This window comes from Arthrobacter sp. Rue61a (assembly GCF_000294695.2).
GTDB classification, from domain to species: Bacteria; Actinomycetota; Actinomycetes; order Actinomycetales; family Micrococcaceae; genus Arthrobacter; species Arthrobacter aurescens_A.
On the sequence record NC_018531.1, the window covers coordinates 3,091,898 to 3,207,240 of the forward strand.

At 61.2% G+C, this 115,343-nt stretch carries 92 protein-coding genes, 2 tRNA genes and 1 pseudogene (2 of these 95 running past the window's edge); 33 read left to right on the forward strand and 62 right to left on the reverse strand.

Annotation, left to right across the window (positions count from 1 at the left end; translation table 11 throughout):
• The 11 genes from ARUE_RS14060 to ARUE_RS14110 all read right to left on the reverse strand — a co-directional run.
• Window positions 1-484 carry the beginning of a M23 family metallopeptidase gene (locus ARUE_RS14060; protein ID WP_014922212.1) on the reverse strand. Its footprint begins 932 nt before the window's first position, so the window shows 484 of its 1,416 coding nt (coding positions 1-484); its start codon is at window positions 482-484; its stop codon lies off the left edge, out of view.
• A gap of 55 nt (window positions 485-539) precedes the next feature.
• Window positions 540-1,454 (reverse strand): permease-like cell division protein FtsX, encoded by a 915-nt coding sequence (gene ftsX / locus ARUE_RS14065; RefSeq protein ID WP_014922213.1) that lies wholly within the window; start codon window positions 1,452-1,454, stop codon window positions 540-542.
• Entirely contained in the window at window positions 1,451-2,215 is a 765-nt protein-coding gene (gene ftsE / locus ARUE_RS14070) for a cell division ATP-binding protein FtsE (protein ID WP_017198501.1), read from the reverse strand. The genes ftsX and ftsE overlap by 4 nt, the downstream gene beginning before the upstream one ends.
• Window positions 2,216-2,402: 187 nt before the next feature.
• Window positions 2,403-3,521, reverse strand: a complete 1,119-nt coding sequence (gene prfB, locus ARUE_RS14075) for a peptide chain release factor 2 (protein ID WP_043471348.1) — start codon at window positions 3,519-3,521, stop codon at window positions 2,403-2,405.
• Between the two features lie 109 nt (window positions 3,522-3,630).
• Complete coding sequence (locus ARUE_RS14080; protein ID WP_011775316.1) at window positions 3,631-4,080, reverse strand: pilus assembly protein TadG-related protein; 450 nt, start codon at window positions 4,078-4,080, stop codon at window positions 3,631-3,633.
• Window positions 4,077-4,469, reverse strand: coding sequence for a hypothetical protein (locus ARUE_RS14085; RefSeq protein WP_353580100.1), 393 nt, complete (start codon window positions 4,467-4,469; stop codon window positions 4,077-4,079). The genes ARUE_RS14080 and ARUE_RS14085 overlap by 4 nt, the downstream gene beginning before the upstream one ends.
• 136 nt (window positions 4,470-4,605) lie before the next feature.
• Window positions 4,606-5,028, reverse strand: coding sequence for a TadE family protein (locus tag ARUE_RS14090; protein WP_014922218.1), 423 nt, complete (start codon window positions 5,026-5,028; stop codon window positions 4,606-4,608).
• 8 nt (window positions 5,029-5,036) lie between these two features.
• Complete coding sequence (locus ARUE_RS14095; RefSeq protein WP_011775319.1) at window positions 5,037-5,276, reverse strand: hypothetical protein; 240 nt, start codon at window positions 5,274-5,276, stop codon at window positions 5,037-5,039.
• Between the two features lie 83 nt (window positions 5,277-5,359).
• The gene (locus ARUE_RS14100; RefSeq protein ID WP_014922219.1) at window positions 5,360-6,301 is read right to left on the reverse strand and encodes a type II secretion system F family protein; all 942 of its coding nucleotides are present in this window, start codon (window positions 6,299-6,301) and stop codon (window positions 5,360-5,362) included.
• The gene (locus ARUE_RS14105) at window positions 6,298-7,152 is read right to left on the reverse strand and encodes a type II secretion system F family protein (protein ID WP_014922220.1); all 855 of its coding nucleotides are present in this window, start codon (window positions 7,150-7,152) and stop codon (window positions 6,298-6,300) included. Before ARUE_RS14105 ends, ARUE_RS14100 begins: the two co-directional genes overlap by 4 nt.
• Window positions 7,152-8,375, reverse strand: a complete 1,224-nt coding sequence (locus tag ARUE_RS14110) for a TadA family conjugal transfer-associated ATPase (RefSeq protein ID WP_043470439.1) — start codon at window positions 8,373-8,375, stop codon at window positions 7,152-7,154. Before ARUE_RS14110 ends, ARUE_RS14105 begins: the two co-directional genes overlap by 1 nt.
• A gap of 277 nt (window positions 8,376-8,652) precedes the next feature.
• Between ARUE_RS14110 and ARUE_RS14115 the strand changes: the two genes are divergently transcribed.
• A complete protein-coding gene (locus tag ARUE_RS14115; protein ID WP_014922221.1) occupies window positions 8,653-11,403 on the forward strand; it encodes a GH25 family lysozyme in 2,751 nt (916 codons plus the stop codon).
• 251 nt (window positions 11,404-11,654) lie between these two features.
• Window positions 11,655-13,001 (forward strand): hypothetical protein, encoded by a 1,347-nt coding sequence (locus tag ARUE_RS14120; protein WP_011775324.1) that lies wholly within the window; start codon window positions 11,655-11,657, stop codon window positions 12,999-13,001.
• Window positions 13,002-13,056: 55 nt separating this feature from the next.
• Here ARUE_RS14120 and ARUE_RS24715 read toward each other — a convergent pair whose 3' ends face one another.
• Window positions 13,057-13,191: a hypothetical protein gene (locus ARUE_RS24715; RefSeq protein ID WP_286139755.1), complete on the reverse strand. Its 135-nt coding sequence runs from the start codon at window positions 13,189-13,191 to the stop codon at window positions 13,057-13,059.
• Between the two features lie 217 nt (window positions 13,192-13,408).
• Here ARUE_RS24715 and ARUE_RS24720 point away from each other — a divergent pair, with 217 nt between their 5' ends.
• The 6 genes from ARUE_RS24720 to ARUE_RS14150 all read left to right on the forward strand — a co-directional run bounded on the left by ARUE_RS24720 (window position 13,409) and on the right by ARUE_RS14150 (window position 21,981).
• Window positions 13,409-13,951, forward strand: a complete 543-nt coding sequence (locus ARUE_RS24720; protein WP_286139756.1) for a hypothetical protein — start codon at window positions 13,409-13,411, stop codon at window positions 13,949-13,951.
• 84 nt (window positions 13,952-14,035) lie between these two features.
• A complete protein-coding gene (locus ARUE_RS14130; RefSeq protein WP_011775326.1) occupies window positions 14,036-14,563 on the forward strand; it encodes a hypothetical protein in 528 nt (175 codons plus the stop codon).
• Window positions 14,563-17,646, forward strand: a complete 3,084-nt coding sequence (locus tag ARUE_RS14135) for a chitobiase/beta-hexosaminidase C-terminal domain-containing protein (RefSeq protein WP_014922223.1) — start codon at window positions 14,563-14,565, stop codon at window positions 17,644-17,646. Before ARUE_RS14130 ends, ARUE_RS14135 begins: the two co-directional genes overlap by 1 nt.
• Before the next feature lie 213 nt (window positions 17,647-17,859).
• Window positions 17,860-18,615, forward strand: a complete 756-nt coding sequence (locus ARUE_RS14140) for a glycosyltransferase (RefSeq protein WP_286139757.1) — start codon at window positions 17,860-17,862, stop codon at window positions 18,613-18,615.
• Window positions 18,612-19,640, forward strand: coding sequence for a lysylphosphatidylglycerol synthase domain-containing protein (locus ARUE_RS14145; protein ID WP_011775329.1), 1,029 nt, complete (start codon window positions 18,612-18,614; stop codon window positions 19,638-19,640). The genes ARUE_RS14140 and ARUE_RS14145 overlap by 4 nt, the downstream gene beginning before the upstream one ends.
• A gap of 97 nt (window positions 19,641-19,737) precedes the next feature.
• Entirely contained in the window at window positions 19,738-21,981 is a 2,244-nt protein-coding gene (locus ARUE_RS14150; RefSeq protein ID WP_014922225.1) for a glycosyltransferase family protein, read from the forward strand.
• Window positions 21,982-22,253: 272 nt separating this feature from the next.
• On the opposite strand, the gene ARUE_RS14155 is transcribed toward ARUE_RS14150, so the two are convergent.
• From ARUE_RS14155 to ARUE_RS14185, 7 genes are all read right to left on the reverse strand, one after another.
• Window positions 22,254-22,985, reverse strand: a complete 732-nt coding sequence (locus ARUE_RS14155) for an ABC transporter ATP-binding protein (RefSeq protein WP_011775331.1) — start codon at window positions 22,983-22,985, stop codon at window positions 22,254-22,256.
• Window positions 22,986-23,843, reverse strand: a complete 858-nt coding sequence (locus tag ARUE_RS14160; RefSeq protein WP_014922226.1) for an ABC transporter permease — start codon at window positions 23,841-23,843, stop codon at window positions 22,986-22,988.
• A 2-nt stretch (window positions 23,844-23,845) separates the two neighbouring features.
• Entirely contained in the window at window positions 23,846-25,852 is a 2,007-nt protein-coding gene (locus tag ARUE_RS14165) for a glycosyltransferase (protein ID WP_014922227.1), read from the reverse strand.
• Entirely contained in the window at window positions 25,849-27,033 is a 1,185-nt protein-coding gene (glf, locus tag ARUE_RS14170; protein WP_026005450.1) for a UDP-galactopyranose mutase, read from the reverse strand. The genes ARUE_RS14165 and glf overlap by 4 nt, the downstream gene beginning before the upstream one ends.
• A gap of 188 nt (window positions 27,034-27,221) precedes the next feature.
• Window positions 27,222-28,208 (reverse strand): Gfo/Idh/MocA family protein, encoded by a 987-nt coding sequence (locus ARUE_RS14175; RefSeq protein WP_011775335.1) that lies wholly within the window; start codon window positions 28,206-28,208, stop codon window positions 27,222-27,224.
• The gene (locus tag ARUE_RS14180; protein ID WP_014922229.1) at window positions 28,208-29,299 is read right to left on the reverse strand and encodes a DegT/DnrJ/EryC1/StrS family aminotransferase; all 1,092 of its coding nucleotides are present in this window, start codon (window positions 29,297-29,299) and stop codon (window positions 28,208-28,210) included. Before ARUE_RS14180 ends, ARUE_RS14175 begins: the two co-directional genes overlap by 1 nt.
• On the reverse strand, window positions 29,296-29,913 hold the full coding sequence (locus tag ARUE_RS14185) for an acyltransferase (protein WP_014922230.1): 618 nt from the start codon (window positions 29,911-29,913) through the stop codon (window positions 29,296-29,298). The genes ARUE_RS14180 and ARUE_RS14185 overlap by 4 nt, the downstream gene beginning before the upstream one ends.
• 180 nt (window positions 29,914-30,093) lie before the next feature.
• Between ARUE_RS14185 and ARUE_RS14190 the strand changes: the two genes are divergently transcribed.
• Window positions 30,094-34,251: a type VII secretion EssC family protein gene (locus ARUE_RS14190; protein ID WP_014922231.1), complete on the forward strand. Its 4,158-nt coding sequence runs from the start codon at window positions 30,094-30,096 to the stop codon at window positions 34,249-34,251.
• 18 nt (window positions 34,252-34,269) lie between these two features.
• Here the strand turns inward: ARUE_RS14190 and ARUE_RS14195 are convergent, their stop codons facing one another.
• On the reverse strand, window positions 34,270-34,758 hold the full coding sequence (locus ARUE_RS14195; protein ID WP_014922232.1) for a hypothetical protein: 489 nt from the start codon (window positions 34,756-34,758) through the stop codon (window positions 34,270-34,272).
• A 238-nt stretch (window positions 34,759-34,996) separates the two neighbouring features.
• Between ARUE_RS14195 and ARUE_RS14200 the strand changes: the two genes are divergently transcribed.
• Window positions 34,997-35,245 (forward strand): WhiB family transcriptional regulator, encoded by a 249-nt coding sequence (locus ARUE_RS14200; protein WP_003804966.1) that lies wholly within the window; start codon window positions 34,997-34,999, stop codon window positions 35,243-35,245.
• An 89-nt stretch (window positions 35,246-35,334) separates the two neighbouring features.
• On the opposite strand, the gene ARUE_RS14205 is transcribed toward ARUE_RS14200, so the two are convergent.
• Genes ARUE_RS14205 through ARUE_RS14220 form a run of 4 tightly spaced genes read right to left on the reverse strand, consistent with a single transcriptional unit; the run spans window position 35,335 to window position 43,701 of the window.
• On the reverse strand, window positions 35,335-36,804 hold the full coding sequence (locus tag ARUE_RS14205) for a sensor histidine kinase (RefSeq protein ID WP_011775340.1): 1,470 nt from the start codon (window positions 36,802-36,804) through the stop codon (window positions 35,335-35,337).
• Window positions 36,805-36,835: 31 nt separating this feature from the next.
• Window positions 36,836-41,692 carry an NAD-glutamate dehydrogenase gene (locus ARUE_RS14210; RefSeq protein ID WP_014922233.1) on the reverse strand — a complete coding sequence of 1,619 codons (4,857 nt, stop codon included), beginning with the start codon at window positions 41,690-41,692 and terminating at the stop codon, window positions 36,836-36,838.
• 57 nt (window positions 41,693-41,749) lie between these two features.
• Window positions 41,750-43,060, reverse strand: coding sequence for a CpaE/TadZ family protein (locus tag ARUE_RS14215; RefSeq protein ID WP_014922234.1), 1,311 nt, complete (start codon window positions 43,058-43,060; stop codon window positions 41,750-41,752).
• Window positions 43,057-43,701 carry an SAF domain-containing protein gene (locus ARUE_RS14220; RefSeq protein ID WP_014922235.1) on the reverse strand — a complete coding sequence of 215 codons (645 nt, stop codon included), beginning with the start codon at window positions 43,699-43,701 and terminating at the stop codon, window positions 43,057-43,059. Before ARUE_RS14220 ends, ARUE_RS14215 begins: the two co-directional genes overlap by 4 nt.
• A 155-nt stretch (window positions 43,702-43,856) precedes the next feature.
• On the opposite strand from ARUE_RS14220, the gene ARUE_RS14225 reads away from it, so the two are divergent.
• A complete protein-coding gene (locus tag ARUE_RS14225) occupies window positions 43,857-44,078 on the forward strand; it encodes a helix-turn-helix domain-containing protein (protein ID WP_043471355.1) in 222 nt (73 codons plus the stop codon).
• Here ARUE_RS14225 and ARUE_RS14230 read toward each other — a convergent pair.
• Complete coding sequence (locus ARUE_RS14230; protein ID WP_014922237.1) at window positions 44,075-44,662, reverse strand: hypothetical protein; 588 nt, start codon at window positions 44,660-44,662, stop codon at window positions 44,075-44,077. The two genes, ARUE_RS14225 and ARUE_RS14230, sit on opposite strands and share 4 nt — an antisense overlap.
• Window positions 44,663-44,800: 138 nt before the next feature.
• Between ARUE_RS14230 and ARUE_RS14235 the strand changes: the two genes are divergently transcribed.
• Window positions 44,801-45,577 carry a LysM peptidoglycan-binding domain-containing protein gene (locus ARUE_RS14235; protein ID WP_014922238.1) on the forward strand — a complete coding sequence of 259 codons (777 nt, stop codon included), beginning with the start codon at window positions 44,801-44,803 and terminating at the stop codon, window positions 45,575-45,577.
• A gap of 156 nt (window positions 45,578-45,733) precedes the next feature.
• Window positions 45,734-46,156, forward strand: coding sequence for an Rv3235 family protein (locus ARUE_RS24725; protein WP_238324330.1), 423 nt, complete (start codon window positions 45,734-45,736; stop codon window positions 46,154-46,156).
• 98 nt (window positions 46,157-46,254) lie between these two features.
• On the opposite strand, the gene secA is transcribed toward ARUE_RS24725, so the two are convergent.
• From secA to mtrA, 7 genes are all read right to left on the reverse strand, one after another.
• Window positions 46,255-48,996: a preprotein translocase subunit SecA gene (gene secA, locus ARUE_RS14240; RefSeq protein WP_014922239.1), complete on the reverse strand. Its 2,742-nt coding sequence runs from the start codon at window positions 48,994-48,996 to the stop codon at window positions 46,255-46,257.
• A 42-nt stretch (window positions 48,997-49,038) separates the two neighbouring features.
• Window positions 49,039-50,328 carry a winged helix-turn-helix domain-containing protein gene (locus ARUE_RS14245; protein ID WP_014922240.1) on the reverse strand — a complete coding sequence of 430 codons (1,290 nt, stop codon included), beginning with the start codon at window positions 50,326-50,328 and terminating at the stop codon, window positions 49,039-49,041.
• 29 nt (window positions 50,329-50,357) lie between these two features.
• Window positions 50,358-51,086: a ribosome hibernation-promoting factor, HPF/YfiA family gene (gene hpf / locus ARUE_RS14250; RefSeq protein ID WP_043470442.1), complete on the reverse strand. Its 729-nt coding sequence runs from the start codon at window positions 51,084-51,086 to the stop codon at window positions 50,358-50,360.
• A gap of 143 nt (window positions 51,087-51,229) precedes the next feature.
• Window positions 51,230-51,937, reverse strand: coding sequence for a ComF family protein (locus ARUE_RS24730; protein WP_286139758.1), 708 nt, complete (start codon window positions 51,935-51,937; stop codon window positions 51,230-51,232).
• Between the two features lie 466 nt (window positions 51,938-52,403).
• Window positions 52,404-54,116: an LpqB family beta-propeller domain-containing protein gene (locus tag ARUE_RS14260; protein WP_014922242.1), complete on the reverse strand. Its 1,713-nt coding sequence runs from the start codon at window positions 54,114-54,116 to the stop codon at window positions 52,404-52,406.
• Between the two features lie 2 nt (window positions 54,117-54,118).
• A complete protein-coding gene (gene mtrB / locus ARUE_RS14265; RefSeq protein WP_043470445.1) occupies window positions 54,119-56,107 on the reverse strand; it encodes an MtrAB system histidine kinase MtrB in 1,989 nt (662 codons plus the stop codon).
• Complete coding sequence (mtrA, locus tag ARUE_RS14270; protein ID WP_014922244.1) at window positions 56,079-56,753, reverse strand: MtrAB system response regulator MtrA; 675 nt, start codon at window positions 56,751-56,753, stop codon at window positions 56,079-56,081. The genes mtrB and mtrA overlap by 29 nt, the downstream gene beginning before the upstream one ends.
• 223 nt (window positions 56,754-56,976) lie before the next feature.
• Between mtrA and ARUE_RS14275 the strand changes: the two genes are divergently transcribed.
• Genes ARUE_RS14275 through ARUE_RS14300 form a run of 6 tightly spaced genes read left to right on the forward strand, consistent with a single transcriptional unit; the run spans window position 56,977 to window position 63,381 of the window.
• A complete protein-coding gene (locus ARUE_RS14275) occupies window positions 56,977-58,290 on the forward strand; it encodes a DUF7847 domain-containing protein (protein WP_286139759.1) in 1,314 nt (437 codons plus the stop codon).
• On the forward strand, window positions 58,287-58,976 hold the full coding sequence (locus ARUE_RS14280) for a DUF4129 domain-containing protein (RefSeq protein WP_014922246.1): 690 nt from the start codon (window positions 58,287-58,289) through the stop codon (window positions 58,974-58,976). Before ARUE_RS14275 ends, ARUE_RS14280 begins: the two co-directional genes overlap by 4 nt.
• Window positions 58,973-60,169 (forward strand): DUF4350 domain-containing protein, encoded by a 1,197-nt coding sequence (locus ARUE_RS14285; protein WP_014922247.1) that lies wholly within the window; start codon window positions 58,973-58,975, stop codon window positions 60,167-60,169. The genes ARUE_RS14280 and ARUE_RS14285 overlap by 4 nt, the downstream gene beginning before the upstream one ends.
• A complete protein-coding gene (locus tag ARUE_RS14290) occupies window positions 60,166-61,296 on the forward strand; it encodes an AAA family ATPase (RefSeq protein ID WP_014922248.1) in 1,131 nt (376 codons plus the stop codon). The genes ARUE_RS14285 and ARUE_RS14290 overlap by 4 nt, the downstream gene beginning before the upstream one ends.
• Before the next feature lie 32 nt (window positions 61,297-61,328).
• The gene (locus ARUE_RS14295) at window positions 61,329-62,621 is read left to right on the forward strand and encodes a DUF58 domain-containing protein (RefSeq protein WP_014922249.1); all 1,293 of its coding nucleotides are present in this window, start codon (window positions 61,329-61,331) and stop codon (window positions 62,619-62,621) included.
• Window positions 62,622-62,667: 46 nt separating this feature from the next.
• Complete coding sequence (locus ARUE_RS14300) at window positions 62,668-63,381, forward strand: DUF4166 domain-containing protein (RefSeq protein ID WP_014922250.1); 714 nt, start codon at window positions 62,668-62,670, stop codon at window positions 63,379-63,381.
• Between the two features lie 11 nt (window positions 63,382-63,392).
• Here the strand turns inward: ARUE_RS14300 and ARUE_RS14305 are convergent, their stop codons facing one another.
• The 7 genes from ARUE_RS14305 to mnmA all read right to left on the reverse strand — a co-directional run bounded on the left by ARUE_RS14305 (window position 63,393) and on the right by mnmA (window position 71,822).
• On the reverse strand, window positions 63,393-64,427 hold the full coding sequence (locus ARUE_RS14305; RefSeq protein WP_014922251.1) for a uroporphyrinogen decarboxylase/cobalamine-independent methonine synthase family protein: 1,035 nt from the start codon (window positions 64,425-64,427) through the stop codon (window positions 63,393-63,395).
• 3 nt (window positions 64,428-64,430) lie between these two features.
• Window positions 64,431-64,820: a chorismate mutase gene (locus ARUE_RS14310; protein WP_014922252.1), complete on the reverse strand. Its 390-nt coding sequence runs from the start codon at window positions 64,818-64,820 to the stop codon at window positions 64,431-64,433.
• Window positions 64,821-64,951: 131 nt separating this feature from the next.
• Window positions 64,952-66,658, reverse strand: a complete 1,707-nt coding sequence (locus ARUE_RS14315) for an ABC transporter ATP-binding protein (RefSeq protein WP_014922253.1) — start codon at window positions 66,656-66,658, stop codon at window positions 64,952-64,954.
• The gene (locus ARUE_RS14320) at window positions 66,655-67,659 is read right to left on the reverse strand and encodes an ABC transporter permease (RefSeq protein WP_011775363.1); all 1,005 of its coding nucleotides are present in this window, start codon (window positions 67,657-67,659) and stop codon (window positions 66,655-66,657) included. Before ARUE_RS14320 ends, ARUE_RS14315 begins: the two co-directional genes overlap by 4 nt.
• A 2-nt stretch (window positions 67,660-67,661) precedes the next feature.
• Window positions 67,662-68,753 carry an ABC transporter permease gene (locus ARUE_RS14325; RefSeq protein WP_011775364.1) on the reverse strand — a complete coding sequence of 364 codons (1,092 nt, stop codon included), beginning with the start codon at window positions 68,751-68,753 and terminating at the stop codon, window positions 67,662-67,664.
• A 129-nt stretch (window positions 68,754-68,882) separates the two neighbouring features.
• Window positions 68,883-70,511: an ABC transporter substrate-binding protein gene (locus ARUE_RS14330; protein WP_014922255.1), complete on the reverse strand. Its 1,629-nt coding sequence runs from the start codon at window positions 70,509-70,511 to the stop codon at window positions 68,883-68,885.
• A gap of 171 nt (window positions 70,512-70,682) precedes the next feature.
• Window positions 70,683-71,822 (reverse strand): tRNA 2-thiouridine(34) synthase MnmA, encoded by a 1,140-nt coding sequence (mnmA, locus tag ARUE_RS14335; protein WP_187329888.1) that lies wholly within the window; start codon window positions 71,820-71,822, stop codon window positions 70,683-70,685.
• 162 nt (window positions 71,823-71,984) lie between these two features.
• Between mnmA and ARUE_RS14340 the strand changes: the two genes are divergently transcribed.
• On the forward strand, window positions 71,985-73,226 hold the full coding sequence (locus tag ARUE_RS14340; RefSeq protein WP_011775367.1) for an NAD(P)/FAD-dependent oxidoreductase: 1,242 nt from the start codon (window positions 71,985-71,987) through the stop codon (window positions 73,224-73,226).
• Window positions 73,227-73,229: 3 nt separating this feature from the next.
• Here ARUE_RS14340 and ARUE_RS14345 read toward each other — a convergent pair whose 3' ends face one another.
• The 4 genes from ARUE_RS14345 to ARUE_RS14360 all read right to left on the reverse strand — a co-directional run bounded on the left by ARUE_RS14345 (window position 73,230) and on the right by ARUE_RS14360 (window position 76,976).
• Complete coding sequence (locus ARUE_RS14345; RefSeq protein ID WP_014922257.1) at window positions 73,230-74,462, reverse strand: cysteine desulfurase family protein; 1,233 nt, start codon at window positions 74,460-74,462, stop codon at window positions 73,230-73,232.
• Between the two features lie 26 nt (window positions 74,463-74,488).
• Complete coding sequence (locus tag ARUE_RS14350; protein ID WP_011775369.1) at window positions 74,489-75,172, reverse strand: helix-turn-helix transcriptional regulator; 684 nt, start codon at window positions 75,170-75,172, stop codon at window positions 74,489-74,491.
• Window positions 75,173-75,235: 63 nt separating this feature from the next.
• Window positions 75,236-75,910: a hypothetical protein gene (locus ARUE_RS14355; protein WP_238324333.1), complete on the reverse strand. Its 675-nt coding sequence runs from the start codon at window positions 75,908-75,910 to the stop codon at window positions 75,236-75,238.
• A 139-nt stretch (window positions 75,911-76,049) separates the two neighbouring features.
• Window positions 76,050-76,976, reverse strand: a complete 927-nt coding sequence (locus tag ARUE_RS14360; protein WP_014922258.1) for a diacylglycerol/lipid kinase family protein — start codon at window positions 76,974-76,976, stop codon at window positions 76,050-76,052.
• 122 nt (window positions 76,977-77,098) lie between these two features.
• On the opposite strand from ARUE_RS14360, the gene ARUE_RS14365 reads away from it, so the two are divergent.
• From ARUE_RS14365 to ARUE_RS14380, 4 genes are all read left to right on the forward strand, one after another.
• Entirely contained in the window at window positions 77,099-78,043 is a 945-nt protein-coding gene (locus tag ARUE_RS14365; RefSeq protein WP_014922259.1) for a J domain-containing protein, read from the forward strand.
• A 62-nt stretch (window positions 78,044-78,105) separates the two neighbouring features.
• A complete protein-coding gene (locus ARUE_RS14370) occupies window positions 78,106-78,573 on the forward strand; it encodes a tRNA (cytidine(34)-2'-O)-methyltransferase (RefSeq protein WP_011775373.1) in 468 nt (155 codons plus the stop codon).
• A gap of 188 nt (window positions 78,574-78,761) precedes the next feature.
• Complete coding sequence (sigK, locus tag ARUE_RS14375) at window positions 78,762-79,367, forward strand: ECF RNA polymerase sigma factor SigK (RefSeq protein ID WP_043471361.1); 606 nt, start codon at window positions 78,762-78,764, stop codon at window positions 79,365-79,367.
• A gap of 1 nt (window position 79,368) precedes the next feature.
• Window positions 79,369-80,202 carry an anti-sigma factor gene (locus ARUE_RS14380; protein ID WP_011775375.1) on the forward strand — a complete coding sequence of 278 codons (834 nt, stop codon included), beginning with the start codon at window positions 79,369-79,371 and terminating at the stop codon, window positions 80,200-80,202.
• Between the two features lie 81 nt (window positions 80,203-80,283).
• On the opposite strand, the gene ARUE_RS14385 is transcribed toward ARUE_RS14380, so the two are convergent.
• The 6 genes from ARUE_RS14385 to ARUE_RS14410 form a co-directional block, all read right to left on the reverse strand.
• Window positions 80,284-81,687, reverse strand: a complete 1,404-nt coding sequence (locus tag ARUE_RS14385; RefSeq protein WP_011775376.1) for a GntT/GntP/DsdX family permease — start codon at window positions 81,685-81,687, stop codon at window positions 80,284-80,286.
• Complete coding sequence (locus ARUE_RS14390) at window positions 81,684-82,229, reverse strand: gluconokinase (protein ID WP_014922260.1); 546 nt, start codon at window positions 82,227-82,229, stop codon at window positions 81,684-81,686. The genes ARUE_RS14385 and ARUE_RS14390 overlap by 4 nt, the downstream gene beginning before the upstream one ends.
• Before the next feature lie 74 nt (window positions 82,230-82,303).
• Entirely contained in the window at window positions 82,304-83,083 is a 780-nt protein-coding gene (locus tag ARUE_RS14395) for a PIG-L deacetylase family protein (RefSeq protein ID WP_043470454.1), read from the reverse strand.
• A gap of 5 nt (window positions 83,084-83,088) precedes the next feature.
• Window positions 83,089-84,042, reverse strand: a complete 954-nt coding sequence (locus tag ARUE_RS14400) for an electron transfer flavoprotein subunit alpha/FixB family protein (protein ID WP_011775379.1) — start codon at window positions 84,040-84,042, stop codon at window positions 83,089-83,091.
• Window positions 84,043-84,056: 14 nt separating this feature from the next.
• Window positions 84,057-84,860: an electron transfer flavoprotein subunit beta/FixA family protein gene (locus tag ARUE_RS14405; protein WP_043470457.1), complete on the reverse strand. Its 804-nt coding sequence runs from the start codon at window positions 84,858-84,860 to the stop codon at window positions 84,057-84,059.
• Between the two features lie 258 nt (window positions 84,861-85,118).
• On the reverse strand, window positions 85,119-86,717 hold the full coding sequence (locus ARUE_RS14410) for a S1C family serine protease (protein WP_043471364.1): 1,599 nt from the start codon (window positions 86,715-86,717) through the stop codon (window positions 85,119-85,121).
• Between the two features lie 321 nt (window positions 86,718-87,038).
• On the opposite strand from ARUE_RS14410, the gene ARUE_RS14415 reads away from it, so the two are divergent.
• Together ARUE_RS14415 and ARUE_RS14420 are read left to right on the forward strand one after the other, a co-directional pair.
• Window positions 87,039-89,096, forward strand: coding sequence for a TPM domain-containing protein (locus tag ARUE_RS14415; RefSeq protein WP_187329889.1), 2,058 nt, complete (start codon window positions 87,039-87,041; stop codon window positions 89,094-89,096).
• Between the two features lie 98 nt (window positions 89,097-89,194).
• A complete protein-coding gene (locus ARUE_RS14420) occupies window positions 89,195-89,983 on the forward strand; it encodes a PspA/IM30 family protein (protein ID WP_014922264.1) in 789 nt (262 codons plus the stop codon).
• A gap of 104 nt (window positions 89,984-90,087) precedes the next feature.
• Here the strand turns inward: ARUE_RS14420 and ARUE_RS14425 are convergent, their stop codons facing one another.
• The 5 genes from ARUE_RS14425 to ARUE_RS14445 all read right to left on the reverse strand — a co-directional run bounded on the left by ARUE_RS14425 (window position 90,088) and on the right by ARUE_RS14445 (window position 95,913).
• Complete coding sequence (locus tag ARUE_RS14425) at window positions 90,088-90,879, reverse strand: GntR family transcriptional regulator (RefSeq protein WP_014922265.1); 792 nt, start codon at window positions 90,877-90,879, stop codon at window positions 90,088-90,090.
• A 119-nt stretch (window positions 90,880-90,998) separates the two neighbouring features.
• A tRNA-Met gene (locus ARUE_RS14430) sits at window positions 90,999-91,072 on the reverse strand.
• Window positions 91,073-91,447: 375 nt separating this feature from the next.
• A tRNA-Met gene (locus tag ARUE_RS14435) sits at window positions 91,448-91,521 on the reverse strand.
• Window positions 91,522-91,654: 133 nt separating this feature from the next.
• A complete protein-coding gene (locus ARUE_RS14440) occupies window positions 91,655-94,735 on the reverse strand; it encodes a UPF0182 family membrane protein (protein WP_011775386.1) in 3,081 nt (1,026 codons plus the stop codon).
• A gap of 41 nt (window positions 94,736-94,776) precedes the next feature.
• The gene (locus ARUE_RS14445; protein ID WP_014922266.1) at window positions 94,777-95,913 is read right to left on the reverse strand and encodes a YlbL family protein; all 1,137 of its coding nucleotides are present in this window, start codon (window positions 95,911-95,913) and stop codon (window positions 94,777-94,779) included.
• A 210-nt stretch (window positions 95,914-96,123) separates the two neighbouring features.
• Here ARUE_RS14445 and ARUE_RS14450 point away from each other — a divergent pair, with 210 nt between their 5' ends.
• Window positions 96,124-97,581 (forward strand): zinc-dependent metalloprotease, encoded by a 1,458-nt coding sequence (locus ARUE_RS14450; protein ID WP_014922267.1) that lies wholly within the window; start codon window positions 96,124-96,126, stop codon window positions 97,579-97,581.
• Window positions 97,582-97,680: 99 nt separating this feature from the next.
• Here the strand turns inward: ARUE_RS14450 and ARUE_RS14455 are convergent, their stop codons facing one another.
• The 3 genes from ARUE_RS14455 to nudC are packed head-to-tail and all read right to left on the reverse strand — an operon-like array spanning window position 97,681 to window position 101,425.
• Complete coding sequence (locus ARUE_RS14455; protein ID WP_011775389.1) at window positions 97,681-98,307, reverse strand: M48 metallopeptidase family protein; 627 nt, start codon at window positions 98,305-98,307, stop codon at window positions 97,681-97,683.
• The gene (locus ARUE_RS14460) at window positions 98,307-100,439 is read right to left on the reverse strand and encodes an ATP-dependent DNA helicase UvrD2 (RefSeq protein ID WP_014922268.1); all 2,133 of its coding nucleotides are present in this window, start codon (window positions 100,437-100,439) and stop codon (window positions 98,307-98,309) included. Before ARUE_RS14460 ends, ARUE_RS14455 begins: the two co-directional genes overlap by 1 nt.
• Window positions 100,436-101,425, reverse strand: a complete 990-nt coding sequence (nudC, locus tag ARUE_RS14465) for an NAD(+) diphosphatase (protein ID WP_014922269.1) — start codon at window positions 101,423-101,425, stop codon at window positions 100,436-100,438. The genes ARUE_RS14460 and nudC overlap by 4 nt, the downstream gene beginning before the upstream one ends.
• Before the next feature lie 194 nt (window positions 101,426-101,619).
• On the opposite strand from nudC, the gene ARUE_RS14470 reads away from it, so the two are divergent.
• On the forward strand, window positions 101,620-102,762 hold the full coding sequence (locus ARUE_RS14470) for a macrolide 2'-phosphotransferase (protein ID WP_043471367.1): 1,143 nt from the start codon (window positions 101,620-101,622) through the stop codon (window positions 102,760-102,762).
• Between the two features lie 33 nt (window positions 102,763-102,795).
• Here the strand turns inward: ARUE_RS14470 and ARUE_RS14475 are convergent, their stop codons facing one another.
• Genes ARUE_RS14475 through ARUE_RS14485 form a run of 3 tightly spaced genes read right to left on the reverse strand, consistent with a single transcriptional unit; the run spans window position 102,796 to window position 110,065 of the window.
• The gene (locus ARUE_RS14475) at window positions 102,796-106,299 is read right to left on the reverse strand and encodes an ATP-dependent helicase (protein WP_014922271.1); all 3,504 of its coding nucleotides are present in this window, start codon (window positions 106,297-106,299) and stop codon (window positions 102,796-102,798) included.
• Window positions 106,296-109,652, reverse strand: a complete 3,357-nt coding sequence (locus ARUE_RS14480) for an ATP-dependent helicase (RefSeq protein ID WP_014922272.1) — start codon at window positions 109,650-109,652, stop codon at window positions 106,296-106,298. Before ARUE_RS14480 ends, ARUE_RS14475 begins: the two co-directional genes overlap by 4 nt.
• The gene (locus ARUE_RS14485) at window positions 109,649-110,065 is read right to left on the reverse strand and encodes an MGMT family protein (RefSeq protein ID WP_014922273.1); all 417 of its coding nucleotides are present in this window, start codon (window positions 110,063-110,065) and stop codon (window positions 109,649-109,651) included. Before ARUE_RS14485 ends, ARUE_RS14480 begins: the two co-directional genes overlap by 4 nt.
• A 66-nt stretch (window positions 110,066-110,131) precedes the next feature.
• Between ARUE_RS14485 and ARUE_RS14490 the strand changes: the two genes are divergently transcribed.
• The 4 genes from ARUE_RS14490 (at window position 110,132) to ARUE_RS14505 (ending at window position 113,627) form a co-directional block, all read left to right on the forward strand.
• Entirely contained in the window at window positions 110,132-110,842 is a 711-nt protein-coding gene (locus ARUE_RS14490) for a 3'-5' exonuclease (RefSeq protein ID WP_014922274.1), read from the forward strand.
• A gap of 323 nt (window positions 110,843-111,165) precedes the next feature.
• Complete coding sequence (locus tag ARUE_RS14495; protein WP_043470461.1) at window positions 111,166-112,116, forward strand: ABC transporter substrate-binding protein; 951 nt, start codon at window positions 111,166-111,168, stop codon at window positions 112,114-112,116.
• Between the two features lie 12 nt (window positions 112,117-112,128).
• Entirely contained in the window at window positions 112,129-112,893 is a 765-nt protein-coding gene (locus tag ARUE_RS14500; RefSeq protein ID WP_011775398.1) for an amino acid ABC transporter permease, read from the forward strand.
• Entirely contained in the window at window positions 112,890-113,627 is a 738-nt protein-coding gene (locus ARUE_RS14505) for an amino acid ABC transporter ATP-binding protein (protein WP_011775399.1), read from the forward strand. The genes ARUE_RS14500 and ARUE_RS14505 overlap by 4 nt, the downstream gene beginning before the upstream one ends.
• A gap of 82 nt (window positions 113,628-113,709) precedes the next feature.
• Here ARUE_RS14505 and ARUE_RS14510 read toward each other — a convergent pair.
• Window positions 113,710-114,699 (reverse strand): annotated as a pseudogene (locus ARUE_RS14510) (glycoside hydrolase family 3 N-terminal domain-containing protein); the annotation flags it as partial.
• A 49-nt stretch (window positions 114,700-114,748) separates the two neighbouring features.
• Between ARUE_RS14510 and ARUE_RS25095 the strand changes: the two are divergent.
• Entirely contained in the window at window positions 114,749-115,051 is a 303-nt protein-coding gene (locus ARUE_RS25095; RefSeq protein WP_051024988.1) for a hypothetical protein, read from the forward strand.
• Window positions 115,052-115,107: 56 nt separating this feature from the next.
• On the opposite strand, the gene hemL is transcribed toward ARUE_RS25095, so the two are convergent.
• A protein-coding gene (hemL, locus tag ARUE_RS14515) for a glutamate-1-semialdehyde 2,1-aminomutase (RefSeq protein WP_011775401.1) crosses the window boundary here: on the reverse strand, window positions 115,108-115,343 show its 3' end. It continues 1,084 nt past the right edge of the window; only the last 236 of its 1,320 coding nucleotides appear in the window; the start codon falls outside the window, past its right edge — the gene reads right to left on this strand; its stop codon occupies window positions 115,108-115,110.

Here is a 115,343-nt window from a genome sequence, read left to right on the forward strand (position 1 = left end):
CGAATAAAAGCGCGATATTCGTGGGGACGCCTCCGGATTTGTACGCCTGGGAGGCAATCTGCCCGATCAACTTCTTGGTGTCAGTGATCTTCTGCTTATCACTCTCCAACTGCTCCGTGATCTTGGCCTTGTTCTGCTGGGCAAGCTCAACCCTGGCAGCAAGTGCCTCGACTTCCTTGACCGCACTCGCCACCCGGCCCTGTGCCTCAAGCAGGGCCTGCTGTGCGCCGGGAAGGCGACCCTGGTAGATCACCAGGTCACCGGCAGCCTTTGCGATGTTTGAGTCAACAAATTCGAGTGAAGCCTGGACACGGGCCGCTTCAGCTTCCAACGCAGCCTGCTGGTCCTCGAGGCTGTCCGCCTGAGCAGTTGGAGCGCCGGACAGGAGGCTGACAGCCAGGCCCACAGCAAGAACCGCTCCCACAAACCGAGCATGACCCGACGCAAGGCGTCGGCGCAGGGGGTTCGGGTCCAACGTGGTCATCAGGAGTCCTTTTCGCTTGTCAGCATTGTTGATTGTTGAGTCAGGGCGTTCACGGCTAGACCTTCAGGTAACGCCGGAGCGTCAAAAGGGAAGATATGCCGGCCAAGCCCGCGCCAAGCGCAATGAGCACCGGCGCGATCACCAGGACCTGGGTGGAGGAGATGAACGGGGTATTGAGGAACTGCCTCGACAGGTCGCCGTTGAGCCAGAAGTGCGCCATGAGCCAGAGCGTGATGGAAGCCAGCAGTGCTCCCACTACGGCAGCAATGACCCCTTCCAGGATGAACGGCAATTGGATGACCGTCTTTGACGCGCCCACGAGTCGCATGATCCCTGTCTCCCGCCGTCGGCTGAACGCCGACAGCCGGATGGTGGTGGTGATCAACAAGACCGCGCAGAAAATCATCACCGCCGCCACGCCCATGGCAGCAACCGATGCCCCGTTCATCCAGGAAAAGATGCGTTCGAGCACCTGCCGCTGGTCACTGACTGTCTCAACGCCCGGTTGAGAGGAAAACGTTTCGCTGATGATTTCGTACTTTTCGGGGTTCTTCATGTTGATCCGGAAGGAGGCCGGCAACTGGTCTTCAGATACCGAATCCACTATCGGTGAGTTGGAGAACTGCTCTTTGAAGTGGGTGTACGCCTCAGCTTGCGACTCGAACTGGAAATCGTTGATGTACGGCTTGATTGCCGGGGACTCGAGCATGGCCTGAAGGTTCGCCTGCTGTTCCTTGGTGGCCGACCCCGAAGCGCAGCCCACCGCCGTCGAACCGTCATTGCAGAGGAAGACCGCTACCTGGACTTTGTCGTACCAGTAGCCCTTCATCTGGTTGATCTGCATCTGCAGCATTCCTGCCGCACCCACGAACGTCAGCGAAACAAAGGTCACCAGCACCACGGAGATCACCATGGAGAGGTTCCGGCGCAGGCCGCTGCCGATCTCCCCCAGGATAAACAAAAGCCTCACAGCTGTGCCCCCTGCGCACGGTTGAGTTCCTCGCCGCTGGCATCCCTCAGCCGGCGCGATTCGCCAACCACGGGGATCATCGATGTGTAAAGCGCCTTGGCTTCGTCGCGAATGACCTTGCCGTTCTTGAGTTCCACCACGCGGCGGCGCATTTCATTGACAATGTCGTCGTCGTGGGTTGCCATGACTACCGTGGTGCCGTTCTGATTGATTTTGTCCAGGACTCCCATGATTCCCATCGAGGTGATGGGGTCCAGGTTTCCGGTCGGTTCGTCCGCCAGCAGAATGCCGGGGCGGTTTACGACGGCGCGGGCGATCGCTACGCGCTGCTGCTCGCCACCGGAAAGTTCATGGGGCATGCGACGTTCCTTGCCCTCCAGGCCGACCGTCTTCAGAACCTCAGGCACTGTCTCCCGGATAATCGAGCGACTCTTGCCGATCACCTGCATAGCGAAAGCAACGTTAGCGAAGACGTTCTTCTGCGGGAGCAACCGGAAGTCCTGGAAGACAACGCCAATTCCGCGCCGCAGCTTAGGGACGCGCCAGCTCGAAATGTTCGCAACGTTCTGGCCGGCGACGTACACGGACCCGGAGGAGGCTTTGTCCTCTTTAAGGATCAACCGCAGGAACGTTGACTTGCCTGACCCTGAAGCGCCCACCAAGAAGGTGAACTCGCCGCGGTTGATCTCAAGGCTCACAGAATCGAGCGCCGGTCGGGCATTCTGCTCATAGACCTTGGTGACATTCTCAAATCTGATCATGGCCCTTAGAACCCCGCCGGACATGACATAGTCGCCCAGTCCAACAGCCGGAGCGCGGGCTTTCGATGGGGGAAGTGAGAGCACCGGCCACTCGACTATACGCACGGGCCAGCCGCTATTCCGCGGCTTTCAGGGGCGTGTCGCGGAATCCGAACTCTCACGTGACCCGGGCCACAATGCCCGGGTGCTAGTTGGCCGCTGCGTTGCGGTTGCCGGTACGCCAGCGAATGCCGGCGTCGATGAAGTCATCGATATCCCCGTCAAGCACTGCCGAAGTGTTGCCCACTTCGTGTTCCGTCCGCAGGTCCTTGACCATTTGGTATGGATTGAGGACGTAGGAACGCATCTGGTCACCCCAGGACGCCTTAACGTCTCCGGCCAACGCCTTCTTTTCCGCGTCTTGCTGTTCCTTCTTCACCAGAAGCAACCGGGACTGGAGCACACGCATGGCGGCTGCACGGTTCTGAAGCTGCGATTTCTCATTCTGCATCGAAACCACAATGCCCGTAGGGATGTGCGTCAGCCTCACAGCGGAGTCTGTGGTGTTGACGGACTGGCCGCCCGGACCCGAGGAACGGAAGACGTCAACGCGGATTTCGTTGTCCGGGATCTCAATGGAGTCCGTCTGCTCGATCAAAGGGATGACCTCCACCGCGGCGAAGGATGTCTGACGGCGCCCCTGGTTATCGAAAGGACTGATGCGGACCAGCCGGTGCGTTCCGGCTTCAACACTCAACGTGCCGAAGGCGTAGGGTGCCTTGACTTCGAAGGTGGCGGATTTCAGGCCGGCTTCCTCGGCATAGGATGTGTCCATCACCGTGGTCGGGTAGCCATGGCGTTCAGCCCAACGCAAATACATCCTCATCAGCATCTCCGCGAAATCGGCAGCGTCCACGCCACCGGCTCCTGCCCTGATGGTAACTACGGCTTCGCGTTCGTCGTACTCGCCCGACAACAGCGTTGTTATCTCCAGCTCCGCAAGCGCCTTGCGAATGGACGAAAGTTCTTTGGCCGCTTCCGCCATCGAGTCCTCATCGCCCTCATCCTGGCCCAGTTCAACCAGAACTTCGAGGTCGTCAATCCGGGATGCGAGCTTGGAAAGGCGCTCAACTTCGGACTGCCGGTGCGACAACCTTGAAGTGATCACCTGGGCAGAAGCAGGATCATCCCAGAGGTCCGGAGCCCCGGCCTGCTCGCTCAGTTCAGCGATCTCAGTCTTGAGTGCATCAACATCGGTGACGTTCTCGATTGAGCTGTACGTTGCTCGAAGTGCGCGGATTTCCGCGGGAAAATCAATTTCAGCCATGATCATCCCAGCGTACGCTATCCGTTGCACTCCCCGGTGGCTCCCCCACTCTGTGCCCGTGCCCGCGCGACATCTCATGACCGGGACCTCTCATTACCGGGTCCGCCTATTACTGAGTCAGCCGGGATCGGGCCGTTGACCTCGCTTCAATGAGAATCCCCTCCGGCAGTAGAAAGCTGATCACGGGCGGATGCGCCACTGCGGTGAGTACTACTACCGCCGTACCGCCCGGCTCGCTGCCCGTACCCGCTCCAACAGCCAGGTGGTCATGCCGGGAAAAGGCGTTACTTGCATCAAGGTAGGAGCCGGCTGAGGCGATCACTGTCGCATCCACCAGCGATGTGGAAGGAACGTAGCTTCCGCCGATATGCGCCACCGTGTAGGAGTCCGCGGCCGCGAGCGCCGCTCCGTCAGCCAAAGACAGCAACTTCTTGTGCTCCAGGTAGACAGCTGACGCTGCCATGACCACCGAAGCCAGGAGGAGTAATAACAGCACGAACCCGACGATAAGAACCGTTATCTGGCCTTCTTCCCGCCTTCTCGATGAAACTACTGTCATTGGTAACGCCCTACAACCTGCGATGCCGACGCACTGAGTCGGCTTGCGTTCAACCGCAGGGAGTCCCCGAAGGGCATCAAGGGTAAGGGAACATCCAAGCGCACAGTGACAGTCACCGTTGCGCCTGCTGACAAGCAACCCCCGCGATCACATTCGATGGCGATGCTGGCCTGCTCCGGCGAATAACCGTGATCCTTGAGAGCGACAAGCACGCTGCGCTCCGCTGCTGTCCTTGCGATGACCGGGTCCCGTTGGGTCACAAAGACTTTAGCTGCTTGATCGGCAGCGCCCACCACGGCAAACGACCCGCCCTGAATCTGGCCAACGGTCACTACGAAATAGACCACCGGGACCATGAGGAGCAAAGCCAGGAAGGTAAATTCCACCACGGCGCTGCCCTTTTGTGCTTCGTGGGGTGGAACGCAATCCCCTACCTTCCCAGCCCATCCCGCTGGCAAGCACAGGGCATCGCGCAGCCTGCTTTTGAACACATTTTTCACCGCGGCGAGTGGTGGCATTCGCGCGTCACCTTGGGAGATCAGCATGTCCCGTCACCTCCAACAATTTACCGGGGCCGATCAGACCAAATACCGGCAGAGGGGCCTTTACTGTCACTTCCAAGGTTCGGACCCCCTCAATGGTGACTTCCGTTGAAGTGACATCGCGGGCAAAATCACCGTTCAACGCAGCGCCAATCAACTCCGCGGTCCTGGCACGGGCATCCATAGACGTGCGATCCGACAAGGCCCCGTATCGCGCTCCGGAAGCGGCGGCATCGACGAGTGTGTTCCGAACGTGCAGCATCAGCGTGAGTTGAACTATCGAGATAAAAAACAAGGTCAGCAGGGCACCAACCAAGACGAAGTCCACCGCAGCAGACCCGCGCTCATGTGCGGCATTCGTGGGCACTGAGTGAGAAGAGTCATCGACGACGCCGTCGTAGTCCATCCCGCGTCCTACTTGCCCACCTTGCTCATCGCTTGATTGAAAAGGTCGCCCAATGCCGGTGTCGCGATGGCAAGAAGTCCTGCCACGAGGATCGCAGACATCAGTGTGATCATCACCCACCCAGGTACGTCACCGCGCTCGTGGTCTTCCCTGGGGTGTGTCGTCCTGTGGGCAATCGCCACGAACAACCACCATGAGCAGAGGAGCAGGATTGAGATAACGGACAGTTTGCTTGCACTTCGTTTCATGGTCTTCCTCAGTGTATTTCGAGACGTTGCTGACTTAGCGTGGTTAGTTGAGTGGATAGCTGGGGCGGATCATGGGTGGCGCTCTATAGGCTCATCTCCAAAGCCGCAATGGCAGGAAAAGCAGCGAAGATTACGGTCAGCGGGAGCACGCCGAAGACAAGCGGGACCATCATGGCAATTTCTTTTCGGCCTGCTGACTCCATGAGGTCCCGCTTTGCGGCGTCACGGACGTCCGCTGCTTGCGCCCGGAGGACGTCTGCCAACGGTGTCCCGCGTTCAACAGCAACCATCAGGCCGTCGATGAACCTGACCAAGGGCGGAAGTTCCGACCTCGATGAGAATGCCTGAAGCGCTTCCGTCAGCGGCTTCCCAGACCTGGTATCCGCCAAGATCGTGGCAAACTCCGCGGAGAGCTCGCCATTCGAGCTGCGGCTCACCCTGTCCATGGCGCCCATGGCACTCTCACCTGCTGCGACCGCGAGCGCCATCAACTCCGCGAGGCTGGGAAACTCGGACAACATCCGTGACTCCCTCCTCTTTATCCGCAGACCCAACGCATAGTCCCGAAGCAGGTAGCCGCCCAGCGCGCTGGCGATCACTGAGCTACATGAGACGGCCGGACTGAACCGGCCGGCGCTTGCCCCGGCGACCACCACGACGATAGAGAGCACGAAAGCGGCCCCGGCCCACAGAAGCTGTTCGGCCCGGAAATCCAACGTTGATTTTTTCGAACCCGCACGGGCAAGCTTCTTCGCCAAGGCCGTGTTGCCTACTATGAAGCGGGACATGGAAGTAAGGGCGTCGCGGATGATGGGGCGAAGAATTCGTTCGAAGGGCCCAAACGGAGTGAGATTGTGTGTTGGCGTGCGGAGCAGGCGCGATTCAAGATTCTGCGACTTCAGTTGAGGTTCGATCCGATCAGCGAATCTGGTTCCCCGCATGAACGGGAGGCGCACCACGATCAACCAGCACCCGGCTCCTAGAAGCAGGCCGCACAGCAAGGCGAAGGCTGTTGATGTGGTCATCGAAGAACCCGCTCATCCTCCGGCAAGGCGCCGACGCGGAGCATCACGGAGTAGCAGAAAACTGAAATCAACAGGCCTCCGAGCAAAACCAAGGCGCCCATGCCTGAGTTGAATGCCAGCATGGCTTCAGGCCTGCTTGCCATGACCACCAAAACTATCCAGGGCGCAGCTACGGCGAGCCGGGCAGCATTGACGGTCCAGGACTGCCGGGCCTCAAGCTCACTGCGCGTCCTTGCGCTGTCGCGCAGGAACCCTGACAGGGTCCCCAGCATTCGTCCGAGGTCGGAGCCACCCACTTCACGAGTCATTCGCAGGGCCTCAATGATTCGGTCGGCCACTGGATCAGCCAGGCGTTCCTTGAGTTTGTCCGCTGCAGCCTCAAAATTGCCGGCGGCTCTATAGTCGGCCCCGAAGTCCAAGAACAACTCCCTTAATTCTTCCGGGCCATTGTGTCCCAGCTGGATCAGCGCCTCTGGCAGTGCAAGGCCTGCACGAATAGCTGAACGCAAGTGGTCCACGATGTCCGGCCACAGCTGCCGTAGTGAGTTCCTACGCTTCCGTGCCCGCCAGCGCACAATTGCAAAGGGAATCCATGAACCGAAGATTGCGAAACACAGGGCCACCGGCGGCGATCCTGTCAGAACATAGAAGACCAGCAGTGCGAACAGTCCAAGTCCGGCGCACGTGGCAAGGAGTCCGGTGCCGGTGACTTTCTCAATCCCTGCTGCCATCAGGAGAAGATCCAAGCGTCGGGGCTTTTTTCTTTTGGGCTCAGCCGGTGGTTGGACCCATGTGGACCACCACATGAGAAACACCCCTAAGCCACACACGATCCCGAGCAGTGCCGCCATCAGTTCAACTCCAAGAGGGCAGCCACATCGAAGCCTGCGCGGGCAAACTTTTCCGGTGCCGGCATGGAGTTGACCCTGGGATGCAACTGCCCTGCAACCATGCCGAAGACACCCGAGGATTCAATGATCCCGTTTTCCACCCTGCGTCCCAGCGACAGGATCTCGGTCACCTGCCTGCGCCCGGTTGAATGGCGACCGCAGTGCACCACGAGGTCGATGCACGACGCCACTGTGGGTACTACGAAAGCACTCGATATATTGGCCCCTGCCAAGAGCGGGAGGGTGCAGATCTTGGTGACGGCGTCGTGGGCAGAGTTGGCGTGCACGGTACACATCCCGGGTAACCCGGAGTTCAGCGCAATGAGCATGTCGAGGCTTTCCGCTTCGCGAACTTCTCCCACTATCAAGCGATCGGGACGCATTCGAAGCGCTTCCTTGACAAGCCTTCGCAAAGGAATGTCGCCTTCACCCTCGAGATTCGGTTGACGGCACTGCAATCCCACCACGTCGCGCAGCGGAAGCTTCAGTTCAAAGATCTCCTCCACCGTGATGACCCGTTCACGGGAACCGATGCTGGCGGCCAAGCAATTCAACATTGTGGTCTTTCCCGCTTGGGTGGCTCCGGACACCAGAATGTTGAGCCCGCTGGCTACCGCCGCACCGAGGAACCTGGCAGCCTGGGGCGTCAGGCTTCCAAGCTCGACGAGGTGCTCAAGGCGGCTTGCCTTCGCGATGAATTTCCTGATGTTGACAGCCCAGTGCTTGCGGGTGATGTCAGGAATTGCTACGTGCAACCTGGATCCGTCCGGAAGGGCAGCATCCACGAAAGGGGATGAGAGATCCACCCGGCGTCCCGAGCTCTTGAGCATTCTTTCAACCAGATCGCGTACCTGCTGCTCGCTGAGACTTATGGCCGTCAGCTCGGATTCCCCGTTGCGCGCCACGTAGATCTCGTGCGGCGCATTGATCCATATCTCTTCGATTCCGGGATCATCCAGGAGCGGCTGCAGTGGCCCAAATCCTGCGACGGCATCAAAGATGTGTTGTCGCGCGGTCTCGAGGTGTCCGAGAGAGGGAAGGGGGCCCAGAAGTGCCCGTTCGTCGTAATCGTTGACCGCCGCCTCTACCAAAAGCCGGACATCCCCGGCTTGTTCCAGCGGATCCAGCCCGCGGCGCCGAATGAGTTCCCGGACTTCTCCCTCGACGATTTTTACAGCATCCACAACTCTCCCCTGATCACGAGCCTGTAAACGAGAGGCGTATCTCGAGTCATTCACGCTAGGCGAGCGAATTCGGACCCTCAAGTCACTCCGAACGCTATGTGGATAACTTCCCATCATCAGTCACGCCAGCACCCTGAATCCCACTAGTCACTCCAGTTTCGGAATGTTAGGGTAAAGCCCGTTAGGAGCTGGCCTAAGGTCTCATGCGCAAGCGCCCGCCCCGGAGCTTGTCCACAAGCCACACCATGCGCCGCTAAGCCGCGGCACAGGGCCGGATGTGAAAATGAAAACTACTTCGATGGACCCGGTCCGCCGCATCCCACTGGCACGTGTAGGCCTGGCGCTTACTATCGCCCTGATCGGAAGTTCAAGCCTGGGAGCACCTGCATGGGCGCAGACGTCCGGACCGCAACCGGCACCGCAGTCGGAGACCCGCGAACCAACGCCGTCACAGGGTCCGCGACCAGCCGGAGACGGCTCGGGTTCGGCGCCCTCCGGCAGCGATTTGCCGACCATCGAACCGGTTCCCGGTCAGCAAGAGCCGCCGCCCGCCGTCGAACCTTCACCATTAGAGGCGCCGTTGCCAACCTCAACGGCCTCAGGACAACCCGAAGCGCAGCGCGCAACACCCCAGGCAATGCCTGGCAGCGCCAATAACGCCGACGCCATGAAAGCGGCCATGCGCGCCGCTATTCCGGCCGGTGGCGCCGAAATGGGGCAGCGATCGCCAAGGGTCATGGCGACGAAGCAGCAGAGTGCGGTTTCGCCCCCGTCGGGAGCCCGTTCAATCGGCGGAGCAGTGAATTCAGTGGTTCCCATGGCGGCTGACCCGGGACACTGGCGCCCGACTATCGGCATCGCGGGTCAGGATGTCAGCGCCCACCAAGGCAACGTCAACTGGCAAACCCAATGGAACCAAGGTTCCCGATGGGCCTACGTCAAGGCGTCCGAAGGCAACTACTACCTCAATGAAAACTACACACAGCAGTACAACGGCTCCCGTGACGTAGGAATGGTCCGGGGCGCCTACCACTTCGCTATCCCCAACTGGTCATCGGGTGCGGACCAGGCCAGGTATTTCGTGGCAAACGGTGGCGGATGGACTGCCGACGGTTACACGCTCCCGCCCGTCCTGGACATCGAATACAACCCCTACGCCGGACGCACCATCAACGGGTTCTACTTCGGCAACACATGCTATGACATGTCCAAGGCGCAGCTCGGACAATGGGCGGCCGACTTTGGCAATACTGTCAAGGCACTGACGGGTCGATTCCCGGTGATCTACAGCACCACCGACTGGTGGAACACCTGCGTAGGGAACTCCACCTTCGGAAACTACCCGCTGTGGATCGCGTCCTACTGGAACAACCCAACCAACTCGCCCGGGGCCATGCCTCTCAGTTGGGGCAATTACACCATGTGGCAGTACAGCAGCACGGGCCCCTTTGAAGGCGACTCGAATATTTTCAACGGCACTTATGACCAGCTTCGGACATTCGCTAGAGGAGTCCCCCGCCCCTCCAGCCCCTCCATCCGGTCCGGGGCGGACGTGCTCGCTGCCATGCCCTCCGGACGTCTGGACAATTTCCCGGCAGACGGACAGGGCCGCATCACAGGACCGGTAGGCATTGGTTCCGGTTGGGGAACTGCACAGTCCGTCCACGTCGTTGACTGGAACCAGGACGGAGTCCAGGACATCCTCGCCCAGTGGCAGGACGGCTCGCTCCAGGTTTTCCGGGGCGCTTCCGGTGGCGGTTTCCTTGCGCCCATTCTGGTGGGAACGGGGTGGCAGGAGATGTCGCTCACCGCGGGGTGGTGGAACTCCAGGGACGCGTATCCGGGTGTTATCGGCCAGGACGGCAAAGGAAATCTGTACCGGTACGTGAATGCGGCCGGAGGCGCCCTCGGTGGAGGAGTGCTGATCGGGACCGGATTCGGAGGGCACCAGTTCAACCAACTGGACTTCGACGGGGACGGCAACCAGGACATCGTCTCCCGGACAAACGACGGCATCATGCGTCTGTACCGCTCCAACGGGGTGGGATCGTTCCTCTCCGAACCGAGCCGGGTAATCGGAAACGGCTGGTCCGCCATGACGTCGGTGAGCTCATCGGCCGGGTTCAATGGCGCTGGTTCGCAGGGGCTCCAAGCCCGGACCGCCAACGGTGACCTGTACTACTACCCGGCAGTGTCCGGGTCGTGGGGCAACCGCTTCCTCATCGGAGTGGGATGGAATGATGCGAACGTGATCAGCGGCGCTCCGGTCAACGTTGAGGCCACGCTCGGCGTGGACGCTCAAGATGTGGTGGCCACGCGTCAAGACGGCAACATGTATCGCTACCCCGGGTCAGGTTCAACCTCCTTGTTGCCTGCTGAACTTATCGGCACGCAGTGGACCGGGCTGAAGGCCGGCTTCCTCGCCGACTGGAACAACGACGGCACCTTGGACATCCTGGCTCAGTGGACCGATGGGCGGCTCAGCATGTATCCGGGATTCAAAGGCCGAGGCTACGGGGCGCCCATCAGCCTCGGTACCGGTTGGAAAGACTGGACGCTCACTGTCGGTTCGTGGAAGAAGTCCGACGCCCGGCCGAGCATCGTTGGATACGACCCCTCAGGCCGCTTGTTCCACATCAGTAACCCGTCCGGCACGGGATTGGGCGCGCGTGTTCAGATTGGCGTCGGTTGGGCCGGATTGGCCATCCTCCAGATGGACTTCGACAAGGACACCAACATGGATCTCCTGGCGAAGAATGCCGCCGGCGATTTGGTGCTCTACCGGTCAACCGGCAGCGGAACACTGATTCAGGAAGCGCCCGACACCGTAGGTGTCGGTTGGAACGTGATCAACAGCTTCGGAGCCATCCGTGGATTCGCTGGAGCCGGCTCAAGCGGGATCCTGGCGCGGACGACCGGTGGCGATCTGCGTTATTACCCGGTTGGACAGAATCGAAGCTGGGGCACACCCACCAGAATCGGCACCGACTGGGGCGGGCTAAGAATCCTCGCCCCCGCCGCAAGTTAGACCAAGCGGGCGCCGGCTCCCGAAAATAGGGCCTGCACACTCTGAAAAGGAGGGTGCGGGCCCTTTTCGTATTCGGCAAAATTACGTAAAGGAAACAAACAATGTTTAGGCCGGAGACAGGTCTAAATCGCGGGATTGCGTGATCTAATGAAGGTGGTCTCACGTATTGGCTGTTCAGCGCATTCGGGAAACGGGCTTTGTTTGGGGGCAAGCGAAGGTCACCAATGCGCACAATCAAGGAGTGATCTTTCATGGCGTTTACCGTTTCAACGGCCAAGGTCAGCATTTCGCCGCCCCTGGATGTCAATCCCTATATGGCGGGGTACGGGACCCTCGACGGCGGCCGGGAGGCTACAAGCAGTGCACCCTACGAATCGCTGTGGGTCAGGGCCATCGTGCTGTGGGAAAATGGCTCACCCAATCTGATCATGAGCGTGGACATTCTTGCCCTGCCCCGGTCAATACACCAGCGTGCCCGGGAGCGGATATTGGCGCTGGCGGGATGGTCCAACGGCGACATTCTGATCCAGTCCACGCACACGCACAATGGGCCGGCCGTCGTCGACACCCTCCACCCGTTCATGTGCTACGGGTTGTCGGACTTGTCCATGGTGGAGACCTACAGCCAGCACTTGGAGAACGACCTTGTGGATGCTGCAAGCGAAGCGCTCAACGCATCGCAGACAGCTGTCACGTTGGATTACAAGGTCACAACGGCCAGCATCGCGTACAACAGGGTGGGCCTTCCTTACCTTGAGAACACCGTGCCGGTCATTGTGGCGCGCAAGCCAAACGGGAACGCCGCAGCGGTGATATTCAACTACGCATGCCACCCGGTCGCGGCCGGCATGCGCACACTTTTCGACGGCGATTTTCCCGCCGGAGCCTGTAACTACATCGAAAACACCAACCCCGAATGTTTCGCCTTGTTCCTTCAAGGAGCGGCCGGAGACCAGAACCCCATGGGAGTGCCCAGCTGGGAGTTGAGGGACGAGTACGCCACTAAGCTCGGCGCTGCTGTTGACGTTGCCATGCAGACACCCGGAAGGTCCATCGGCAGCCCCCTCCAGACCAGCTACCAGGAGGTCCAGATCCCCCTGGACATCACTCCCACTGCCGGGAACATGGCAGCTGTCCGCGCCGCCTACGTGTCACGGCTCCCCAACCTGGACGGCAATCCCGCCTGGTACGGACGCCACGCCCAAGTCATGATCGGTCGAATTGACAGCGGCAGTTACGAAACCTCGGTCGCTTGTCCCTTCCAAGTGTGGAAGTTCGGGGGCAGCCCGCAACTCAGGATTGGAATCGTCGGTGGCGAGTTGGTAAGCGGTTACGCCGCATACTTCCGGGCAAGGTTCGGCGGCGCAAACGGAGTAATCGTTGGTGGGTACGGAAACGAGTCGTGCTACTACGTACCCAGTGCGCAGTTCCTGCCGCCTTATTCTTCCGGGGGCAGCTATGAGGGAGGCTGGGACCCGGACCATCCGGGGATCGCGGGTGGCTCGATGACCGTTTACGGACACATCGGTCACTTCCGGGGCGGAACAACGGGCGTAGAAGCCACTGTTATCAACACCCTGAACTCCATGTTCGCCTGACAACCACCAAACGTCGAAGGCCTTGGTCTCCGGAGCAAGGCCTCCGACGTTTGTATCACCATTTTGTAGCGGTATCGATACCCGATTCACGGGCAAATTCATTGACCGGCATGCGGGTTCTGACAACCATGGAGGTGGAGGTCATCATGCGAACCCTGTACCCGGCCGCTGCGGCGATGCTACTGCTCATTGCCGGTTGCTCCAGCCCACCGACACCTTCCACCACGGCAACGCCCGTTCCCTCCGTATCGGCAACTCCTTCAGCATCGGCGACTCCTTCATCATCGGCAACGCCTGCTCCCGAACCGACAGAGCCGGGCAATGGCAGCGGACAAGGCGCCGGCGCACCTGATGATTCGGGCCGGTTCTCGTACCTCTGTTCAAGCCTTAACGAGGCAGTTCCGGACGTGACGTACACAAGCCTTGCGGAGGTTTGGGCTTCCACCGGATATGTCCGTATGGATTCCTGCACTGCGAGCTATGAAGGACCCGCTCCGTTCGAGCCCACCGAAGATGAAGCCCGGATCATCTCCCTAGCTGAGCCCGGTGTCGCACCATCCGAGGGCCTCGACGCCTATTTGACCGCATTGGCACTCTGTACACGCGTCAGCGACGAAGCCGCTTCGGAGCTCTTCGGCCGAAGCAGCCGTCAAATGCTGCGGGCCGCAAGTGAGCTATGCCCCAGGGCACCGCAGGGGCGAATCATCGAACTCTGGGCGTCGGGGGAAAGAGCCGGGGACGGCGAGTCTTCGGTGACGAGCGACGGCCTGGTTCCCGGAAAGTTCCACCTCCGGAAGACCCCGCCGGAAGGCTGCACATGGTCGGTGTCGGCCTCTGACGGCAGCACGAAGGCCAACGGCGGGGCAGCCGAAGGTCAATCAGGAATAATCCTTGAAGAAAAAGACGTACTAGCTAGTGACAAATGCGGAATTTGGGAGAAGATAGAGTAATGCAGCCGGCAACGGCTGGGGCGAAAATCCAACTGCATGCGGAGCTGGGGAGCATCCGAATGAAGTGGGGATCCCTCGGTGGACATGCCAAGACGCGCTATCGTCCAGCTTGGCCTAGCCGGTCTCGTTCTTACAGGCTGCTCGGTCAAGGTCGTTGAAAATGTTGAGCCATTCAGGCTGGGCGTGACGAATGCCGGCGATGCCGACAAACCACGCGTCGAAAGACCCGAACCAGTCAAGCGATATCAATTCGAATGTCGCGGAGCCAATGGAAATCCGCTCATCATTTTGTCGAGCCTTGAAGAGGTTTGGGCAAACACTCAATACAAGAAATTCGCAGATGTCGTAGTGACATATGTGGGCCTTCAGCCTCAGGTTTTGGCGGCGGAAGAAAATGCCGCGGTTAATGTCGCTGTTGAAGCGGGCGCCGTTGGAACAAGGAATGACATTTGCCTTGCCATTGTCAAAGCCTGCACCAGAAACAATCCCCCAACCATCAGTACGGCGCTCTATGGGCTTGGCGGCGTTCCGATCGTTAAGGGAGCACTCACGCTGGCGCCCATGGCACCGCAGGCCGCAGTCCTGACCAAGTGGTTGAAGGAAGTGGCGTGATGGGACAGCAGATGAGGCGCGACGCCGGATGGCGGCTTCGCGGACAAAAGGTCACCACGGCATTGGCCGCCGTACTTCTGACGGTTGCAGGCATGACCGCGGTGGTTTCCAGCACCCCGGCACATGCGGACCAACAGAAACAGATCATTGGTATTGGGCTCACCAAGCCTGCGGGGACTGTTCTTGACCCCATCGGCCGCATGTGGGTTTCAGATAGCGTGGCCGGTTTCTGCCGCATGTCCGAACCCGTTAACGGAAACGCGGGCACCATCGAGGAAGACACGTGCTTGGGCGGCAGCCTGCCTGGAGCCGGCCCCGGACCGAAAGTCCCCGGGGTCTCCATCGTGCTTGACCCCACCCCCGGCTCCATCGGCAATGGCGACGAAACAGTCTTCATTCCGGATTCAGCGGTTGGAAGTTCGCATCTTGTACGGGCCGTGTGGAATCCACCGCTGGACCTCTTCGAGTACAGCAGCACACTGACGGTCCTCGATGGCGACGTCCGCCCGAACGCCGTTTCTGACGGACCGGATGGCAACATCTATCTGTCATTCGCCAATGCCCGCTCAATCATCAAGATCGTTGATCCGACCATCATGCACCCAAGCATCGAATCCATTGCGTCGGTCACCACCCGCGCACTGGGCCTGGTGGCGGCGGGCTACGACAGCAACGGATACGTCAGTGTCTACGTACTGGAAACCACCGGCCTCCGGGCGTTTTCCGCCCCTGGCAACGGCGAAATGACAGACTACGTGCCATTGACTTCGTACAACGTCGGCGTCGCGGCGTCGATCTACTACGACTACAACGCCCACGTTATTTACACGGGCACCAGCAGCGGCACCACGGCGGGCACAGACAAGGTCTCACGGCTCGACCTCACGAACGGCACCGTAGACAACCAATGGGCCTTGGGATTCAGCAAGATCGGCGGCCTTGGAATGCGGGGCGGTCAACTTCTGGTGCTCGATGATCCCGGGCAGCTGGCCTCTTCTCCGGGCGAAGGCCGGGGCAGCATCAGCATCCTTGGCGGCGCAGTGGCGAAAATTACTTCCGGCCCCACACTGGCCAGCGGTGCACAAGCTCCCAATCCCGAATTCACCAATGACACGACTCCCACGTTCGGCGTCAGCGCGGATCCGGCCGGCAGTGCGTTGGAGTGTTCCATGGGTGGAGCCTGGGTGAACTGCACCGGCGGCACCTACACGTCAACTGCGTTGACGAACGGGCAGCAGACCTTCTCCGTGAGGCCTGCACCCGGTGGCGTACCGGTTTCACGGACATTCACAGTGGACACAGTCGCACCTGCTGCGCCGGTCTTTACAGCTCCAAACAGTGGTCAAGTAGTCAACGGCAAACCGGTTCTGGGCGCCACTTTTGAGCCAGGAACAACACTCACATGTTCCGTTGACTCCACTGCCGACGCTGCCTTCCAGGCATGTGTACCGGGTGACACATTCACGCTCACCACTGCGGGTGCCCATACCTTGAGGATCCGAAGCACGGACTCGGCAGGGAACGTCAGCCCTGCTGCTGCGCAGACCGTAACGGCTGATCTGACGGCCCCCCAGGTTGCCATCACGGCTCCGGCCAGCGGGGCCACAGTGGGAGCCGGGTACCAGTTCCAGTTCACCTCCGGCTCCTCGGATGTAGCTGGGTTCCGCTGCCGGTTGGGAACCGATGCTTTCACCGCTTGCACATCACCGAAGGTCTATGCGGACATCGCCAACGGACCAAACAGGTTTGAAGTAGAGGCCCGGGACGTTGCAGGCAACACCACCGTTGCAGGCGTCAACTTCACGGTCTTCATAGCTGACACGACTCCTCCCACAGTGACAGCCAGTCCTGTAGGCGGAACGTACGGTCCTGCAAGCAAAGTCACGCTGACAGCGAGTGAAGCAGACGCCAAGATCTACTACACAGAGAACGGCACCACTCCCACCACGGCCAGCACGCTCTACACCGGCCCCATCACCATGGGAAGCAAAACCCTCAAGTACATAGCAGTCGACGCAGCCAACAATGCCTCGGCACCGCAAACCCAGGTGTACGTGTTGGACAATGTTGCGCCAACGGTGACAGCCAGCCCACAGGGTGGAAACCTGACGCTTGGACAAAAGGTCACGCTGACCACGGAATCCGGAGCGAAGATCTACTACACAACGAACAACTCCACACCCACGCTGTCCAGCCCCACCGGCACAACAACCGTGACCGTGACGCCAACAGCGACCACCACGGTCAAGTACTTCGCTGTTGATGCGGCAGGCAACCAGTCTGCGGTGGCATCGCAGACATATACCTTGCCTGCGGCACCGGCCAACACGTGGAAGGACTTCAATGCGGACGCGAAGAATGACGTCCTGGCTCGCGACGCGGCCGGTACATTGTGGCTCTACCCGGGTAACGGCACCGGCGGATGGCTGGGTAAGGTCAACACCGGGACCTCGTGGAACAACTACAACCTGATCGTTCCAACGCGGGACTTCAGCGGCGATGGACGCAGTGATGTCCTCGCCAGGGACGCGTCCGGGCAACTGTGGCTCTTCAAGGGAAACGGCGTGGGCGGCTGGCAGCCTCCTGAAGTTGCCGGTGCCGGCTGGAGCGGATTCACGGCTGTTGTGGCACCCGGCGACTTCAGCGGTGATGGCAAATCCGATGTCCTTGCCAGGGACTCCTCCGGAATCCTGTGGCTTTACAAGGGCGATGGATTGGGTAAGTTCACCGCTGGTCGGACTCAGGTTGGAGCAGGGTGGAACGTCATGAATGCCATCTTCAGCACAGGTGACTTCAACGGCGACGGGAAGACCGATGTGTTGGCCCGCGACACAGGGGGCGCCCTGTGGCTCTACCCAGGCAATGGCAGCAGCGGCTGGGGCAACCGCTCCCAGATCGGAAGCGGATGGAATGGTATGACCGCCTTGCTCGGACCCGGCGATTTCAATGGGAACGGCAAAGCTGATGTCCTCGCCAGGGACGCCAGCGGCAATCTGTGGCTCTACCCAGGCAATGGCTCGGGCGGCTGGCTCGCCTGGGGCCAGGTAGGCAACGGATGGCAAGGATTCACATCGCTCCCCTGATAGGGACCGGACGTAGCTTGCCGTTTTGAGGGGTGCACCGGAGAATATCCGGTGCACCCCTTTCGTCTGCACCCAGCACTGGAGATGCTGCCCTTCCACAGAAGGTATCCAGCAATGAACTAGACTGAGGGTTTGCAAGGAACTCGTGACAACAGCGTTGCGGGCTACGGCTGGCGTTCAAGAATTCGTCGGCACGAACTACCGAGGAGAGTCTTGACTTTCGACCAGGCAGGCCAACCGGATCTCTCCGTTGTGATCCCCGTCTATAACGGAGAACGGATTTTGGCGGCAACAATGGCCCGTCTTTCCGGCTACTTGACCAGTGGCACCTCCGAGATCATCATCGTGGAGAACGGATCTTCAGACAAAACACTCGAGGTCGCCCTCAAGCACGCGGTGGATACTCCCAACGTGACGTTCAAGGTTCTCCAGAGCCAAAAGGGCATGGGAAACGCCTACCGCAGGGGCATCGAAGCCAGCTCCGGCAGCCGCGTGCTCCTCACGGCGGACGATCTTCCCTTCGGTACTGACGATCTCGACGAAGACAAGAAGCTCCAAACCAAACCCCACGTCGTCATCGGTTCGAAGGCCCACAAGGACTCGATCACCGAGCGCAGTCTCATCCGCGGAATTACCACTTTTGGTTTCAAGACTCTGCGGCAGGTAATCCTCGGGTCCAAGGTTGGCGATTCCCAAGGAACACTGATTGTCGACGGCGACTGGCTTCGAAGCATGGTTGACCGCTTCGATGACCCCGGATTCCTCTTCAGCACCCAGGTCGTCTACGCCGCTGAAAAGCAAGGTTTCAAGATCGTAGAAGTGCCCGTCACACTGGCGCCCGACGACGAACCGGGCGAAACCACCATCCGGACTGCCGACGTCGTCAAGATGTTCAAAGGACTCGTGGCCATGCGCCGCCGCCGGAGTGAGTTCGCGGTGGCTCCCAGCGCGGGGACGCACGCCTCATGACGGGATCAATTGCGGAAACACCTTCCAACGACAACGATCTCAATCAAGAACAGCCTCCGGTGAAGAGCACCAAGGCCAAGCTGGTTGACTTCGCCCGGCGCGCCTTGGTGGTCATCGTATTCGCCGCGGCCGTGTACTTCATTGCAGTCCAGTGGCCGCAAGTCCAAGCCACGGTTTTCGCCCTTCAATGGTGGCAGGTCCTGCTGTCCCTGCTGGCGCTTATCCCGGGCGTCTTGCTCGGTATGTACATGTGGCGGGTAGTCATGGCAAGCCTGCTGCGATCCGTAGACATTGAACCCCAAGGTTTGGTGCTCAACCAGATCTACCTGGTCGGCCAGATCGGCAAGTACCTGCCCGGTTCCGTGTGGGCGTTCGTACTTCAGATGGAGCTAGGGCGAAAGAACGGAATTGCTCGCGCGCAAGTCTTCGTAGCGTCCCTGGTGAGCACCGGAATCACCATTGGCGCGGCTTTGGTGGTTGGGGCTTCGGCGCTTCCTATCCTGGTCCAACGGCAGCCCAATCTGCAGTGGCTGTACGTCATCCTGCCGGTTGTTATTTTGGCGATGAACCCAAACGTCGTGACGTTCCTGGTCAACATCGTCCTGCGTGTGTTCCGCCGCCCGCCCCTCCCCGAACGAATTCAGGCCAACACCATGGTCAAGGCCTTCATCCTTGGCGTGCTGATGTACCTGTGCTTTGGCCTGCACCTTTGGATCCTGGTTGGCCATGAGGCCACCTTGGACCTCGCGACGTTCCTGGTTCTGACTGGTGCGTTGGCTCTTGGTATGACGCTGGGCGTGCTGGCATTCCTGCTTCCCGCAGGCGTGGGGGCCCGCGAAGCCATCTTGATCCTTGCCCTGGCCGGAATGATGAGCGCCGGTGCTGCGACGGCAATCGCTGCCCTTTCACGAATCATGTTCACGATCGCGGATCTACTGTGCGTCGGCATAGCTTATGTTCACTTCCGGTGGCGGCAACAGTCAGCTTCCAAGACCACCGTGGACTCGGCCTCGGAGGCCAAGTAGCAGGTGGTGGCGGGTGCCCCCGAACTTCCCGTAATCCAGGCAGTCCTTCAGGCCAATATTCACACTTATGCCGCGCGCTAAGGAGCAAGCTAAGACCATGACAGCAGGAACCTCCGGGGCTACTGCCCAGCGCCCGCCGGTCACCCGACGGCGCTACTTCATGCAGCACGATTGGCATTGGGGCATTGTTACTGCCGCAATAGCAGCCGTCGCCTCCATCATTCCCCGATTGTTCAATCCCACGTTCTACTACTGGGACGACATGATGCAGTCCTTCCTCCCCCTGTGGCGTCATATGGGTGAGGAAATACGCTCCGGCCGGTTCCCGTTGATGGAACCCGGCGGATGGGTGGGCGGCAACATTGTGGCCGAGGTGGGCTACGGTATTTTCAACCCGGTTAACATAGTCAACTCAGTCATCGTTTCGAATTTCGAGAACCTGTCTCTGGCGAGTTATTTCATCATCGTCCAGTTCATCGCGTTGCTGGCGTTCGGTACGTTCATGCTCGCCCGCGACTACGGTTCCAACAGGCCCTTGGCTCTGGCTGCCGGTGTGGCAATCCCCTTCAGCGGCTTTACGCTCTTCTACGAGGCTGCCCGGTGGCCGGGCGGCCTGATGGCCTTCGCATGGATTACCGTTTTCTGGTGGTCTGTCCGCCGCTACGCGCGCCGCAACACGTCACCGTTCCTGCCGTTCCTGCTGGGCTTCCTGACGATGACGGCGGGAAACCCCTACGGGGCCATTGGCGTCATTCTTGTCCTCTCGGCTGTCGCCATCGAGCTGATGCTCATGAGGCATTGGCGCCGGCTTATTCCAATCGTCATTGTCGGTGCCCTGGTAGGTCTGACCGCTGTCCTGGTCTACTTCCCCTTGCCCCTCAGCTCAGCCGTCACAGTGCGGCAACAGAGCGAAATTCTGAATGACCTATTCCTTTCCCCGGACATGTCGTCGCTACTAACCATGAGCACATCGTCCATGCGGCCGCGGATCAACAACTTCTGGGCACCCATCGACAACGTCCCCTCAAGTTACCTGGCGTGGTTCGTCCTGCCACTGCTTCCGTGGCTGGATTTCCGCAGCTTCCGAAACCGCTCGCGTCAAATTTTCAGCATCTACATCATCACCGGAATCTACTTCCTGCTGACCTTCGCTCCTTCCCAGGTGCTGGTCTTCCGCTGGCCGATCCGACTCATCGAGTATGTGTACCTCGGCGTCATCGTTCTCGTCGCGGTGGTGGCCTCAGCGGGCTTGAAGACCACATCATGGAAGAAGCGGTTGTTCATTACCGTGGCCATCCTTGGTTTTGGAACCTACCGCGCCTGGTCCATGGTTCCCGAGGGCGGCAAATGGCAGGTCTTCACCCTGGCCGTGACTTTGGCCTTGGTGGCGCTGGCCGTCTTTGGCTGGAAGCGCTTCGGCTACCGAGGCTTGGCCGCAGTGATGGTACTGGGAACAATCGCCACGCTTGGAATGCAGTCCAGGCAGTTCGTCCCCAACAATGCCGTAGCCGGAATCGGCTCCCCCGTGGATGCAGACACGCTCCGTGACTCAACCAGCAGTTACCGGGGCAACACCATTCAGATCTTCAACACCATGAAAATCACAGGCGAGGAATTCACTGAGGGACGCCTCCTGTACGGCAATCAGATCCTCAACGCCGACGTCAACAACAGCATGGGCCGGTATAGCGGCATCAGCTTCACTACATACGTCAATGCCTTGTGCATGAACTACCGCGGCGAGACCTGCCCGCTTGCCTACACGGAGCTGTTCAAACAGGCGTCCCCGGAAATCGACGTTACGTTGGCCGATGTCCTTCAAGTCGAGACTGTCGCCGTCCAGAAGACCATGATTGCCCCGGACCAACTCAACGTTGCCCCTGGCTGGTCGATTGTGGCCTCGGATGAGACCCGGACAATCCTTCAGCGGGAGAACCCGTTGCCCTACCCCGGCACCGTTTCCTGGGCCTCGGACGGAGTCTCAGTCCAGGATGCGGTCAGGAACGGCAACGATGAACACATAACTCTGTCCGGCGACGGCAGGGCAGGGAAGCTGACCCTCGCCCGCCTCGCGTGGCCCGGCTACACCGTTACGGTTGATGGCGAACCGCAGAAGCTCACGCAGGGCCCAGCGGGGGTCATCCTGGTGGACGTTCCAGCGGGTGCCAAGTCAGTGGACATTTCCTTCACGACGCCGGGCCTCACCATGGGCCTCGCTGCCCAGGCGGTCGCGTGGTTCGGGATATTGGTGTTCACTGTTTTCCACTATGTTCGTCGGCATCGCCGCACAGGGTCCGAGGAACACGTCATTCAGGAGCCGGCCGAAAAGGTATCTGTCTAGCCGGCTGCAACGCATTAGACCGCCTGTAAGTCAGAAGAGCGTCTAAGGTCCGAGGAGCGTCCGCCCCCACCGGGGCGGACGCTCTTCTTTGTGGGGCGCTGGTTTGTGGGGCGCTGGCAGATCCCTCCAGCACCCATGCAGTAGCGCGGTCAGGCCCGCCCCCGTCCTACTTAGAGCAACTCACCTACGGCAAAGGCCACCGCACATCATTCGGAGAAGATGTGCGGTGGCCTTTTTGCTGTCCCTCGTAGGGTTCAAACAGCAATTACCTGCTAGTTGCTATCGCGCAGCCATGCTACAGCTTGGTCAGCGGGGCCTTCGAACTGCACCGTGCCGGAGGCAAGCACAACTCCCCTGTCGCAGATACGCGAGATCATGTCGAGGTCGTGGCTGACCACAACCAGCGTCCGTCCTTCATCCGAAAGTTGCTTGATTTTGGCCAAACACTTCTTCTGGAACGGCTCGTCGCCCACGGCCAGGATCTCATCCACCAAGAAGATGTCGGGCTGCGTGTGGACTGCCACTGCGAAAGCAAGCCTCAGGAACATACCGGAGGAATAGAACTTTACTTCGGTGTCGATGAACTGCTCAATCTCGGAGAACGCAACGATTTCGTCGAACTTCTCGTTGATTTCCTGCTCAGTCATTCCCAGGATTGCAGCATTGAGGAAGACGTTTTCGCGCCCGGACAGGTCCGGGTGGAAACCTGCGCCAACCTCGATGAGCCCGGCTACGCGACCCTTAGTACGGACCGTGCCTTTATCCGGCAGGATAACGCCGGAGATAAGTTTCAATAATGTGGATTTACCTGAGCCGTTGAACCCCAACAAAGCCACGGTCTCCCCTGGCTGAATCTCGAGGCTCACATCGTGGAGTGCATCGAACTTCTTGCTGAGGTCGCTTTTCCGACCCTTCACCAGCCAAACGAGGGTCTCCTTGAGAGAGTGCGAATGGCGGAGATTAAAGGTCTTTTTAAGGTCCTTGACGATTATTGCGGCGCCCATCTAGACCTCCTGCGCAAAGTGGCCCTCAAGTCGTCGGAAGACGAGTTGGCCGATGATAAGGAACAGGGCAGCCATGCCGAGACCAATCAATCCCGTCCACATCAGATGTGGAGGCAGTTCGACTGGACGGTCAACAGTGGGATACCAGAAGGCCCAGTGGAACAACTCAACAGCCACCGTGATCGGGTTGAGCTGATAGATGACCAACACCCAAGGCGGTGCCAGCCGACGGATCATGGTCCAGTCATAAAGCACCGGCGATGTCCACGTTACGATCATCATCAACATATCTACGATGTTCTCGGCGTCGCGGAAGAAGACATTGACGGCTCCGGCCAAGAGGCCCAGGCCGGTCGCCGTAACTGCCACAATGACGAAGCCCAGAGCAGCTCCAATGAGTTGCATGATGTCCGGTTTCCACCCGCTCAGCAGCGCAGCAGCCAACAACACAACCAATTGGGGGAGGAAATGAACCGCAGCAACCCACACTGAGGCAACGGGGAATAATTCCCGTGGCAGGTAGATCTTCTTAACCAAGGCAGCGTTCGACACGATGGATCTCGTGGCATTCGAAAACGCTTCGGAGAAGAAGTTGATGACGATGACACCAGAGAACATGTACAGCGCGTAGTTGGGAATCTGATCCCCGACGCGCAGGACAATGCCCAAAGCAAAGAACAGCACAACGTACTGGACCAACGGCTTGACGTAAGACCAAGCAAGGCCCAGGACAGAACCCCGGTACCTTACCCGGAGTTCCTTACGGACTATCAGTTTGAGGAGGTACCGGCGCCGGTAAACGTCCAGCAGCCCGGCCCCTACCCCCGGAACAGCGTATGTATCAGTGGAAGTTGTCATTGCTACTTGCTGGGCTCCGAAGCTTCGAACGTTTCCCGCCACGACTCCATGGAGGTGATCTCGGGAAGGGCCTCACGGTACTGTGCCCGGAGGGTCTCCCAGTTAGAGAAAAGCTGAGCATGGAGTTTGGCGGACTCAACCACCAGCTGGCGTGCCATCTTCGGGTTTCGCAAATGCCATGAAGCGCCCGTGCCGTCTGCGTTGGATACCACGGCGCTATCCAAGTGCGCCAAGCTCCACCATTTGCCGTCCTGATGAGCAACGTGAGCCTCAGGGGCAGCCTTGGCGGTGCCGCGCACGGGAGCCAGTGTCTGTTTGAGGACGGTCTTAACTGCCCAAGGAAGCAGTCCCAAGGCGCCTGGCTGCTTGAAAGACTGGGGCTTCTTGGGGGGACGCTTGCGGAAGACCTCGGGGAACGCTGCAGGGTCGGTCTTGACCTGTGAGTCCGGGAACTCCTCGCGCATGGCACGGAGTTTCGGCATCGTCGTCGGCAGTTGCTTGTGCAGATTGTCTGGACCGGCGAGAACATCGCGAAGTGCCATCACCCGTGCCTGCTCCGGGTAGTACTGCATGGATACCAGGTGCTTGACGTCCGTGTTCAAGCTCTCGCGCAGGATGCGACCGCCCTTGGGGAACGGCGAGTGCAGGAGGGTCGCGATAAGACGGTTGCGCTCGTGGTAGTAGGCCTGCCAGTCCACGGAGTCGTCCTTATCGGCCCAAGAGACATGCCAGACCGCTGCCCCGGGAAGGGTCACCGTGGGGAAGCCGGCAGCCCGGCCCCGGAGGGAGTACTCAGCGTCGTCCCACTTAATGAACACAGGAAGGGACAGACCAATGGTTTCCACAACCGTCTTGGGAATCAGGCACATCCACCATCCGTTGTAATCCGCATCCCAGCGACGGTGGAGTTGCGGAGTGGAGCGCAAACCCGCAGTGGAGAAGTCGTGATTACCGAGTCCCTCCACAGGCCCCCAAAGGAAGCGATAGAAGTTGACGACCTCTGAATAGGCGTGCAGGACGGACTTGTTGTACATATCGAACATGTGGCCGCCAACGATGGTCGGCCTACGGCAGAGGTCTGCAAACGCCACTGCACGCATTACGCCTTCTGTTTCCAGCTCGATATCGTCGTCCAGCAGCATGACGTAGTCGCTCTTGTCAGAAACGACCATCTCGTACATGTTCCGCGCGAAACCTCCCGAGCCGCCGAGGTTGCCCTGGTTGATGATCCGAAGTTGATCACCCATGGACTCCGCGACTGCGTCGAAGCCAGCTTGGTCTGCGACCTTCTTGTTGCCCTGATCCACGATGATAAGTTCCGCAAGGATTTCCCGCAGACCAGCGTCACCGTCAATGGACTTGATGGTTTCGAGGCAGTAGTCGGCGCGATTGAACGTGGTTACGCCGAGCGTGACGCGACCCTGTGGGCGGCCCTCATCAGGGACAGCCCAGTGAGCGCTCTTGAGCGTCATGCCGTCGCCGCCCGCAATGAGGTCAAACCAGTACCAGCCACCGTCCCCAAACGGGGCCAATGTCAGTTCGAATTCATTGGTGGAAGGGCCCTCCACCAGAATCGAATCCACGCGCTGGGAAGCACCGCGGGCGTTGGACCGGTAAACGATAACCGTCCCCTCGCCTTCGGTTTCGATGTGCAGCACGGTTTTGGTAGCGATGGTCCACTTACGCCAGTAGCTGGCAGGGAAAGCGTTGAAATACGACCCGAAAGAAAGACGCTCACCACGGCGGACCTGAACGGAGCCGCGGTTCAAAATGTCCTCCGGGTGGAGTTTCCGGGCCATGCCAATGGCCTGAACATCGGCGCCGCCGCCACTCGTGTGAAGCTTGTTGGTGTCAGGATCCACGTACAGCGGCAACGTGTCGAGGTCACGGTTGGCCGGGAAAATCACCCGCTGGACAATCCGCAGGTTCTGTTCCGTGGAAGCGGGGATTTCATCGGCAGTAGTGGCCGTCATAGCGATCTCCTGGCTTTCGTTTGTTGTCGTGGTCATGCGTCCACTCCCCCACTTTCAAGCTTGGCGCCGCCAGTGAAGTGCGGCTTGATCTTGTTGTCGAACATGGACAAGGCGGAACCAATGGCCATATGCATGTCCAGATACTTGTACGTTCCAAGCCGGCCGCCGAACAGGACCGACTTCTCGCCCTTGGCCAGATCGCGGTAGGCAAGCAGCTTCTGGCGGTCGTCAGAAGTGTTGACGGGGTAGTAAGGCTCGTCCCCCTTCTCAGCAAAACGAGAAAACTCGCGCATGATGACCGTAGCGTCCTTGGTGTAGTCCCGCTCGGGGTGGAAGTGACGGAACTCATGGATGCGCGTGAAAGCAGCATCGGCGTCGGGGTAGTTCATTACTGAACAACCCTGGAAGTCCTCAATAGGCAGGACCTCTTCTTCGAGATCGATGGTGCGCCATGAAAGGTCACCTTCGGCATAGTCGAAGTAGCGGTCAACCGGGCCTGTGTAGATGACGGGCACCTGACCGAGGACAGAGGAGCGACCGTACTCACCGTCGTCGAAGAAGTCCGAGTTCAGGACAACCTCAATGTTCGGGTGATCTGCCATCCGCTCAATCCAGGCAGTGTAACCGTCAACTGGAAGACCTTCGTAAGTGTCGTTGAAGTACCGGTTGTCATAGTTGTAGCGCACGGGAAGCCGCGAGATGATTTCAGCCGGCAGATCCTTCGGATCCGTCTGCCACTGCTTTCCCGTGTAGTGCTTGATGAAGGCCTCATAAAGGGGACGGCCAATGAGTTGGATGCCCTTGTCATTGAGGTTCTGGGGGTCCGTTCCCGCCAGTTCGCCAGCCTGCTCGGCAATGAGTGCCTTTGCTTCCGTCGGGCTCATGGCCGAGCGGAAGAACTGGTTGATGGTACCCAGGTTGATGGGCATGGGGTAAACCTCGCCTTTATGGCTGGTGTACACCTTGTGCTGGTAACTCGTGAACTTGGTAAACCGGTTCACGTACTCCCACACACGTTCATTCGAGGTGTGGAAGAGGTGGGCGCCGTAGCGGTGCACCTCGATTCCGGTCTGCGCCTCATTCTCGCTGTAGGCGTTTCCACCAATATGGTGGCGGCGATCAAGCACCGCAACCTTCAGCCCCAACTCGGTAGCGGCGCGTTCTGCAATGGTCAGGCCAAAGAAACCCGAGCCGACGACGACGAGATCAGCGTTCACAAACTCTCCTGTGTATTGGCGTGCGGGCACAGAGATGCCCACGTCTACTGGTAAAGGCTACCCGACGTTACGATCGTTCCCCGATTCGGCAGCTCGTGGCAGCAAGGCATCAATTGTCCGGAAAAACGAACGGGAGGCTTGGCCCGTAGCCAGCCTCCCGTTCAAAACTGCAAAAAAAACGAACAAAGCTAGAGTGAGATCACGGAGCCTGTCTCTGCGGACTCAAGTACAGCTTCAGCGACGCGAAGGGTCTCGAGTCCCTCCGCCATTGTGACAATATTCATGGACTTTCCGAGTACAGCATCACGGAATGCCTCGTGTTCCATCTTCAGCGGTTCGCGCTTTGCCAGGGCAAAGCGGGTCGATGAACCCTCGGACACGCCACGGAATGCCGCAACGGAGTCCCAGTCAGTCTGGAAAGTGCCGTTTTCAATGAACGTCAGATCAGCTGAAATGGTGTCCGCGATGTAGGCACCGCGCTCACCCAGAACAACAGTGGTGCGCTCCTTCATGGGCGACAGCCAGTTGACGATGTGGTTGGTAACTACGCCGCTCTGCAGGTGGCCAATGGCGGTGACCATGTCCTCGTGCTCGCGTCCGCTCCGGGAAGTCGTGTGTGCCACGACATTCACGAAATTGCTCTGTGCAAGCCATGCAGTGAGATCGATGTCGTGCGTTGCGAGGTCCTTGACCACGCCGACATCTGCAATGCGGGAAGGGAACGGCCCTTGGCGTCGCGTCGAAATTTGGTAAACCTCGCCGAGGTCGCCGTTGCCGAGCCGTTCGCGGAGGCTCTGCAGTGACGGGTTGAAGCGCTCGATGTGACCTACGGCCCCGATCAATCCCCGCGAGTCAAAAGCCTCGGCAATGCGCCGGCCCGACACAGAGTCGTTGGCAATAGGCTTTTCCACCAGGCAGTGCACGCCGGCTTCAGCCAACTGCAGAGCCACTTCCTCGTGGAGCACGGTGGGCACTGCGGCCACAGCCATGTCAATGCCCTGCTCGATGAGCTGTTCAACGGAGCTGCAAACCTCAAGTCCGTTGGCTACGTTGTGGGGGTCACCGAAGGAGTCAGCGACGGCCACGAGGTCGACGCCTTCAAGCTCTCGAATGACGCGGGCATGGTGTCGGCCCATCATCCCCAGTCCAATGAGGCCTGCACGCAGATTTGCCACTAGCTTCCTGCCTTCGCAATGGCGTTGACCGCGGAAACGATGCGGTCAAGGTCATCCTGGCTCAGCGACGGATGTACCGGGAGCGACAATACGCTGGCAGCTGCTTCTTCCGTGACGGGCAGGTCATCAGAAGTCTGGAAAGGCGCAAGGCGGTGGTTCGGGATGGGGTAGTAGACGCCGCAGCCCACGTTGTATTCCTCGCGCAGGGCCTTGGCGAAACCATCGCGGTCCTCAGCGATGCGAATGGTGTACTGGTGGTACACGTGCTCGTAGCCTTCAGACACCTTGGGAGTGACAACGCCTTCGATGTTTGCGTCGAAGAAGGCAGCGTTCTCCTGGCGGGTCTTGGTCCAGGCGTTGATTTTGGTCAGCTGCACGCGGCCAATGGCAGCGTGGATGTTTGTCATGCGGGCGTTGAAGCCAACAAGCTCATTTTCATACTGCCGTTCCATGCCCTGGTTACGGAGCAACCGAAGTCGACGCTCGACATCGGCCAAACCTGTGCTGACCATGCCACCTTCGCCGGACGTCATGTTCTTGGTGGGGTACAGGCTGAACATGGCGAAGTCACCAAACGTACCCACCTTGCGACCGTTGACGGCCGCACCGTGTGCTTGGGCGGCGTCTTCAAAGACCTTCACACCGTGCTTGGAAGCGACTGCGCCGATTCCGTCCACGTCGAAGGGGTGGCCATAGAGGTGAACCGGCATGATGGCGGCCGTGCGATCCGTGATCTTCGATTCGACGGAGGCCGGATCAAGCGTGTAGTGGTCCAAGTCCACGTCGGCGAAGACAGGAGTTGCTCCCGTCAGGGCCACGGAGTTAGCCGTGGCCGCGAAAGTGAACGACGGAACAATGACTTCGTCGCCGGGACCGATGCCCGCAGCCAACAAGCCGAGGTGCAGGCCGGAGGTGCCTGAGTTGACCGCTACTGCAGCCCTGCCGTCGAGGAGTACTTGCGAGAACTCCTGTTCAAAAGACGCAACCTCCGAACCCTGTGCGAGTTGGCCGGAAGCCAGGACGGCCTCTACTGCCTTGCGCTCGTCATCACCGATGATGGGCTTAGCGGGGGGAATGAATTCGGGGCTCATGCCTCTACCTCTCGAAGGGTCTCGTTCTGTTCAACATATGTAGCGCCGGTCTCCGGGCATACCCAGTTCTCACCACTGCGTTGCAGCGGGAAACCAGCTTTACCGACCCAACCATGGCGTTTGGCCGGAACTCCGACCATCAGGGCAAAATCAGGGACGTCTTTGGCGACGACAGCACCAGCAGCCACTGTTGCCCACCGTCCAATGGTGACTGGTGCGACGCAGACAGCGCGGGCACCGATGGATGCTCCTTCACGAATGGTGACACCAACGGGCTCCCAGTCGTGGGCGCTCTTCAAGCCGCCATCCGGGCTAACCGCCCGGGGGTAAGTATCGTTTGTAAGTACAACGGCCGGGCCGATGAAGACGCCTGCCTCCAGTACCGCGGGCTCGTAGACAAGCGCATAGTTCTGAACTTTGCAGTTGTCCCCCATTTTGACTCCGGTGCCAATATAGGCGCCGCGTCCTACGATGCAGTTGACGCCCAATTCGGCCTGCTCGCGGACTTGGGCAAGATGCCAAATCTTTGATCCGTCACCAATTACCGCCTTGTCTGAAACATCGGCGCTCTCCGCAACCACTATCACCGGTGAAGGTCCTTCCTCATTGAGCACACGCGACAACGAGATTCATCTTAGCTGAGACACCATGCCACGGTGGCAAGGCAGCGGCTGTACGAGCGCGGGCAGGGGTTGTCCACATACGCCATATCTCCCGCAGCGCTTCCATTCGCAGGGCCGTAGCGTGATTTCTGTCAGCCCGACAATACCCGCCAAGACGCAGAGGATTAGCTAATGGCTTTGGAGTGCACACTGGTACGCGCCCCTGGTGCCGCTGAAGCGACGGACCCGGAGGAACTGAGCATCGCCGTCCCGGAAGGCACGTCCGGCGCCCACGTGCAGCAGCTTCTCTCGGCTGCTCGTGGAACCCGCCGGCTCTCCGTCGGTGGACGACTCCTTGCCACACTTACGGTGGGACAACCTCCTCTTGTTTCGGGCGCCGTCATTGTGGATGCCGCTCCGCCGCATCGGAACGCGAACAGAGCGTCGTTGCCGCTGATGTTGCTCACTCACTCGGGGCCCGGAGCCGGCTCTGTCTTCCGGATTCAACGAGGCCAGTACCGAATCGGCAGGGCTGGTGCCGAAATTTCGGTGTCCGATCCCGGGATGTCCAGGGAACACGCCATATTGGAGGCTTCCAGCACAGCCCTGACCGTGAGGTCCGTCGGGGGTGCGAACCCGGTCTTCGTGGACAATCAACCCACCAATCGAAAGGTGTTGACCTCCTCGTCGACGATGCAATGTGGAAACTCCACCTTCACCGTCGTCACGGACAGTGGTCCCCTTCCATCGATTTCAGTCGACGCGGGTCGCTCCGTTGAAGAACCGCTCGCAGTACCTCATGCCAGCCGTCCCGGAAACCGTCTCGTAGTGGCATTGTCGGCCGGCCTACCGTTGGTTGCCGGCATCGGTCTGGCCCTTGTCACGGGAATCTGGATGTTCCTGGGATTCACCGCCATCTCAGCGATCAGCCTTCTCGTTCCGTTGGCCGCCGGGCGGAAGGCCCGCCGGGAGTGCAAACTCGCCATAGCGCATGCAGTCCAAGAGGACATAGAACGACGCCGTCGATGCTCGCCATCAGCTGCAGAGATGGTTGTGGCCGTCCACGGGGCTTCCGAGGCGCAAATGGTGGCCACCGAACCCGCAACAGGCGATGTCGGTCCAGCTCTGTCTGCGGCTTCACCGACAGGCGTCCACACTGTGCGGGATGGCGCATGGCTCCGTCTCGGCACAACTCAAACGGCGGCGAACATTCGGCTGGTTCCCGACGATTCACAGTTCCGGCCACCATCCATTGGCGCCGCGCCAATTACTTTGGATCCCAGACATCCAGTGGTGACGCTCTGTGGCCACCCCGATCATACGGACGCCTTACTTCGTTTCGTATTGATGCAGCTAGTTGGTTTTCCCGGCTCTGCCAAAACGCCAGTGATAGTTTTGGGCCGGGCCGGAAGGTTGCCATTGAGCGCCCGATTCCTCCCCCGCGTCACCCTGGCAAGCACCTTGGATACCGCCCTCGCTGCCATGCAGCAGGCAGGCACCAGCGCGAACGGCAGGCTCATCATGGTTGATGATCCATCCCCTGAAGAAGCAAAACTCCTGTCCGCGCTCTTGAACGCCGCCCGACTCGCCGCGTGGCAAGTGATCAAGTGCTGCGCTCAGTCCAAACGCTCCGGTGTCTGCATCGAAATTTCGCCATCCGGCACGGTGGGCTACTTGGAGGCGTGCGGTGAGCGCCGACCATTCATCCCGGATCTCGTGCCGGTCGAAGTTTTCGATAGCTACTGTCGTCAGACACGGGCCACGGCTTTCGGTGAAGGACCCGGAACAAGCTCAACCATTCCTGATGAATGTTCGCTGGCTGAGTTACTCCCCCACGGGCAGCGCAGGGTGCTCCGGCGGTGGGCCGACGCATCCGGGCAAAACGGCCTCAGCGCTGTCTTGGGCAAGGGGCACGGCGGGCACATGATCTTCGACTTTAAGCTCGACGGTCCGCATCTCTTGGTTGCCGGAACCACTGGCTCGGGTAAATCCGAACTCTTGAGGACCCTTGTGGCTTCCATGGCACTGAGTGACTCTCCGGATCGCACAACATTTTTGTTCTTTGATTTCAAAGGCGGATCAGGTTTGCGACCGCTTGCAGGCCTTCCCCACTGCGTCGGCCTGTTGACTGATCTCAGCAAGCATCACCTGGAACGCGCTCTTGTTTCCCTCCGTGGAGAAATCCGTCATCGCGAGGAGTTGTTCGCTGCTGCCTGTGTGTCTGATCTCGCCCAGTATCGGCGGACGGCTTCGCCCACCGATCCGAAGATCCCGCATCTGATCCTTGTCATTGATGAATTCCGCATGCTGGTTGACGAATCTCCAAGCACTCTGCGGGAGCTCATGCGAATCGCGGCCATCGGGCGCTCCCTGGGCATTCATTTGGTGATGGCGACCCAAAGACCCCAGGGAGCACTGACTGCCGATATTCGGGCAAACGTGACCTCAAGCATCGCCCTACGCGTGCAATCGGAGGCCGAGTCCATGGACATCATCCACACTAAGGCTGCCGCCACCATAGGCGTAGCGGCTCCGGGGCGAGCCTATCTCGCCAGGGCTTCGTGCGACCCTGAAGAATTCCAGACGGCGTCCATCGCAGGCTCACCCGATATCGCGGTGTCTGGCGTAAGGCTGGACGGTTTCGGGCCAGCCGTGCAGCCAGCCACGCAGGCTTTGCAGCAGCGTTCCGGAGCCCTTACAACTGGCACCACCCAGGATTCCCTCCCGGATGGTGACCCCGAGTGGGTGGTTTCAACGGTAGAAGAAGCATGGCGCCGGCTTGGCAGACCACTCCCCCGGCGTCCTGTAGCCACGCCACTGCCCTCGTCGATCCTTTGGCATGACAAACTGCCCGATTCAGCTGAAATCTTGGATCTGGCGTCCAGCCCGGAAGGCCATTGGGCAGTAGGACCTTTGGCGATGCTCGACAGGCCGGCGAACCAAGTGGTGGAACCGCTGGTGTGGTCGCCGTCCAAAGACGGCCATCTGGCAATGATCGGCACCGATTCCAGTGGCATGCGGGAGTGCTTCAGGGCTGCGTCGGCGATGCTTGCGACTCAGAAACCCCAACCGCACCTCTATATCCTCGACGCAACGGGCACGCTGGACCATCTCACCGACGGGGGTCACCTCGGCGCGGCAGTTGGCCTGCACCAACTGCACCTCGCAGTGCGGGTCTTGAAGCGCCTCGCCACAGAAATGGAACATCGACGAAGTGCGGGCACGTCCGGAATGTCCAGTTCACCTTTGGTCTTGATCGTGGCTGGGTGGTGCTCGTGGGCTACGGCGCTCAGAAGCGGGCCTTTCGCCTACGCAGAAGGAATTTTGCAGGACATCGTTCGTGACGGTTGTTCCCTTGGCGTCACTGTGCTTATTTCAGGGGAGCGGGAACTCGTCAGCTCACGCTTTTTTGCCGCCATACAGAACCGCGCCTACTTTCCTTCGGGATCCACTGAAGAGTCGCGGTTCCACTGGCCGCGCCTCCCTGAGGTGGAGTCATTCCCCGGGCGCGCCGTCGTTATGGGGAATTTTACAAAGGAGCACGCTACCGTGGCTCAGTTTCGCGGGGCTCCGGACAACGGACGCTGGCCGTTTGCTGATCTGACGCCGTCTGAACCGCCGTTCCGGATACGGCCGCTTCCTGAGCTTCTCCGTAGTGAGGACTTCCATGATTTGGTGGCGCCGCCCCAGGCACAAGGACTGCCATCAGGATCAGGATCAGGCTCCGGGTCGGCGGCCGATCATGGAGCAGGAGCCCACTTCGCAACCGGCTACGCAGTGGGTCCACTCTGGATCGGAGTCGGAGGAGACGAAGCCCTCCCCGTGTCCATGCCTCTGCGGGAACATGGAGTCAGCACCGTCCTCGGTGGTCCTCGCTCTGGAAAAAGCTCCGTTCTGGCATCGCTTCACACCCTGAATCCCGTGGTTCCATGGGCGTTCCCGCCCGATGCAGCGTTCGCCGGCTCTTTCTGGGCCTTGGTGGCGTCCCAGGTTGCTGCGGACACCCTGGACCCCCACAGCATCCTGTTGGTGGACGACGCCGATCTGCTGGATCACCAAGGCCGACAGGCCTTGGCTGCCGTGGTGGGCAAAGTCCGTGGCATCATCCTGACAGCAACACCGGGGCCTGCCCTGCTCCATCAGCTGCCGCTTGCGAAGGAAGCGCAGGCTTCCAGCGCGGGTTTGGTTTTGAATCCCGCAACGCCCCACGACGCCGAACTCCTCGGAGTGAGGTTGGAAGTCGGTCGCGCAGGGTGCCCTGGTCGCGGCTTTCTCATCGACGGCGCAGAGGTGACACCTGTGCAAGCCGTACTCACCACAAGCTTTCCTCCGCCGTCCCAATCTCACTGAGCCCCGGTCAGGAGCCGTCTAGAGTGCCGCGGTGGTGCCCCCGGTTCTTGAGGCATAGGCCACCACGTCCTTCTGAAAAAGGAAGATGATCGCGGCCACCGCTGGAATAAGCATCGCCAGCCCCGGCAACAGCAGCCCACTCGTTACGGTAGGAAAACCAATGGTGAGGACGAACAACTGGGCCACCAACGCTGCCGCACGCGTCCATCTGTAGCCGCGGAACAAGAAATGGCTCACGGCGAATAGCCACGCAGAGAAGGCCAGCAGTAGTCCAAGGGTGAACACTGCCCCCCAAAAGGTCAGGACTGGCGCCCCGCTCAAGAGTTCGAAGGCGTACCAGGCAGCGGCGCCGAGAAGGGCTAGCGCTTCAAGCCCAACAACCACCGAGATAATGACAATTCCCAGTGGACGGCGACCGGCACCAGGGCTGTTCGCCGGTGCATCAAAATCGTCGCTTCCGTCCGGGCCGGACGCGGGTTGGGCTGGGTTTACGGGAGGTCTTGACACACTGGCACACTACCGGACATAGTCATCTAGCAGTGAGGGCACTGGCGGCTGATGTGATGCATCGCTCACGGATTCCGAGCATTTCGACCACTAACACCCCTTGTTTACAAGGCGTTAACATGAAACGCTTGACTCAGACGACCAAGGGGGCCCATGCGGGCCCCTTTCCTTTGGAGCCTCTCGTGAATGTTTTCACAAAAGGCTCATCTAGTTCTCACGAATGGAGTGACTGATCAGCATGGATTGGCGTAATCGCGCAGCCTGCCTCGACAAGGACCCGGAGCTCTTTTTCCCAGTCGGCAACACGGGACCCGCACTTCTGCAGATCGAGGAAGCCAAAAGCGTCTGCCGCCGCTGCCCTGTAGTAGACACCTGCCTCCAGTGGGCCTTGGAGTCCGGACAGGACGCCGGTGTTTGGGGCGGTATGAGTGAAGACGAACGGCGGGCACTCAAGCGTCGCGCTGCACGCGCACGGCGCGCTTCCTAACTCACGGCACAAGAAAGGCCGCGGACCATCCGGTCCGCGGCCTTTCTTTGTTTTCTGCTCTTGTGATCGAGTCGAAATTGCTCTCGGAGCTATGCCCTGGCGAGGTTGAGGACGATTTCGACGGCGGTCCCGCCGCCTTCGCGCGGGCTCCATTGAATGGATCCACCGAGCTCGCTGGTCACGAGTGTACGGACAATCTGCAGGCCCAATCCCTCGGTGTACTGGCCATCCGGAAGGCCGACGCCGTCGTCGGCTATGGTCACGGTCAAAAATTCGTCGTTGCCGTCGCCATCTGCCCGGTCCGCCAGCAACCAGACGGTTCCTGTGCGCCCCTCCAGTCCATGCTCGACGGCATTGGTGACCAGCTCGTTGATGACCAAAGCCAGTGGTGTGGCAAAATCACTGGGCAATTCGCCGAACAGGCCTGAACGTTCCGTTCGCACCTGCTGGGACGGTGAAGCCACTTCGGCTGACAGCCTGAATTGGCGCCCGATCAGTTCGTCAAAGTCGACACTCTGCGTCAACCCTTGGGAGAGGGTCTCATGGACGAGTGCGATCGTGGCCACGCGCCGCATGGCTTGTTCCAGCCCCTGTTTTGCTTCGTCACTGACCATTCGCCGTGATTGCATCCGGAGTAGAGCTGCCACAGTCTGAAGATTGTTCTTGACCCTGTGATGGATTTCCCGAATGGTGGCGTCCTTGGTAACAAGCTCCATTTCCCTGCGCCGTAATTCTGAGACATCGCGGCAAAGGACAAGGGCTCCGAAACGGTGCTGTTCGTCGCGCAAAGGAATGGCACGAAGGGAAAGACTGACACCCCTTGACTCGATCTCGCTGCGCCAGGGCATCCGCCCGGTCACAACCAGGGGCAATGTCTCGTCCACCATTCGCCGGTCCTTCAGAAGCCCGGCAGTCACCTCAGCCAGCGACCGCCCCTCCAGAGATTCGACCTCGCCGAGCCGACGGAACGCTGACACGCCATTGGGGCTCGCATACTGCACTATGCCCTCGGCGTCGAGCCTGATGAGGCCGTCGCCGACTCGCGGCGCTCCTCGACGCGAGCCCGTTGGAGAGGCAAAGTCGGGCCATAGGCCCAACGTTCCCATCCGCAAGAGATCATAGGCACACTGGCGATACGTGAGTTCCAGCCTGGACGGCATGCGGGAACTGGACAGGTCCATATGGGACGTCACAACCGCAAGTGTTCTGCCGTTGCGCACCATAGGAACAGCCTCAACCCGGAGTGCCATCTCGCTGCTCCAGCTTGTTTCACTGGAGCGCTCTATCGATCGGCTGTTCCAAGCTTTGTCCACAAGGGGGCGAAGATCCGAGCGGATGCCCTCTCCCACGAAGTCCGCGTGGAACACCGTATGTGATGTCGACGGACGGACGTGGGCGAGGGCAATGTAGCCGAACTCCGGATGCGGGAACCACAGAGCGAGGTCCGCGAATGCCAAGTCAGCGACCATTTGCCAGTCACCGACGAGGAGGTGCAGCCATTCGGCATCTCCAGGCCCGAAATCAGCGTGTTCCCTGATGGGGTCTGTAAAGATTGCCACTGCACCTCCATTTGCGACGCCGGGACTGACCCTAGCGTCGAACGATTGACCTCAAGAGCCTTAATGCTACCGACAGTGAAGCCATGTCGTCGGCTTCGAGCGCGTTGACCTCATCAAACATGGTCTTGGCACGTCCCAGTTGTTCGGCATTCTGACCTTCCCAGGCCTTGAGCCGATCTTCCGCCGCACCGCCGGACTCTGTGGATTCGAGGACCGACGTCGTCATATCCGCCACCGTCGAGTACAAGTCATCACGGAGAGCTGCACGCGCCAAAGCCTGCCAACGGTCATCACGAGGCAAAGAGCTGATTCGTTCCAGCAGAGAATCCACATGGAAGCGGTTGAACACCGTGTAGTAGACGTGCGCCACGTCCTCGACGCCCTCGTTTCCGGTTTGGGCAATCCGCGCAATGTCCAGGAGTGCGTAGCTCTCGAACAGCTCAGCCCACCTGTGTGCAAGATGGTCCGGCAGTTCCCAGCCACGGGCTTTATCCAACCATCCGGAGATGCGGACCTTGTCCTCACCACGGAGGTAGTCAAGAAGCCTGGCCCTCAGCGGAGACAACATGGGCTTGAAGGACTCCACGACGTCCGAAATAGGCTGAGAACCCATCCCCTGCCCCAATACCCAACGCACAGCCCGGTCGAGCAACCGGCGGATGTCCAGATGGACTTCACTCCAATGCTCGGTGGGGAAGGACGCCGGAAGAGCATTCAGTTCGGCAACCATGGGGTCGAGGTCGTAGATTTCACGCAGCGCCACGAAGGCCTTGGCAACAGCCACCTCGTTGGCCGAGGTTTCTTCAATGGCCCGGAAGGCGAAGGTGATGCCGCCCAGGTTAATGATGTCGTTGGCGACTACAGTGGCGATAATCTCGCGCCGCAGCGGGTGGGTGTCCAATTCAGCATCGAATTTCTCCCGCAACTGCTTCGGGAAGTATTCACGGATTGTGCCGGCAAACCAGGGATCGTCGGCGAGGTTGCTGTCCCGCAACGCTGCTGCGAGCTCGATCTTTGCGTATGCGGCCAAGACCGCCAGCTCGGGAGACGTGAGTCCTTGTCCCTGCTCCAACCTTGACCGGAGCGTTTCTGTGGTGGGGAGTGCCTCAAGATCGCGCTTGAGGTCGGCAGACTTCTCCAGCCAGTCCATGAGGCGCTCGTAACTTGGGCTCCAGTCCGCTACCCGGGTCCGATCGTTGAGGAGCAGGATGTTCTGGTCGATGTTGTCCTGGAGGACGAGCCGTCCCACCTCATCGGTCATGTCGGCCAGGAAGCTGGCTCTTTCGGCGGAATCGAGCTTGCCGGCCGCCACCATCCGGTCAACGAAGATCTTGATGTTGACCTCATGGTCGGAGCAGTCCACGCCAGCGGAGTTATCGATTGCATCTGTATTCAGGATGACGCCTTGCAAAGCGGCTTCGATGCGACCCCGTTGGGTCAGTCCCAGGTTTCCGCCTTCGCCCACAACTTTGACCCGCAGATCCCGACCGTCCACGCGGATAGCGTCGTTGGCTTTGTCACCGACAGCAGCATGGGTTTCCGTACTGGCCTTGACGTAGGTTCCGATACCGCCGTTGTAGAGGAGATCGGCCGGCGCCAGCAAGATTGCACGAAGAAGTTCCGGGGGGCTGAGCTGCGTCGTTCCGTCCGGCAGGCCCAAAGCCTTGCGTACCTGGTCCGAGACCGGGATGGTCTTGGCCTGGCGGGAATAAACGCCGCCGCCTTCGCTGATGAGAGTCCGGTCGTAGTCGTCCCAGGAAGACCGGGGCAATTCGAACAGCCTTTGCCGCTCGGCAAACGATGCAGCAGCTTCAGGTGAGGGATCCAGGAAGATGTGGCGGTGGTCAAATGCGGCTAGGAGCCGGATATGGCGGGAAAGCAACATCCCATTGCCGAACACGTCCCCGGACATGTCGCCCACACCAACTACCGTGAATTCCTCGGTCTGGGTGTCCAGGTCGAGCTCACTGAAGTGCCTCTTGACTGATTCCCATGCTCCACGCGCCGTGATGCCCATCGCCTTGTGGTCATAACCGACTGAGCCACCCGAGGCAAACGCGTCACCAAGCCAGAAACCGTATTCGGCCGCCAGCCCGTTGGCGGTGTCGGAGAACGTGGCGGTGCCCTTGTCTGCTGCCACTACCAAGTAGGAGTCGTCACCGTCGTGCCGAACAACGTCCGACGGCGGTACAAGCCTTTCGCCGTCCGCCGACGTCACGAGGTTGTCGGTAATATCCAACAGACCCCGGATGAAGGTCTTGTAGCTTTCGATTCCTTCGGCCATCCAGGCCGCCCGGTCCACTGCGGGGTTGGGCAGTTTCTTCGCAAAGAATCCTCCCTTGGCTCCCGTAGGAACAATGACAGCATTCTTGACCGTCTGTGCCTTCACCAGGCCCAGGATCTCGGTGCGGAAATCCTCCCTGCGGTCCGACCAACGGAGGCCACCTCGGGCCACCTTCCCGAAACGGAGGTGCACGCCCTCCACCCTCGGTGAGTAGACCCAGATCTCGAACATCGGACGTGGGAAAGGCAGCCCGTCAATCGACGTGGGGTCCAGCTTGAAGCTGAGGTATTCCTTGTTCTGGTAGTAGTTGGTCCGCAGAGTCGACTCAATAAGATTCACGAAGGTGCGAAGGACGCGATCCGCATCCAACGTGGCCACCTGCTCTATTGACTCCGCGAGGGCTGCCCGCGCAGCGGCTTGGCGTTCAGGCCGCTGTTCTTCCGCAACAGTGGGATCGAAGCGCGCAGAGAAGAGCTCGTTAAGCCCACGTGCAACATCCGGGTTGCCCAGGAGGGTATCAGCGATGAATCCGAAGGAGTTGGTGTTTCCCATTTGCCGCATGTATTTGGCATAGGCCCGGAGAACCACCACTTGACGCCAATGAATTCCTTCACGGAGCACCAGTCGGTCAAAGTTATCCGATTCAACAGCACCCGTGATGGCGGCGCTGAAGGAGTCGCCCAGCAGCTCTCCTGTTGCCAGGGGATCGACTCCCGCGGGGTACTTGAGTCCGAGGTCGTAGAGGAAGAAGTCACGATGATCTGAGGTTTCGATCTCAAAAGGACGCTCATCCAATACCTCCAGACCGAGGTTGTGGAAGTAGGGCAGGATTTGGCTGAGGCTCTTGGGCTCCATCAGATAGAGCTTGACGCGGGCATCCTCTTCCAAAGCCTCGCCGGCACCTTCGGGAAGATATACGTGGACACCGGGCCTGACTTGCTTGGTGACCCGTCCTGCCCGTTCTGCCTCTGCGCCATATTTCTCGAAGCGCTCAATGTCCTCAAGAGCGTCTTCCACCTCATAGTCAACGCGGTATCCCGCCGGGAATGCCTCCGCCCACAGCGCAGATAGAACATCAGCGTCAGCGGCACTCCGGTGCTCGCGGAGAACCTCTGTAATGCCCTCGCTCCATGACCGGGACGCACGCATCAGCCGTTGTTCCAGCTCTTTTACGTCAACTTCCGCCAGCTCGGCTGTTCGGGGCAACCTGATCCTGAAGAACACACGAGCCAGCGCGGATTCGGTGATTCGGGCCTCGTAGTCGATGCTTTCGGCGTGGAACGTTTCGCGGAGTTCCTGCTCGATCCGGAGTCGGACACTGGTGGTGTACCGGTCCCGAGGCAGGTAGACCACCGCGGACATGAACCGTCCGTAGATGTCCGGGCGCAGGAACAGCTTGGTCCGGCGCCGTTCCTGGAGTCGCTGGATCCCGGTGGCCGTGGCGGCGAGATCCGGTATTTCTATCTGGAACAGTTCGTCGCGGGGATACGTTTCAAGGATGCCCAGAAGGTCTTTGCCCGAGTGGGAGTCGACGGGGAAGCCGGCGTTCCGCAAGACAGCGTCCACCTTATCCCGGACGATCGGGATGCTGCGTACGGATCCGGTGTACGCACTGGTGGCAAACAGACCTATGAAGCGGCGTTCGCCGTTGACGTTGCCCAAGGCATCGAAGCTCTTGACTCCGATGTAATCGAGGTATGCGGGCCGGTGCACGGTGGAGCGCGAGTTTGCCTTGGTAATCACCAAGGCACGCTTCTCCCTTGCGCGCTTTCGGCCTGCGTCTGTGAGGTGCTGGACCTGACGCGTGGTGTCGCCTGCGCGCAGCAAGCCAAGGCCACTGTCCTCACGGAGCTGAAGAACATCCTCGCCATTCTCATCTACGAGGTCGTATTCGCGGTACCCCAGGAAAGTGAAGTTTCCGTTGTCCAGCCAACGCAGAAGGTCTTGTGCTTGCCTGAGTTCGGCGACTTGCTCAGGATGCGTAATGCCACCCAATGCTTCGGCCAGCTCAAGAGCTTTACTCCGCATCTTGGGCCAGTCCTCGACCGCGGCCCGGACGTCACCAAGGATGCGTTGCAGCCCTGCAATCAGTTCCTCCCGCGCATCATCACCTATCCGGTCAATTTCAACCGCGATCCATGACTCCATGTGCGATGCGTTATCGCCATCGCCCAAGAGATGGGCCACGCTGGGGAGTGCGGCGGTGTCGCCACTGGAAAGGCCAACGTTTGACGGTACCCTCGAGATACTGCTCAGCTCGCCGGAAACCCGGTCACGGGTGACCACGAACAACGGGTGCATCACCAAACGGATTGCGCAGTTCTGGCGAACCAGTTCCGCATTAACAGAATCCACGAGGAATGGCATATCGTCCGTGACGATATAAACAACGTTTCGCTCAGGTTCGGCAGCGATTTCAACGACCGCGTTACCGGGCCTGCGGGATTGGGCCGCAATCCGGTGCTTCCTCGCCCGCGAAATCAGAAGTTCCGGCGAATACGCGCGTGAATCCTCCTCTGCGAGGTGCTCATAGTAGTCACCGAAGAACCCTTCACGGATAACTGCTGCATCGGACCGATCCTCCACGCTGGATCCTGACGACATCGACAAACGCCTCCATCACATGTTGATTGCTGCGACTCTGCAGCCCACATGGCGAGCCTAGCGCTTTAGGTGCCGCAAGGCTCTGATAGTTCGACCAAAGGAATTATGATTTTGCTGGACAGGTGCACATACGAGCGCTGCTATCGCCTTCCGCAGGGCCGACTCTGGTGCCACTTCCAGCAAAACCGAACCTGATAGTAGGGCGGCATCACAGGCTTCAGCATCAGCCGGCAGGAACGCATCTACACCCGTTCCAGGGCCATAGCGGACCCACGCATCCTCCAGTTGCTCCCGGGGAGAATGGCCCACAGTGGAGCGCTTCACCTTGTTCAGCACAACCCGAAGAGACACATTCGGAACCGCTGACTCGAGGTCCGCCAGCCCGCGCACCAAACGCGGCACTCCAATGGCATCCGCGGACCCGACAGCGAACACCACGTCAGCCATTTCCAAGCTGCGAAGCGTGGCGGCGTTCCGTCGCGGGGCCAGGGTGTCAAAGCTGAGCTCTTCATCCGACTCGAGGCAGAAACCTGCGTCCACCACAACATGATCCGCCAGTTGCTTGGCCCTCTCGAGAACCGTCGAGTAGGCCCCCGCCCTAAGTTCAGTCCACCGATCCGCCCTGGTGGTGCCCGTGAGTACTCTAAAAGTTCCGCCTTTAATGAAGACTGGAATAGCCGCCGCTTTGAGGGCTTCAATATCAAGCAGTCCTTGGTCCGCCAACCTACAGGCCTGGGCCAAACCCGCCGACTCGTCCAGGAGTCCCAGCACCGCCGACACACTGGCTCCATAACTGTCTGCATCCACGAGGATGACCGATTTGCCGACGGCGGCCAACTCCGCGGCGATGTTGACCGCAAGGAGTGTCCTGCCGGGGGCGCCGATCGGTCCCCACACGGAAATTACCTGGCCGGCCCCCTCAGCCGATTCATCGACACGGGTCGCCACAGGCATCACAAGCAAGTCTGCCCCTGGATCTGCAAATCCCGTGTCCCGAGTGGACCTCAGCTGACTTCGAGGACTGTCGCGCCCAACAGCCTCCGATATTTTGGCCGCGAGGTCTGCAGCCTCGATTCCCGCGCCAGCAGGCACTGCGCCTATGGAGTGCAGGCGTTCGACCTCGGCTGGATCATCACTTAGGGCAACAATGGAGACACCGACCGCCCTGAGACGATCAACCAGCGTGGTGGTGAGCTCCTCGCAGCCTTCCGCTACGACAGCCGCCACCGCGAGACCGCTTTGGCAAGCGGCTATGAGTTCAGCGAGCTCCGAACAACGGCGAACCACGGTTACCGGGCCATGCAGTCGCTCCAACCCGCCGACTATGACATCCTGCGCCGAGCCGACGGTAACGACAGGAATGCTCATCGGACTACGCCCGCAGGGTTCCAAACAACTGAAACCTTCGCCTTGTTCGCTTGCGCCCAGAGCAGTTTTGGCATTTGTTCGTCCGTCACCAGCACCATCACCACGGTCGTTTTCGCTGAACCAAAGGCTGTAGACCCCGGAGTCATCAGGGCGATTTCCGCGCTGGGCAAAAGTAACTGCGGTTCATCGAACGCACTATTGGAGCCCGGCATTGCAATCCAGACGTCAACCCTTGCGCCGGGAACGGCCTGCACGGGTAGTTCTTCTTCCGTTGCAATGGCCACCGGCTTACGGTTCAAAGCATCGGGCGCCCCCAGGCTTTCCTGTGGGACAAGCTGGTTCTTGGCCACCCGCTGCAGGGCAACCTTTCCCTCAGCGACTCCGTTCTCGACTGTGACGTAACTGGATTCGACGTCATCCAGACGGACTTTGACGATGGATAGGTCCGCCTCGGTGACCACCTGACCTACTGCAATGTCTTCGCGGGCCGTGTAGACCTGAGTTGTCCTGTCGGCTGTGCCTACCAGTGCAATCACGCCCGAGATAGACGCCAGAACCAGCAAAACGCCGATAAGAAGCCGGGGATCTTTCCACGAAGGCTTCTTTATCCTGGGGGCTGCAATGCCCGCACTTTGACCCATTTTCCTGCTCCCCGCTGTGAGTTACTGCATGGTGAACGGCACCTGCCTCCTCATTCTTATCGGGCACCTTGGACGGGTCCAAAGCCATCGACCCCAAAGAGGCCGAAACTGTGGATAACTACACCAAACCGCAGCAACGGTGGCACAATGAAGCCATGCCCCGATTCCTAACTCTTGCGGACGTCGCAGAACAACTACAAATCAATTCACCGCAGGCCTACGCCTTGGTTCGAAGCGGCGAGCTGAAAGCCATCCAGGTGGGAGGGCGGGGACAATGGCGCATCGAGGAAAAAATGCTCGAGCAGTACATCGAGGACCGTTACGCAGAGGCCAGCCGCATGATTCAAGAGGCCAAATCCAAAACCAACCAGCCTTAGTTGCCGCCGCCCCGGAAGTCCTGACTCCCCGCCGAGCAAAGCGCTGCAAATGAACCGAAAGGGACGGTCATGACCGCGGCCACGTTGCCTGCCCGGCGCGCCTCACCGTGCGGGACCACTGCGAGGTCAAAGTGGTCGCGCCCCACCCTGTCTATGACTCCATGCAGCTTGTATCCATCACCTGTCCGCACCTTCAGATGAACAACCAGTTCAGAGCGGTCCCTGGACAGCGCCCTCAGTGCGGAGGCGATCCCCAGCGTATGCTGGATCCGCGATGAGGGCCTCAGCGACACCCTTCCGAGTCCTTGATAGGAAAGGACAGACGTGTAGGGCACGAGCCACTGCCGAGCACCCTCCGTCAGGACCAGCCACTCGCTCCCCACATGGCCTAGCTCCCCTCGAATAACATCGCCGTCGACCATGACGATTTTGATTTCGGTGCCAGCGGAGCCCCGAAGGCGATCGGCCAGTTCGATGCCCGCGAGCTCGATCCTGGCTCGATCCGCTATCTCAGATTCCTTCTCCAAGGCTCGCTCGGCCGAGAATTGCGCTTCCAAATCGCTGAAAAGAGAGTCCCATCTCATGTGGTCAGACTAGGCTGCAGGGAGGAGTCATGGCCAATCCGGAAAGCGGGATTGGACAAATCACGGCTACTGTGCACAAAATGGAAAAAATAGGTCAAGTTGCATCAAACTGCATCAAATGAAGCTCGGGGACTTTGAATGGCTCGAATATTGCGTAGTGACTCCGCCCTCGCGGCATTTGTTCTTGGTCTGGGACTCTCCCTGGGTCTTGTGGGGGAACTGCTTCTGGCCCAGTGGCAGGCTGCTGAGCGACACCATCAAAGCTTTACGTTGGAACATCTTCTCGGATTCCTTGCCAGCGCTGCGGGGATTGCGATCGTGTCTTGGTGGGCCCTCTCCTTGTTAGTCGCCTTCCTGGCCTCATTTTTGCAGCGGGCCGGGCACAGAAAGCATGCCGACTCCCTCGCAAAATTCAGCCCTGCCTTTATGTTGCGTCTCGCGATGGCCATCGTCAGCCTAAATCTGCTGGGCACGGGGATAGCTCAAGCGGCTGCTACCCCACCGGAGCCAGGTTGGCATCGTACGTTCGCCGGCAACGGGGCACCCGCGCAGGCAGCGTGGACGCCCGCTCCCTCACATCGTGCCGACTCCCTCCCGCCATCTGTCGACGACGCCGATACATCCGGCACCCGGCTGAATGATCCGCGCTGGCAACCTCAACACCCCGTGATTGATCCTGGGCTTCTGAGCCGCCAGTCCTCACGATCAACGACGCCACAGGGCGAGGCCGGCGTGGTGGTCAAGGATGGTGACTCCTTGTGGTCAATCGCGGCGTCCAGGCTGGGACCCTTCGCAACCGACGTGGACGTCGCGTTGATCTGGCCCAAGTGGTACGCCGCCAATCGCGCAATCATCGGAAGTGACCCGGCCGTGCTGCGTCCGGGTCAGGTCTTGCAACCGCCTTCGCCGGGCTAGCAGTGAGGGGCTATCGGACCAGCCCTTCGTACAGGACAGCCCGCTCAGGGGCAGAGTCCATATCTCACAACCGATTCCTAGTGTCATCCCAGCAGAAGCCACCGAGCAAAGCGTCCCCCCGCTGCAGCTCATGTAGTGAACGCCAGAGGTATGACCATGACCCTTGCAACAACGAGCCGACCAGCAAGTCGTCGGAGCACTCAACGCACAACCGCCACACGCGGCCCGGGCGGTTCGGACATCGACGTCCGACTTGTTGCCCGGAGCATCGCGCAGGCAGCACTGGAGGTTCTGGCCGGCACCCGTCCAGTGCTTCAGCTCTCCCGCTCACTGAATGAGGAGTGCTACCTGTCCCTCCAGCATCGGGCAGCCCTCACGCGAAAGCACGCAGTCCGGACCCGGGGTAATTCACAACCTCACCGCAGTCCCATGGTCCGCTCTGTTCGAGTCTGTTCCATATCCGAATCAATCTGCGAGGCAAGCATCGTAGTGGCCGAAGAGCAGCGATGCCGTGCCGTAGCCATGAGGCTGGAGCGTTTGGATGGAGTTTGGCAGGTTACCGCCCTGGAAATTGGATAATTCCAAGGGCACAAACTGCTTCGAAGGCATGCGAAAAGGGTGGATCCCGGACAATCAGTCCCGGATCCACCCTTTCATTGCCGCGATATGGAATCTATTCAGCGACGCTTCTTCTTAGCCTGTTTCCGCGGTTCCTGGCTTGCTGCCTTAGCAGGGTTGCCGGAACGGCCTGACGCCCGGCCCTCAATCCGTGTCTGCGTGCCTCCGTCTTCGCCGGGCGCTGTGTACTGCAGCTGCGCAGGCTTTTCAGGTGCTTCGAGGCCCGCCGCACGGATTTGCGGATCGTGATGCTCGGTGTGCGCGCCAGCCGCAGAACCGTCCGCCACCACCACATCTTCGGCGGGAGTTACTTCAACTTCGAGGTTGTAGAGGAAACCAATGCTTTCCTCACGAATGGCTTCCATCATGCTCTGGAACATCACAAACCCCTCGCGCTGGTATTCCACCAGCGGATCGCGTTGGGCCATGGCACGGAGGCCAATTCCTTCCTTGAGGTAGTCCATCTCGTAGAGGTGTTCCTGCCACTTGCGTCCAATGACCGAAAGAACCACCCGACGCTCAAGCTCACGCATGCTCTCCGAACCGATGGCCTCTTCCCGCGCCTGATAAACAAGCCGTGCGTCGGAGAGGATTTCCTCCCTCAGGAATTCGGCAGTGACTCTGGACTTGCCGCCCGCTTCGTCAATGATCTCCTGGGCAGTCACGGTTGCCGGGTACAACGTCTTCAGGTTTGCCCACAGCTGGTTGTAGTCCCAGTCGTCGCCTGATCCCTCGGCAGTAGCCGCATCAATCAGTGAGTTGATGGTGTCTTCCAGGAAGTACTGGACCTTTTCGTGCAGGTCATCGCCCTCAAGGATCCGACGACGGTCGCCGTAAATGGCTTCACGCTGACGGTTGAGAACGTCATCGTACTTGAGGACGTTCTTGCGCTGCTCCGCGTTGCGGCCCTCTACTTGGCCTTGCGCCGAGGCAATGGCACGGGATACGAGCTTCGACTCCAGGGCAACATCGTCGGGCACGGAGCTGTTCATTAGCCGCTCGGCCGCACCTGAGTTGAACAACCTCATCAGGTCATCTGTAAGGGAGAGGTAGAACCGGGACTCGCCGGGGTCGCCCTGACGTCCGGAACGTCCGCGTAGCTGATTGTCGATCCGGCGGGATTCGTGGCGTTCGGTCCCGAGCACGTAAAGTCCGCCAAGGTCCAGAACTTCTTCATGCTCGTCCTTGACCGCCTGTTTGGCTGCTGCCAGCGCCGCCGGCCATGCGGCCTCGTACTCGTCAGAGTTTTCCTCAGGATCCAGCCCCCGCTTGGAGAGTTCGGCGATAGCCGTGAATTCGGCGTTGCCGCCGAGCATGATGTCAGTACCGCGGCCCGCCATGTTGGTTGCTACGGTAACCGCGCCCTTACGTCCGGCCTGCGCCACGATGGACGCCTCCCTGGCGTGGTTTTTGGCGTTAAGGACTTCGTGACGGATGCCTTCTTTGGCCAAGAGTTTAGAGAGGTACTCACTCTTTTCAACGCTGGTGGTGCCCACCAGCACAGGCTGGCCATTCTTGTGTCGTTCAGCGATGTCCTGAACGACAGCATCGAACTTCACTACCTCGTTCTTGTAGACGAGGTCCGACTGGTCGATCCGCTGCATGTCGCGGTTAGTGGGGATGGGAACGACGCCGAGCTTGTAAGTGCTCATGAACTCCGCCGCTTCAGTCTCGGCTGTACCCGTCATGCCGGCGAGCTTCGAGTACATGCGGAAGTAGTTCTGCAGCGTCACGGTGGCGAGAGTCTGATTCTCTGCCTTGATTTCGACATTTTCCTTGGCCTCAATGGCCTGGTGCATGCCTTCGTTGTAACGGCGCCCGGCAAGGATACGGCCGGTGTGCTCGTCAACAATCAGGACCTCGCCGTCGAGAATGACGTAGTCCTTGTCCCGCTTGAACAGTTCTTTGGCCTTGATGGCATTGTTGAGGAAGCCAATCAGCGGTGTGTTGGCGGATTCGTAGAGGTTCTGTATTCCAAGGTAGTCCTCCACCTTTTCAATGCCGGCTTCCAGTACGCCTACGGTTCGCTTCTTCTCGTCGACCTCGTAGTCAACGTCTGGCTGCAACCGGAGGACCACTTTGGAAAATTCGCTGTACCACCGGTTAGTGTCGCCTTGCGCGGGACCGGAAATGATCAGCGGAGTACGTGCTTCGTCGATCAGGATGGAGTCAACCTCATCCACGATCGCGAAGTTATGGCCGCGCTGCACCAGTTCACCGGCGTCCCAGGCCATGTTGTCGCGCAGGTAGTCGAAGCCGAATTCGTTGTTGGTTCCGTACGTGATGTCAGCGGCGTACTGCTCCCGGCGTACGGTGGGATCCTGGTTGGACAGGATGCAGCCGCTGGTGAGACCGAGGAACCGGTAGACACGGCCCATAAGTTCGGACTGGTACTCGGCAAGGTAGTCGTTAACGGTGACAACGTGGACACCCTTACCCGAGAGCGCGTTCAGGTAGGCAGGCGCTGTGGCAACGAGGGTTTTGCCTTCACCAGTTTTCATTTCCGCGATGTTGCCCAAATGGAGCGCAGCGCCACCCATGAGCTGCACGTCGAAGTGCCGCATGCCCAAGGTCCTCGACGAGGCTTCACGCACGGCGGCGAACGCTTCCGGGAGGAGAGCTTCCAGGGTTTCACCGTCTTGGTGGCGGGACCTTAGCCGGTCCGTTTCCTCGCGGATTTCAGCGTCCGTGAAGGACTTGAAAGTGTCTTCCAGGGCATTGATGGAATCGGCATAGTTCCGCAGTGTCTTGAGTGTCTTTTTGTCACCCGTGCGGAGAAGTTTTTCGATTAGTGATGCCACGTGAAATTGCTCCCAGTCTCATGCTGCCGAATTCTGGCTGTTTCAGTCTACGGGAGAGACCAGCGCCACGTTGCCGGGTTCCACTCTGAGCGGACTGCCCGGATGGGGGTGTTCTGCCGGGGCACTGCCACCCCTTGCCACGGCCTCGGAAAGCGCTCCGGCAAGATCCCCTACCGGCCACACCACCACTTCCTGGAGGCCGAGCCACGTAGCCATGAGTCTCAGTTCCGCGGCAAGTTCGACGGCGGTATCCGCGGGTGCAGTCATCTCAGCAAAAGCGGCGCGCACCAAGAGCTGACCGGTGGCCCGGTCGGCTTTCAAGTCCACTCTGGCAACAATGGCCTCTCTCAGCAGGAACGGCAGAACATAGTAGCCGAAACGTCGCTTGGCGGCGGGGGTGTAGATCTCAATCCGGTAGTGGAATCCGAACAGCTCCTCAAGCCGCCGCCTTTCGAAAACCAGCGAATCGAAGGGACTCAGCAGCGCCCGGCCAGCTGCCTTTCGTGGCAGTGCGGCGTCAACATGTTTATAGATATCCCTGTCCCAGCCGCGAACCACAACGGGTTCAAGGCGGCCTGCACGGACCAAACGTTGTACCGAATCCGCACCTGCTTTAAGCGGTGTTCGAAAGTAGTCGGAGAAGCACCTTACCGTGCCAATGCCGTGGGCTTGGGCGGCTGCGTCCATCAGGCGGTCAAGGGACGCTTCAGCGTCGACTTCGGTCGGATTGGTGCCTGCAATAACCCGCGAGGTGAGGGTGTACTTTCGTTCGAATTGCGACGTCCGCGAGGCAGCGGATATCCGACCTTCTTCAAAGAGGTGCTCCAACACGCGCTTAACGATGTTCCAGTTCCAGCCCCAGTTGTCCCGCTCGGAGTCTTCGTCGTGTCCGAGCCTTGCCGTCAGTTCGGATGCAGTCATCGGGCGTCCTGTGGTGAGAGCCATCAGGATACGGTCCTCCATGTCCTGACGTACGGTCGGATCCAGGCCGTGGGCTCCCACCCACGACCTCTTCTGCCATACGCGCAGGTCCTGGAAGTGCTCCGGGCGGATAAAGCTCGCCTCGTGTGCCCAGTACTCCATCATTTTGCGTGGTTTCCGGCCAGCCATCGATTGAAGGATGAGGGGATCGTAATCTCCCAGCCGGGAAAAGAACGGAAGGTAATGGCTTCGTGCCACCACGTTCACCGAATCGATCTGGACAAGCTGGAGCCGGGCAAAGGTCCGGCCCACCGTCCGTGACGTCACGGGGCCGGTGGGCCGGACCTTTGCCAGACCTTGAGCTGCCAATGCGATCCGCCGCGCCTGTGACAGGCTCAGCGAAGCGGTCATTGAAGTCCCTTCGTGCTTATAGAGAGGCTTTACTTGGCTGTGGCGGCCTGATCATCAGAGCGGTAGGCGTGGATTTTTTCTTCCACGGCTTCCTCGCCGGGCTCGCACGTGGAGTCCAGGGTGATCACACCATAAGTCCAGCCACTGCGCCTGTAAACAACCGATGGCGCGTTGGTTTCCTTGTCCAGGAACAGGTAGAAGTTGTGTCCGACGAGCTCCATGTTGTCCACGGCGTCATCGAGGGTCAGCGATGCCGCGGGGAAAACTTTCCGGCGGATCAGGACGGGTGAATCGCCTGCCGGAATGTCGTTCTCGATGTCGTACGGTGACCGCTCGTCTACCGGCGGCGCGGACTCCTGATGGTTGCTTGCCTCTACGTAAAGCGGCTCACTCGCACTGGCTGGCTCAAGTGTCGCCGTAGCTTCCCTCACGGCCTTCGGTGTGTGGCGGCCGTGGTGCACCTTCTTGCGGTCCTTCGCGCGACGAAGCCTCTCAAGCAACTTGTTGTACGCGAGATCGAAGGCAGCAAACTTGTCAGCGGCTGTGGCCTCGGCACGGATAACGGGGCCTCGGCCCAGGACTGTCACTTCTACGGTGAGTTCGCCAGGCGTCTGCCTGGGATTGGTTTCCTTGGAAACCTTTGCGTCAACCCGCTGGACCTTATCCCCCAGCGATTCAATCTTTGAGATTTTTTCGCCGGCATATTCGCGAAAGCGGTCAGAAACTGTCAGATTTCGTCCGCTGATCATGAACTCCATGGTGCCCTCCAAATAACTCAGGTGACACGACAACGGCGCTGTTGGGGGCTTGTCTGACGGACAGTCGAGCCCCTTTCCGAGCCGCTATCGACAGGTACATCTGTTCTTGGTACCCACAACCGACGTTAGTTCATCGCCACCCGTTATTCATCCTTTAGCCACTTATTTTTTGATTGAGTCTTAATGACTGCATGGGGGTCGTCCTTGGCGGCAGTGTAAGCGTAGGCTGGTGGCCTCGTGGCCGCGAGCACAACAGCTCCGGAGACCACACCGCCGGCCGCAGTGACCGCCCGTGCTGCCTCGGCCAGGGTGGCCCCCGTAGTGAGGACATCGTCGACGAGGATGCACCTCTTGCCGCGCAGCTCTTCGCTCCGTCGTCGCACTACCCTCATGGATCCCCGCACACGACGAGCGCGTTCACCTCTTCCAAGGCCCTTTTGGCCTCCGTGTTCAGCAGGCTCATGGCCCGGCACCTCGTCAACGAGCCAGGCGCCCGCTTCTCGGACAACTCGCGGGTTGGCCATAAACCACGGTGACTCGCCAGTTTTCTCCAGCACGTCAAGGATTGGGCAATGGGGCAGCATCCGGCGAACGCTCATGAAGAAGAGCAGAAGGTGCACCGGGCTGAATCCACGCCTTCGGTATGCCTTACTGCTGGTGGGAACGGGGACAAGGCAGTAGCCTGACCGGCCACCTATGGCGGTCTCCACGGCCTTGCTAAGGCAGGAAGCCAGAACAGCCGCAAGGCGCCACTGACCATGGTGCTTGAAGGAGAGCAGGCACCGCGCCAACTCATCCCTGTACGGACCTGCTGCTACCACCCCGATCTTCGCCGTTCCGTCGACATCCACCAACGCGCGCGACTCCTGCTCGGCCCGAAAGGGTTGCCTGCACAACTGACGGACCTTCTTTGCGCAACTGCCACAAAGTACCGCGTCTTCCTTCTCACAGCAGACACAGTCGACAGGAACCAACACACCCAGGAGGTCAGTTACTGCGCCCTGCAATGCGACGATGACCCGGCCCGTTACGTGTTGATCCGGTCCACGACGACGTGCCCCGACAGGTTCAGGCGGATGTAGATCGGGGTCGAAGTATTGCCGACCCTGCCATGTACGGAACCACGAGCCCGGCAAGCAAAATAAGCCCAGTAAGGAAAATAGGCCTGGCGAAGAGTAGGTGCCACGTATGGAAAAAGTCACCCTCACAGCTTGACCGCGCGCCAATCCCGGCAAAAGGCACGCTGCACGCTATGTGGATAAACGCGCTGTGCGAACAACGCGCACGGACTGGTAGGTAGAACGGCTGCGGGAGAGGTCAGCCCGGGAAAGCCGGTTCTGTTGGGCCTTTTAGCTGAAGCTCCCAGCCGTTTCCGACACGTTGGAAGATCCCGGCATCCGACTGTCCGTAGATTTGCTCAGCTCCGTTTCCGACGCTAATGCTGGTCAACCCGTCCCACGGGGCCAATTGCTGCGGCTCACCCGATTCCAAGGACAGCAACTCGGGTACCACCGTTGACGTGGCCGAACCGGACATCACAGCCACCGTGGAGCCGTTGACCCAGGCGCCTTGATCAGCAGCACTGTTGCTGAGCAAGGTGATGGGGACGGTGAGGTCCTTAGGCACTCCGTCGGGGTTCCGGACTATGCCCGTAACCTGCACGGCGGACTTACCGTTCGCCTCGGAAATGACCAGGGCTCGGGTGCCCTCCCGGGAGACTCTGAAGTCCTTGACTGTTCGTCCTGTGAGCCAGGCCGGGGTCATGGTGACGCTGGGAATCCCGGCACCCGGGGCTGAGCCTGTGGGTTTGTAGGCCACAACCTCTGCGGCCCCGGTGGCACCAGGGCCCGCCGTCCACACCCAGTCGTTGGGGCTGAACGAAGGACCAGTAAGCGTCGTTCTGGTGGTGAGTTGTCGCGCCGGTTGCCCCGGTTCAATGGAGTAGAGAGTGGTCTTGTCGCCGTTAAGGAAGGCAGCCGTCTGGGACACCGGCGACTCTGCTGGCGAGCGCGGTCCGAGACCGGCAACCGACTGAATGTCCGGCAGTGGGGTGACCCTGTTGTTCTCATAACGCACCAGGTCTCCGTTGTTTACTGCAATCTGGCGGGCAGGAACCGACTTGTCCAGCACAGGCGGCAACACTGTGCCGTTGTCTTCCACGCGTACCAGATCCTGGTCCGCACGAAGTTGAACGTTGATGACATCGGGCTGGTTGCGGAAGGTCAGCGCCAACTGGTTTTGCATCCTCTGGCGGTCTTCCGCAGAGGCGTCAAACAGTTCCTTGGCGGAGAGATCCACCTGCGCCGCACCGGAGACCACCGGAACGGATTCCCTGGCGAGCTTCATCCCGGATGGGAATGCACTCACCACAGCCCCCCGCAAATAAGGTGCCGGGCCGGCAAGAAGGGCGCTGGTCATGGATTTGACCGTGTTCTTTTTGATGAACCAACGGTAGTCCGGCACTGCATAGGTGAAGGTGGGGTCATAGAAGTAGATGGGATTTGCCCCGTAGATGACTTTGAACGTCTCCTCCGGAATGGCCGTGCCATCAGGCACCTTGGAGATTCGCCATTCTCCCTCGACCTGCTCAAGCGTCACGGGAATGGTTTCCTTGGTCCCCGGTGGGAACTGGGTTGCGACGCCGTCAGCATCCACCGAATATGCGAGGTCGAGTTCGTAGAGGTATTCGTTCTCCCCTGCTGCTTTGACTACTTGCGCCTCGCGGAAAACGATGGCCCGTTTGTCAGGCTTCCAGGTTACTGATTGCGCTTGTGTCAGGTACTGACGTGCTACGGGGTAGTCGTCCTCGTAGCCGCTGCCAGCCATGTAGAAATCTTCGATCACAGTCTCCGGACTGGAACCGGCTCGCGGAGCAGCGGGAAAAAAGACCGGTGCGTTGGGATTGCCGGCGCCTTCGTCCTTGCTCTTGCCAACGGGCCCGGAGCGGGGAATCTGCGCGCAGGACGCCAGCATGACCATCAGCATGACCAACAGCGCGACGATTGCCCTCGCGCGGCCGGGACGCAGCATTCTCACGACATCTCCCCTGCTACTCCATCGTCTGGCGCGGGCTTCCCGCCGACGGTTTGAGGCGGCTGGGGAGCCCCGCTGGAATCCGGGCCCAGTACCAGCATCTGCCGTTCGCTTGCCGACCCGGGGAATCCAATGTCCGCAGGCTCCAGTTGAAGCGGGGACTTCGCAATGATGTCTCCTTGCCGCAGCGGAAGCGTCAACCGGAAGTTGGACCCGGCCCCCTTTCGGCCCCACGCCTGAAGCCAACCGTTGTGAAGCTTGGTGTCCTCGGCTGCGATGGAAAGGCCCAAGCCGCTTCCTCCGGTGGTCCGGGCCCTTGCAGGATCTGCCCTCCAGAAGCGGTCGAAGACTCTGGCGGCCTCAGCCTGGGTCATCCCGATGCCATGGTCCCTTACTGACACCGCCACAGCATCGTGGTTGGCCGCAACGGATATATGGATCGGTTTGCCTTCACCGTGTTCGAGCGCATTAAGCAGCAGATTGCGGAGGATGCGGTCGATCCTGCGGGAGTCCATCTCCACGATGATGCTCTTCTGCCGGGCGTTCAGCCGGACTTCCGAACCGTACTCCGCGGCCACTGGTGCCGCACCTTCCATAACGTGAGAAATCACCTGGAAGATGTCTTGTGGCTCTGCATCGAGGACGGCTGCACCGGCGTCAAACCGCGAAATCTCGAGCAGGTCCGAGAGCAACGACTGAAAGCGCTCAACTTGGTGGTAGAGCAGCTCCGCCGATCTCTTGTTCATGGGATCAAAATCTTCCCGAGCATCGAACAGGACCTCGGCCGCCATGCGTACGGTGGTGAGCGGGGTACGCAGTTCATGGGAAACGTCAGAGACAAAGCGTTGTTGCATTTGCGACAACGTGGCCAACTGAGTGATCTGTTCCTGGAGGCTGGCGGCCATGTGGTTGAAGGACGCGCCCAATCTTGCGACTTCGTCTTCTCCCTTGACCACCATGCGTTCCTGCAGTTGGCCGGCCGCGAGCTTTTCCGACACGACGGCCGCGTGGCTTACGGGACTGACGACGTTACGGGTCACGTACCAGGCAATGGCACCGATCATGAGGACGAGGGCAGCACCGCCTGCCCACAGGACGTTCTGGATCTCGTCTAGTGTTTGTTGGGCAGTGTTGAGGTCGTAGATCAGGTAAAGCTCGTAGGCCGTACCGTTGAACGTGACCATATTTCCCACCGCGATGCCGGGCCTGTCCTCATTTCCCACCGGGAACTGTGTGGAGGCCCAGAACTGCTGCTTCCCGCCGGTTTGAACGGCCTTACGCAGCTCCGGGGGAATGACGCGAACCGTCAGCTGGTCCGAAGCACGCGACTCAACCCAGCGGTTACGTGGTTTGGTTTGCTCCGGCGCCGCTTCGAAGACATATCTGCGCTGGATGACCGACCCCCGGCCCTCCACTGCGGTCAAGGTGTCATAAACAAGGGTGATGACGCTCGACTGGTCGGTGACCTGGGCGCCGTCGAACGTGTCCTGGACCTGCTTGACGTTAAAGCGCGATTCGGACTCCGCCTGTGTCAGCCGCTCCTGGAAGAGGTTGTTGGCGATTTGGTTGGACAAGTATGCGCCCACAATCGCGAACGAAGTCACGGCGAGCAGCAACGTGGTCAGGACCGTACGGAACTCCAGGGATCGGCGCCAGCGCCGCAACAACGAACGCCAAACGAACCGCAGCCCCGGCCTGATCTGGCGCACGCCAATGGCCACGAGCCGCGAAACACGAAGAACCAGAATCAGGCCGCGCCGTCTCCAGATCCGCAGCCGCGACAGGAGCCACGAAAGGTTTCTGACCTCTTTGGCGGTCTGCTCAGGGGACGTTTCGGATGACTCAAGGGACGCTTCAGGAGACTTTGACTCTGCCGGGGTCACGTGGTGGACACCGGCCGAATCGGGGGTCTTGGGACCAGGGTCCCCGCCTGTCGCGCCGGTCTTGCCGACCGGGGACTCAGGAACCTGCTTTATATCCGACACCACGCACCGTCAAAACGACCTCGGGCGCTTCCGGATCGCGTTCAATCTTGGAGCGCAACCGCTGGACATGGACATTGACCAGCCGCGTGTCCGCGGCGTGGCGATATCCCCACACCTGCTCGAGGAGCAGTTCGCGTGTGAACACTTGCCAAGGCTTGCGCGCCAGCGCAACCAGGAGATCAAACTCAAGTGGCGTCAGCGAGATGCGCTCGCCGCCCCGGGTCACCAGGTGGCCTGCCACGTCGATGGTCACGTCTGCGATGCGCAGGGTTTCGGGGGCCTTCTGATCGCCCGGCCGCAACCGCGCACGCACGCGCGCTACAAGTTCAGCGGGTTTGAAGGGCTTGGGCACATAATCGTCGGCGCCGGATTCCAGGCCGCGAACAACATCCGAAGTATCCGACTTGGCAGTGAGCATGACGATAGGGACGTCCGACTCGCCACGGATCTGCCGGCAGACCTCGATGCCGTCCGATCCCGGCAGCATCAAGTCCAGCAGCACAAGGTCCGGCTTCGAGGAGCGGAAGACCTCCAAGGCTTGGCCGCCGTCTGCGCAGAACACTGGCTCGAAGCCGTCATTGCGCAGGACGATGCCAATCATCTCTGCGAGTGCTTCGTCGTCGTCAACTACCAGAATGCGTGCCTTCATAGTTATATATTCCCTTATCACCAAGTCTTTGTCCCGTTGGACGCGGCGCACGGCATGGCGTCCCAAGGCTCTTCCACCGTACTGCACCTTGCCGTTACCGCGCCCAGGGAGGCCAGCCCGGGCGGCAGGCTATGAGGGACGACGGCGGGACTATAGGCTGGTGGCGAAGGTCCGTGTGGGGGACGTCGGGAGTCGGCGGGCCGGATCTCTTGGGGAGGAAAACGTGTCACAACCAGAGCACGGCCAGAATCCGCCGCCGGGCGGTCAGCCGGCGTGGGGCAACCCACCACAGTGGGGCAACCAACCACAGTGGGGCAACCAACCACAGTGGGGCAACCAACCACAGTGGGGAAATCAACCACAGTGGGGTGGGCCCCCGGGATGGACCGCCCCGCCGGATGGCGGGCAAAACCGGCCGGGCCAAGGTGCTCCGGGATGGCCGCCAGGGCCGCCTTACGGACAGCCCCTCTATGTCGCTCCCCCAAAGCCTGGAGTCATTCCCCTGCGTCCGCTGCAGTTCGGCGAGATTCTGGACGGCTCCTTCCAGACGATCCGCCGCAATGCCGCCTCCATGTTTGGCTCTGCGCTGATAGTGCAAGCCATCGGAGCCTTCTTCATCGGGATCGTCACGGTGGGGATGTTCCAGTTGTCCATGTCTCTTGAATCCGTCAGTTCAGAGGCAGAGTTCGCCGATGCGATGGGCCCCTTCTTCGCCTTCATGGCGGGCACCCTGGGCGTTTCCGTGCTGGTCGGTTTCCTGGGATCAGTTCTCCAGGGGGTTCTGGTTGTGCCGGTCTCCCGTTCGGTTCTCAACCGTCGGACGGGCTTCAAACAAATGTGGAAGCTTGCGGGCCCCAGGATCCTTCCGCTCCTTGGCGTTGCCGCGCTGCTGACGCTGGGCGGCCTGCTGGCCGCTGCCGCGGTGATCGGGATTGCGATCTTGTTGTTCACTGCCATGGGCCCTGCCGCGCTGCTGTTCGTCCTGCCCCTGGGACTGGGGTCAGTTGTGGTCTTTGTTTGGATCGGCCTGAAGTTGTTGCTGGCCCCTGCCGCCATAGTGGTGGAGCAGACCGGCGTTTACGATGGTTTGCTCCGATCCTGGCGTTTGACCAAGAACAATTGGTGGCGCATCTTCGGCATCACGCTGGTGGTTGCCATCATGGTGGGAATCATCGCCCAGATTGTCCAAATTCCTGTGTCCTTGGCCTCCGCGGCCATCGGTTCGGTAGTAGCTCCCCACCCTGATCCCGACTCGATGATGTCCACGTTGGTTCTGACCACTGTGATCTCGACGGCGATCGGGGCCTTGGTGGGGTCCGTGACGTTTGCGTTTCAAGCGTCCGTTTCGAGCCTGATCTACATGGACCTTCGAATGCGTCGTGACGGCTTGGACGTTGAATTGATGCGGCTGATGGAAACAGGTTCCGATCCGGACGGAATACCCGGAGGGCCGTCCACCTTGCCCGGAAAGGCCGCCTGGCCACCGAACGGCGGGCAGTTTCCGTCCGCTCCCCCCGGGCAGCATCCTCCGGCATGAAGGTAGCCGCAATCGACGTTTTCGCATCGCCGGCTTTGATGGAACCGCCTGTGACACCGGACCGCGACGAAGCGCGCCGATGGGCCGCTGAGGAACTGTCCAACCCCCGATATCCCGACGCGACTCCCGGCTGGTTGGACCAAGTGTGGCGTGATGTCCTGGATTGGCTGGCATCTTTGGAAGGTGATGGAGCAGGCGGGCCCAACATCGCCGTTCCGTTGATGGTGGTCCTGGCCGTGGTGCTCATCGTCGCGGCCATCGTCATCGTTCGGCCCAGACTGAACGCCCGGAGGGCAAAAGCGCCCGGGGACCTTTACGGCGAGGACAAAGCTGTCGACGCCGAAGGCTACAGGAGGAAGGCTGCAACTGCAGCCGACGGCGGCAACTGGCCAGCCGCCGTCGTCGATCAGTTTCGCGCTCTTGTCCGCTCGGCCGAAGAACGGGACATCATTGACGCTCGGGCCGGCAGGACCGCAGACGAGGCCGCCGATCAACTGGGGCGTGTTTTCGGTACAGCCCAAGTCAGGCTGCTTGCCGCTGCCCGGGTTTTCGACGCCGTGCGGTACGGCGAACAGGCCGCAACGCGGGCAGACTACGAGTCCGTCCGCATGCTGGATGCCGACCTTCTTGCGTTAAAGCCCGACTTCGCCGGACACGCCCACGCCGGATTTGCGGTACCCCGATGACAACGACGATAGACCGGAAAACCCCGGACCACTCTGCTTCCGAAGGACTTTCCACGGGACGCGGTTTCACAACTTGGTTTCGGAAACACCTCGTATGGATTGCCCTCGGCACCCTGCTTGCCGGCTTAGTGACTTTCCTGGCCATCAACAGTGTCTCCGGCGCAACAGATTCCCGTCGGTTGTCCGCGCGGAACCCAGCACCGGACGGGGCCATGGCCGTAGCCCAAATCCTGGGACGCCACGGCGTATCCGTCACTCCGACAGATACATTCGAGGACACCTTGGAGGCGTTGGCAGCCAAGGAAGAATCCACAGTCCTCCTTTATGACCCACAGGGTTTCCTTGACCACTCACAGCTGGAGGAGATCACGGCAGCAGCAGATCGTGTTGTGGTGGTTGCTCCACGGCTCAGGACCCTCAACGGCCTGGATCGAGGGTTCGGACCTGGCGGGGTAGTTCCGGAAGGAACACAGGTCACGGAACCCGGCTGTGACCAGGAAGACGCCAAGGCAGCGGGCCGGGTGTCTGCACAGGGCTCCGTCTTTTCCGGGAGCGTGGTTTGCTACGCCATCCGCGAGGACGGGCCCGGGTTGTATGCAGCATCAGCCGATGGGCGGATAGTTGTCCTGGGCAGCAGGGAACTGATGGACAATCAACACCTCGCCACAGAGGGGAATGCCGCCCTCGCCCTTCGTACGTTGGGAACCAGCGCGGACCTCGTGTGGTACATCCCGGGCCTCGGAGACATCTCCGCCACCGATTCGAACCCCACGCTAAACGAGCTCGCACCCCGCTGGCTGGCATTCGCGGGGCCGTGGCTGGGCTTGGTAGCCCTGCTGGCCATCGCATGGCGTGGCCGGCGTATGGGCCCACTGGTTTTCGAGCCGCTGCCCGTGGTGGTCAAAGCCGCCGAAACAGCAGAAGGCCGGGCACGCCTTTACCAGGATTCACGGGCCGTGGGGCGGGCCGCCGAGAACCTGAGGGCCGGCACCCTGTCACGGTTGGCCCGGCACTTCAATCTCGGAGCCGACGCCACCACCGAAGCAATACTGGACGCAACAGCCCGCCATGTGGCGCTGGCAGCCACGGAAGTGCGGTCCGTCCTGATCGACTTCAGGCCGCAAAGCGAAGGACAACTGGTGCAGTGGGCACAACAAATCGAACGACTCGAACAGGAAGCGACCGCCCCATGAACAGCCAGCCGAACAGCTACACCAACAGCAATGCCCATTACGCGGGCGGTACGACGCCCCCGTCCGACGCCTTGCAGCAAGATGCGGCCCTGCGAGATGCGGCCCAGCAAGGAACTCCGCAGCAAGGAGCACCCCAGGCCGTCGGGCATCCGGAAAATGGGCAGCGTCATCCCGGGGAAGACCCGGCACGGCAGTCGCTGCTGAATGTCAGGACCGAGGTGGGCAAAGCCGTAGTGGGCCAGGACCCCACCGTAACGGGCATGCTGATTGCCCTGCTCTGCGGCGGGCATGTTCTCCTGGAGGGTGTTCCCGGCGTGGCCAAGACCCTCCTGGTCAGGGCTTTGTCTACCGCTCTGAGCTTGGACACCAAGCGTGTTCAGTTCACTCCGGACCTCATGCCCGGTGACGTCACGGGATCGTTGGTCTATGACTCGCATACCTCGGAGTTCACGTTCCGCGAGGGCCCTGTGTTCACCAACATCATGCTGGCTGATGAGATCAACCGAACTCCTCCGAAGACTCAGGCCTCACTCCTGGAAGCGATGGAAGAACGCCAGGTTTCGGTGGACGGCGTGTCCCGGCCCCTGCCGAGTCCGTTCATTGTGGCGGCAACCCAGAACCCCGTGGAGTATGAAGGAACCTATCCCCTGCCGGAGGCACAACTGGACCGGTTCCTCCTCAAGCTGACCATGCCGCTGCCCGGTCGGGACGAGGAAATCGAGGTCATCCGCCGCCACTCCAACGGCTTTGATCCGCGAAACCTGTCCGCAGCCGGCGTACGGCCGGTGGCTGGCGCCGTCGAGCTTTCCAACGCCCAGCAGGCTGTAGCGCAAGTGGCGGTGGCCCCGGAGATCCTCGCGTACATCGTTGACGTGGTGCGTGCCACGAGGTCTGCGCCTTCCTTCCAACTCGGCGTTTCGCCTCGTGGTGCCACTGCGCTGCTCAACACTTCCAAAGCATGGGCATGGTTGTCTGGAAGGTCGTTCGTGACCCCTGACGATGTCAAGGCGTTGTCGTTGCCGTGCCTTCGGCACAGGGTGGGATTGCGGCCGGAAGCCCAGATGGACGGAATCCAGGTGGACGACGTCCTGGGCAGCATCCTGGCGTCCGTCCCGGTGCCGCGGTGATCTGCGGTCCGGCCTTGGCAGAGGGGGCCTGAGTGGCCATTACGGGTCGTTTCGTGTTGCTGGCCTTTCTGGGTTTGGTGCCCTTGGTGGTTTTTCCGGCGTGGAGCACCGTCCTGTTCGTGGTCGTAGGACTACTGCTTTTGCTGGTTCTTGATCTTGTGGTGGCGGCATCACCGGCGCAGCTTGCCTTGGAACGCGATCAGCCTGGAAACGTGACGCTGGAGGGCAGCGTGGAGTCCGTTGTGACCGTGACCAACCCCACGCGGCGCAAGCTGCGGGCCGAGGTACGGGACACGTGGCAGCCTTCTGCTGGCGCCGTCAACACTTCACAGTCCTTGGTTGTCCCGCCTGGCGAGCGTCGCCGCATGACCGTCACTCTGGTCCCTCGTCGTCGCGGCGACCTCAAGAGCCCGCACGTGACCATAAGATCGCTGGGGCCTTTGGGCGTGGCCGCACGGCAGCGCACCCGTGTCCTGCCCGGGCAACTGCGGGTCCTCCCGCCGTTCCATTCGAAGCGTCATCTCCCGTCCAAGCTCCGGAAGCTCAGGGAACTGGACGGCAGGGCCGCCGTGCAGATTCGTGGTGCAGGCACCGAATTCGACTCCCTGCGCGACTATGTCCGCGGCGACGATGTCCGGTCCATAGACTGGCGCGCCACCGCGCGGCGGACGTCCGTGGTGGTCCGGACGTGGCGCCCGGAACGGGACCGGCGTGTGGTCATCGTGCTTGATACGTCACGCACAGCGGCCGCCAGAATCGAAGATGAACCCCGGCTCGATACCGGAATTGAGGCGGCGTTGTTGCTCGCCGTGCTGGCCGAGCGCGGAGGCGACCGCGTGGACTTCCTCGCCTACGACCGAAGGCTCCGCGCACGGGTTGAATCTGCATCGAAGGGCAATTTGCTGGGTCAACTCGTCCAAGCCATGGCCCCTTTGGAAGCTGAACTGATCGAACTCGATTGGCAGCAGGTTCCGGCACAGGTGCGGGCAGTCTCGGCGCACCGCTCGATGGTGGTGCTCTTGACGGCGCTCGACGGCGGCGCCCCCGAAGAGGGGCTCCTCCCCACTGTGGCCCAATTGTCCCGCCAGCACGTTGTGGTGGTGGCGTCGGTTCGGGATCCGCTGCTTTCTGCCATGAAAGAAGAAAGGAGCACGGCCAGCCAGGTTTTCCGTGCAGCCGCCGCCGAACGTGCGCTGTTGGAGCGCGCCGCGGTGACGGCGCAACTCCGGCAACTCGGCGCCGAAGTGGTGGACGCCGAGCCCCATGAGGTCCCTCCCTTGCTCGCTGACGCCTACATACGGCTTAAAGCAGCCGGAAGGCTATAGTTCCAAGGTCTAGTGCAACTTTCGTTTCAGCTAAGGAAGGACCGCCATGAATACCCCCATCTACCACCTTGCACTCGGTCAGGACTTCACCAGGCTGGCCCCGGAGCTCCAGGAGTATTTTTCGTTGGCGGCCGGCTCCGGTTCGTATGGAATCGGTGAAGGGGTCTTTGACGTTGTGGGGTGCCGCCAAAAATGGTTGCGGCCATTGCTGGCACTGACAGGGAGCGAGGAGGCTTTCTTCCCTGAATACGGTGAGGGCATTCCCTTCCGGATCGAAAACCACGCCCATGTTGATCCCTTCGGACGCCCCGCCCTGACAGCTCGCCGGGAAATCTATTTCCCCTCGGGAACACGGCTGTTCCACGATACGACGAGCGCCGTCCTGCCTGGCCGGGACGATCAGAATGCCCGCTTGGTGGACCACGTGGGCCGGCACCGCCGGATGGTCACGGACCTGGATGTCAGTGTTACCCCGGAGGGCCGGCTTCGGGGTGTTTCCAGAGACAGCCGGCTGTTCCTTGGACCCTTGCGCATACCGTTGCCCGCAGCACTTGACGCACGCGCGTATGCGGAACAGTGGTGGGACAGCGCCGAAGGCAAGCACCGCATACAGGTCAAGGTCATCCAGCCACAGATAGGCTTGGTTCTTGTGTATGCAGGGCGCTTCGACTACCGCTTGGCACCGTACTTGCCGGGAGCAGCTCCAGGCACAACGCTCCCCCGCTACGCGGAACCGGACCGCTGGGAGAAGAGAATCTGACTTGCCTGCAGTCAGCCCTGGGCCAGCTGGTCCAAGCCGTCAGCCACTTGGGTAAGTTTCTTCAGCACATCCTTGGCCGTTGAAGGCTTGAAGTCAGCCAGTCCTGTCGAGGGGGTGACACGGAGTCCCGCCAGTCCGGACGCCGGAAGACCAAGCTGGCGCCACGGCTTCCAGATGTTTTCAACAACTTCTGCGGTGCGCGGCAGTTGCGCCTGCGGGTTGCTGGTGGAGAGCGCACCGGCCCACACGCGTTTTCCGTCCTCCACCGCTGCGGCAAGCTGCTCCCACTGGCGTGTCGTCAGGGCTTTCAGCGGCACGGCGACCCCGTCCGCACCAGCAGCGAGGATCCGCTCGATTGGTGCTTCAATCTCCGGTACGGAAACCACGGTCTCGACGACGCCGGCCGCCTTGATCGCGTCGATCACCACCCGCCAGGCACCTGTCACTTCATCTCCGGATATTGACCGCAGCGTCTTGTAGCCACTGGCCGTCGGGATGGTCCCGGCCATGACGGACGCTATGTCCGGTTCGTCAATCTGAACCACCAAATAGGCGCCGGGGACGGCCGCGGAGACGCGCCTGAGGTGTTCTGCGACGCCGACGGCCAAGGACTCCGCGATGTCCCTTCGTGCACCATAGTCCAACAGTGCCCGTTCGCCATTGTGCAGGTGAAGATTGGCGGCAAGGCTCATGGGTCCCAGCAACTGGACTTTGAACCCCGTTGCAGAGACGTCCTCGGCACCAGCGATATCGGCCAGAATGTTGATGTCCGTCGATAACGCCGAGCGGGCGCGCTGGGCGTCCTTTCCGGGCCTGTCCACCAAGCGCCAGCCGTGCGGTTGGACGTCGAGTGCGAGGTCGACCAGCAGGGAGCCGGTCCGGCCGACAGCATCCGAACCCACCCCGCGGTCAGGCAGTTCCGGCAGAAAAGGAAGGTGGGGGTCCCCCAGTTCGCCCCGGATGATGCGGGTTCCCTCCGCAGGATCGCTGCCGGGCCACGGCCCCAGTGCCGTGGCGCTGGCGCGCAGGTTATCCATTTCCGTCATGGATCAAGCCTGCTGGCTGGAAGTCTGGTGATCCTCGGCGATTGCCTCGTGGTGGCGGATCACTTCGCTGATGATGAAGTTCAGGAACTTCTCTGCGAAGGCAGGGTCAAGGTGCGCATCCTCGGCGAGGCGCCGCAGGCGGGCGATCTGTGCCGACTCGCGGCCCGGATCTCCGGCGGGAAGCTTGTGGGTGGCCTTGAGGATTCCAACTTTCTGGGTGGCCTTGAACCGCTCGGCGAGGAGGAAGACCAGTGTTGCGTCAATATTGTCGATGCTGGACCGGATGGACAGCAGCTCCTCCATGACGGCACGGTCCACTTGGCCGGCCAGGGAGCTCGCTGCCGGGTTGAAGGAATCGGCGTCATCGGGGAGGGCATTGTTCTGCTCGGTCATGCACCCCAGTCTATGGTGTGGGGCGGTGTCGTCGCGGGTGTTACCTGCTGGCCGGACGGGTCGCGAAGTCAAGGTACGCCCCCACGTTGAGGGGCGTACCTTCCCGCGTAGGCGGACGTCCAGGGAACGGTCTAGCCCCCCAGCAGCGTGCGGTGCGCTTCCCGCCGTCGTGCTTGTTCATCCGGGTCCGGCACCGGCAGGGAGGCGATGAGCCGCTTGGTGTAGTCGTGCTGCGGTGATCCCATCACATGGTTGCCGATCCCCTGCTCCACCAACCGGCCTTTGTACAACACGCCAACCCAATGGGACAACATATCCACCACTGCGAGGTCGTGACTGATGAAAAGAGCCGCGAAGCCGTACTGCTCCTGGATGTCCTTGAACAGATCCAGGACTTTGGCCTGCACCGAGACATCCAGCGCGGATGTCGGCTCGTCGGCGATCAGAAGACGCGGGTTCAGTGCCAGCGACCTCGCCAAGGAGGCGCGCTGCCGCTGCCCACCGGACAACTCGTGCGGGTAGCGCTCCGCGTACGACGCCGGCAGCTGGACTGACTCGAGCAACTCACCTACTTTTTTCCTCGCCTCAGCGGCGCCCGGCTTGGTGTGGATCAGCAGCGGCTCAGCAACGCACTCGCCGATGGTGAGGTGCGGGTTGAAGGACGCCGCCGGATCCTGGAAAACGAAGCCGATCTCCTTGCGAAGCGGACGGAAGGTACGCTCCTTGAAGTCCAACATCTCGTACCCAAGGACCTTCAGGCTGCCTCCGGTGGTCCTGGTCAGGCCTGCGATGGCCCGTCCAATGGTGGATTTTCCGGAACCGGATTCACCCACCAGCCCAAAGACCTCATTCTCGGACACCGTAAAGCTGACATCGTCCACGGCTTTGAATCCGTGCCTGCCGAAGCGCCCGGGGTATTCGATGGTGAGGTTCTTTGCTTCCACCAGGACTTTGCCTTCCTGATGGAGCCGGCCACGGGCACCCTCGGATGCCGAGTTCCGTCCGAGGTGCGGAACCGCGGCCAGCAGTTTCCTGGTGTACTCCTGCCGGGGTTCAGCAAACAGGACCCTGGACGAAGCCTCCTCCACTACGTCGCCCTGATACATGACCACAACACGGTCGGCCAGATCCGCCACGACACCCATGTTGTGCGTGATGAGCACAATAGATGTCCCGTAGTTGTCCCTCAAGTCGCGCAGTAGCTGGAGGATCTCAGCCTGGACTGTGACATCCAGTGCGGTGGTGGGCTCATCGGCCACGATCAGTCCCGGGTTCAGGGCCAACGCCGCAGCTATGACCACGCGTTGTTTCTGGCCGCCGGAGAACTGGTGCGGGTAGTAGTTCACCCGCGTTTCAGGGTCAGGGATGCCCACTTTGCGGAGTGCCTCGGTTGCCCGTTGCTTGGCCTCCCTGGCGGAGATTCGCCGCCCGTCAGGTGCATGTGCCCGGATGCCTTCGGCAATCTGCCAGCCGACGGTAAAGACCGGATTCAGGGCAGTGGATGGCTCTTGGAACACCATGGCCACATCGCGGCCGCGGATTTTACGCAGGGTGGACTTGCTGACGCTGATGACATTGTTGCCGTTGATCACCACGGCGCCGGAGCTGACAGCAGTTTCCGGAAGCAGGCCAAGGATGGTTTTGGCTGTCACCGTCTTGCCGGAACCGGATTCCCCTACGATGGCCACTACTTCACCGGCTGCAACTTCCAGGCTGACGTCCTTTACAGCGTGAACGTCCCCGCCATCAGTGGCGAACGTGACTTGGAGTCGGTCGATGGTGAGTACAGGCTGCTCGGTGCTGACGTGATCTGACATATTTCCAAGGTTGGTGGTCATGACTTGCCTGCCTCTGCCGGGTTTGAAGGCGTTCCTGCTGGTGTTGGTGGCAGCGTCCTGCCCGCGCGTTTGCGCCCACGGATCCGGGGGTCATTGAGGTCGTTGATGCTCTCGCCCACCAGGGTCAGCCCCAGCACTGTGAGAACCATCGCGATCCCGGGGAAGACGCCCGTCCACCAAATACCGGACGAGGTGTCCGCCAGTGCCTTGTTGAGGTCAAACCCCCATTCAGCAGCTGATGTGGGCTCGATGCCGAAGCCCAGGAAGCCCAAGCCAGCGAGCGTCAGGATCGCCTCGGAAGCGTTCAAGGTGAACATGAGCGGCAAGGTCCTGGTGGCGTTCTTGAAGATGTGCCGCCCAATGATGCGCACGCTGCTCGCCCCCAGCACCTTGGCCGACTCGACGAACGGCTCGGCTTTGAGACGAATGGTCTCTGCCCGGATGACCCGGAAGTACTGCGGGACAAAGACCACCGTTATGGAGAAAGCACAAGAGAAGATGCCGCCCCAGAAACTGGATTGCCCCCGGCTGATCACTATGGAAATCACGATTGCCAGGAGCAGGGTGGGAAACGCATAGATGGCATCCGCTACTACCACCAGAATCCTGTCCAGCCACCCGCCGAAATAACCGCTGAGCAAACCAAGGGCGACACCGAGGAACAGGGACATCGCCACAGACACAACGATGACTGTCACCGCTGTTTGGGAACCCCAAATCACCCGTGACAGGACATCGTAGCCGCCCACAGTTGTTCCCAGCAGGTGCTTGGAGTTCGGGGCCTCCTGGGTGGGAAACGAACCGGAAGAATCGCTGAGTTGGGAGTAGCCATAGGGAGCGAGGAGAGGTGCAAAGATGCTCGTAAGGATGAAGAGTCCACTGAGGACAACGCCCACGATGAGCATGCCTCGCTGAAGTCCTACGCTTTTCTTCAGGTGGCTTATCACGGGCAGCCTTGAGAACAAGGGCTGCTTGGGTCGGGTCAATTGGGAAGTGCTCATGGTCAGTACCTCACTCGAGGGTCGATGAGCGCGGCAATGATATCCACCACGAAGTTGGTGACAGCCACAATGATGGCCAGCAGCACAACGATTCCTTGGACGGCCACAAAGTCGCGCGCGTTCAGGTACTGCACCAGCTGATAGCCCAGGCCCTTCCACTCAAACGTGGTTTCGGTAAGGATGGCGCCGCCCAGCATCAGGGCAATTTGCAGGCCCATGACCGTAATGATGGGAATCAATGCCGGCTTGTAGGCGTGCTTGGTCAGCAGGCGGAACTCACTGACGCCGCGGGAACGCCCGGCCTCGACGTAGTCCTTTCCCAGCGTGCCGATGACGTTTGTGCGCACCAGGCGCAAGAAGACGCCGGCGGTCAACAATCCGAGGGCTACTGCGGGGAGCACCGCGTGGGCGACGATGTCCCCCAGAGCTGCGAAGTTGCCGCTGCGTAACGCGTCCAGCCAGTAAATGCCTGACGGTGCAGCCAGGCCGCTCATGGTCAGTTCCGTCCGCGTAGAGGCTCGACCGGCCACGGGGAACCACCCAAGCCACACGGAAAACGTGAGTTTGAGGAGGAGCCCGGAGAAGAAAACGGGTGTGGCGTAGCAGAGGATGGCAAAGAACCTCAGAAACGCGTCAGGAGTCTTGTCCCGGTGCTGTGCGGCAATGAGCCCGAACGGGATGCCGACTGCGAGCGCGACGATCAGTGCGTTGATCGACAGCTCGAGTGTCGCTGCGCCGAAAGTGGTAAGTACCTCCACCACTGGCCTGCGGTCGGTGATGGTACTGCCGAAGTTGCCGGTGATGAGCTGGCCCAGGTATTCGAAGTACTGGACCAGGACGGGCCGATCGTAACCGGCCTCTTGTATTCGCTGGGCCAGGACGTCCGGGGGTAGCCGTCCGCCCTGCGATGCTGTGATGGGGTCGCCGATGACCCGCATCAGGAAGAAGACAAGAGTTACCAATATGAAGACGGTGGGGATGATCAGGAAAAACCTGACCACGATGTATCTGCCCAGCCCTCCCCCGCCCTTGGATTTGCTCTTGGGAGCAACGATGCCGGGCTCAGCCTCGGGGACCTCAATAAGTGTTGTCATTTGTTACCTGCATTTCCTGCCCGTGGATTGCGCGGGGTTGTCTCATGCGTGCCGGCCACGTGGGTGGTCAGCAAAGGAGGCGGGACACCGGATCAGTGTCCCGCCTCCCTGCTCATTGCAGAGGTGCGGTTACTTGGAAATTACGCCGAGACGGAACTTGAAGGATGGATCCAGGGTCTTTTCGACGCCGTTCACTCCGCTTCCGGTTACCGCCACCTGGGCGCCCTGAAGCAGAGGCAGGGTGGAGATGTCCTTGGCCAGTGCGTTTTGGACATCCTTGATGGCAGCCTCGCGGCTGGTCTTGTCCGCATCCGTCAGCTGCTTGGAGATCAGCTCATTGACTTCGGGGTTGTTGTAGTGGTTCTTCAGGAAGCCGCCTTCCGGGAAGAACGGCGTCAGGTAGTTATCGGAATCGCTGAAGTCCGGGAACCAACCAAACTGGAACAGCGGGTACTCGTCGGCACGGCTGGCCTTGCTGTACGTGACCCACTCGGTGGACTGCAGGTTTACAGTGAAGAGACCGGACTTCTCCAGTTGCTCCTTGACCATGGCGTATTCGTCGCCGGAGGATCCACCGTAGTGATCCGGGTTGTACTGCAGGTTCAGAGCCACCGGTTCAGTGATGCCGGCATCCGTCAGAACCTTCTTGGCCTTGTCCAGGCTCGGCTTTCCGGCGTCGCCGTAGGCGTCCTTGAACGCCTCATTGGCGCCGAGGAATCCGCTGGGAACGTTCGAGTACAGGGGCAGGTAGGTGCCCTTGTAGACCTGGTCAGCAATGGCCTGGCGGTCAACCAGGTTGGCCACGGCCTGGCGAACGGCAAGTGCCTTGGCGGGGTCGGCGCCAGTTGCCTTGGTTCCATACGGCATGGTGTCGAAGTTGAACGTGATGTATCGGATTTCGCCGCCCGGTCCGGTGAGGACCTTGACCTTGGAGTCCTTGCGGAGGTCGTCGATGTCCGTGGCGCTCAGGCTGCGGAAGGCAACGTCAATTGCGCCTTGCTGGATTTCCAACTTCAGGTTGGTGGGGCTGGCGTAGTACTTGATGGTGGCTGCATCATTGGCAGGCTTGCCAAGAACGCCTTGGTAGTCCGCGAAGGCTTTGAAACTGACCAGCTCGTTCTTCTTGTAGCTGTCGATTGTGTACTGGCCGTAGAACGCGTTCGCCTTGATGATCTCGTCGTCCGGGAGGATCTTGTCGGCCGGGAAGACTTCATCGTCCACGATCGGCGCTGCAGGGCTGCTGAGGATCTGGCTGAACGTTTGGTCGTTGGCGTTCTCCAACTTGAACACCACCGTGGTGGCATCAGGAGTACTGACGCTCTCGATGTTGGTCAGCAGCGAAGCGGGGCCGGCGGGATCGTTGATGGCCACCTGACGATCAAAGGAGTGCTTGACGTCCTTGGAATCCAAGGTGTGCCCGTTGGCCCACTTGAGCCCGGACTTTAGCTTGACAGTGTATTCCGACGGCGCCGTGAACGACGACGATTCAGCGAGGTCGGGAACGGGTTCCGCGCCGCCGGGCTTCGAATTCAGCAGGAACGAATAGACCTGGTTCATCACCATAAATGAACCGTTATCGTAGGATCCCGCCGGGTCCAGCGAGGTGACTTTGTCAGTAGTGCCGTAAGCGATAGGGCCTGCGGCGGCCGGGGCGGATGATGAGCCGCCACCGGAGGGTCCCGTGCATGCCGTCAAGGCGAGCGCGGAGATGCCCGCAAGCGCGATAACGCCGTGCAGGGCCTTCTTGTTCATTGCCATCTGATGAACCTTCTGTTCGATGGATTCGGCGCGCCGCCGTGGGATATTTGTGACGGCGCACACTCTTGATTCCACGATTCAATCAGACTTCGAAGGCCACGAACCCTTCATTTTGTGATTTGAGACACAAAATTTACTTTCCAGTAGCTTTCGCTGCCGCAGCGGTGGCTCCTAGAGGACTTGCCGCTGCAGTGAACGGGCGGCATCAATGGTTGCCTGCCCCAGGACGCGGCTTCCCTGATAGAGAACGACCGTCTGGCCAGGGGCCACGCCCCTCAGTGGATCCGTCAACGTGACAACGAGCTGGGCACGCTCCACGCCGGATTCGTCGGTAACGGCTTCTACGCGCGCGATTGCAGGAACGGGATCTCCGTGGGCCCGGACCTGCGCGTGGCAGTCGAACTCAGCGCCGGTGGCAACTTCGGAAATGGGCAAGCCGGCCCACGAGACCTTGATGCCGCGAATCTCGTCGATCGCCAGCAGGGCTTCCGGCCCTACAACTACTTTGTTTTCCTTGGGGCGGATTTCCAGGACGAACCTGGGCTTGCCATCCGCCGCGGGGGTACCCAGCTTCAAACCGCGCCGCTGCCCCACCGTGAAGGCGTTGGCACCGGGATGTTCGCCAACCTTGGCGCCGGTTTCGTCAACGATGTCGCCGGTGGTCATGTCAATCTTCTCGGCCAGCCATCCGCGGGTGTCGCCGTCGGAGATAAAGCAAATATCGTGGCTGTCCGGCTTGTTGGCCACGGACAGCCCACGACGCTCGGCCTCGGCACGCACCTCGGCCTTGGACGGGGTGTCTGCCAACGGGAACATGGAGTGCTTGAGTTGTTCGTGGGTCAGGACGCCCAGGACGTAGCTCTGGTCCTTGGCCCAATCGGCGGCGCGGTGGAGTTCGCGGTTGCCGTCGGCGTCTTCGATGACCTTGGCGTAGTGGCCGGTGCAGACGGCGTCGAAGCCCAGCGCTATGGCCTTTTCCAGAAGGGCGGCGAACTTAATCCGCTCGTTGCACCTCATGCAGGGGTTCGGTGTCCTGCCCGCAGCGTACTCGTCAATGAAATCCTGGACGACGTCTTCCTTGAAGCGCTCGGAGAAATCCCAAACGTAGTAGGGAATGCCCAGGACGTCGCATGCCCGCCATGCATCGCGCGAATCCTCGATGGTGCAGCATCCCCGGCTTCCCGTGCGCAGGGTCCCCGGCATCCGCGACAACGCGAGGTGGACTCCGACGACGTCGTGTCCGGCCTCGACTGCCCGGGCTGCGGCCACGGCGGAGTCAACTCCGCCGCTCATTGCTGCAAGTACTCGCATGCTGGCTTTCTGTGTATGTGGGAGTTGGAGTCGCTGATCCGGCTGAGAACAGCCGCCGCGCCCATCTATTCTAGCCCGCCTTGCCACGCATGCCCTAAAACCCTTGACTGGCCCAACCCCCGCTTCTAAAGTCAAAATAATTGGTTTTAGAATCGAGCTGACATGGCACACGAACACATGGTTATCGTCGGAGGCGGGCTTGCCGGCGCTACCGCAGCCAAGACCCTCCGCGCAGAGGGCTATGAAGGTCCCGTCACCTTGGTGGCCGCCGAGAACCGGACACCCTATATACGCCCACCCCTTTCCAAGGAATTTCTCCTGGGCAAAGCTGAGGCAGATGCTGCTCTGGTAGTGCCGGATGACTGGTACGGGGAAAACGACGTCGAGCTTCTCCTCGAAAACCCTGCGAGCCGGATCGAGCCCGCGGATCACGCGGCGGTACTGGCCGATGGCCGAAGCCTTCACTATTCCAAGCTGCTCCTCGCCACGGGCGCCCGGCCACGAACCATCCCGCTTCCAGGTGCGGACCTTGACGGAGTCATGACCTTCCGAACCTTCGATGACAGTGTGCGGCTTCAGAACCTCCTCAAGAACGGAGGCAAGAAGGTGGTCATGATCGGCTCCGGGTGGATCGGCATGGAACTGGCGGCAGCAGCCCGCACGTACGGCAACGACGTCACACTGCTGGGGCTGGAAGACATACCACTGAGTGCCGCAATCGGACCCGAACTGGGTGCATACTTCCAGCGGCTCCACGAAGATCAGGGCGTCACCTTCCGCCTTCCGGCCAGCGCTGCCGGAATTGACGGACAGAACGGCAGCGCGACGGCGGTCCGCACCAGTACCGGCGAAACGCTGCCCGCCGATGTTGTGATCGTTGCCGTCGGCGTCGTACCGGACACAGCACTCGGCGAAGCCGCAGGGCTCGCCATCCGCAATGGAATACTGGTGGATGCCGGGCTGAGGTCCAGCGCACCGGATGTGCTGGCTGCAGGAGATGTAGCCAACGCACTCCACCCGTTTACCGCCGAGCACCATCGCAGCGAACATTGGGCCAACGCGCTCAACGGCGGCAAGGTAGCTGCAAAGTCCATGATGGGCCAGGATGCCCAACTGGACGTGGTGCCGTACTTCTATACGGACCAGTTCACCCTCAGCATGGAGTACTCGGGCTTTCCCTCCCTGACCTTCGGAATCACGCCGGTAATCCGCGGCTCGCTGGATGACGGCAGCTTTATCGCTTTTTGGTTGAGGGAGGGGATGGTAGTTGCGGGAATGAGCGTCAACCAGCGCCGGGTTCAGAAGCCAATCAAGGCGTTGATTTCCACCCGCACCCCTGTGAACGTCACCAAGCTGACGGATCCCGGGGTGCCGCTGGACGAGCTGCAGCCCGGTGAGCAGTAGGACCTAGAAAGGCTCCGACGTGCCCTGCCGAGCCACAGTGGCTGCTGTTTGAATGCTGGATTCATGACCGGCCATTCCAGCCTGCCGGGCCCTCAGGCATGCCTCTGGCAGGGCCTTCAAGAGCGCGTCCACATCTGCATCGGTGGAGCTGTGCCCCAGCGTAAAGCGCTGGGCGCCGCGTGCAGTATCTTCATCGAGGCCCATGGCCAGGAGGACGTGCGAAGGCCGGGGAACCCCTGCCGTGCACGCCGACCCCGTGGAGGATTCAACGCCTGCCAGGTCCAGGAGAAAAAGCAGTGAGTCGCCTTCACAACCAGGGAAGGTGAAGTGGGCGTTCCCCGGCAGCCGTCCGTCCCCAGGAGCACCCCTCAGCACCGCGCCCGGGACGGAATCATGTACTCCGGTGATAAGGCGGTCACGCAACAAGCTGAGACGTTCTTTTTCAACCGGCACGTTGGCAGTGACAGCCTCCGCGGCTGCAGCAAAAGCGGCGATTGCGGGAGTATCCAGTGTTCCCGAGCGCACATCGCGCTCCTGCCCGCCGCCGTGCTGCACCGGCGTCAACTTCACGGCCCTTCCCAGGAGAAGTGCGCCGACCCCCACCGGACCGCCCAGCTTGTGCCCCGAGACGGACATTGCAGAGAGTCCCGAGCCACGAAAATCCACGGGAATCGATCCGAAAGCCTGGACCGCATCGGAGTGGACCGGGATTCCATGCAGCTTTGCCAGCTCCACAATCTCCGTCACCGGCTGGATGGTGCCCACTTCATTGTTGGCCCACATCACGGTGACCAAGGCAATTGATTCAGGGTCACGTTGGATTTCCTGCTTGACGACCTCCATCCGAACAGCGCCGTCGCTATCTACCGGGAGCCACACAACGTCCGCGCCTTCGTGCTTTTCAAGCCATTCGACGGTATCCATGACCGCATGATGCTCGACGGCGGAGCAAAGGATGCGTGTACGGTGCGGGTTCTCGTCCCGCCTGGCCCAGAACAGTCCCTTCACCGCCAGGTTGTCCGCTTCCGTCCCGCCTGAGGTGAAAATAACCTCAGATGGGTGCGCCCCGGCTGCCGCTGCCAACGCCTCCCTGGCATCCTCTACCGCTCGCCTCGCGCGGCGCCCCGCGCCGTGAAGCGACGAAGGATTGCCGGTCCGCGCCAGCTCACGCGTCATCACAGCGAGCGCTTCGGCTGACAGGGGCGTGGTTGCGGCGTGGTCAAGGTATACAGGCACCTTGTAATTCTACCGACGCCGGGCGCTCAGGATTTATTACCAAGGGCAGTGATGCGCGCGCAGCAGTGTCCCGGACCATGGTCCGGATCCGGCACGATGATGCCGGCACTGAGTCCGGAGGCCGCAGCAGCACCGCTGAGGAACGCGCCGTTCATTGCGCACACCACTTCCGTGTGGTCCCGCGACAAGCGATGGAACGGACAATTGAGCAGGCGGTATCCCCCGGCGGCGTCCGGCGAGGGGTCATATCCGAGTTCCGAGAGTGCACCCAGGAAATCGCCAGGGCGTCCAACCTCGCTCCCTGCAGCTGCAGCGACATCGCGCAACGCTTCCGCCGCCGGCACACCGCCGGCCTGAGAGCGCGTGATCGCCGCGGCCATGAGGTGGCCGGCGAGGTCGTAGTGCCGCTCAGGAACAGAGACGCCCACCTCGTCCATGACGGGCCTGTAGAGCTTTGATGGCCGCCCCGACCCTGGCCCCGTCTTCTCAGCGGATTTCCTGAACTCAACCCGCAAGAGCCCTTCGCGGACCAAACGATCCAAATGGAAGGAAGCCGAACTGCGGGGCACCTCGAGTGCCAAGGCAGCCTGATCCCGACTGACCGCGTCCCCCGTACTCAAAACGTACTCATAGAGCCTGCGACGGTTCTCATCGCCCAAGGCAGCAACAGCAGCGATTTTCCGGATCCACGGGAGTTCGGACGTGCCCATACACCAAAGGTATCTCTAAAAATAAGAATCGTTGCTTTAGCAGGATCCCGAAAGAGGGCGGGGTCAGGACGGTGGAACCACCACGAGGTGCGCCACGGTCTCCGCACGCGCTTGGGCCAGGGCGTTGTCATCCGGACATGCCAGGGAGACATACACCGAGGATGCGGGGACGCTGAACAACCTTGCCAGGATAACGGCCGACTGACCGCCGGTTGCCGAAGAGGATTCCACACCGAGGAACTCAACACTGTGCTGCGGCTTATCGGAGTCCTGTCCCCAACGCAAGGACGCCGACTTCAGGTTATCCAGCGCATTGCCGGCATCCAGGTATTTGAAGAGTTCCTTGGTGGAGGACACATCGTCCCCGGACACCACCAGCGGCCCCTGATTGACGCTGACCCTCACTGCGAGAGTGCAACCGTCCGTCTTCCTGTACCTGGTCTCACCCTGCATTGCGGAATGAACCACGGACCAGCCAGGCACCTCTTCCAACCTCGTGGAGACTGTGACAGGCTCCCCCGGCGCCAATGCGCCACCTGCCGCCAGCGGCAAATCCTTCGCGGCCACTGCGGCTGCGTCGTGCCCAGGCGTAATGGTGGGCGTCGCCAGCGTGGATTCCGACGGCGACGGCTTGGGTGCCGCAGGATCCGGCACGTTGACGCTGCAGGCAGCCAGCAAGACGCCTGCGGCTCCGGCGGCAACCAAGCCGGCCAGCCGTCGTCGAACGTTGTTCGCCACTATGTCTCCTTGCCTTGCTGCCGTAGCCACGCTGCTTGAATCTGACTGCCCTCTTCCCGCCGCCCAAGTAACGCGGCCTATCGCCGCGATCGAGTCTAGCCGTCCGCGGCATGGAGGCTCCGCCGGCACCGCAAACTCACTAGGCAAGTACCCACAGCCCGGCAGGGACGAGGTCTACGACCACCGGTAAATCAGCGATGCGCTCGCCGTCGGCGTATGCCACCACCCCATCAGCTTCCAGCCGCACTTTCCGGACGCGCCTGATCTCCACGGCGGGATGACCGGTATGTTTCCCGGCGAAAACCTTGGGAAACACGGCAAGAAAACGGAGCCTGGACAAAGGCTTCACCACAAACATGTCCAACCAACCGTCGTCGGGCACTGCCCCAGGGGTGATCTTCATGCCCCCGCCAATGAACTGTCCGTTGGCCACCGAAATGAGCAAGGCAGGCTGGCTCCACGACACGTCGTCGGCAGTCACGGTGTAGGTGATCCGCCGGAAAGAGCCCAACTCCCTGAGCATCGCGAGGTTGTAGCGGCTCTTCCCCCGCGGCCATCGCCAGGAATTGGCCCGTTCGTTGACGGCCGCATCAAAGCCGGCGGAAAGGACGCCGGCGAAGTACGTGGTCCGACCAGCAGAGGTGACCCGCCCGGCGTCGATCCTGCGCCCGCCTGCTTCCAGCGCGAGCAGTAGCCGGCGGCACGCGGCGGCGGTGTCCTTCAACGGCAAAGCCAACATCCGTGCCACGTCATTACCGGTTCCGCTGGGAACAATGCCAAGGGGAATGTCCAGCCCGACGAGCGCATTGACACCCAAATGGACCATGCCGTCGCCGCCCACCACCACCAAGGCCTCCACGCCGGTGGCCAGGGTCAGCTCCACCGCACTCCGCAAGGCGTCGTAGTCATCGGCCTGGAGTACGACGACGTCCCGGCCGGCGGCGCGGAGAAAAGCTGCGGCCTGGTGCCCGGCATGGCGCGTACGACCAAACGAAGCAGCAGGATTCATGGCGACAACGATCTTCTTCGGCGTACTGGAAGGGTTCTCGGCTGCCGAAGGATTCACAGCGTGAATTATGCCAGCGGGAACCACGCGCCCCGTTACCGACGTTCACATAGTGGCTGGATAAACTTGCCAGTACCGCGCCTCTTCAGAAGCGCACCGTCACCCTAGAGAAGGGCCCGTGCTTGGCCGAGGGCAGCAGTTCGCATTATCAGGTTCTCCGCGTTTCCGTCACCGCAACGGACAAGGAGATCAAAGTGGCCTACCGCAAGGCTGCCCGGAAAGCCCACCCCGATCACGGTGGAGAAGCCGAGATGTTCCGACGCGTGACCCTCGCCTACGAAACCCTCATTGATCCCCAACGCAGGGCCGAGTACGACCGCAGGTACGCCCGTGGAGCCTCAGGCGTGAGCCAGCCGAGGCCGGGCGACTACTCCGGCACTGCCGCACCGGGCCCCTCCGCCACCACAAACGTCAAGCGACCTCAGGCCCAACGCAACACTGCGGGCGACCCCCCGGTTTATGTTCCGGCATTTGACGACCCCAACGAGGTTCCTCTCATTTCAGCGGCCGAAGCGGCGCAGCAAGTCCATGGACTCCCCCGCAAAAGGGGCATCTTTGGCGCCGACGCCCGCATCCAACGCGAGATGCGCACGGTCCAGCTCATCAGCCGGCAGGTCCTGCCCGCGATTCCCGCTGCGCGGCTCATCAACGGCCTGCGCTCGCCGTCGGATAACAACCACATCGACCACGCCGTCCTGTCCGGCTACCGGCTGGCCCTCATCGGTTCAATGCTGCTGCCCAAAGGCGCCTACGCCTGGGACGGGAACTCGCTGCGGCACGGCGGACGTTCGGTGGCTCCCCCGCAACTGGCCCACATCGTCCGCCACATGCAGGACCTTTTCCCCGAGCTCAATGTCACCGGCTGGGTGGTTCTGCACAGCCCTGACGGCAACCTCCATGAACCTGTGATCGACCAGTACGGAAAGGGCCAGTCGAGCCATAATGCCGTGGAGGTAGTCAACGGTGCCGGGCTTGCGAGGGGACTTAAGCAATTCCTCAGTTCGGGGCCGGCGCCGAACACCGTGGTGGTGCCCGTCCTGGCGCGACTGCTTCGCGGAATGCACTAGTCATCCCCCTGTGCCGTTTCCTGAACGCGGCCATACCCGCACGGGCTGACTAAGATGGGACGGTGTTCCGCATCCTCTTCCACACTCCAGAAATCCCGGGCAATACAGGCAACGCCATCCGTTTGGCCGCCATTACGGGGGCCGAGCTTCACTTGGTGGAGCCCCTCGGCTTTGATTTTTCCGATGCAAAGCTGCGTCGGGCCGGTCTTGATTACCATGATCTCGCCGTAGTTACCGTCCATAAGGACATCGAGGCCGCTTGGGCTGCACTCAAGCCGGAACGGGTTTTCGCCTACACCTCCGACGGCGAGACCTCCTACACGGACATCAGCTACCGCGAGGGCGACGTCCTGATGTTCGGTCCCGAATCGGTGGGCCTGCCGGACTGGCTCAAGCAGGATCCGCACGTCACCGCCCGTGTCCGCCTTCCCATGAAGCCTTCTCTTCGCTCGCTCAACCTTGCCAACGCTGCTTCAATCGCCGTCTTTGAAGCCTGGCGGCAGAACGGATTTGCCGGCGCCAAGGTGTAGCCCATCCAACGGAGCCACAGCACCGAATACCTTATGGCAGGACAGTCCCTGCCTTGGACATTCGTTGAGGAGCCTACGTGAGCGCGCTGCAGACCAGGGTGATGACAGCAAGCCGCTGCACCGCCGCGCCTTCGACGCAATCCCGTTATGCTGCCGGTTTCAAACGGGACGACATATGCTGGACGGTGATGGACATCCCCAACAATCCCGGCCCCCCGGTCTTCGAAGCTACCGGCTCTGCGACTGATCTGAATTCACAGCTGGCTGGCTTGCTCGAACTCGTGGCAGCAGGCGACCAGCAGGCTTTCGCCGAGTTCTATGGCCTCACCTCGAGGCGTGTCTTCGGTATGGCCAGGCGCGTCCTGATAGACCCTGACCTCAGCGAGGACGCCACCCAGGAGGTTTACATCCAGGTATGGCAGGGCGCCGCCAAGTTCGATCGCAGTGCGGGAAGTCCGCTGGCCTGGCTCATGACCATTGCCCACCGCCGGGCCATTGACCGTGTCCGTGCCGTGCAAGCGGCAACTGACCGCGAAGCTAAATACGGCGCAGCGAGCCAGGACCTGGACCGGGACCTGGTGGCAGAGGAAGCCGACAGCAACCTGGAGGCCGAAGCGGTCAGCCGGTGCCTCGGGACGCTCACGGACACTCAGCGCGAATCGGTCCGCCTCGCGTATTACGGCGGATTGACCTACCGGGAGGTCGCCGAGCATCTCGGTGCCGCTGTACCCACCATCAAGTCGCGCATCCGTGATGGATTACTGCGCCTGAAGACCTGCCTGGGGGTGGGTTGATATGAGCGAAAACACCAGTGGAGGCTTTATCCGCCGAATGTTTGCCAACGACATCGCCACCGACCTCGCTGAGGGCCGCGTCCTCGAACTGGCGGAAATCTATGCCTTGGACGCTGTAAGCGACGACGAACGGGCAATGATCGATGCCTACATCAAGGACGCTCCGGAAGGTCCCGAATTCCTGCAGCGGGTCCACGAAGCCCGCGAGACCCTGGCAGTCAGCTTCGCGCCCGAAGAAGCGCCGCCCGCAGGGCTCTTTGACAACATTATGGAGCGCATCAGCAACGATGCCGCCAGCCAGCCCCCCGCCGTGGCGGCAAGCCCCGACGTGGCGGGTCCCGCCGTCGACGACCTCGCAGCCGCGAGGGCGAAGCGAGAGGAACGTACACGCGCGGGCGGGGCGCGCCGGTGGATCGTCGGAGCAGCAGCTGCAGCGGTCATTGCACTCGGTGGCATTGGAGTGGGCGCCTATGTCTCGACGCAGAACGACCCCGTCAACCAGGTACTGCAAGCGCAGGACGTCCAGAAGAAGTCCGCGCCGGTTCCCGGCGGTGGTACGGCCACCATTTCCGCGTCATCAGCCAAGGATTCCTTCGTGGTTCTGATGGATGGCGTTGCACCCGCCCCAGAGGGCAAGGTGTACCAGTTGTGGACCCTCCCCAAGGACGGCTCTGCCCCTGTACCCCAGGGCACCATGGACGCCGAGACTCTCTCCAAACCGGCCGTTGTGAAAGGGCTGTCCTCAGCTTCTTCGGTCGCGATTACCGTGGAACCCGCAGGCGGATCAAGCGCCCCCACCACAGACCCGGTCCTGGTGGTCGGGCTCAGCGCCTGACTCTTGACGCTCGACGCGCGACGGCGGCCGTCCCCTCAAGGGACAGCCGCCGTCGCGCTTTTAACCCGGTTGCTTCCGTAGCTACAACACGAGCGACAGAAGCATCACAAAGCCGAAGCCCACCACGGAGATCAGCGTCTCCATCACGGACCAAGTTTTGAATGTCTGCCCAACGGTCAGCCCGAACAGTTCTTTGACCAGCCAGAATCCCGCGTCGTTGACGTGGGACAGGAACAGGGAGCCTGCGCCGATGGCCAAGGCCAGCAAGGCTGCGTGCGTCGGGCTCAGGCTGCTGGCAAGCGGTGCCACAATGCCCGCCGCCGTCACTGTCGCCACCGTTGCTGAGCCTGTGGCCAGGCGCAGGGCCACTGCCACGATGAAGCCGAGCACCAGGACGGACATGTTGGCGCCTTCGGCCCATTTCTTGACGGCATCGCCTACACCGGCACCGATCAGGGTCTGCTTGAATCCGCCACCGGCGCCCACAATGAGGAGGATAGCTGCAATGGGCCCCAGGCTTTCACCCAATTTGGCTGTGATCCTGCTGCCCGTGAAGCCTACGGCGTATCCGAACGTCACGATCGCCAGCAGGACCGCCAGCGTCATGGCCACCAGGGGCTGGCCCACGAAGTCGAAGAAGATTCTGATTGCCGGCGCCGTTTCAGGGTTGGGCCAGATGATGCCGCCCAAGGCCTTCAACAGCATCAGCACCACGGGGAAGATGATGGTCAGCAGGGTCACCAGGAACGACGGCTGGCGCTTGACTTCGCTCAGGTCCGCTGCGTGCTGGGTGTCGATGCCTCCCGCTACAGCCGGGGCATCGACCGGTACCCACCGGGCAGCCAACCGCGAGAAGAGGGGGCCACAGATGATGACAGTGGGGATCGCCACGAGGATGCCCAAGCCGAGCGTCGTTCCCAGCTCCGCTTTGACTGCGCTGATCGCAATCAGTGGACCCGGGTGGGGCGGCACCAGTCCGTGAAGCACGGACAGACCGGCCAACGCTGGGATCGCGATGCGCATCAGCTTCATCTTGGACCGCTGAGTAACCAGGACGATCACGGGAAGCAGAAGCACGAGCCCGATTTCGAAGAACATGGGCAAGCCGATGATGACAGCCACGAGCGTGATCATCCACACCAGTTTGTTGCCGCTGGCTTTGGCCAACAAGGTGTCCACCACGCGGTTTGCGCCACCGGAATCAGCCAGCAGCTTTCCGAGCATAGCTCCGAGGGCAATAAGCAGGCCTACTTCCTTGAGGACACCCCCAACGCCGTCCTCGAAGTTGGTGATGACCTTGCCCAGCTCCACGCCGGACGCCAGTCCCACAAAGGCCGAGCCCAGGACCAGCGCCAGGAACGGGTGGAGCTTCAGCTTTGCGATCAGCACCACGATCAGTGCAATGCCCAGCGCGGCCACCACGAGGAGTTGGGTGTCGTGGGCTGTCCATTCCAGTACCTGCGTCGCTGTTTCCAGGACCTTCACGAGGCGGTCGCTTCGGTACCGGCACCTACAGGCCGGAGACCGAGCCGTTCAATGACTTCGTCGGCTTCCTCTGCCGGCGACGCGGAAACGCACAAGGAGATGTAGTTCTCGTCCTGGGTCGGTTCCTCAAGGGCGTCGAACTGCGACTCCAAGAGCGACGGCGGCATGAAGTGGCCGTGCCTGGAGGCAAGGCGATCCGAGATCTTGTCCTTGCTCCCCTGCAGGAAAACGAACACAACGCCTTCGCCCCGGAGGACATCGCGATATTTCTTTTTCAGTGCCGAACAGGTGATGATCGCCGGGGTTCCGGCATCCACGTGCTCCCGGATCCAATCCGAGATGATGCCCAGCCAAGGCCAGCGGTCCTCATCGCTGAGGGCCTGTCCCGACTGCATCTTTGCAACGTTCGCTTCGGGATGGAGATCATCGCCTTCGGCAAGATCCCACCCGAGTTTCCCTGCCAGTACGCCGGCTACGGTCGATTTGCCCGAACCGGAGACTCCCATAATCACCAGTACAGGTTGCTGCGCAGTCTTCGCCATCAAAGTCTGCCTTCCTCGAATAAATATGATTTAACCGAGATCAAGCATATGACACGGGTTACACCACGGCAATGTCAGAAGCCGGCGATGGTGCTGGAACCGTTGACGGACACCACATGGAAGGCTTCCGCGCTGGTCCCGGCAGGCAGGCCGGCACGCTCCCCGTTGGCCAACATCATGCTCCGGACTACCCGCTCCATACCGTCAATATCCGGGTGTTGGCTGGCATGGACACGGATCGCATCGAGCTTTGCGTCCACCTGCTCCGAGACATCAACAAAGTGGTTCTCCCGGGCCTCCGGGCTGGAGATAAACCACAACCACGGCAGCTTGTAGGCAGCCAGCCCGGCCTCAGCCAGCTCCGGGTAGGCAAAGGGGTTCTCCACGGCCGGATAGACCGCCCGAGTCACGGCTTCGCCGGCTGCGAGGTGGTCAGGGTGGCTCTTCTGGAGGCGGTCCCAGTTCCTTTCCGGGTGCATGGTCAGCACAATGTCAGGGCGTATTTCGCGGATCAGCTTCACCACCTGCTTGATGACGCCATGTGTCGGCTCAAGGTATCCATCATGCTCATGCAGGTAATGGATGTCCTTGACCCCCACCAAGGCAGCCGCTCGTTGTTGCTCCTCAGCGCGGAGTTCGGTGATCCGTTCCCTGTCCACCGGATCGAAGCCGCCGGCATCGCCGTCGGTCATGATGCAATAGCTGACCTCCACGCCGGCCGCCGTCCAGGCCGCGATGGTCCCGGCGGCGCCAAAGTCGATGTCGTCAGGATGGGCGGTAAAACAAAGCACCCGCTCAACGCGCTCCATGGAGGCGTCAAACGGGCTCTTCGCTGACGTTATGTCAGTAGGCAAAGGGATCAGCCTTTCCGCTTCTTGATCTCCGCAGTGGCCTGCGGCAGAACCTTGAAGAGGTCACCGATGATGCCGTAGTCGGCAATCTCGAACACCGGCGATTCCGCGTCCTTGTTGATGGCGACAATGACCTTGGAAGTCTGCATCCCGGCCTTCTGCTGGATAGCTCCGGAGATGCCGGCAGAAATGTACAGCTGCGGTGAAACCGTGACGCCGGTTTGGCCAACCTGTGCATCGTGGCCAATCCAGCCTGCGTCGGTGGCAGCGCGGGAAGCGCCAACTGCCGCGCCCAGGGCGTCGGCAAGCTCTTCGAGGGGGCCGAAGTCACCGTCAACGCCACGGCCGCCGGCGACGACGATCCTTGCTTCGCTGAGGTCCGGCCGGCCGCTGGCGGGCTTCTCGGTCCGCGACGCAATGCGAGCAGAGTTTGCCAAGCCGTCAGCAGGAACTTCAACTTTTGCAGTGGCCGGTGCAGTCGCGTCACCGCTCGGCGCGGGTTCTACGTTGTTGGCCTTGACCGAAAGAACCGTCACCGGAGTGGTGGCCTTCGCGGTGGTGTTGTACGAGCCCGCCAGGACCGACTTGTGCGCGGTACCGTCAGCCTCAACGCCAACGACGTCCGTAATAACGCCGGCGTTGAGCTTGATGCCAAGCCTGCCCGCGATTTCCTTGCCCTCAGGCGAGTTGTCCACGAGGACCGCGGTAGCGCCGGATGCTGCTACAGCAGCGGCCAGGTAGGCGGCCTTCGGCCCCACCAAGTAGTTATCGAGATCGTCCACCGACGGCTGGTAAACCGTGGTGGCACCGTAGGCACCCAAGGTAGCGGCGACGTCGTCGTTCAGCTCCCCGGTGAACGCGACGGCGGTCTCCCCCAGTGAGCGGGCGATGGTCAGGAGCTCCAGGCTGCTCTTCTTGAGAGCTGCTCCCGGGTTGTCAATGAAAACAAGTGCGTTTGCCATGGTTGCAGTCCCCTTTAGAGCAGCTTCTGTGCGGCGAGGAAGTCGACCAGCTTGATGCCGGCGTCGCCGTCGTCGGTGATGATGGTCCCTGCCGTCCGCGGTGGGCGGGCCTCTGCGGACTCCACCACCGTCCACGAACCGGCCAAGCCCACCTGCGAAGCGTCCACACCGATGTCGGCCAGCGACAGGGAGGCGATCTTCTTCTTCTTGGCAGCCAGGATGCCCTTGAAGTTGGGGTAACGCGGTTCGTTGATCTGGTCGGTGACCGAGACAACTGCTGGAAGCTGCGCTTCAACCGTTTCAGAGAAGGCGCCAGCGTCACGTCGTGCGCTGACCTGACCACCCGTCACCTCAAGGCTGGAGGCAAAAGTGACCTGCGGGAACGACAACCGCTCGGCGAGCTGCGCCGGGATCAGCGAGGTCTCGCCGTCCGTGGAAGCCATGCCCGTCAGGACCAGGTCCACCGGGCGGCCGTCGGCCGAGATGTGGCGAATAGCGGCGGCAAGCGCCAGCGAAGTAGCAGCCGCATCCGAACCAGCCAAAGCGTCATCGCTGAGGTGGACACCGGAATACGCGCCGATCTGTAGGGACTTCTTCACAGCATTGACCGCACCGGACGGGCCCATGCTCAACGCAATGACCTCGTTCCCGGCCTTCGGTCCGCCGCGTTCCTCCGCCAATTGGAGCGCTGCCTCGAGGGCGTACTCGTCCAGTTCGGACAAAATGCTCTCGTCACGGTCGGTTGTGTTGCCAGGTCCGGTGATGTGCCGGTCGAACTGGGCGTCCGGGACGTGCTTGACCAGAACGACAATCTTCAATGTCTCTTCCACTGTCTTCGAAGCAGCCTTCCATGCTTGTGGACGGCCAACCGCAACAGCGTGGCCGTGAATTGCCCAGCGCGTGGGCTCGTCCTAGCTAAGCATATTGCCCGCAGAAAACCACTCCCAGCGTTAAGCCCTGTTTCAGCTACGCGCGATGCTTACGCTGACCCCTGGCCGTGCCGGGTACGTCAAAACGGCGAACGACACCCGCAAGGTGCCGTCCGCCGTCGAACGCTGTTCTCCCGTCTGGGCAGCCTACTGTTGGGCGGCGTCGAGCGTGACCTCAACCTCTTGCGTCTGGCCACCGCGCTGAATGGTGACCTTGACCTTGGCGCCGGCCGGCTGTTCCCGGACCGCCGCAGTCAGTTGGTTGGGATCGCTCACGGCGTAGTCTCCGAACTTGGTCACGACGTCGCCAACCTTGAGTCCCGCATTGGCAGCAGCCGAACCCGACGTCACGGAAGCAACCTCGGCACCCACGGAGAAACCTGAATCGCTGCCCGTGGACGACTTCGAACGAACAGAGACACCGAATTGCCCATGGCTGGCCTTGCCGGTCTCGATGATCTCCTGCGCAACGCGCTTGGCGTGGTTGATCGGGACACTGAAGCCGACGCCGATGTTCCCGGCCGAAGAATCGGACGTTCCGCTGCCCGCCGAGGCGATCGCAACGTTAACACCGATGACCTCGCCCTTGCTGTTCACCAATGCACCGCCGGAGTTGCCGGGATTGATCGCTGCATCGGTCTGGATCACGTTAATGGCGATGGAACCCTCATTGGCAGTCCGCTGGCTCTGGCCACCGTTCGGCGGTGCGAACTGGAAGCCCTCATCATCGCCCTGGCTCTCATCCGGAGTCCCCTCCGGCACAGCCGACGACGCAACACTAATGGTGCGGTTGAGCGTGGACACGATGCCGTCCGTCACCGTGCCGGTGAGACCCAGCGGCGAACCGATCGCGACGGCGGTGTCCCCCACGTTGATCTTGGACGAGTCGCCGAGGGTTGCCGGAACCAGGCCCGACGCGTCGCTCACCTTGATGACGGCAAGGTCTGACAACGGGTCCGTGCCGACCACAGTGGCTTTGAGGACCTTACCGTCGTTCGTGCGGACCTCGATGGCGGCATTGGCCGTGGCACCGTCGAGGGTGACCACGTGAGTGTTGGTGAGGATGTGGCCCTGATCGTCCAGGATGATGCCGGACCCGGTTCCGCCTTCACTGCCACTCGTTGCCTTGATAGTCACCACACTGGGCGAGGCCTTGGCTGCCGCTGCGGTGATGACGTTGACGTCGTCCTTGTTGTTCACAATCACCGTGCTCGACTGTCCGCCTGTGGAGGCGGCAGGTGCCGGGTTATCCCATAGTGCGTTACTGCCGGCCACTACGCCGCCACCGATCAGGCCCGCCGCGAGCATGCTGGCCACCAGGGTACCGACGCCGAACGCCGGCTTACGCTTGGTTGCTACCGCTGAAGAGTGCCCGGGGGTGTGCTGCATTCCGGGGCCGTTGTGACCTTGTGCGGTGTGGAATCCTTGTGCGTTGTGGAACTGGGAACCAGCACTGCCGTTGGCTCCCGGGTTTGAGCCGCCATAGAACGGCTGGTGCTGCGGGTAGCTCGGGCGGTGACCTGAATCCTGCTGCTGCGGAGCGCCGTAGTACTGCGGCTGCTGCGGGGCTGCTGGCTGCTGGAAAGCCGGCAAAGGAGTGGTGTTGTCCGTCCCGGCTCCTTGCCCGGAACTCCAGGCAGGCTGCTGCTGGGTGGCGGAGGCGTCGTTCTGCTCCCCCGTCGTATCCCGCGGCTCTGACGGCTCGCGGTTCTCTGGTGCGGTGCCCTGCGCTGGGTTCTCCGTCATGGGTGTTCCTTTCATCCTCGTCTCCAACAACTATGTACCCATTAACTGGAACAAAAGCGGACGTTCGCTGGGAGCTTCCTGAAAGGGGTTGGCAACGTTCGTCCGGCCCTTCAATTTCTCCCTCAACGCCTCAACAATCCAGCTCTCTCCTATATTTCGCTGGTGGCATATTCACCCCTGTGGACGGGCCATGGGGTGCACCATAGAATCAAGAGGAATTGCCACAGCGACCTGCGGCTTTACACCATGCGTGGGGGCGCTGAGCATTCTGTGACGATTGGTACGCCTTGTTCCAGTCGCAGACGTGCTGAAGGGTTGCACATGCGGTCAATAGTTAAACGCGTACTCGCCGTGATTGGCCTGGTTGGAATGTTGGCCCTCCCGGCCACATCCGCTTGGGCTGAAAGTCCAGTGACGCTCGATCCCACCACCAAGATTGTGGATTCGGCGGGCGTGCTCGGCGGAGATAAAGCCAAGGTTCAAGAGGCCATTCAGAAGCTCGGGGCTGACCACGCCATGACGCTGCACGCTGTGTTCGTCAAACGGTTCGAGGACCCCGCCGACCGCGTGGAATGGGCCGCTGCCGTGGCAGACCAGGCAAAGCTTGGCTCCAATGCCATGCTGCTCACCGTAGCTACAGATACACGGCAATATTTGTTGAGCAAGCCAAACAATAGCAAAATCACCAATGCCCAAAGGGACACGATAACCAGTAAGGCAATTGACCCCCAGCTGCGTGCAGGGAACTACGCTCAGGCAGTCATCGATGCAGCCGCAGCCATCGGAGATGCTGCAGGCGGAGGCAGCGGAACTGTGCCCAACGGAAACGCTGGTGTCGGAGTACTCGTCGGAGTAGGCGTTGTAGCGGCCGGCGGCGCCGGAACCTACCTCTACCTCCGAAACCGCCGTAAGAAAGGCAGCACCAAGGCTGTCAGCGCCAGCTATGGACCACAAGGCGAACAGCTTGACCCCTTGGCTGGCCTGACCATCCCTGAACTGCGCCAGAAGAGCGGCTCGCTGTTGATCGAGGCGGATGACGCCATCAAGTCCAGCGAGCAGGAACTCGGTTTCGCCCAGGCGCAGTACGGTGACTCCGCGATTGGCAACTTCACCAAGGCCTTGGAAGAGGCAAAGGGCCACATGACTGAGTCCTTCAAGCTGCAGCAGCAGCTGGATGACCACATCCCTGACACCGAAGAGCAGCAGCGGAGCTGGCTCGGCGAGATCATCCGCCGATCAGAAGCCGCCCTGGCATCCTTGCGTGATCAGAAGGCTGACTTTGACTCTTTGCGCGAGCTTGAAAAGAACGCTCCGCAAGCCTTGGCAGCCGTGACCGCGGGAGCCAAGGAGGCCGATGCGAAAATCGCCAGCGCAGAGCAATCCCTTGAAGGATTGCGCGCCAAGTATGCCGAATCTGCCTTGACTCAGGTCTCCGACAACATCCTGCAGGCCAAGGAGCGGCTGGCGTTCGTGCAGAACGCCGTCACTGCCGCCCAGGAGAAGTTGGCAACCGGCGAGAACAGCCTTGCGGCCGTGGCAGTACGTGCCGCAGAGGAAAGCCTGCACCAGACCAACGTGTTGATCGATGCCATCTCCAAGACGGCCGGCAGCCTGGACGAGGCCCGTACGTCGTTGGAAGGCGCCGTAGCGGAAACCAGCCAGGACCTGGCCCAAGCACGGGCGATGATCCAGTCCGGCGAACACCCGGAACTTGCCGGTCCCGTGGCCGGAGTCGAAGCCGCCCTGGCTCAGGTGAGGACCGAGATCCAGGGTGGAAAGATCGATCCCATCGCGACGCTTAGTCGAGTGGAGTCGGCCCACCAGGCGCTCGACCAGTCCTTGTCCGGCATCCGCGACCAGCAGGAGCAGGCCCGCCGCGCCCAGGCCTCATTGCAGCAAACCATCATGGCCGCACAGGCACAGATCAGCGCCACATCGGATTACATCACAGCTCGTCGCGGCGGCGTGGGCACGGAGGCTCGAACGAGGTTGGCGGAGGCTCAGCGCAACCTCGATTACGCGCTCTCCATCTCACGCAATGACCCCGTCACGGCTCTGACCTACGCCCAGCAAGCACATTCGCTTGCAGCCCAGGCGGCACAACTCGCACAGTCTGACGTCGACCAATTCGGCTACGCCGACCAGGGCTACGGACGCGGTGGAATGTTCGGCGGTGGTGGCGGAGGCGGTGGCCTCGGCGGCGCTATCCTCGGCGGCATCCTCATCAACTCCATCCTGAACGGCGGCGGAGGCGGCTGGGGCGGCGGCGGCAATGACGGCGGCGGCGATGGTGGATTCTTTGGTGGCGGCGGCGATTCCGGCGGAGGTTTCGACAGCGGCGGCTGGGGTGGCGACGGCGGCGGTGGAGGCGACTTCTAGCCAGACAGACTAGGCGGGGTCCATGCCCCGCATAGAAGCGGTACAACAACTGATCACTGATTTCAGTGTCACCACTGAGCAGGACGAAAGGCAACACAATGGTTAAGCAGTCCATTTTCGGTCGGATCTCGCAGCTCGCCAAGGCAAACATCAACGCCTTGCTGGACCAGGCTGAGGACCCGCAGAAGATGCTGGACCAGATGGTCCGCGACTACACGAACAACATTGCCGAGGCGGAATCAGCCGTAGCCCAGACCATCGGTAATCTCCGGATGCTGCAGGCCGACTACAACGAAGATGTCAAGAACGCCCAGGACTGGGGCAACAAAGCCTTGGCAGCGTCGCGGAAGGCCGATGAGTACCGCTCGGCCGGTGATCCTGTTGATGCCCAGAAGTTCGACAACCTTGCAAAGGTGGCCATCCAGCGTCAGATGACCGCAGAGTCCGAAGCGAAGGCAGCAGAACCGAGCATTGCTTCCCAGACTGAGGTAGTGGACAAGCTCAAGACCGGGCTTGACCAAATGAAGAACAAGCTCAACCAGCTAACCGCCAAGCGCAACGAACTGGTAGCACGCTCCAAGACCGCTGCCGCGCAGTCCCAGGTGCACGACGCCCTCAAGAGCATCGACATCATGGATCCCACCAGCGAGGTTGGCCGCTTCGAAGAGAAAATCCGCCGTGAAGAGGCCAAGGTTTTGGGCCAGCAGGAACTCGCCAGCTCCAGCCTTGACGCCCAGTTCAACCAGCTCGAAGACCTCGGAGAGCAGACCGAGATTGAGGCCCGCCTTGCGGCCTTGAAGTCGGGCGGCTCCAAGCCCGCCATCGGCGCAGGAGCCCCGGCGTCAACCGGCGCAACAGTCGACGAAGCTGACTTCGACAAGCTCTAAGGAACGCATCGGGCGGACAGCCCAAAGCCGTGCTCGCGGAACCAGAATGGGCCGGATCCTGAAAGGGATCCGGCCCATTTTTGCTTTGCGCTCCTCGTCCAGCCTTAGGAAGGCACTGACGGATCTTGCCCGGGGCTGACGTCGGTCGCCACTTCTGCGCGGATCTCGAAGCCCTTGGGGTGGAAATAGGTGACCGTGCACTCCAAGACCTCTCCGTGAGGTCCAAGCGTAGTCCGTTCCAAGCGTGGCACCATGGCGAACCCTCGGACGTTGAGAGCGTCTGCCAGGTGCTCGGGCGGTGCATGCATGGTCACGGTTATTTCTGCCCGGTGGAGGGGCTTCAGCGTCCTGTCCTGGATGACCTGGTAGATGGAGTTCCGCTCGGCATCCGCCAGGCTGATATGGCGGCCGATATGCGACGGGATGAAAATCTCCGCAATGGCATAAGGCCATCCGGCGCTTGAGTAGGAGCGGCGGATCACCAGCACCAGGTTGTCGTCAGACACCAGCTTGGCCGGCACTGACTTGTCCTTCTCCATCCACTTGTATTCGATGAGTCCCTTGACGGTCTTCATGCCGGCCGCAGTAAACGTCTCCATGAATGGCGCCAAGCGGTTCAGCATCTTCGCAGGACGTTGGGCCATCACGAAAGTCCCCTTGCCCTGCCTTCGGACCAGCAAACCCTTCACGACCAGGGTTTCGATCGCTTTTCGGACAGTGGTCCGGCTGATGCCGTAGGCATCCATCAGGAACTCTTCCGTAGGTATCCGGGAGCCTGGCTCCAGACGGCTGACGTGATCCGTTAGAACGTCAGCCACCTGCTGATACACGGCAACAGGACCATCCCTTTGAAGGACTTCACGCCCATCTCCAAGTTTGTAGTCTTCATTGACCATTGGGCGTCCCATCCATTTCTTGCCTCAGCAAATCCGGGTTTGATGCTAGCACCGGTACCCCGGTGACCAGTTAAACAAAAGATCCGGATCAGTTGTCACTGATCCGGATCTTTCTCCAGTTGCGGGGACAGGATTTGAACCTGTGACCTCTGGGTTATGAGCCCAGCGAGCTACCGAACTGCTCCACCCCGCGTCGCAAGAACAACTCTACCGCACCCTCCAGGGTGCTTATGACCATATGGCATCTAAGGTGCCGCAGATCACTCCCCCGCGCCTGAACGAATGCCTATAGACCGTGGATCGCTTCCGCATCATGCCGCGACCGCGTCCACCGTTCCCACCAGAACTCTGCGGGCCAGGCCGAACCCGAGGGACGTGAGAGAGGGTTGGGACCAAACCCGAGGGACGTGAGGGAGGGTTGGGACCGAACCCGAGGGACGTGAGAGAGGGTTGGGACCAAACCCGAGGGACGTGAGAGAGGGCCCGCTTGCGTGCAGGGGGCTTCAGGGATTGCGGGCAAAACAAAAGGTCCGGATCAGTGTTTACTGATCCGGACCTTTTTCTCCAGTTGCGGGGACAGGATTTGAACCTGTGACCTCTGGGTTATGAGCCCAGCGAGCTACCGAACTGCTCCACCCCGCGTCGCAAGAACAACATTACCGTCCGGTGAATGTCAGACCAAATCCTGGCGACGTGATGTGCATCTCCCCTAACGCGAAAGGCCGGCACCCGCCCCCGACAGGGAGCAGGCGCCGGCCTGTGGCCGCCTACAGAGCTAGCTGCTTGGCGACGGCGACGGTGTCGCGCTGGGAGTAGCTCCCGGCGTCGCTGTCGGCGCAGGCGTAGCGTCCAAACGGGCCTGAGCGTCGATCGCCTTCTTCAGTGCCTCAGACAACTTGGTCTGCTGCGCACCGTAGCCGGCGAAGTCGCCCTTGGCCAATGCGGCCTGGCCGTCCTGAATAGCCTTGTTGGCCTCATCGAGGGCTGCCTTGAGGTCGGCCTTGGCGTCGGTGGGCCCGGCAGGCGGCGGAGTGGTGCCAGGAGGCGAGGTAGGCGTCTGGCCATTGTTGTCGGAGTCGCCGGCAGTAGCACCGGAATCACCGCCGAACAACTGGTCCAAAGCTTCATCCAAGGTGGGCGCGAAGCCGATCTTGTCACCGAATGCCACCAGCACACGCTGCAATGTGGGGTATGACGTCTCACCTGTGGACTTCAGGTAGACAGGCTGCACGTAGAGCAGACCACCGCCTACAGGAAGAGTCAACAGGTTGCCGTTCAGTACATCGGATGCACCCTGCCTCAGAAGGTTAAGCGCCTGAGAGACGGTGGGATCAGAGTTGAACTTGTTTTGCGCCTGTCCGGGACCCGGGACCTGTGTATCGGTCGGGAGCTCCAGGAGCCGCAGCTTTCCGTAACTCTCCCCCTTGACTCCCTTGACGTTTCCGGCGTCCGAGTCAGCCGCCAGGAACCCGTAAAGGATGTTCCGGGCGCTGCCGTTGACCGTTTGAGGAATGAAGGACGAGGTCAGCTGGAACGCCGGCTTCTCCTGGTCGGGCATCTGCAGCGACATGTAGAACGGCGGCTGCTTGACGGCTTCCGAAACGGTGGGATCGTTCGGAACACTCCAAGCATCGTTGTTCTGGTAGAAGCTGTCCGGGTCGGTCACGTGGTAGCGGCCGAGCAGTTCACGCTGGACCTTGAACAGGTCCTCTGGGTAGCGAACGTGGCTCATGAGATCGCCGGACATTTCCGAGTACGGCTTGATGACCGTGGGGAAGACCTTTTGCCATGCCTTCAGGATGGGGTCCTGGTCATCCCATGCGTAGAGGTTGACGGAGCCGTCATAGGCGTCCACTGTTGCCTTGACCGAGTTGCGGATGTAGTTCACCGAGCTGTTCGGCAAGGCGACAGTACGTCCTGCACTGGTTTGCGAGTCCACAGTAGCGTTCTGCAGCTGCTGCGGCTGGGAGTACGGGAAGTACTGGCTGGTGGTGTAGCCGTCAACAATCCACTTGACGCGGCCGTCCACAACTGCCGGGTAGGCGTTGCCGTCGACGGTCAGGTAAGGGGCGAGCTTCTCAACGCGTTCACGTGGGTTGCGTTCGTAGAGAATCTGGGATTCAGCATTCACACCGTCCGAGAGCAACAGGTCTGAAGACTGGAACTTGATGGAGTACAGGATCCTGTTGAGCCAGTTGCCTACGTTCGGTCCGCCGTTGCCGCTGAAAGTGTACTGCGTCTCTCCGCCACCTTCCCGCCCTGCTGGTCGGTCCTGCTCGCGGTTCGGGGCACCGTCCGGCGCTCCGACGATGGAGTATTCGGGAGAATTTTCGCCGAAGTAGATACGGGGCTCGTATGAAGTGTCATTGCCGAGGACGCCGTTGGACGGGATGCCAGACTGCAGGAACTCCGGCTTGCCGTCGGCCGTGAACTTGTTGCCCTTGGCTGCGACAACGCCATAACCATGGGTGTAAACGATGTGCCTGTTAACCCATGTCTGCTGGTTGGCGCTCAGGCCATCCGGGTTCAGTTCGCGAACCGCAATTACGGTGTCCTGGACTTTGCCGTCAACCATGTAGCGGTCAACATTCAGGGTTTGCGGGAACTGGTAGTACGGGCGGTACTGCTCAAGCTGGGCAAACGCCGAGGAAATGAGGTTCGGGTCAAGGAGACGGATATTGGCAGTAGTCTGGGCGTCCGCTGCCAAGGCACCCGTAGTCGCCGTGGTGGTGGCGTTGTAAGCCGACACATCGATCTTGTCCAGACCGTACGCTGCCCGCGTCATCTTGATATTTCGATCAATGAACTCCTTTTCCAAGGTGTTCTCCGACGGACGAACCTGGAACTGCTGAATAACCCATGGATAAACACCGCCTGCCAGAATGGCGGTGATGACCAACATCGCGGTACCGATCACCGGCAGGCGCCACCGACCAATGATCGCGGCAATGATGAACAGGATGGCCACAAGGCCCGCAGCCACAGCAAGGATCGCTTTGGTGGGGACAACGGCATTAACATCCGTGTACAGCGCACCGGCCCAGCGGCCCGAGTTGCTCTGGACAGTTGTGTACCTGTCCAGCCAGAAGTTAACGCCCAGCAGGATCAGGAAGAGTGCACCTGTTACCGCGATGTGGATCTGCGCTGCACGGCTGGTGAAGATGCCACGCTCCATAAGACGGATGCTGCCGTACAGATAGTGGGTCAGGATGCCTGCGATACCGGCTACGACGGCAATGCTGATCAGGAAGCCTGTGATGAAACCCAGGAACGGCAGCGACATCAGATAGAAGCTGATGTCCATGTTGAACAATGGGTCTGCCTGACCGAAGGGCTCCTGGTTGAAGAACAACAGGGCCTTCTGCCACTGGCTGGCTGCCGCGCTGCCGGCAAAGAGCCCGAACAGGATGGGCAGGCCGATCATGACCACGCGGCGGACAGGCTCAAGCTGAGCCTGGTAGCGGTTGAGGTTGTCCCGGGCCTCGGCATCAGGCGCATAGACGGGCCGGGAGCGGTAGGCGATCCTGATGGCAAAGAACACCGCGGCAAACATCATGGCGAAACCGATGAGGAACGTAATGATCCTGGCTAGGTTTTCGCGGATATAAACTTCGAAGAAGCCAAGCTGCTGGTACCACAGGACGTCAGTCCACACATTGGCGAAGAAAATGAACCCGACGACGGCCACTGCCACGACAATGAGCGTCGGAGTCAGGGCACCTCGTCTCAGCGGTGATCTTCCGGGCGGGTTGGAGCTGGCGGGACGGGACAAACTCTGTACCTCATTGGTGTCAGTGAACAGTCGGTGTGCGCGTGTTGACTTTTTCTGCCGCTGGGATGTGGCAGGGGCCGTCATCTATGCCACGAGTGGCGGTGAAGCTAAGTTCCACCGTCAGTCTAGTTGTTTGTGCAGGTGGGAAGGCTCCCCGTGTCCTGACCGGATCCGAGCCGCTTCACGGCCGAGGTCGCATCGGCCAAAGTTTCCACTTTGACAACCTGAAGTCCGTTGGGAACATGGCCCACGACATCGGCACAATTGGATGCCGGCGCCAAGAACATGGTGGCACCCTGTTGACGGGCGCCGATCATCTTTTGGGCAATGCCCCCGATAGGTCCCACGGCGCCATCGGCGGTGATGGTGCCAGTGCCGGCGACGTGCTTGCCGCCTGTGAGGTCCCCGGGCGTGAGGTTGTCCACGATCCCCAGAGCAAACATCATGCCTGCGCTTGGTCCACCAACATTGTCCAAGGAAATGCTGACGTCGAACGGGAATGTGAAGTCGCTGGCCAGCAGCACGCCCAGAACGTACCGGTCGGCTTGGTTCTTGGTGGGGGTTATCGTTTCAGAAACTGCGGTGCCGTTCCTGTCCAAGCCGACCACCGCCGGGGACCCAGCGCCGGCGGCAAGCTCAGCTTGGACCACGCTCATGGACGTGATCGCCTTGCCATTGATGGAGACCAGACGGTCACCCTCCTGGATTTTCCCTGCGGATGGTGACGGCTCAGACAAACCTGCCACGTTGAGCCGCTGCTCAAAAGGAATCTCGAGCTCACGCAACGCCGCAGCCACCGCATTCTCCTGCGATGTCTCCATGGCAATTTCACCCTGCTGCACCGTCTGCTCGGCCGTGGTGCCCTTGGGATAGATGAGTTCTTCCGGATAGATGGCTTTGGAGGGATCCACCCAGGCGCGGAAAACATCAAAGATGGTGGCCGGACTCTTCGGACCGCCGGTCATGACCACGGTAGTCAGGTCAAGGTTGCCGTTCGCCGGAAAGGACTCGCGGCCGGAAATACTAATGACCGGTTTGTCTCCGTCCTTACCAAGGGTGTTGAACGTGGGACCCGCCGACTCTATGACATACGGCACCGGCAACGCTGCTGCCCCGATGCCCAGGCCGAGAGCGAGGAGCCCTGAGATCACCATGATCATGTACCGGCCGTCGCGGGGCGGTGCCGTCGGCGCGGAGGTGGAATCGGCGTCGGGCGTCTGACGCGGGTCCAATGAGCCCTCGGGGCTGGGCGAAGTAAGCATTGAGGCCTCTCTATGCCGGCGTTGCGTGACCGGATCCATGGCTCCTGCCGCCGAAAGCGGCGGCGGCACATACCAAACATCAACACTACGCGGTCTGACGTTGCAGGACTGCTTTGCCTACAGCGAACGGCACCTCCTCCGGGCAGACAGCCTTCCGGCCGCGCGGTACGGTGAAAGAGATCACCAGCCAGTTCGACGATCGGCGGCACCATGACTTCCAACCCCAACAATCCGTCCAACGACGACGACACCCCCAAGGATCCGCTGGCAGAAATGCTCCAGAACCTGATGGGCGGTCAGGGCATGGGCAACATCGATCCCGCCGAGCTGGCCAAGGCCGCGGGCCTGCCCAACGATCCCCAGCTTCTTCAGCAGATGTTCGCCCAGGTTCAGGCAATGATGAGCTCCACGTCTGAAGGCCCTGTGAATTGGCAACTGGCGCACGAGAATGCGCGGCGCGTCGCTGCTGCCGGTACAGATCCCTCGGTCAATGCTCAGCAGACCAGGGAAGTCGACGAAGCACTGAGGCTTGCGGAACTTTGGCTGGACCCAGTGACTGATCTCTCGGCAACGGGCCTGATCGGCCGGGCGTGGTCGAGGGCCGAATGGGTCGAAGCGACTCTGGGGACGTGGAAGCGCCTGACCGAGCCGGTCGCCAACAGCATCGCCAATGCCTTGTCCAATGCGCTCACCCAGCAAATGCCTGAAGAAATGAAGTCCATGATGGGTGGCGCCTCGTCCATGCTGCAAAACATGGGCGGAGCGATATTTGGCATGCAACTTGGACAGGCTATCGGGGCATTGTCAGCCGAGGTTGTGAGCTCCACAGACATCGGTGTCCCCCTGGCAGACCTGGAAATGGCCTTGCTGCCGGCCAACGTTGCCAAATTCGGGGAAGGCCTCAGCCTCCCCGAGAACGACGTTCGACTCTTCCTCGCCGTACGTGAAGCTGCCCACGCGCGGCTGTTCGTCCAAGTGCCCTGGTTGCGTGGCCACCTGCTGGGTGCCATTGAGGCATACGCCCGCGGCATTCACATCGATATGTCCCGCATTGAAGACCTCGCCCGGGACCTTGACCCGAGCAACCCCGAAGGAATTCAGGAAGCACTGTCCCAGGGAGTCTTCACACCGGAACGCACTCCCGTGCAGACGGCCGCGCTGGAGAAGCTCGAAACAGCGCTTGCTCTGGTGGAAGGCTGGGTGGACGAGCTCACAGCGGAAGCAACCAGCAAGGTGCTGCCATCATCGACTGCGCTGCGCGAAACCGTGCGTCGTCGTCGCGCAACAGGCGGACCGGCCGAGCACGCATTCTCGTCCCTCGTTGGTTTGGAACTTCGCCCCCGCAGGCTCCGGGAAGCAGCAACGCTGTGGGCCACGCTGAAGGAAGAACGTGGAATCGCCGGCCGTGACGCAATCTGGCACCACCCGGATCTCCTGCCCACCGGTGCGGACCTGGACGACCCCAAGGGCTTCTCCGAACGTCGGCGCCTTGCCGAGGCAAGTGACAGCGAAGTTGATGACGCCCTGCAGAAGCTTCTGAGCGGCGGCTACGAGACCTCCGACGGCGATGAAGGAGAAGCTTCGGATTCAAAGGACACGTCCACGGAGAAGGGATCCGGCAAAGAGCCGGAAACGGATGAGTCCGACCCCGAGGCACCCACCAAATAGGCTCCGCCCTCGACAACAGAAGTTTGCAACGGCCGCCATCTCCATGGCGGCCGTTGTTCGTTTAAGGCACCGTCATCGGGTAAATTCCGTCGTCCGGGCTTAGTCAGCCACGTCCCCAGCTGGAACGCTGGAGTTTTCCGAGCCTTGTTCTTCCGGGAGTCCCCGGGATGTAGCAAAGGCAACGCCTTCCAGAAAGGCCTTTGCCCGATGAGTCTCAGGGTATGCCTCGACCAGTCTCCAGAACTCTGCGTTGTGGCCCGCCACCAGCAAGTGCGCGAGCTCATGCACCAGGACGTAGTCGATGACCCATTGCGGCATGGGTTGCAGCTTGTTCGACAACCTGATGGTGCCGTCCGCAGGAGTCGCCGAACCCCACCGGGAGTTCTGGTTGGACACCCAGCGAACCGACGTCGGAACCGCCCGCCCGCCGAGGTACGTCCGAGAAAGGTGCTCGGCATGATTGGCGAGGGCTTGGTCCGTGGCGGGACGGCGCCTGCCAGCACCCGCTTGCCGTTCTCCCTGTTTCTTCAGCTTGGCCAGCATTCGCCGGACCCACTCACGTTCCTGGGACTTGGTGAAGCTCGCCGGGATAGCGACCACGGCCTTCCCGTCTTCCCAAAATGCAGCAACAGTTCGGCGGCGCCTGGCTGATCGACGCACGACGACCGGAGCGCCGTCGTCCGTAGTGTGCGGAACGCCGGCATCGGTGGCGGATGGACGCGTCATCAGAGCTCCGAACTCTCAGCGAGTACGGCCAGGACAGCTTCGCCATAGCGTTCAAGCTTGGATGGGCCAATCCCAGCCAGGCCAGCCAGTTCCTCAAGCGATGAAGGCTTGGCTTCGGCGATTGCCGTGAGCGTAGCGTCCGTGAAGACAACATAGGCCGGAACGTCGGCCGTCTGGGCTTCGTCCCTGCGCCACTGCCTCAGCGCATCGAACGTTTGTTCCTCATATGTGGGCGGGCACTGGTTACAGCGCCCCACCTTCCGCTCGGCTCCACTTGCCAGCATGCTTCCGCAGACCTTGCACGACGCCGGTGCGGCAGCTTTCCGTCGGGTGGGACCTGTCTTGCTGCGTGCGTTGGCGGAAGCCACGGAATTGGGGCGAAGTCCGTCAAGGAACCTTGACGGCTTGCGGTTGGCGCGGCCACCCGGCGTTCGGGCTGTGGACCATGAGAGATTCAGATGCTCGCGAGCGCGGGTGATGCCGACATAGAGCAACCTGCGTTCTTCGTCAACGTCCTCCGGGGTGTCTGCGAAGGAAATGGGCATGAGGCCTTCGCTGAGGCCCACCAGGAACACGGCATCCCATTCCAGGCCCTTGGCGGCGTGAAGGGAAGCCAGAGTCACACCTTGAACGGTTGGCGCGTGCTGCGCGACCGATCGCTCTTGTAGCTCGTTGACGAACTCAGCCAGGGTGAAGGACTCTCCGCGGCTGACGGCAAGCTCATCAGCCAGTGCGACCAAAGCTGCCAGGGATTCCCAACGCTCTCGCAGTGCACCTCCGCTATGGGGGGCGGCATCCGTATACCCGAGTGACGCAACGATGTCCCGAACGATTTGGCCCAGTGCTTCCTGGGGTCCTTCGGCCACGGCGCGGGTTGCCGCCCGTAACTGGAGGATCGCATCACGGACTTCCTTGCGTGCGAAGAACCGTTCCCCTCCCCGAAGCTGGTAGCCAATCCCGGCTGAAGCAAGGGCTTGCTCATACGCTTCAGACTGGCCGTTGGTGCGGAACAAGATAGCAATCTCGCTGGCCTTGACTCCGGTATTGAGCAGCTCCTGGATTCGGCCTGCCACCACGGCTGCCTCGGCCTCGTCATCCGGGCACTCCATGAACCGCGGTTCCGGTCCGGAGGGCCGCTGCGCGACGAGCTTGAGGGGAGGCGCCCACGCTGCATCTGCCACCGGGCCGCCGCTTCGTCGGGAGCCGAGGAGGTCGTTGGCGAGCTTCACCACTTGCGGGGTGGACCGGTAGTCACGAATGAGCTTGACGACTGTGGCTCCCGGGAACTGTGCTTTGAACCCCAGCAGGTGCTTGGGTGAAGCTCCGGTGAAGGAGTAGATGGTCTGGCTGGCATCGCCCACCACACACAACTCGTTCCGGCCTCCGAGCCACAAATCCAACAGCCGTTGTTGCAGGGGCGAGACGTCCTGGTATTCGTCCACCACGAAGTGGCGGTATTGTTCCCGGACTGTTGCCGCTACTTTCGGATCCTCCTGGAGGATCCCTACCGTGATGAGGAGAACGTCTTCAAAGTCGATGACGTTCCGGTCGGTTTTGATGTCCTCGTATGCCTGGAACACCCGGGCGACCGCAGTGAGGTCGAAACCTCCGGGAGTACCACGGTCTTGGGCATTCTCCAGGTAGTTGGCGGGCGTCAGCATGGACACCTTGGCCCACTCAATCTCGGCCGCAAGGTCCCTGATGGATGCACGGTCAGTGCTGAGGCGAAGCCTGCGGGAGGCCTCGGCGATCATGTTGGCCTTGTGGTCCAGCAGATTAGGTAGAGTGCCGCCGATTGCCTGCGGCCAAAAGAACTGCAACTGCCTCAAAGCGGCGGCGTGGAAGGTACGGGCTTGAACGTTGGCAACACCAAGATCGCGAAGCCTGCTGCGCATCTCAGCTGCGGCCCGGGCGGTAAAGGTCACGGCCAGAAGCCTCTGGGGGCTGTACACCCCGGAGTGGACCCCATAGGCAATGCGATGAGTGATGGCGCGTGTTTTTCCCGTGCCTGCCCCCGCGAGGACGCACATGGGTCCCGTCAAAGTACTGGCTACTTCGCGTTGCTCTTCATCCAGGCCGCTAAGTATGCGCTCCTCCAGTGAGCCTCCGCCGTCGAAAATTCCTTCGGTCACGGCTGGAGGTCTTCGATGACGCCGCCGTACCAATGCTCAATCAATGAACGCGCGATGGACAAGCGCGTTGAGATGGTGATTTCACCGCTCAGCACAGCTTCCTGCAGCTCCTCGCGGCTGAACCACCGAGCCCGGGTGACCTCTACGCCGTCGGGCCGCGCTACGGCGTCGTTGGTTCTGGCGGTGAATCCCAGCATGAGGGAGGCAGGGAACGGCCACGACTGTGAACCGAGATACTGGCAGGCCGTCACACGGACACCCACTTCCTCCCCGATTTCCCGAACAACAGCCTGCTCCAGCGATTCACCCGGCTCAACGAATCCTGCGAGCGTCGAGTAGTTCCTGGCGTCCACGGGCCCTCCGCCGCCCAGCAGAAGCCGGCCATCAGGGCCAACCACCGTGACGATAATGGCGGGATCCGTCCGCGGGTAATGCTCCGAGTTGTCCTTGGGACAGCGCCGAACCCAGCCCCCGGCTTCGATGTCCGTGGGCGTGCCGCACTGCGGGCAATGCGTGTGGGTTGCATGCCAGTTGGAGATTGCGCTGGCCTCAATGAACAAAGCGGTGTCCTTGGCGTCCAGACGCGCCGCAACATCCCGGAAGCCTGCCCATTCAGCACCCAGCGGGACCGTGGCGGTGCCCGGCGCCGGCGGTTCCGCGACAGTGAACAGCACAACGGACGTGCCTTCCGGCAATGATGACGACGTCAAGGTGGTGCCCAGGTAGATGGCAGCAACAGCACCGCCACCCGACGCGTTAAGAGCGTCCCAGAGCGGAGCGGCATCCCCGAACCAGAGACCGTCAGCAGTCACCAGCGCTTTGCGCTGCGAAATGACCATGGCCTTGGCCGTACCGGAAGCGACGAGATCCTCAACCATCCCAGGCTTCATACGGACGCCCGAGCCGCGATCCACCATGGCAGGGCGGACGGGAAGAACGGTCTCCATCAGGTGATTGGCAAGCGCCGGCGACTCCGTATAACTCATGTCTCTACCGTACTGACTCGTACCGACAAAAAACATTTGGAAAGGTCCCCTGTTGTGGACACCACCCCAGGGGATCACCCGCTTGGGCAGCTACGCCGTGCTTTCCCCCACATTTGAAGGGTATTTGCTGCGGATCTGAAGACTCGCCGCACTGCATCATGGCCACGGGCCGCACTCAATCTACCGTGGAGAACGTGAGAAGAACACCGCTCGAACTGGCCGCCATAGCAACCGCGGCGGTGCCTGGCCTTTCGCCGACGGCCGCAGCCTATTCCCCCGACGACGACGCAGACTTCGACTCAGCGTCGCTGCTCGACGCAGAAGGCAAACGCTGGCGGGTCCGCTCACCGCGACATCCGGAAGCCAGCACGCGCCTGGAAACCGAATTCATGGTGTTGCGGGCTTTCGCCCCGGCCATCCGCGCTGAGCTGCCTTTTCATGTGCCCACCATCGCCGGCACGGTGCGGCAAGGAGCCTTGACGACGTTCGTCTACGCCCACATGCAAGGCTCCACGCTTTCCATCGAAGAACTTTCAGCCGGCAGTCCTGCCCTGGCCCGGGAAGTCGGAGCAGCCCTGGCAGCCATTCACGACTTGCCACTGACCTTGGTCACCAACGCCGACCTTCCCAGTTACTCGGCCAATGAGTTCCGGCAACGCAAACTTAACGAGCTTGACCAAGCAGCAACCACGGGCAAGATTCCGGCCACCCTGCTGCGCCGCTGGGAACACGCCCTCGAAGACGTTGCACTTTGGCGCTTCAATCCTTCAGTGGTCCACGGGGACCTTCATGAAGACAACCTGATGGTGCAGGATGACACCGTGACGGCCCTGACGGGTTGGACCGATCTCCGAATCGGCGATCCTGCCGACGACTTCGCCTGGTTGGTGGCATCCAACGAAGCCTCGTTTGTTGAGGCCGTTTTGAACCACTACACGCAAGCCCGCCGCGACGTCCCTGACGCCCACCTACTCCGCCGGGCCGCTCTCCTGGCCGAGTTCGCCCTGGCACAGTACCTGGTCAAGGCCATGGCCGCCGGGCACCAGAGCATGACGGCAGAAGCCGAGTCAATGCTCCAGACACTCGCCGATGACATCGACGAGCAAGTGCGCCGCGATGAAGAAGCTGCACAAGCCGCTGAGGACGAGGCCGCTGAGCTGAGGGCGTCGGACTCACCGGCAGAGAGGCCCGCCGTCAGCGTCGCGGCTATCCCCGATGCGGAGTCAGAGAGCCCTGAACACGGCGACTCAGGCACGAGGTCACTCCATGACGACACTTCCACTGCGGCCATCAGGGTTGTCAGCGTGACCCCGCTTCACGCGGCCGAACGTTCCTAGACTCCGTGGCCGGACTCCAGATGTCCCGGTAACTCAGCGACTGCTCTTGAGCGCCTTCGCGACAATCAGCTCAAGTTCCTCGGCGCTGCCAAGATCGTGCGGACGCACAACAGCGTCATCCGCCACATAGTAGAACGCTGCGCTGACGTCCTCGAGGGGCACATCTTTAAGTCTGGCCCACGCGAGCCGGTAAACGGCCAGCTGCACCGCCCGAATCGCCAGTTGTTGACCTGCGGGGCGTCGTCCGGTTTTCCAGTCAATGAGTTGCCAGCGGCCGTCGGCATCACGGAACACGGCGTCGATGCGTCCACGGACTACGACGTCGCCAATCCGCGTCTCCACAGGTACTTCGACGAAAGCAGGAGCGCGCTGGGCCCACTCGGACTTCTTGAAAGCCGCCACCATGTCATCCAAGCCGTAGGCCTCGTCGATGTGGGAGTCCGAACGGGGCGCTTCATCGAGGTCCAGCATGCCGGTTGTTCCGAAGTACTCCTCGACCCATGCATGGAAGGCAGTGCCCTTGCGCGCCGAAATGCCTGGTTCACGGGGAACGGGCCTGCGCAGCTGGGACAGAACGGCCGCAGGGTCAGCGCCGAGGTCCACGAAGAGGGAGGCAGAAATATGGCTGGGCAGGTGGACATCCTGAACGGTCTTAGCCTGCCGTTGGCGATCCAACAGTAGTTCTGCCTCTTGGGACCACTTCCCGGCCACACCAGTCAGGTCATTTGAGGGTGCACGGCCGGGTTCCTCGATGTATCCGCGGACCAGGGCCGCGGCCCGGTCCATGGCAGAACGTCTGCCGGGAGTCAGCCTTAGGCGGGCACCGGTCCGTGGGTCTGAAGGCCCTTCCAAGGGGTCATAGGGGAATTGAGCAACCTCAAGCGCTGCGGTCAACGGGCTTTCTTCAGGCAAGGCCTCCTCGGCCACCGATTCCGCATGGATGACCGCACTGGCGAGCGACTGCATGCGGGCAGCACCGTCTTCCACTGCAGCTACTGCGGCAAGGGGTGCCAGTTCAGAGAGAAAGGCAGACATGCCGGCCATTCCCGACCGAGAGCCGTTCCAGGCAGCGCTGGAAGCCCACAGTACGAACTTCGCCCGGGTGTAGGCGACGTAGGCGAGTCTTCTCTCTTCGGCCTCACCGTGATGCTGGACTTCGGATTTGAAGTCTTTCTCCGCGTCCAGCCATCCCTTTTGGTCGGGCTGATCCAGGTCCCATTGGGGAAGGTCGGCACGATCACCCCGCAAGGGCCACGGCAAGGCCGCGGCGCCGGTGCTCCACCGCGAATCCCTGTTGCTGGGGAACGAGCCGGCGTTGAGGCCGGGGACAAAGACAACGTCCCATTCCAAACCCTTGGAAGCATGGACGGTCAGCAATTGCACCGCTTCCCGGTTGGTCTCGACGGGTGCCACGTCCAAGCCCCCTTCCTCGGAGGCCGCAGCCTCCAGCCAGGACAAGAACGCCAGTAGGTCGATGCGCTGTGATGTCTGCAGGAACCCGGCCGCTGCATCCTGAAAAGCATCCAGGTTGCGGCGTGCCTGGTGGATGCTGATTCCGGGCTTGGCAGCCACCTCGATGTCCAGGAGCATTGCTCGTTCCACCTCGCCCAGAAGTGTGGTGAGGTCGTCGCCGATGTAGCTCCTCAGGGAGCGGAGCTCCGAGGCAAGGCTGGTCAGTCGATCCAGGGCGGCAGCGCTCAGGCTCCGCCCATGCCCTGAAGTCCAGCCCGGCCGGGGAAGGAAGTCAAGGGCCTCCACGAGGCTTGCGGCATCGGTGATGTCGCTTTCAACCACTACGCCTGCGGGTTCTTCGTTGTCGTCAAAAGATTCAGGCTGGGCTTCCGGAGCAGACCGGCGGCGGGCAAGGAAACGGGACCAGTCGCTGAACGCCATCAAATCTGCCGGACCAATCCGCCATCGTGCCCCGGCCAACAACCTCATAAGAGCATCGGAACGTCCTGGATCGGCGAGGACCCGCAACGTCGCCACCAGATCCACGATCTCTGGTGTGTCCAGCAAGCCGCCGAGTCCCACGATCTCGTAGGGAATGCCCTGGAGTTCGAACTCGCGGCGGAGGCACTCCATCTGCGCCCGTCGGCGACACAGGACCGCCATGGTGGGTTTGACCGGGGTGCCGTCTTTCTCTTCCTCGAAAACAGTTCTTTGGTAGCGCCGGACATCGCGGGCTATGACGGTGGCCTCGTCTTCATCCGTGCCGAAGCGACCGATCACTACGCTCCCATCCACCGCTGCAGGGCTGGGTACCAACGCGGGGACTGAGACATTACCGGCTGTCTTCCTGTCCCCTGCCGGACCCTCCGATGCTGCCGCCCTGTTCAAGGGCGCTGCGATGGTGTTGGCGGCTTGGAGGATGTTTCTGCCGTTCCGCCAGGCAGTGGTCAGGTAAGAGGTGGGCGCGACGGAGTAGGACTCATTGTCGGCGGAGTGGTCCGCATGCCGCACGGGAAACTCCTGCACAAAGTGGAAGAGTTGCCCTGCAGAAGCGCCGCGGAATCCGTATATCGACTGGTTCGGGTCGCCTACCGCGGTCACTGCGTGACCCTGTCCGAAAAGACGCGAGAACAGAACAAGCTGCGCGTGGGAAGTGTCCTGGAACTCATCCAGGAGCACCACTTTGTAGCGGGCACGTTCGGTGGTGGCAGCGAGAGGGATGTCGCTCGCAATCCGGGCCGCAAGAGCCACGAGGTCACCGAAATCAAGGACACCGCGCTGACGCTTCGCTTCCTGGTAGCGGACCACCATGTCGGCAACGCTGCCGCGTGTCCGGAGCATCGCCGCAAGTTCGCCGGCTGCCTGCGTTGGATTCTTCTTAGCCCCGGCTACATAGGGAAGCTCCTCAAAGGTCTGAACGCGCTCCAAGACCCAGTCCCGTACTTCCCCCGGATCCTGAAGGTGCTCGGCGCATTCACCGGCCAGCTGGATCACTGCAGTGACGAGTGTGGATTTGGCGGCAGTGAAGTGCTGGTACTCGCCGTCATACGCTTCAACGACTTCGCTGGCCAGCTGCCAGGACTGCGCTCCCCCCAGCAAGACGACATCCCGCTCGATGCCCAGGCGAAGGCCGTAATCCGACACGATGCCGCTTGCATAGGAGTGGTATGTGGACACTTTAGGTTCGAGGTCGTCGGCTTCGAGGAGTCCCTCCGGGAAGCCAATGCTACCGTCGTCCGCCGCCGCTATCCGCTGGAGGGTAGCCAGCTTGGACCGTATCCGACTCGCCAGCTCTCCCGCTGCCTTGCGAGTGAACGTCACGCCGAGCACTTCTTCAGGACGCACCCAGCCGTTGGCCACTAGCCACACCACCCGGTCCGCCATGGTGGCCGTTTTGCCAGAACCCGCTCCGGCGATCACCAGACGGGGCGAAAGAGGTGAGGCAATAATGGCTGCCTGTTCAGGCGTAGGGTGGTTCTTCTCGCCAAGGATGCCGGCCAGTTCAGAAGGTGAAAACCTTGGCTCGGGAACTACCTCTACACCCAGGGGGCTGGAGGCGAAGCCGTCCAGGAGCTCGGTTGTCATTCGGTGACCTGCTTTCCTCTGGCGCACAACGGGCAAATATCCGGGAGTCGGCATCCATGGCCGCCATGCCCACCCTTGCCGGGGTCGTGACGAGCTTCGAACGTCGCACCGGCCATCAGCGCGGCCGCCTCATTGACCAGGCTTTCCGCCCAGTTATCCGTCGAATCCAATGGATCCTGCTGCTGCACGGCGGGACTCTTTGTCTTCGTCCCAAGTTGGGCCAACACAGCACCGCCGGGGACGAAGCCATGACCGGACCCGGCAAGGGATCCGGCGTCGTTCGTTTCCTCCCGCGTTCCAGCATCCAGGAAGGCGCCTCTGAGAACTGCGGCCTGGTACGCACCTAGTTGGGGATGCTTGGCAACCTCAGCTTTGCCGGGTTGCCGCTTGCCGGTCTTGAGGTCCACGATCACGAGCCTGCCCTCCGGATCTATTTCGAGGCGGTCCACCTGACCCCGGAGTACGGCGTGGCGGACGGCCTCCTCATCAGGAGCATGAGGATCACCTGTGCCACCGGCATTCACGGCGATATCCGGCAGCTGAACTTCAAAGTCGTGTTCAACCGCCAGAAGGCTTCTTCCCTCGCTGCGCATGATGAGCACATACTGGGCCAACTTTCGAACCATGAGTTCCGCCCGCTGAAAATCAAGCTTCCCTTCCCAGTTGTCCTTCATACCCAAAGTGGGCCAGCGGCGTACGAGTTCAGCAACGTACTCGGCTCCCGAAGCATCGGGAAGGTCCTGCGCGATGCTGTGGACCAAGGTGCCCAGGCTGCGCGCAAAATCGGTGGCAGCTTCCCCTCCGGCTGCTTGGACGAACCAGTCCAACGGGGACTTATGGACCGCTTCCACTTTGGACGGCGAGACGGAGACGGTGCCGCCAGCCGGCACCACGACTTCATAGGAACTCAGCGCCGCCAAACCCCACCACGAGTCAGGATGGGCACCCGGAACGGCTGGTTCCGTGCCGGCAAGCCTGGCCAGTATGCGGGCGGCTTCATGCGCGGTTCCGTTGATTCCGGTACCTGCGTCTTCCGATTGGGCGTGCTGGCGCAGTTCCGCGACAAGGGCCCTCAACGTCATGGGACGATCAACAGGCGTGTAGTCGCGCTTGTACTCACCGGAACCCAGCGGCGCCACGTAGTCCAGAAAAGCGGAAGGTTGTTCATCCTCAGAGGACACTGCCGTGCAGATCAATACTTCACGGGCGCGCGATACAGCTGTAGAGAAGCTCCTGAGTTCGTCGTAGCGAATGTCCCGGAGCCGGCTCAGGGGCCCGCGCTTCAGGGCGTAGTCCACTCCATGTTCCACGGCGTCGGCATAGACTGTGCTGCCCAGCAGCTCTCCACGCAATCGGGTGTTGGGCCACACGCCTTCCTGGAGACCCGCCACTATCACCACCGGCCATTCCCGCCCCGCCGCACTTGCGGGAGTCATGATCTCTACGCAGGCCTCCAACTGTGCCCGCGCGGCGAGGGTATCCATAGGCAGCTCCTGGTTCAACAAGTAGTCCAGAAACTGCTCGGGGCCGGAACCGGGCAGTTGGTCCACGAAGCGTTCGGCTGTATGGAACAGAGCCATCATGGCGTCAAGGTCCCGATCGGCGCGGGCCCCGGCGTTGCCGCCTTCAAGGGCCGTTTCCGCCCAGCGGGAAGACAGTCCGGTGGCATGCCACAAAGCCCACAGAACAGATTCCGCGTTGGCCCCGGGCTCGACGGCGGCCGCTGTACCGGCTGCGATCATGCGGGCGAGCCGGCGGGCAGAACTGCCTTCAATCCCCAATGAGGCCAAAGCCCCGGGCTGAAGCAGAGCCTCCACCAGCAAAGCGTCGCTGGAGCGGCCGCCACCGCCCGAGAGCTCCTCGCGACGCAGGGATTGCCGGAGCCTCCGCAACTCGATGGCCGTGGCTCCGCCGATGCGGGACGTCAGGAGGGAAACTGCAGTTTCCGGCGTCAGTTTTCCGGGGTCCAGGACAATGGCAAAAGCCTCCAGCAACGGCCGCACGGCGACTTCGTCACGGACAGCTGAGTCTGCCACGGGAACGCGCACCGGAATCCCCTGGCCACTCAGGTAGCGCTGCAACTGCGAAATTTGCCCGCCGTTCCGGACGATCACCGCGATGTCGCTGAACTCCCGGGATTCCCGCAGCTGCGCTTCGAGGATGCGCTGCGCCACATAGCGCAGCTCGTGCACGGCCGATGGGAGAACATGGCCCTCAACCCGACCATGATCGCTGGTAGTCGCCTGACCCGTGCCTTCCGGACGTTGCGGTTGTTCCATCTGCCTGGCCAGCTGACCACCGGAACGCTGTGAGATACGGCCTGCAACCCGGGTCCACGCCTCAGCCACCTCGGCCGTGTGCCTGTGGGTCACCGACAGCGGGCGTTCGAGAACCTTCTGCTGCGTGCCGCCCAGCAGCGATGGCAACTCTGAGACCAGGTCCGGGCGTGCGCCGCGGAAACCCTGCACTACCGTGTCCGGTGAGTAGGTCACCACGACGTCCTTGCCTTCTCCAATGTCGGCAAGAAGTTCGAATACTGCCGGATTCGATTCCTGGGCGTCGTCCACGAGGATGAGTTGGAGACGTTGCCTCTCGGCGGCGAGGAACTCCGGTGAGTCCTGGAAAATTTGCCGCGCCGTGGTGATGATCCCGGCGGGGTCAAAGGCCTCCGGCATGCGGAGGTCCAGGACATCCCTGTACTCGCTGTACAGCTCAGCCGCCGCCATCCAGTCAGGCCGTCCGCACTCGTAAGCCAGCCCAACCAAGTCCTCGGCGGTGCGTCCCGATTCAATGATGCGGTCGAACAACTGCCGGATCTCGTGACGGAAGCCGCGGGTAGGAAGTGCTGCGGTGAGATCCTCCGGCCAAGGCAGCTGGAATCCCGGGCGGGAGTGGCCTTCCAGTAACTCCTTGATGATGAGGTCCTGCTCGGGGCCCGACAAAAGCTTCGGTGGCCGCGTCAGCGGCAGGATGCCTTCGGCCTTTGCCCGCCGGATAACGTCGAAGGCGTACGACGCCCAGGTGCGTGCCGGCGTCGTACTGAGACTGCGGTCCAGCCGCCCTGTGAAGGTGTCGCGCAAAGCAGCGGCGGCGTGGCGCCCGGGAGCGAGAACGAGAATTTGTTCCGGATCCAGGCCGTCTTCACGAACACGGCGGACTGCGGATTCCACGAGCACAGTCGACTTGCCGGTGCCAGGTCCTCCGGGGACAAGGACGGGGCCGCTCCCCTGCGGGAGGGAAACGACTGCGAATTGGTCCGGGGACAAAACGGGTGCCGCGTAGTGGGTCTCACGCGGCGGGAGCAGGCGGAGGGCTGCCGGTGCTTGGCGGGTTTTGGCAGGAGTGGCGGTCACACAGTCATTTCATCATCGGGCACCGACAATTTATGGAGTTGACGCTCCAACTGGTCAGAGATCACATCAAGTTGGTCAAAGTCAGGTTCTGTAGGCGCCCATCGGGCGGCTGTCAGATCGACGCGCCAACGGCCTTCACCCGTCCTCAGGAATGCCTCGTAGGCGCCGTGCAGCGGAGTGGATTCTTCCAGGTAGTGCCGCAAGGCGTCTGCTTCATGACCGGTAGGCGCTTCCCCGCTTGCCCGCAGGACACGCCACCATGCGACGGAGCTGCCGTAGTGGCTCATCACAGTCCCAACCTGCCGTGGACCGCCGGCTCCAAGAAGCTCTGCGACGTCACCATAGGCGACCGCCGAACCCGATGGAACAAGGTCCACAACGGCCAGAACAGCCGTCACGTACTCCATCCGCATGTGTTCAGCGTAACGGCAGGAGTGTCGTGCCCAAAGAGTGTCGGACCCAGCCGGTAGCTTGAAGACATGAGTTCCTGGAATACCCTCTCCCGTGCCGCATTCGACCTCGAGACCACCGGAAAGAACTCGCGGTCAGCGCGGATCGTCACCGCTTCCATCACAGTTGTGGATGCTCACGGGGAGCTCATCGCAGAGCACGAGTGGTTGGCAGATCCCGGTGTGGAGATTCCGCTCGAAGCCAGCGAGGTGCACGGCGTAACCACAGAGAAGGCCCGCGCCGAAGGCCGCCCGGCAGCAGAGGTCACACGCGAAGTCGCCGGGGTACTCCAAGGACTGTTCGACGACGGCACTCCCGTCATTGCTTTCAACGCCAGTTACGATTTCACCGTGTTGGCGGCGGAGTCTGCCCGCTACGGCGTTCCCCAACTGAGCCGCTTCCCCGTGCTGGATCCGTATGTCATGAACAAGCAAGTGGACCGGTACCGCAAGGGGAAGCGCACCCTCACCGCTTTGTGCGAGGAATACGGCGTGGACCTGACAAACGCACATACCTCCGCGGCGGATGCGCTCGCTACGCTCCGCGTTCTGGATGCCATGGCCGGCAAGTTCCCCAAGTTGCAGATGCCTGCGTCCACGCTGCATCAGCTGCAAGTAGACTGGGCGGCGTCCCAGGCTGCTGATTTCCAGCAGTACTTGCGTCGGAGCAAGCCCACCGCCGTCATCGAGGGTGAGTGGCCGGTTCTGCCGCCTGAGGATGCCAGCCGGGGCGGCTTCTAGAACAGGAAGCACGCCAAGCGTTACTTTTTGCGACGCAAGTCACAACGAATTCGGGAACCCAAAATGTGGGACTGGCCGCGCGGAGATTCCACGCGAAGCTTCTCTGCCGGAATAGTCCGGAGTCCAGCCGGCGTTTGGCGGGAACTTTGTTCGGTTAATTTGAGTGCTGGCAGTCACTTCTTCGATTCACAGCGCGCTACTGGGCTGGTGACATAATTAAGTTTGGCGGGTTGAAGTCTGCTAGGGCAGCCAACCATTGTTCTGCTGCCGCATTCCCCGCCCACCGCGAAACGTCTCCGTTACCCGATGAAAGTGATTTCTTCATGAAATTCAAAGCCCCTAAGTGGCTGTCTGTTGCCCCCGTGGCCGCAGCCCTGGTGATTTCCCTGGCAGCATGCGGCGGAGGAACCTCCGAGCCCAGCGGCTCGCCCACCGACGCCCTCGCCGGCAGCGACCAGAAGTCGCTGGACACGTTTACCACCGCTGACGTTACGGCGCTGGATCAGATCGACAAGTCCAAGCTGGGCCTCATCACCGACGGCACCCTGCGCGTGGGCACCCTTTCCGATGCCCCGCCGAACATTTTCATTGATCCGTCCGGTAACTTCACCGGTTACGACAACGAACTCCTGCGTGCCATTGGTGACAAGCTGGGCCTCAAGGTCGAGTTCGCGTCCACCGACTTCTCGGCGCTTCTGTCCCAGGTGGGCAACAAGCAGTTCGACGTCGGATCCTCCTCGATCTCCACCACGGACGCCCGTCGCAAGACAGTCGGCTTCACGAATGGCTACGACTTTGGCTACATGGCGGTCGTGACCAAGAGCGACTCCAAGGTCACCGGCTTCGCCGACGTCAAGGAAGGCCTCCGCATCGGCGTCGTCCAGGGCACCGTCCAGGATGACTACATGACCAACACCCTGAAGATCGAGCCTGTCCGTTTCCCTGACTACAACACTGTCTACGGCAACGTCAAGAACGGCCAGATCGACGCTTGGGTTGCACCTTCGCAGCAGGCTGAAGGCCAGGTCAAGGAAGGCGACAACACCAAGATCGCCGAGAAGGTTGTCAACACCCAGAACTTCACCGCATACGCCGTGAACAAGGACAACCAGCCGCTGATCGACGCCCTGAACTCCGGTTTGGATGCAGTCATCGCTGACGGCACCTGGGCCAAGCTCACGGCCGAATGGTACAAGGACCGTCCGACTGCCGCCGAGCAGACCCCCCAGGGCTGGAAGCCGGGCAGCAAGGCCGTCCAGCTCCCCGCCAAGTAACCAAGGCGTTCCATGGATATCCTCAATCAACTAGCCGAGACCTTCTTTGACTGGGAGGCAATGGGCGAAGTCATCCCCAAGATGTTCGCCGTCGGCCTGCCCAACACCATCGTCCTGGCCGTCGTCTCGGGCATCATCGGGACCGCGCTCGGGATGCTGCTCGCCCTGATGGGGATTTCCCGGAACGCAGCAGCACGGTGGGTAGCCCGCATTTACACGGACATCCTCCGCGGGCTTCCCCCGGTGCTGACCATCCTGGTGATCGGATTCGGTTTCGGTCCTATCATTCGCGAGCTTACGGGTTCCACCAGCCCTTACCCCATGGCCATCGCGGCTCTGTCCTTGATGTCCGGCGCATACATCGGCGAGATCTTCCGTTCCGGTATCCAGAGCGTGGATAAGGGCCAACTGGAAGCAACCCGCGCCTTGGGGTTCAGCTACGGCTCGTCCATGCGTCTGGTGGTGGTGCCCCAAGGCATCCGCCGCGTGCTTCCGGCTTTGGTCAACCAGTTCATCGCGTTGATCAAAGAATCGTCGCTGGTGTTCATGCTTGGCTTGCTGGCAACCGAGCGTGAAATCTTCCAGATCGGCAAGGACGCCGCTGCCAACAGCGGCAACCTGTCGCCGTACGTCGCCGCGGCCATCTTCTATCTGGCGCTGACCATCCCGCTCACGCACTTTGTGAACTGGATTGATGCACGCATGCGTGCCGGCCGCCCGGAGAAGAAGGAACCGGACGAGGCAGCAGCCGTCGTTGGAAAAGGAGCCCAAGCATGAGTGAATTCGCATCAGGCACATTGACGGCGAAGAACATCCACTTATCGTTCGGCAGCAATCACGTCTTGCGGGGCATCGACCTGCACGTCGAGAAGGGCACCACGGCATCCGTGATCGGCCCGTCCGGCTCGGGCAAGTCAACGCTGCTCCGCGTGATGAACCGACTCATCGAACCCGACCAGGGCGACATCCTGCTGGATGGAAGATCGGTGCTGAAGGACAACCCGGACGAACTGCGTCGCCGCATCGGCATGGTCTTCCAGCAGTTCAACTTGTTCCCGCACAAAACGGTGGCCGAGAACATCTCGCTGGCATTGCGCAAAATCCGCGGCATGTCCAAGGAGCAGGCGCGCGATGAGGCCCTGGCCCAGCTGGACCTGGTGGGTTTGAAGCACAAGGCGGACTCGCGTCCAGCCAACCTCTCAGGCGGACAGCAGCAGCGTGTGGCAATTGCCCGCGCGCTTGCCATGAAGCCCGAGGTGATGTTCTTTGACGAAGCTACCTCCGCGCTGGACCCGGAACTCGTCAAGGGCGTGCTTGCCCTCATGACGGACTTGGCCCAAGGAGGCATGACCATGGTGGTGGTAACCCACGAAATGGGATTCTCCCGGAATGTCTCGGACATCGTGACCTTCATGGACGCCGGCGTTGTGGTTGAATCCGGTCCTCCGGAGCAGCTGTTCACCGATCCCCGGACGGAACGCCTTCAAGGTTTCCTTTCGGACGTCCTCTAAGCAGGACAAAGCACAGGTTACAAAGAACCCCGCCTTCCAAACGAAGGCGGGGTTCTTTGCTGTGCTCACTGCCTTGGAGCCGTTAGTGAGCGGCTTTGACCCGCAGCACTGTCAACGCTGCAGCATCCACCTTGGCCCGGAAAGCAGGATCTGACGTAGCCTTCTGCGCCACCGCCCGGTGCATGGCCGGAATGCTCGTGGGATCGGCGCACACCAGCATGGTTCCGCCTGCACCGAAGAAGTTCAGGGCGCGCTCGGCATCGGACCATGCTTCCAGCTGCGCGGCACTGCAGAGATCGTCTGAAAGAACGATCCCCGTGAAGCCGGCGTCAGCACGGAGCATGGTTTCCATCACGGTGGGCGAGAACGGTGCGATGTTGGCGGCGTCAATCTTATCGTAGTAAGCATTGGACACCATGACCCATTGGGTGCCTGATTTGATGGCCGCGTGGAACGGCTCCAGCGCAGGATCGTTCCGGGTGGTGGCCGTGTCACGGACATCGCTGCTGACATCGGTGTTGGGAACCACCCGGCCAAGGCCCGGGAAGTGTTTGACCACGGGAGCGACGCCCGCGTCCTTCATGCCATCGGCAAAGGCGTTGCCCAGGAGCGAGACGCTGGCAGGGTCATAGCCGTACTCCCGCTGAAAATGGCCGATGGGGGCATTTGACGGGGAAAACTCCGGGCTGGTCACTGTATCAAGGACCGGCGCGAGGTTCACATTGACGCCTACGCTACGAAGTTCCTTCCCCCACGTTGCAGCATCCGTGCGGAGCTTGGCCGCCCCGGAGGACGCCTGGAGCACTGCGGTCGGAATAGTGGAGAACCCGGGACCGGACAGAACCTGCACGTATCCTCCTTCTTGGTCCGTCGCCACAAATAGGGGTACCCCACCTGTTGTGGCAGCCGAGACCGTACCGGTCAACGACGACACGACAGCTGTAGTCGGGGCAGTTCCAGCCTTGCTGCGTCCGCTGAGGTAAACGTTGCCGGCGTGATACTTCGTCAGTGCTTCCATGGTGCCCGGTTCCGCGCCGCTGGCCTTGGCCGCCACCATAAACAGTTGTCCTACCCGCTGCTCAAGGCTGAGCGCTGCGAGTTGCTGCTCCGCAGGTGACGGTGTGCTCGGCGCCGGGGCCGGTGCGGCGGAAGGAGGCGGGGAAGGAACGGCAGACGGCGTGGTTGTCGCCGGCGGGGATGTAGGTGCCGGCGTGGCTGTCGGCGAAGAAGGAGATACAGAAGGCGTCCCCTCCGCCGAGGCCTGGCCGGAGTTGGATGGGCCACTGGAACATCCCGAGGCCGTCACCAGAAGTACTCCGGCGGTGGCAATGCTGACACTCAAAGAAGCAATGGACGGGAACTTGCGCATGGTAAACCGTGAATTCGTTGGGGGTGGGGTTTCCACCTACGAGCCTACCCCGTGACAAGCAACGATGCCCCGGACAACTGCTTCAAGCAGGCGCCGGGGCATCACCAAAAACTAGGCCGATGCGCCCGCTGCGGCCTTCGCTGCTGCAGGGAGGGCATCGACGATCCTGTTCATCGCTGCGTCGTCATGGGCAGCGGAAAGGAACCAGGCTTCGAAGACCGATGGCGGAAGGTAGACGCCGGAGTCCAGCATGGAGTGGAAGAACGGGGCGTATCGGAAGCTTTCCTGCCGCTGCGCGTCGTCGTAGTTGTGCACGCCGTGGGCAGAGGTACCAAACGCGACGGAGA

Bases quoted from the DNA above. Each gene is read 5' to 3' on its own strand.
- ARUE_RS14095 (WP_011775319.1), bottom strand. From the start codon at position 5,276: ATGAAACGAAGTGCAAGCAAACTGTCCGTTATCTCAATCCTGCTCCTC.
- ARUE_RS14325 (WP_011775364.1), bottom strand. From the start codon at position 68,753: ATGACAACACTTATTGAGGTCCCCGAGGCTGAGCCCGGCATCGTTGCT.
- ARUE_RS14145 (WP_011775329.1), top strand. From the start codon at position 18,612: ATGACGGGATCAATTGCGGAAACACCTTCCAACGACAACGATCTCAAT.
- ARUE_RS14280 (WP_014922246.1), top strand. From the start codon at position 58,287: ATGAAGGTAGCCGCAATCGACGTTTTCGCATCGCCGGCTTTGATGGAA.
- ARUE_RS14455 (WP_011775389.1), bottom strand. From the start codon at position 98,307: ATGACGCGTCCATCCGCCACCGATGCCGGCGTTCCGCACACTACGGAC.
- ARUE_RS14200 (WP_003804966.1), top strand. From the start codon at position 34,997: ATGGATTGGCGTAATCGCGCAGCCTGCCTCGACAAGGACCCGGAGCTC.
- hpf (WP_043470442.1), bottom strand. From the start codon at position 51,086: ATGGAGTTCATGATCAGCGGACGAAATCTGACAGTTTCTGACCGCTTT.
- mnmA (WP_187329888.1), bottom strand. From the start codon at position 71,822: ATGCGAGTACTTGCAGCAATGAGCGGCGGAGTTGACTCCGCCGTGGCC.
- ARUE_RS14130 (WP_011775326.1), top strand. From the start codon at position 14,036: ATGCCAAGACGCGCTATCGTCCAGCTTGGCCTAGCCGGTCTCGTTCTT.
- ARUE_RS14220 (WP_014922235.1), bottom strand. From the start codon at position 43,701: ATGGGTCAAAGTGCGGGCATTGCAGCCCCCAGGATAAAGAAGCCTTCG.
- ARUE_RS14390 (WP_014922260.1), bottom strand. From the start codon at position 82,229: ATGGCGAAGACTGCGCAGCAACCTGTACTGGTGATTATGGGAGTCTCC.
- ARUE_RS24725 (WP_238324330.1), top strand. From the start codon at position 45,734: ATGACCCTTGCAACAACGAGCCGACCAGCAAGTCGTCGGAGCACTCAA.
- sigK (WP_043471361.1), top strand. From the start codon at position 78,762: ATGGACATCCCCAACAATCCCGGCCCCCCGGTCTTCGAAGCTACCGGC.
- ARUE_RS14210 (WP_014922233.1), bottom strand. From the start codon at position 41,692: ATGTCGTCAGGATCCAGCGTGGAGGATCGGTCCGATGCAGCAGTTATC.
- ARUE_RS14415 (WP_187329889.1), top strand. From the start codon at position 87,039: ATGCGGTCAATAGTTAAACGCGTACTCGCCGTGATTGGCCTGGTTGGA.
- ARUE_RS14440 (WP_011775386.1), bottom strand. From the start codon at position 94,735: ATGACGGCCCCTGCCACATCCCAGCGGCAGAAAAAGTCAACACGCGCA.
- nudC (WP_014922269.1), bottom strand. From the start codon at position 101,425: ATGAGTTATACGGAGTCGCCGGCGCTTGCCAATCACCTGATGGAGACC.
- ARUE_RS14100 (WP_014922219.1), bottom strand. From the start codon at position 6,301: ATGACCACATCAACAGCCTTCGCCTTGCTGTGCGGCCTGCTTCTAGGA.
- ARUE_RS14160 (WP_014922226.1), bottom strand. From the start codon at position 23,843: ATGACAACTTCCACTGATACATACGCTGTTCCGGGGGTAGGGGCCGGG.
- ARUE_RS14380 (WP_011775375.1), top strand. From the start codon at position 79,369: ATGAGCGAAAACACCAGTGGAGGCTTTATCCGCCGAATGTTTGCCAAC.
- ARUE_RS14285 (WP_014922247.1), top strand. From the start codon at position 58,973: ATGACAACGACGATAGACCGGAAAACCCCGGACCACTCTGCTTCCGAA.
- ARUE_RS14260 (WP_014922242.1), bottom strand. From the start codon at position 54,116: ATGCTGCGTCCCGGCCGCGCGAGGGCAATCGTCGCGCTGTTGGTCATG.
- ARUE_RS14490 (WP_014922274.1), top strand. From the start codon at position 110,132: ATGAGTTCCTGGAATACCCTCTCCCGTGCCGCATTCGACCTCGAGACC.
- ARUE_RS14300 (WP_014922250.1), top strand. From the start codon at position 62,668: ATGAATACCCCCATCTACCACCTTGCACTCGGTCAGGACTTCACCAGG.
- ARUE_RS14225 (WP_043471355.1), top strand. From the start codon at position 43,857: ATGCCCCGATTCCTAACTCTTGCGGACGTCGCAGAACAACTACAAATC.
- ARUE_RS14235 (WP_014922238.1), top strand. From the start codon at position 44,801: ATGGCTCGAATATTGCGTAGTGACTCCGCCCTCGCGGCATTTGTTCTT.
- prfB (WP_043471348.1), bottom strand. From the start codon at position 3,521: ATGGCTGAAATTGATTTTCCCGCGGAAATCCGCGCACTTCGAGCAACG.
- ARUE_RS14165 (WP_014922227.1), bottom strand. From the start codon at position 25,852: ATGACCACGACAACAAACGAAAGCCAGGAGATCGCTATGACGGCCACT.
- ARUE_RS14105 (WP_014922220.1), bottom strand. From the start codon at position 7,152: ATGGCGGCACTGCTCGGGATCGTGTGTGGCTTAGGGGTGTTTCTCATG.
- ARUE_RS14475 (WP_014922271.1), bottom strand. From the start codon at position 106,299: ATGACAACCGAGCTCCTGGACGGCTTCGCCTCCAGCCCCCTGGGTGTA.
- ARUE_RS14500 (WP_011775398.1), top strand. From the start codon at position 112,129: ATGGATATCCTCAATCAACTAGCCGAGACCTTCTTTGACTGGGAGGCA.
- ARUE_RS14230 (WP_014922237.1), bottom strand. From the start codon at position 44,662: ATGAGATGGGACTCTCTTTTCAGCGATTTGGAAGCGCAATTCTCGGCC.
- ARUE_RS14420 (WP_014922264.1), top strand. From the start codon at position 89,195: ATGGTTAAGCAGTCCATTTTCGGTCGGATCTCGCAGCTCGCCAAGGCA.
- ARUE_RS14090 (WP_014922218.1), bottom strand. From the start codon at position 5,028: ATGGACTACGACGGCGTCGTCGATGACTCTTCTCACTCAGTGCCCACG.
- ARUE_RS14120 (WP_011775324.1), top strand. From the start codon at position 11,655: ATGGCGTTTACCGTTTCAACGGCCAAGGTCAGCATTTCGCCGCCCCTG.
- ARUE_RS14330 (WP_014922255.1), bottom strand. From the start codon at position 70,511: ATGGCAATGAACAAGAAGGCCCTGCACGGCGTTATCGCGCTTGCGGGC.
- ARUE_RS14340 (WP_011775367.1), top strand. From the start codon at position 71,985: ATGGCACACGAACACATGGTTATCGTCGGAGGCGGGCTTGCCGGCGCT.
- ARUE_RS14445 (WP_014922266.1), bottom strand. From the start codon at position 95,913: ATGCTTACTTCGCCCAGCCCCGAGGGCTCATTGGACCCGCGTCAGACG.
- ARUE_RS14215 (WP_014922234.1), bottom strand. From the start codon at position 43,060: ATGAGCATTCCTGTCGTTACCGTCGGCTCGGCGCAGGATGTCATAGTC.
- ARUE_RS14400 (WP_011775379.1), bottom strand. From the start codon at position 84,042: ATGGCAAACGCACTTGTTTTCATTGACAACCCGGGAGCAGCTCTCAAG.
- ARUE_RS14485 (WP_014922273.1), bottom strand. From the start codon at position 110,065: ATGCGGATGGAGTACGTGACGGCTGTTCTGGCCGTTGTGGACCTTGTT.
- ARUE_RS24715 (WP_286139755.1), bottom strand. From the start codon at position 13,191: ATGAGCAGTAGCATCGCCGCAGCGGCCGGGTACAGGGTTCGCATGATG.
- ARUE_RS14155 (WP_011775331.1), bottom strand. From the start codon at position 22,985: ATGGGCGCCGCAATAATCGTCAAGGACCTTAAAAAGACCTTTAATCTC.
- ARUE_RS14190 (WP_014922231.1), top strand. From the start codon at position 30,094: ATGGCTTTGGAGTGCACACTGGTACGCGCCCCTGGTGCCGCTGAAGCG.
- ARUE_RS14320 (WP_011775363.1), bottom strand. From the start codon at position 67,659: ATGAGCACTTCCCAATTGACCCGACCCAAGCAGCCCTTGTTCTCAAGG.
- ARUE_RS14290 (WP_014922248.1), top strand. From the start codon at position 60,166: ATGAACAGCCAGCCGAACAGCTACACCAACAGCAATGCCCATTACGCG.
- ARUE_RS14310 (WP_014922252.1), bottom strand. From the start codon at position 64,820: ATGACCGAGCAGAACAATGCCCTCCCCGATGACGCCGATTCCTTCAAC.
- ARUE_RS14450 (WP_014922267.1), top strand. From the start codon at position 96,124: ATGACTTCCAACCCCAACAATCCGTCCAACGACGACGACACCCCCAAG.
- mtrA (WP_014922244.1), bottom strand. From the start codon at position 56,753: ATGAAGGCACGCATTCTGGTAGTTGACGACGACGAAGCACTCGCAGAG.
- ARUE_RS14505 (WP_011775399.1), top strand. From the start codon at position 112,890: ATGAGTGAATTCGCATCAGGCACATTGACGGCGAAGAACATCCACTTA.
- ARUE_RS14350 (WP_011775369.1), bottom strand. From the start codon at position 75,172: ATGGGCACGTCCGAACTCCCGTGGATCCGGAAAATCGCTGCTGTTGCT.
- ARUE_RS14135 (WP_014922223.1), top strand. From the start codon at position 14,563: ATGGGACAGCAGATGAGGCGCGACGCCGGATGGCGGCTTCGCGGACAA.
- ARUE_RS14245 (WP_014922240.1), bottom strand. From the start codon at position 50,328: ATGACCGCTTCGCTGAGCCTGTCACAGGCGCGGCGGATCGCATTGGCA.
- ARUE_RS14495 (WP_043470461.1), top strand. From the start codon at position 111,166: ATGAAATTCAAAGCCCCTAAGTGGCTGTCTGTTGCCCCCGTGGCCGCA.
- ARUE_RS14315 (WP_014922253.1), bottom strand. From the start codon at position 66,658: ATGACCACCAACCTTGGAAATATGTCAGATCACGTCAGCACCGAGCAG.
- ARUE_RS14150 (WP_014922225.1), top strand. From the start codon at position 19,738: ATGACAGCAGGAACCTCCGGGGCTACTGCCCAGCGCCCGCCGGTCACC.
- ARUE_RS14425 (WP_014922265.1), bottom strand. From the start codon at position 90,879: ATGGTCAATGAAGACTACAAACTTGGAGATGGGCGTGAAGTCCTTCAA.
- ARUE_RS14180 (WP_014922229.1), bottom strand. From the start codon at position 29,299: ATGAGCCCCGAATTCATTCCCCCCGCTAAGCCCATCATCGGTGATGAC.
- ftsE (WP_017198501.1), bottom strand. From the start codon at position 2,215: ATGATCAGATTTGAGAATGTCACCAAGGTCTATGAGCAGAATGCCCGA.
- ARUE_RS14080 (WP_011775316.1), bottom strand. From the start codon at position 4,080: ATGACAGTAGTTTCATCGAGAAGGCGGGAAGAAGGCCAGATAACGGTT.
- ARUE_RS14305 (WP_014922251.1), bottom strand. From the start codon at position 64,427: ATGACGGAAATGGATAACCTGCGCGCCAGCGCCACGGCACTGGGGCCG.
- ARUE_RS14410 (WP_043471364.1), bottom strand. From the start codon at position 86,717: ATGACGGAGAACCCAGCGCAGGGCACCGCACCAGAGAACCGCGAGCCG.